We start from the raw sequence: 109,203 nt of genomic DNA on the forward strand, positions 1-109,203 counted from the left end.
CTCCGACGCGATCAGCTCGATGTGATCTTCCTGGCGGCGGTTCTCGTCCTGAATGGCAGTCCAGAGTTCCGGATCGACGTTGGCGACGGTGCTGGTAGTGCGATTGAACATGATGATTGATCAAAAGAGAGTGATGGATTGACCCTGGCAAGCCGGACTGGCCCGGCCCCGCGAAGCCGAGCGCCGGTCCGGCGCTCGATGACGTCGACAACCATGCCGCCCCGCGATGCCGGCTGAACGGTTATTCGGCATCGCCATTCCAGCAGACGCCAATGCGTTCAGATAGAAGGATTACGACAATCCGCTAGGACGCATCGCGCGGCGAGCCGGCAAAAAAAAATCGAAGGTCCGCATCGCTGCGGAACCTTCGACTGAACCTGCCGCTCCTGGAGAGTTCGTGCCTGCCCTTCGGCTTCCTGCAAATATCGGGGCCTAAACCGCGGAGAAACAGTTGTCGACGAACAGATGGGTGCCGTTGACGAAGCTCGATTCGTCAGACGCAAGGAACAGCGCGGCCGCGGCCACTTCCGACGGCTCGCACAGCCGGCCTTGCTGCACCGCGATGGCCGCTTCGGTCGCGTCCACACCCATCGCCTGCAGATCCCTCAGTTCCCGCATTCCGTGCGGCGTGCGGATGAACCCGGGCGCCAGCGCGTTGCAGCGGATGCCGCGGTCGCGGTATTCGACGGCGATCGCCCGCGCGAACATGTGGCATGCGCCCTTGGTCGCGTCGTACAGGACCTCGCCCGGCGTCGCGCAGACGGCCGAGATCGACGATGTGCAGACGATGCTGCCGCGTCCCTTTTCCAGCATCTGCGGGAGCACCGCCTTCGTCATCAGGAACATGCTCTTCACGTTCACGCCCATCAGCCAGTCCCATTCCGACTCCTCGATGTCGAGGAACGGTTTGACGATCAGCGTGCCCGCGTGATTGAACAGGATGTCCGCATTGCCGTATTGCTGGCGGGCCGCATCGACCGCCTTCTGCACGTCAGACTGCTTCGACACGTCGGCGCCGAGGCCGATCGCCTGCAAGCCCGCATCGCGCAGCCGCGACGCGAGCGTGTCGGCCGCATCGCCGTCGCGGTCGATGATCGCCACCTTCGCACCCTGCGCGGCGAACAGTTCCGATGCGGCGCCGCCGCATCCGCCCGCGCCGCCGCTCACGATGGCGACCTTGCCGGCCAGGCGCCCGTCAATCTTGGCATTCATGCGTCGTTCTCCAGTCTGGTTCGTTCGGACCGCTCAGCTGAACAGCGTCCGAAGATGATCGTTGAGGAAATGGCCTTCGGGGTCGACGCTGCGGCGCAGTTCGCGGAACGCCTCGGCCTTCGGGAACCAGCGGTCCACGTCGTCGCGGTTCGTGAAGTGCAGCTTGCCCCAGTGCGGACGCGAGCCGTAGTCGCGCAGGATGTCGTCGACGTCCTTCAGGAACGGCCAGTAGTCGACGCCGTTCGGGCCGCCCGAGCACGAGATGGTCACGCTGTCCTGGTGGTTGAACGGGCTGATCCACGCCGGATCGCCCTTCGTGAAGCGATACTCGACCGGGAAGATGCAGTCGCGATGCTTCGTGAGGATCAGGTCGCGCACGCGGCGCAGCGCTTCCTTGCCGTGTTCGGCGGGCACCGCGTATTCGAGTTCGTGGAAGTTCGCGACGTAGTGGATCGCGTAGACCTCGGAGCTGTACGCAATCTTCTCGTGCTCGCCTTCGAAGAACGTGCGTTCGTCGGTGAAGTCCATCACCTTGATTTCGCACACGTCGTAGTCCTTCTTCGAGTTCGACACCTTCGTGGTGTCGGGCAGGCAGTACAGGTGACGGCTCTCGGACGTCGGGCACCAGAAGAAACCGAAATGCCGGTGCCTCGCCGCGAGGTCGTCGTACTTGTCCATCAGCGCGTCGAAGTCCTCGCGCCACACGCGGTCGTGCAGCCAGAACGCGTCGGTCACCTGCAGCGTCAGCTCCGACACCACGCCGAACATGCCGATGTTCACCTGCGTCGCGTGCAGCAGGTCGAGGTCCTGCTGGTCGCTCACTTCCATGATCGAGCCGTCCGGGCGGACGAACCGCATCCCGACCACCTGCGACGACAGGTTGCCCAGCGTCGTCCCGGTGCCGTGCGTGCCGGTTGCGAGCGCACCGGCAATGGCCTGCGAATCGATGTCGCCCTGATTGACGAGCGAGAAGCCGATGTCCTTCAGATGGCGCGTCACCGCATTGATCCGCGTGCCGGCCTTCACCGTGACGCGCTTCTGCCGCTCGTCGACCGCGACGATGCCCTGGTAGTCCTTCAGCGACAGCAGCAGGCCGCTCGTCGCGACGACCGGTGTGAACGAGTGTCCCGATCCTGCGCATCGGACGTTCTTGCCCTGGCGCGTCGCGGCCTGCACCAGTTCGGCAATCTCCGCCTCGCTGGTCGGCGATGCCATGTGCGCGGTGACGCACGACTGATTGCCTACCCAGTTCCGCCAGAATCCGCCACGTGGGAGTTCCATCAACGTCTCTCCAGAAGTGCGCCGGCCGTACCGCGCCGGCAGCCGTGTTCGGTTCGGCCGGCAACGAAGCGGGAGGGTCCCGGCGCCGGCGCGATGCGTCGTGTACATGCCAAAGGTATTGCGCCGGCCGGCTTTTCACTATCGGATTTCGGCAAGCGAGGGTTTTCTCGGGGAATCGGGCCGCCGGGGTTTTTGACCGGCGCGTGCAGCCGCTACAATGCGTCGATCCGGCCCGCCCCTTCCCGACTCCGATGACGCCGTCCGCCGATCCGAGCGATGTCCCTGGCGCCCCGCCGTTCGCACGAACGGTGGCGTTCTGCGCGTTCACCGACGTGGAGGAACAGGCGCGGATCTTCGACGGCTGGGCTCTCAACTACACGCAGATCTCGGGCGGCCTGTTTCATGGCTCGTCGTCCATCGTGTCGCTCGGCGGCATCCGGCTGCTGGTCGAAGACCTCGACAAGGTGATCCTGCAGCAGGGCGCGGTGCCGCCGGACCGCATCGCGGTGGCCGTGCCGCTGGAGCTCGAAGGCCATGCCCGCATGTGCGGCGAAAAGAGCGGCCGCGACAGCCTGCACGTATTCTCGAGCCAGCCCGCGTTCGAGTTCTATTCGCCCGACCGGCACGTGCTCGTGAACGTCGAGATCGAACCCGGCAAGCTGGCGACGGAAGCGATGCGCACGCTCGCCGCGTCGCTGCGCGCGCGCACCTTCGCCCCGCTGATCCCGATGACGGCCCAGGTCGCGGACCGCCTGCGCGACCTGCTGCGCCACACGATGGCCGCGGCCGTGAAGACCACACCGATCGAGGACGTGACGACGCAGGCGCGGATCGAACTGCTCGAGCGGACCGTGCTGTATGCGATTTCCGAAGCGATGACGGTGCCCGCGCCGGACGCGGACGCCCTCGCGACGCGGCCGACGAAATACTGGTCGCTCGTCAACGCGGTGCAGGAGCGGCTGCAGGATGCGTCGACGTGTCCGCTGTCGATCGCCGAACTGTGCGTGCAGCTCGGCATCAGCCGGCGTACCGCGCAATACGCGTTCAACGACACGCTCAACCTGAATCCGATCGCGTACCTGCGCGCCGTCCGGCTGAATCACGTGCGCCGCGAGTTGCGGCTCGGCGGGTCCGTGACGTCGGCCGCGACGAAGTGGGGCTTCTGGCACCTGAGCAGTTTTGCGCAGGACTACCGTGCAATGTTCGGCGAATTGCCGTCGGCGACGGCGAGGCGCTACGCGCACCGGGACAACTGAACGTCGATCGTGCGCGATGCGTGGCACGGATACGCGTCGGCAGTGTTCGTCCCGGAGAACATCCGTGAAGCACGCCGCGGCCGAACACGCGCCGCGGCAGGTTGAAGGCAGGTCGCAACCGCGAATCGGCGTTCGGCAACGACACGCGTCCGTCGTCGCGGCCGATCGTCGTGCCGGGCAGGCGGCTCGTCCCGAACGGATTCACGTTGAAGTACCCACGCAGCGCCTGCTGCGTGAGGCTCGACGGCAGCGATCGCGAATCGGGCACGTGACGCGAGGGGAACGGGGAAATCGCGTGAGCGAGCGGCAGCGCCACCGCTCACGCGACGGCGTGCGGCAGCGTCGCACGCCGTCCTTCGGATACTCGATTCAGCGATCAGCGCCCGCCGCCCGGCAGCGCGATATCGATCAGCACCGGATCGTGGTCCGACGAACGATACGCATCCGGCGCGTAGTACGTCTTCTGCTGCTCGGCCGACTTGTACGCGAGCGTGTACTGCAGCGCGAGCGGCTCGTCCGCGTTGATGTGCCATTCGTGCACGGCCTTCACGTGCGAGGCGAGCGGCAGCGACGCGAGCGCGTGATCGAGGTAGCCGGCTTCGCCGTTGTACACGTAGCTGTACGCGTTCGCGCCGATCCAGCGCGACACGAGGTTGCGGTAGCCGCGCGCTTCGAGCAGGCGAATCGGGTCTTCATGCGTGTAGCTGTTGAAGTCGCCGATCAGCAGCGTGCCCTGCCCCGCGACGCCCGTCGGCGTGCCGGCCAGCCAGTCGGCCAGCTTCGCGGCCGCGCGCGTGCGCGTCGGGTTCCAGCAGCCCTGGCCGTCACCCTGGTCGAGGTCGTCGTTGGCCGCGTCCGGGCAGTTCTTCGACTTCAGGTGGTTGACCGCGATCGTCAGCGCCTGCTTGCCGCCGATCCGGCGGAACGACTGCGCGAGCGGCTGGCGGTTCTTCTCGTCGATCGCGAGCGTCGACGCGCGGCCGACGGGTTCGACCGCGCGGCTGTCGTAGATCATCGCGACCGCGATCGCGTCGCCGCCGAGGCGCGACGCGCCCGGATCGACGACGCGCCAGTTGCTGCCGAGCTTCGCCGCGAGCTGGCGCACCGCGCTCAGTTCGCCGTAGCCGTTGTTCTGGACTTCCATCAGGCCGATCACGTCGGCGTCGAGCGCCTTCAGCGCGCTGACGATCTTCGCCTCCTGGCGCTGGAATTCCTGGTAGTTCTTCGCGCCGCGGTTGTTCGGATCGTCGAAGCCGCCGCCGAGACCGTTGCCGTTGAAGTAGTTGAGGACATTGAACGACGCGACGCGCAGGTTCGATTTCGGATCGCGTGCCGGTGCGTTGGTGCGCGGGTTCGAACGCGTGTCGAACGTCGGCGCGGCCGCGCCGGGCAGCGGCTGCACGCGCCATGCGCCGTACCGCACTTCGAGCACGCCTTCGACGTTGCGCACGGTGTAGCCCGAGCGCAGCGTGTTCGCGGCCGACAGTTCCGGCGCCGGATACGGCACGGTCGCCGGGTTCTGCTTGTTCGAGCCGTCGTCGAGAACCAGCCGGTTGCGTGCGTTCGCATCGATCTGCGTCTGCGCCTGCGACGGCGGCACCACGCTCGTCGGCGTGCGCAGGCGGCCGTTGCTCAGCATCACGCTGCCGTAGCGGCCGAGCTCGTAGTTTTCGGTGACGGTGAGCGTCTGCGGCAGGCGCACCCGCATCCCTTCATACGCGGCGAACGTGCCCGGGTTGTCGACCGGCAGCGTGAGCGTCGCCGGCGTGACCGTCTGGCTGTTCGCGCACACCGCGATCGCGCCCGACAGCGTGAGCTGCGTCTGCCCGTATTTTTCCTCGACCTTGCCGGTCACGTGCACGAGATCGCCAGCCTTCGCGCGCGCTTTCGGCGCATAGACGAACAGGCCTTCGGACACGCCCGGCTGGTTGCGGCGCTGCGCGTCGGCCTGCTGGACGAAGAAGCCGCCGAAGCCGTCCGTGCCGCCGAAATCGGCGGTGACGACCGCTTCGATCGACACGTTCTGGCCGGCGAGCGGCGACGGCGCGCCCGGCCCCTGGATGTCGGCGATCGGCGTCGTGCTGCCGCCGCAATTCGGGCTGACGGGGGCGGCGGTGGCGGCCAGGGCCGGCGCGGCAAGCGTGGGCAGCAGCAATAGCGGGGCAAACAGGCGGATTGTCGAGCGCATGACGGGAAATCCCGGTTGTGAGGGTGGCGAAAGCTTAGCGGCGCTCGGTGACAGTTTTTAGTAACCAAGTGACAGACGGATGTAATTTTCGGCATCGCCTCGCGCTGGGGATCGACCGCGCGCCCGCGGTCGGAAAGCGGGAAATCGTCTGACCAACAATCGCCCCTGTCGCGACGATTTCCCGTTGCCGGCCTCGCCCGCCGGCCGCGACGCTAAACCGTCCCCGGCAACGCGCTCGACACGAGCAGCGCCGCCACCATCAGCACGCCGGCGAGCACGACCGCCTCGATCCGCAGCACCGCGCCGAACCGGCGCAATGCGACGGCGGGGATCGCAACGGCCGGATCCTTCAGCGCGGCCAGCAGCTTCGGCATCCCGAAGAACCGGTTGTGTCCGCCGAGCGCCGCCGCGATCAGCACGAGCGCGAGCTTGAGCAGCAGGATCTGTCCGTACGTCGACGTGAACAGGTTGTTCGGCGTATCGACACCGCGCCACCCGTTGTACGCACCGGTCGCGAACAGCACGGCCAGTGCGACCGTCGACGCATCGGAAAGCGCCTGCACGAACGACGCGCCGGTCGTGCGCTCGCTCGCGGGCATCCCGGCGAATCGCGACATCACGCCGAACGCCGTCACGAACACGAGACCGACCCACGCGCTGATCGCCAGCAGATGCAGCCAGTCGACCCACACCGGCACGCTGAAGAGCCCCGCATCGACCGGATGCCCGCCGTTGCTGCGCGCCAGCGCGACGCCCGCGAGCGCGGCCCACAGCGCGAACGGAAAGCGCGTATCGGTCGCGCGCCGCAGGAACGACAGCAGCACGATGACGGCCATGAACACGGCGCCGGCCAACCACGCATGACCGAACCCGGTGCCGGCCAGCATCGAGCGAACGGCCGGCCCCGCGTCGAGCAGCGAGGTCTCGCTCATCAACGCGCAGTGCGCCCAGAACGCCGTGATGCTCGCGAACAGCGACACGACCGACGCGGCGCGCAACGTCGCGACGAGCCGCCGCGCGACGTCGCGCCGCCACGCCGACGCGCCGCCTGCGAGCCAGTGACTGCCGAGCAACGCGCCGACGACGACGGCGAACCCGGCGTTCTGGATCGCCACCGCCGCCAGCCGCAGCATGCCGACGAAGCCTTCGTTCACCCTTTCACCTTGAACGTATAGGTGCCCTTGGTGCGATGCGCGTCGGCGGTCATCGCCGTCCACTGCACGGTGTACGCGCCCGGCGCGAGCGTCGGCAGCGCGACGGTCATCACGCGCGGCGCCGCCGGATCGACCTTCGCCTTGTCGTGCGCGACGGGCTTGCCGCTCGCGTCCGACACCTTCACCGAACTGAAGGTCGGCTCGAGGTCTTCGTTGAACGCGAGCCGCAACGTGTCGGGGGCGGTGTCGACCGTGCTGCCGGTCGCGGGCGTCGCGCTTTCCAGCTTGCCGTGCGCCGACGCGGCAACCGGCGCGGCGGCGATCAGCGCGCCGGCCGCGACGCAGCGGACGAAGCGCGTGAGTGTCGTGATCTTCGTATGCATGGTCATGCCCGCCATCAAGGCTTGCGCAGTTCGACGACGGTCAACGCACCGCCCACGTCCTCGGCGACGAAATCGATCTTGTCGCCCGTCTTGACCTGCGACAGCATCGCCGGATCCTTGACCTTGAACACCATCGTCATCGCCTCCATCCCGAGGTTTTCCAGCGGGCCGTGCTTGATCGTCAGCTTGCCCGCGGCCGGGTCGACCTTGCGGATCTCGCCGTGCGACATCGCGCTCGCCGCGGCGACGCCCTGCTTCGTGCCGCCGCCCATGTCCATGCCCGCCATGTCGCCAGCCGCATACGCCGCGGCCGACAACGCCAGCGCGCAACCCGTTGCAATCGAAACCAGTTCCTTCTTCATCGTGCGTGCTCCATCCAGAGTGGGTGAAATGAAACCGGCGGCCGCATCGTCACGGCCGCCGCGTGCTGCCTGTCGCTCAGCCGTCCGGCAATTCGCCGGTGTATTCGTAGGCGACGGTGCCCTTCGGATGCCGGAACCAGCCCGGATCGCGATAGTCGTTGCGGCCGAGCCCCTGCCGGACCTTCAGCACCGTGAACATGCCGCCCATTTCCAGCGGCCCGAACGGGCCGGTGCCCGTCATCATCGGCAGCGTGTTGTCGGGCAGCGGCATCTCCATGCCGCCCATCGCGCCGCCGGTGCTGCCCATCGCCATGTAGTCGGGCACGAGCTTGCCGATGCGCGTCGCGAGATCCTTCTGCGGCACGCCGATCAGGTTCGGCACCTGGTGGCCCATCGCATTCATCGTGTGATGCGACTTGTGGCAATGGAACGCCCAGTCGCCGGGGCGATCGGCGGTGAACTCGATCGCGCGCATCTGGCCGACCGCGACGTCGGCCGTCACCTCCGGCCAGCGCGCCGCCGGCGGAATCCAGCCGCCGTCGGTGCCGGCGACCTCGAAGCTGAAGCCGTGCAGGTGGATCGGATGGTTCGTCATCGTCAGGTTGCCGAAACGAATCCGCACGCGGTCGCCCGCGCGCACCGGCAGCGGGTCGATACCCGGGAACACGCGCGAGTTGAACGTCCACATGTTGAAGTCCGTCATCTCGTTCACGCGCGGCGTGTAGCTGCCCGGATCGATGTCGTATGCGGAGAGCAGGAACACGAAGTCGCGATCGACCGGCATCGTCGCGCGATCCTTCGGGTGCACGATGAACATGCCCATCATCCCCATCGCCATCTGCACCATCTCGTCGGCGTGCGGGTGATACATGAACGTGCCGTGCGACTCCAGCTGGAACTCGTAGACGAAGGTCTTGCCGGGCGGGATATGCGGCTGGGTGAGGCCGCCGACGCCGTCCATCCCGTTGGGCAGCCGCAGTCCGTGCCAGTGGATCGTCGTGTGCTCGGGCAGCCGGTTCGTCACGAAGATCCGGACCTTGTCGCCTTCGACGGCCTCGATCGTCGGGCCCGGCGACTGGCCGTTGTAACCCCACAGGTTCGCGTTCATCCCGGGCGCCATCTCGCGCACGACGGGCTCGGCCGTCAGGTGGAACTCCTTCCAGCCGTTCTTCATCCGCCACGGCAGCGTCCAGCCGTTCAGCGTCGCGACGGGCGTGTACGGGCGGCCGTTGGGCGGCACGAGCGGCGGCTGCGTGCCGGCCTTCGCCATCGTGGGCGCTTCGGGCAACGACGCGGCGCCGGCCTTGCTGACCATCGCCGCACCGAGCAGCGCGGCGCCCGAGCCGCTGAGAAATTGTCGACGGGACACCATGTCAATGACCTTCCGGATGCGTTGCGGGCGCCGGTTGCGCCACGGGTGAGGAAGCCGGCTGCGACGCAGCGTCGGTCGTGGATGCGGCGGGAGCGTCCGCGTGCGGCGTTGGCTGCGTTGGCTGCGTTGGCTGCGTTGGCTGCGTTGGCTGCGTTGCCTGCGCCGACTGCACCGTCGGCAGCCGACCGCCGACCGCCATCTGCAGATCGGTCTCGGCGAGCCAGTAGTCCTTCAGCGCATCGATATAGCCGTTGACCGAACCGACCTGTTCGCGCGCATCGGCCAGCAGCTCGAACACGCTCGCGAGCATCCCGTTGTAGCGCAGCAGCAGCTCGTCCGAGATCGTCTTGCGCAGCGGCACGACTTCGTCGCGATAGTGTTTCGCGACGTCGTAGCTCGACGTGTAGGCCGCATACGATTCGCGCACTTCCGAGCGCGCGTCGATGGCCGTCTGCGCGAGCCGGTTCGCCGACTGCATGTAGACCGCCTCGGCCCGCGCGACCTTCGCGCCGCCCCAGTCGAACAGCGGAATCTCGACGCTGATCTCGTAGCCGTGCTCGTGCCCCTTGTCGGTCTCGTAGTTGTTCACGTAGCCGAGATCGACCGCATTGACGAAGCGTGTGGCCTTGCTGAGCCCGAGCGACGACGCGACGCCCTGCGTCCGCAGCTTCGCGGCCTGGATGTCGAGGCGGTTGCTCATCGCATGGCGTTCGAGGTCGGGCAGGTCGGGACGCGCCTTCGGCAGGTCGGGCAAGCGCTCGGGCAACGAATACTGCATGCGCTCGCCCCACAGCCCCATCGCACGCGTGAGCTTCTCGCGCGCGGCCACCGCCTGTTGCTGCGCCTTCGCCTGCTGCGCGACCGCGTCCGCATGGAACGCCTGCTCGCGTGCGTAGTCGAGCCGGCTGAAGTTGCCGGCCTGGCGCATGCGCTGCGCGAGTTCGGCGGCCGCGCTCGCGGCGTCGCGTACCTGCCGCGCATAGTTCGCGGCCTGTTCGGCGGCGACGGCTTCGACATACGCACGGCGCGCGTCGGCCGCGACCTTCAGCATCGCGTCGGCCGTCTCGAGCTTGGTCTGCTCGAAGCGACGACGTTCGATGTTCGTCGCGAGCGGCAGCGTCAGCAGCGCGAACACGTTGGCCGAGAGCGTGCGGCCGAGGCTCAGTTCGCCGTCGCCGGCCCGCGTGCGGCTGAACGAGAAGCGCGGGTTCGGCAGCCGGCCGGCCTGCACGAGGTCGGCCTCCGACAGCCCGAGTTCCGCGTACGACGCCTGCAGGCCCCGGTTGTTCAGCAGCGCGAGCTGCACCGCGTCGTCCATCGACAGCGGTGTCGCGAGCAATTCCTTGGTCCGCTTGTCCACGGCTTCGCGGTCGGCGTCGGTCCTGACGACGACGGCGTCCTTCCCGATGCGCTCGGAGGCGGCAGACGACACGGCGTCGAAGCCGCCGTCCTTCGAGAACGTCGTGCAGCCGGCGAGGAATGCCAGCACGAGCACGGTCGCGCCGAACCGCGGTGAAATCGCAAGTTTCGTCATTGCGCGGCCCCTCCGTGCATCGAATGGGCAGCGCCGCCCGCCGGGTTTCCGGGCTGCGCGTGTCCGGTCGTGGCTCCCTTCGCGGGTCGCGCCATCACGTCCCGGTTCAGTTGCTTCCAGCCCGGGCCCGCGTCGTCGCGATACGGCACGTAGCCGTCGAACGCGGACGTCACCGTGACGTCCGGCACCGACGCGGCCGCATCGGCCGGATCGGGAAAGGCGGTTTGCGCGGGCGCGAGCGACGGCACGAGGCTCGCCGCGCCAAGCAGCGCCGCAATGATCAATCGCATGAGTGTTTCTCGTCGTGAGTCGTGCGGCGGACGTCGATCGACCGTCGGCACGGTTTGCGGATCGCGGCCGGTGGCCGCGGGCAGGAGCTAGACGGGAAGCCGGCGCGGCGGCCGTTCGATGCCGCCGGTCAGGAACGACACGACGACGGTCGACGGCGCGAACGAGACGATCGCGACGCCGAGGTCCGACGCAGCGGACACCGCGGGCACCTCCGCCATGCCCGTACCGAAACAGCAGGTGCTGCAGGCGGAACAAGACGTGGCGTGCCGTGCGTGGTTGTCACGCTCATGCTGTTCGCCGTGCGCGCGCTGCATCGCATGCGACGCAGCCGGGCCATCGGCGCTCGCCCCAGCCTCCGCATGCGGCATCGCGGCGACCGCGCCCGCGCACGGCATCGACACGGTCGCGAACGACTGGATCGGCAGGCTCAGCGCCAGCAGCACGACGAGGATGAATTTGCGCCAGTACGACATGGATGCGGAATCAGGCAGACAATGACCGGATGAACGGGAGCGGTGCCGCGACGGCGCGCTCCGGACACAAGACGGCCGCAGCTTATCGCCGCCGCCGTGACGACGACATGGCCGAAACATGACCGGATTTTCATGAAGCGCGGGCAACGCATCGCCAGCCCGCTTCATGACAATTCCGTCATCCGCCGGTCATCTTTCGCGCACGCGCGGCGCCGTAAGCTCACGCGTTACACTGACCGGCTGGAATCACCCACAGCCTGCACCACCATGCGGATACTGATAGTCGAAGACGAACCCAAGATGGCGTCGTACCTCCGCAAGGGGCTGACGGAGGCGAGCTACACGGTCGACGTGGCCGGGAACGGCCAGGACGGGCTGTTCCTCGCGCTGCACGAGGATTTCGATCTCGTCGTGCTCGACGTGATGCTGCCGGAGCTGGACGGCTTCGAGGTGCTGCGGCGGCTGCGTGCGCAGAAGCAGACGCCGGTGCTGCTGCTGACGGCCCGGGAAGCGATCGAGGACAAGGTCACGGGGCTCGAACTGGGTGCCGACGACTACCTGCTCAAGCCGTTCGCCTATGCGGAGTTCCTGGCCCGCATCCGTTCGCTGCTGCGACGCGCGCCGCGCAATGCGCGCGAGATCCTGCAGGTCGCCGATCTCGAAGTCGACCTGATCAAGCGCCGCGTGCGGCGCGCCGACACCCGCATCGACCTGACCGCGCAGGAGTTCGCGCTGCTGCAGCTGCTCGCGGAACGCGAGGGCGAGGTGCTGACGCGCACCTTCATCACGTCGCAGATCTGGGACATGAATTTCGACAGCGACACGAACGTCGTCGATGCGGCGATCAAGCGCCTGCGCGCGAAGATCGACAACGCGTACGAGAAGAAGCTGATCCACACGATCCGCGGGATGGGCTACGTGCTCGAGGATCGCGCGTGACCGGCGGCCCCGCACCCTATTCGCTGCTCCGGCGCCTGACGCTCGCGTTCGCGGCCGTGGCCGCGCTCGTGTTCGCGCTGACCGGCGCGTACCTGTATCGTTCGCTGTCCGCCGAATTGACCCGGCGCGACGACATCGAGATCGCCGGCAAGCTCAACCAGTTCCTGCAGCTCGCGCACGCGAGCGGCTCGACCGCCGCCTTGCGCGCCGATCCGGCCGTCTTCCATGAAGTGCTGCTGTCGCATCCGGGTGTCTATCTCGGCATCTACGACGGCGCGAACCGCCCGCTCGTCGAACACACCGACGAAGCCGGCCACACGCTCGCATCGGCGATCGCGCGACCGCAGCCGGCCGGGGCATCGGCCGCGGCCGCCGGCCCGTTCACCTGCGCGCCGCCCGGCATCGGCACGTCGCGCTGCGTCCGTGCGCACGCCACGCTGCCGTCGGGCGAAACCATCCAGGTCGCGCTGGCGCGCACGGCGGCCGATCGCCAGTCGCTGCTGGAAAGCTATCGCGTCGACATCTGGCTCGCGGCCGCCCTCGGCGCGCTGCTGGTCGGCGCGCTCGGCTACGCGGTCGCGTCCCGCGGCCTGCGTCCGGTCGAAAGCCTCGGCCGGCAGACGTCGCGTATCGAGGCGCACAACCTCAATGCGCGTCTCGATGCGCGCGGCGGCCCGGTCGAGCTGCGCGAGCTCGCCACGTCGGTCAACCGGATGCTCGACCGGCTCGAGCGCGCGTTCGTGCGGCTGTCGCAGTTCTCGTCCGATCTCGCGCATGACATGCGCACGCCGCTCGCGAACGTGATCAGCTCGTCGCAGGTCACGCTGTCGCGTGCCCGCACCACCGAGGAATACGAAGCGCTGATCGATTCGAACATCGAGGAATGCGAACGGCTGCAGCGGATGATCGAGAACATGCTGTTTCTCGCACGCACGGACAATGCGCGGCAGCATCTGAAGACCGCCGAGCTCGACGCCGGCAACGAACTGCGCCGGCTCGCGTCGTATTTCCAGGCGCTGGCCGACGAGGCCGGCGTGCGCCTCGACGTGCGCGGCGAAGCCACGGTCGTCGCGGACGCGACGCTGTTCCGCCGCGCCGTCAGCAATCTCGCGTCGAACGCGCTCGAACACGCGGAAGCCGGATCGACGATCGAGCTGGCCGTCTCGACCCGGCCCGGTTACGCGGTCGTCGAAGTCACGAACCGCGGCGTGGCGATTCCGCCCGAACAGATCGAGCGGATCTTCGAGCGCTTCTACCGGATCGATTCGTCGCGGCACGGCGCGGCGCGCAACGCGGGGCTCGGGCTCGCGATCGTCAAGTCGATCGTCGAACTGCACCGCGGCAAGGTCGAGGTCGTGAGCCGCGACGGACGGACGACCTTCGCGCTCCACTTCCCGGCCCGCGGTTCGTGACACGCGGATGACGCCGCCGCGCGTGCATGCCGATTGCTTCCCGGAATTGCGTGCGCATCCCTCATAAGGTGGCTTGGCCTCCTGAATGAACCCATATGATCGCCCGAGCTTGCCGAAAGCAGCCGGCTCGGCTAGACTGCCCTTCGTCTTTGGGGAGTAGCCTGCTTTCCATCCCCGGAAAGCGAACGCGTCAACACACTCGGCCTGCGGCCGTGGCGCGTTCGGCCGAATCGGTCTGGCGAGACCATCGACGCATCGCGTCGTTCCTGGTCGGACGTCGGCAGATGCGTCATGGTTCGTCCACGTCCGACCACGGAGTCCCCATGTTCCTCCCTGCTTCCCGCTCGCGTTTCGCCCCTGTCCGCACACCTGCCTGCGGAGGTGCCGCATGACGTTGATGCTCGTCGAACTGGCGTTCATGCTGATCGTCATCCTGGTCGCCGCCGAACTCTTCACGAATGCGCTCGAACATCTCGGCGAACGGCTGAAGATTTCCGAAGGCGTGACGGGGTCGCTGTTCGCGGCCGTCGGCACCGCGCTGCCCGAAACGATGGTGCCGCTGCTCGCGCTCGCGGGCGGCACGTCGAACGCGGCGGTGAACGAGGAAATCGGCGTCGGCGCGATTCTCGGCGCGCCGCTGATGCTCGCGACGCTGACGACCTTCCTGATGACGCTCGCCGTGATCCGCTCGCGCGGACTGACCGGCACGATCGCGCCCGAGCGAACCGGCTTCGTGCGCGACCTGAACTACTTCATCGCCGCATTCGCGCTCGCCACCGTCGCGATGTTCGTCCCGCATCACGCGTGGGCGGTCCGCGCGGGGCTCGCCGCGATGCTGGTCGGCATCTACGTGATGTACGTCGTGATGACGTTCCGCGCGTCGACGCAGCTCGTCGATGCCGGGCACGGCACCGAAGCGCCGCACGCGATGTTCCTGTCGCGCGTCGGGTTGCCGACCAACCTGGCGACCATCGCGCTGCAGCTCGCGCTCGGCGTCGCGCTGCTCGTCGGCGGGGCGAAGGGCTTCATTCACGGCGTCGAAGGCGTGTCGCAGCTGCTCGGCATCTCCGCGCTGCTGCTGTCGCTGATCATCGTGCCGATCGCGACGGAATTGCCGGAGAAGGTCAACAGCGTGCTGTGGATCCGCCGCAAGAAGGACACGCTCGCGTTCGGCAACATCACCGGCGCGATGGTGTTCCAGGGCACGCTGCTGCCGGCGATCGGCATCATGCTGACGCCGTGGGAGCCGCGCCCCGAAGTGCTGACCGGCGTGGTCATCACGCTCGCGGCGGCGGTCTGGCTGCGCGTCAATGCCCGCGCACGCGGGCTCGCGATCTGGGCGTTGCTGGCGAACGGGGCCGGGTATGTCGGCTATCTGGTCGTGACGCTGACGCGCTGAATGCGCGGATCGGGCGCGTCGTCCGACCGGCGCACGTGCCCGAACGCGGCCGCGGCAACCGCGCGGCGCCTGGCGACGCGCGAGGCGGGCGGCCACGCCGCCCGCCGTCCCGCCCTTACGACGCCTTCACGAGCTTGACGATCGTCAGCGTGCCGTCGACGTTCTCGACGCGGACCTTCACCTTGTCGCCCGCGTGAACCTCGGCGAGCATGGCCGCGTCCTTCGCCTTGAACGCCATCGTCATCGGCGGCATCCCGACGTTCTCGAGCGCGCCGTGCTTGAGCGTGATCTTGCCGCTCGCGGCATCGACCTTCTTCACTTCGGCATCGGTCAGCGCGGCATTTGACTCGGCCGCGCCGCCCGACGACATCTTCATGCCGGACATCTTCATGCCGGACATCTTCATCCCGGACATGTCCATGCCCGACATGTCGCCCGCGGCAAGCGCGGGTACGGCGAACGCGCCGGTCGCGAGCACGGCGGCGGCAGCGGCAATCAATTGATTCATCTTCATCGGGATTCTCCAGTGGGGGTGGACGGCACGTTCATGCCGTGAGGAACTGCATCGGAATGCCGCTGACGGCTCGCGCTGCGCGCGCGACGGCGCTGCAGCAAAAGCCATGCGGCGGGAATGACGAACATCGACAGCAGCGGCGCGGTGACCATGCCGCCGACCATCGGCGCGGCGATCCGCTGCATCACTTCGGAGCCGGCGCCGTGACCGACCATGATCGGCACGAGGCCGGCCAGCACGACGGCGACCGTCATCGCTTTCGGCCGCACGCGCAGCACCGCGCCTTCGCGAATCGCGTCGAGCAGCACGGCGTCGGTCAGCGGCGCGCCGGCGTCGAGGCGGCGCTGCAGCGCGCCTTTCAGGTACAGCAGCATCACGACGCCGAACTCGGCGGCCACGCCCGCCAGCGCGATGAAGCCCACCGACGTCGCGACCGACACCGCGTGACCCAGCGCCCAGACGAGCCAGAAGCCGCCGACCAGCGCGAACGGCACCGTCGACATCAGCAGCAGCGCATCGGCCGCGGAGCCGAACGTGACGAACAGCAGCACGAAGATCACGACGAGCGTCACCGGCACCACGGTGCGCAGCGTCGCCGCCGCGCGTTCGAGATACTCGAACTGCCCGGACCATGCGATCGAATAGCCGGGCGGCAACGCGACCTGCCGCGCGACCGCCTGCTGCATCGCACGGACTGCCGTGCTCAGGTCGGTGCCGCGCATGTCGACGTACACGTAGCCGGACAGCCGCGCGTTCTCGCTGCGGATCATCGGCGGCCCGTCGGCGATCGTGACGCGCGCGACGTCGCCGAGACGGATCTGCGCGCCGCGCGCGGTGACGACCGGCAGTTGCCGCAGGTTCTCGAGCGAATCGCGGATCTCGCGCGGATAGCGGATGTTGATCGGAAACCGCTCGCGCCCCGCGATCACTTCGCCGACATCCTCGCCGCCGACCGCCGACGACACCACCGACTGGATATCGGCCACCGACAGCCCGTAGCGCGCGGCCGCGAGCCGGTCGATGTCGACGTCGATGTAGCGGCCGCCGTTCAGCCGCTCCGCGAACGCGGACGTAACGCCCGGCACGTGTTTCACCGCCGCCGCGACCTGCGTCGCGATCGCGTCGATCCCCGTCAGGTCCGGCCCGGAAATCTTCACGCCGACCGGCGTCTTGATGCCGGTGGACAACATGTCGAGCCGGTTCCGGATCGGCGGCACCCACACGTTCGACAGGCCCGGCACCTTCACCGTGCGATCGAGTTCGTCGACGAGCTTCTCCGGCGTCATCCCCGGCCGCCATGCGCTGCGCGGCTTGAAGCGGATCGTCGTTTCGAACATCTCGAGCGGCGCGGGATCGGTCGCCGTATCCGCGCGCCCCGACTTGCCGAACACCGTGTCGACCTCGGGCACGGTCTTGATCAGCCGGTCGGTCTGCTGCAGCAGCTCGCTCGCCTTGTCGGCCGAGATGCCCGGCAGCGCGGTCGGCATGTACAGCAGGTCGCCTTCGTCGAGCGGCGGCATGAACTCGCCGCCGAGCCGCGACAACGGCACGACGGTCAGCACGAGCGCGACGATTGCAACGCCGATCGCGACCCACGGGCGCCGCAGCGTCGCTTCGAGCAACGGCCGGTAGACCCGGATCAGCACGCGGCTGATCGGGTTCGCGTGCTCGGGCGGAATGCGGCCGCGCACGAGATACCCCATCAGTACCGGCACCAGCGTCACCGACAGCCCGGCCGCGGCGGCGATCGTGTAGGTCTTCGTGAACGCGAGCGGCGCGAACAGCTTGCCCTCCTGCCCCTCCAGCGAAAACACCGGAATGAACGACAGCGTGATGATCAGCAGCGAGAAGAACAGCGCGGGGCCCACTTCCGCGGCGGACGCCGCGACGAGTTCCCAGCGACGCGCGGCCGTGATCGGCTCGCCGGGATGCGCGTGGCCGTATGCCTCCAGATGCTTGTGCGCGTTCTCGATCATCACGATCGCCGCGTCGATCATCGCGCCGATCGCGATCGCGATACCGCCCAGCGACATCAGGTTCGCGTTCACCCCCTGATAGCGCATCACGATGAACGCGGCCAGCACGCCGAGCGGCAGCGACAGGATCGCGACGAACGCGCTGCGCAGGTGGAACAGGAACACCGCACAGACGAGCCCGACGATCACGAACTCCTCGATCAGCTTGTCCCGGAGGTTGTCCACCGCGCGCTCGATCAATTGCGAGCGGTCGTAGGTCGTGACGATCTCGACGCCGGGCGGCAGCGAACGCTTCAGGTCGGCCAGCTTCGCCTTCACCGCGTCGATCGTCGTCAGCGCGTTCTTGCCCGAACGCATCACGACGACACCGCCCGTTACCTCGCCCTGACCGTTCAGCTCCGCGATCCCGCGCCGCATCGCCGGGCCGACCTGGATGCGCGCGACGTCGCCGAGCAGCACCGGCGTGCCCGCGTCGTCGGTGCGCAGCACCACGTGCCGGAAATCGTCGAGCGTGTGCAGGTAGCCGGACGAACGCACCATGTACTCCGACTCGGCCAGCTCGACGACGGAGCCGCCCGATGCCTGGTTCGCCTTGCCGAGCGCGTCCGCGACCGCCGCCTGCGTGATCCCGTACGCACGCAGCTTGTCCGGATCGAGCACGACCTGGTACTGGCGCACCATGCCGCCGATGCTCGCGACTTCCGATACGTCCGGCACGGCCTTCAGCTCGAACTTCAGGAACCAGTCGTTGAGCGCGCGCAGTTGCCCGAGGTCGTGACGGCCGGTGCGGTCGACGAGCGCGTACTCGTACACCCAGCCGACCCCGGTCGCATCCGGCCCGAGCGACACGGTCGCGCCCGCGGGCAGGCGGCTCTGCACCTGGCTCAGGTATTCGAGCACACGCGAACGCGCCCAGTACGGGTCGGTGCGGTCGTCGAACAGCACGTAGACGAACGCGTCGCCAAACGACGAGTACGCGCGGACGGTTTTCGCGCCCGGCACGCCGAGCAGCGTCGTCGTCAGCGGATAGGTGACCTGGTCCTCGACGACCTGCGGCGCCTTGCCCGGATACGACGCCTTGACGATCACCTGGGTGTCCGACAGGTCGGGCAGCGCGTCGAGCGGCGTCTGCCGAAGCGAATGAACGCCCCACGCCGCGATCAGCACGGTGGCGAGCAGCACCAGGAAGCGGTTGCGGACGGACCAGCGAATCACGTGGGCGATCATCGCGCACCTCCCTGCGGCTCGACCTTCGTCAGCCGGTAGCCGTCGTCGCTCTGCACGAACGCGAAACGCACGGTCTGGCCTGGCTTCACGCCGGGGAACGCGTGCGCCGACGGCTTGCCGAACGCCATCGTCATCGCCCCCCAGCCGAGCGCGGGCACCGGCTGATGCGAGAACGTGATGTCGTCGTCGGTCACCTTCTCGACCTTGCCGGTGGTTTCGTACACCGGCGCGGCCGCGGCGGTGGGCGCGTCAGCCGCGCTGGCGCCGGCCGCGCGTTCCAGACGCGGCAGCACGCTTTTCAGGCTCGCTTCCGAATCGATCAGGAACTGCCCCGATGCGACGACCGTATCGCCTTCGCTCAACCCGTCGAGTACTTCCGTGTCGCCGCCGACGTCGTTGCCCACCGTCACCGACACCGGCTGGAGCCGGCCGTCGCCGGTCTTCACGATGACGATCGTGCGCTTGCCGGTCGCGATCACCGCTTCGGATGGCACGAGCAGGCGCGACACCGTCTTCCGCGCGGCGACATGCACGCGCATCAGCATGCCGGGCGTGAGCCTGAGCGCCGCGTTGTCGATCTCCACGCGCGCCTGCAGCGTGCGGCTGCCCGTGCTGATGCCGGGCAGCACTTCGCGGATGCGGCCGGTGAAGTGCCGCGCCGGGTCGCCCGAGAACGTCGCATCGACCGACATCCCCGGCTGCACGTTCAGCGCCAGCGCTTCCGGCACCTCGACGATGAGCCAGAGCGTCGACAGCCCGGCGATCTTCGCGAGCGTCTGCCCCGGCGCGACCATCGCGCCGTCCCGCACGTTCAGCTCGCTGACGACGCCGGTTTCCGGCGCGCTCAGCACGAAGTGCGTCTGCGCGCGGCCGGTGCGATCGAGGGTTGCGATCGTCCCGTCGGGAATCGACAGCGCGCGCATCCGTGCGCGCGACGCCTCGAGCAGGTTGCCGTCCATTCCACCGCGCTTGAGCGCGAGATATTCCTCCTGCGGCGCGAGCCACTCCGGCACGAACAGCGAGGCGATCGGCGCGCCCTTCTCGATGCGCTGCATCGGCGCCCGCGCGTAAAGCCGGTCGATGTAGCCGGTGACGCGCGACTGCACGACGTCCGCACGCGCTTCGTCGAATTGCGTCGTGCCGACCGCATCGAAGCCGTCCGCCGTCTGTTGCCGGCGCACGGTTGCATAGCGGATGCCGAGGTTCTGCTGCAGGCCCGGATCGATCCGGATGCCCGGTGCGCCGCCGCCTTCGTTCGCATAGACGGGCTGCAGCTGCATGTCCATGAACGGCGACTTCCCCGGTTTGTCGAAATGCTGGTTCGGCACCATCGGGTCGTGCCAGTACAGCACCTTGCGTCCTGCCTGCGGATCGGGCGCGCCTGCCGCCGTTCCCGCACCGCCCGATGCGTGGCGCATGCCCGCGACATAGCCCGCGCCGAGCAGCGCCGCGCCGGCGAAGGCCAGCAGCGCCGCGCGCGCCAGTGATTGCTTCGTCATGAGGTTCTCCTTCACTGCGCGGCGGCCATCGTCGACGGCACGACCTGATATTCGAGCTGCGCCCAGGTCCGCGACACGTCGCGCCCGAGATCGAGCACCTGCAACTGCGCGTCCAGTTGCGCGCGCCGGGCGGCAAACGTGTCCGCGAGCGAACCGGTGCCGGCCCGGTAGGCGGCCGCGGCGAGCTGCACGCGTTGCTCGGCGGCCGGCAACAGCGCTGCGCGCAGGTTCGCGATGCGTTCGCGGCCGCTTGCCAGCGTCTCGGATTGCGTGCGGATATCGGCCTGCACCTGGCGCAGCGTGTCCTCGTACATCAGGCGCGCCTTCGTCGCGAGCGCGGCCTTTTCGGCGACGTCGCGGTTCTGCCGGTTCTTGCGGTTCAGCGGCAACGGGATCGTGACGCCGACGGACACCATGTTCGAATACGCGCCGCCGCGCTGCTGGTACGCGATCTCCCACGTCCAGTTCGGGCTGCGCTCGCTGTCGGCCACCGCGGTGTCGGCTTCGGCGACCGCGATGTCGTCCGCGGCCGCGACGAGCGACGGTTGCGACACGCGCAGTTCGTCCGGCGGCAACGACGACACGAAGGATTCGGGTGCGGGCGGCGTACCCGTCACGTCCGTGACGGGCGCGGCCGTCCAGCGGCCGAGCGCGATGAGTGCGGTGCGATACGCCTGCTGCGCGTCGAGCACCTGATCCTGGGTTTGCGCCAGCATCGCGCGCGCCTGGACGACCTCGCCCGCGCTCGCCTTCGCGCCGCGATACGACGCCTGCGTCGCATCGAGTTCATGCTGCATGTGATCGAGCAGCGCCCGGCGAAGCGCGAGCGCCTGCTTCGCATAGGCGGCGTCGAGCCAGGCCGTCGCGGTCCGCTCGCGCACCGTGGCAAGCTGCACGAGATAGTCCGCGCGTTCGCGGCCGACCTGCTCGTCGGCCAACGCCGAACGCAGCCGCCGCTTGTCCGCGGACACCCATTCCTGCGCGATGCCGATGCGGCGCGCCGTCATGAAGTCCTGGCCGATGGTGAAGCGCTGCCCGCCGTTGACCGGCAGGTTGTCGATGCCGGCCTTGAGCATCGGGTCCGGCAGCTGGCCGGCCCTGACGGCCGCTTCGGAGCGGGCGCGCACCGACGCCTGTGCGGCCTGCATCGACGCGGAACGATCGGTGGCGGACTGCAGCGCGGCGTCCAGCGTGACCGGCGACTGCTGCGCATGGACGGCGCCCGCCGCCAGCAGCGCGGCCCACAGGACGGGCGCGCGCCGACACGCACGCCGCGTTCGCGGCGTGCAGAAATCGAATGACATGGTGTAACCCCAAGTCGGAACCCAAATGGATTCCACGTCCTGAGCACAGGACGAACCTCACCGCCGAGGCGGTGAACCGGTCAAATCGGGATCAGCTGATGCGGGGCGGGCGCCACAACCCGTTCGGGTCGCGGATCGGGACGGACTGCACGTAGTGGAAGACGATCGTGCTGGCGAATGCAGCGGGACGGCTGACGTCGGTGCGGGCAGCCGGGTGATAGAGACTGCCGAACTGGCACTGGGCGGTCACCTTGCACGCCACGCCCTTCGCTTTGGCTTTCGCGTGATCGGTGGGCGACGCTTTCATCGAATCGCAGTCGCTCATGTCGGCGGACAGGGTCATGCCCGTGTCCGCTTCCATCGCCATCGTGTACTGCATCGGACATTCACCGGTCAGGCCGCTGGCTGCCAGCCCGCTGATGGGCAGCACCGCGCAAAGCAGCAGCAGGATGAAGGTCCGAAACAGTTTCATGGCGACGATTATAGCGCGGCGGTTTGCGGTGTGGCGCGGCGGCGTGCGCGGCGTCGCCTCCGACGCGTCACAGCTAGTGCGCCAGGCCGTCCGCCGCCAGCACCTGCTGCACGGCCGGCCGTGCCCGCACCCGTTCGTACCACGCGCGCAGGTGCGCGTACCGGCTCAGGTCGATGTCCGCGTGATACACCGAGCGCATCCAGTCGGCCTTGCCCCACCCCGTCAGCGCGAACAGGTACGCGTCGGCGATCGTGAACGTGTCGCCCGTCACGTAACTGCGGCCGTCGAGTTGCCGGTCGATCCACGCGAAGCGGCTGTCGAGCTTCTGCCGCGCCGGGTCGACATATTTCCCCGCCTGCACCGCGTACAGCAGCGGAATGAAGCCCTTGTGGATCTCGGTGCCGAGAAAGTTCAGCCATTCCATCAGGCGATAGCGGGCAAGCGTGCCGTACGCGGGCGCGAGCCCCGCTTCGGGGCGGCGGTCCGCGAGATACTGCGCGATCACCGGCCCTTCGCGCAGCGTCGTGCCGTCGTCGAGTTCGAGCAGCGGCACGTAGCCGAGTTCGTTGACGTCGTAGTAGCCGCGGCCGTCCTCGATCCGATGCTTGCGCGCGTCGACCGTGACGATCCGCGCGTCGAGATCCGCTTCGTGCAGCACGATGCGAATCGCCTGCGAACAGCTGCCGGGAGCGTGGTAGAGCTTCATGTGTTTCCTTGGTGGAAGGTGCGTGTATCGATTCGCCGCGACGCGGGCGCTAATATCTCGCATCGGCACCATGCCGGGAAGACGGCAGTTGTTTGTGCCGTAGTCACAAAAACGTTACCGACCAAGGGCCAGCAGCATGAAAACGAGTGCGACAGGATGTTCCGTGGAAGAAGCGATGCGCCTGCTCGGCGGCCGCTGGCGGCTGCTGCTCGTGTCGTATCTGCTCGACGGCACGAAGCGCTTCAGCGACCTGCGCCGCGACATGCCGGGCATCTCGCAGCGAATGCTGACGCTCGATCTGCGCGCGCTCGAGGACGCCGGCTTCGTGCGGCGCACCGTGTATCCGGAAGTGCCGGTGCGCGTCGAGTACGATCTGACCGCGGACGGCGACCGGCTGCGGCCCGTCGTCGAGGTCATGCGCGAATTCGGGCTGTGGCTGAAGGCGCGCGATGCGCATGGCGAGGTCGAAGCGGAAACCGCGCTGGCCCGATAACCCCACATCGAGAGACACATCATGGAACTACACGCTACCGTCGGCGCGGCCACATCCGATATCGACGACGATGAAAGCTGCGCGAACATCTATTGCCACGACGCGGAGCAGAACTATTGCTTCTCGCTGCTGCGCTTTCCGGAGGAAACGTCGATCGAGGTGATGGTGCTCGACCAGCTCACCGCGCACGTGAAGGACCTGACGGTGCGCCTCACCGGCAACACGCTCGACGTCGAACTCGATGAACGCACCGCCGCGAGGCTCGACGGCAATACGCATTACGTGATCCATCTCGCGCCCGGCGAACACGATCCGGTCGTGCTGCGTGCCGCGCTGAAGGAAATCTTCGACGGCAAGAGCGGGTATCGCGACGACAGCGCGAACGCGTAAACCAGCCCGCTTCGCGCTCATTCACATCAAACGATTTCGCCCTTCGCCCATGACACGCTCGTTGCGACGCCAAACGCTGCTCCGCCGCTGCGCATCGCTGCTCGCCTGCTGCGCGACCGCGACCGCCGCGCACGCCGTCACACCGCTGCTCAGCTTCAAGGTCGACGACAACGTCACCGCCCGCGTCGAGCGCCGCGACGGCACGCGCATCACGATCCGCTTCCTGCCGAGCGGCAAGACGCAGACGCTCGACGTCGGTGTGTCCGACGAGGAAGGCCATTACCGGCTCGCGTCGGACGACTACAACTTCGACGGCCATCGCGATCTCGCCGCCTACGCGATGCTCGGGATGGTCAACGAAAGCTACGGCATCTTTCCGTACGATGCCGCGCGGCAACGATTCGAGCCGCTGAAACTGCCGGCGGCCGACACGCCGCACGGCAACTGCGACGGCCTGATCAACGTCCAGGCGAAGCCGAAGGCGCGCACGCTGTACAGCGCGTGCCGCGGCGGGCCGATCTGGTACACCGACGCGTACCGCTTCGACGGCAACGGCAGGATGTATCTGTATCAATCCAGCGAAGCGATTCCCGACGATCTGCGCGACCTGTTCGACGGCGACGCGGGCCCGTCGTCGATGCTGCTGACCTACGACGAACACGGCAAGCGCGTATCGCGTCGCCCCGACGCGTACGGCGGCGGCAAGGTCACGTTCAAGGTGCGCCCGGCGCGCCTGCCGCTGCACGACGCGATGAACGATGCGCCGACGCGCCGCTATGTGGTCGCGGGCGATACGCTCGAGCTGATCGACACCAGTGCCGACTTCCAGTGGCTGAAGGTGCTGTATCGCAATCCGCGCGGCGGCAGCGCGCAGGGTTGGGTCAGTGCGAAGGACGCGACCGGCGGTTGAATCACGACGCGGCGACCGCGCTCACCCTGCCTTCGCCGCGCCTTCCCACATATTGAGCGCACAACGTCCCATTAATAGGGATATCTGTCCAAATGTTGACGCGCTTTGCGCCACGGCCCTAACGTTCGCCCAATTGCCGTTGGATACGGCCGCCCCGCCATGCGGGCACCGGCCGGCACAGAACACAGGAGACAACCGTGGCCCATTCCGCGTCACGCACGCATGCCGACCCGTCGGAGCACACGCGCGCCGACATCGCACCCGATTCCGCCACCCGCCTGTCCGCGTCCGCGGCCACGACGGCCGCCTTCACCGCGCCACCGAGCCGCAAGCGCCTGATCATCCTTGCGCTGCTGTTCGTCACGGTCGTGATCAACTATCTCGACCGCAGCAACCTGTCGATCGCCGCGCCCGCGCTGTTCAAGGCGCTGAACATCGACCCGGTGCGCGCGGGCCTCGTGTTCTCCGCATTCGGCTGGACCTACGCGCTGATGCAGATCCCCGGCGGCTGGCTCGTCGACAAGGTGTCGCCGCGCGTGCTGTATGCGGGTGCGCTCGCGCTGTGGTCGGCCGCGACGCTGCTGCTCGGCTTTGCCGGCTCGTTCGTCGGGCTGATCGTGCTGCGGCTCGCGGTCGGCGCGCTCGAAGCGCCGGCCTATCCGATCAACAACCGCGTGGTCACGACGTGGTTCCCGACCCGCGAACGCGCCAGCGCGATCGGCGGCTACACGTCGGGACAGTTCGTCGGCCTCGCGTTCCTCACGCCCGTGCTCGCCTGGCTGCAGGTGCATCTCGGCTGGCACATGGTGTTCGTCGCGACCGGGCTCGCCGGCATCGTGTGGGCCGCGATCTGGTACGCGGTGTATCGCGAGCCGCGCGCGTTTCGCGGCGTCAACACGGCCGAGATCGCGTTGATCCGCGACGGCGGCGGCCTCGTCGATCTCGAGGACCGCATCGCCGCGCGCACCGAACGCACGCCGTCGACGTGGCGCGACCTCGGTGTCGTGCTCGGCCGGCGCAAGCTGTGGGGCATCTACCTCGGCCAGTTCGCGCTGAACTCGACGCTGTGGTTCTTCCTCACGTGGTTCCCGACCTACCTCGTCAAGTACCGCGGGATGGACTTCATCAAGTCGGGCTTCCTCGCGTCGCTGCCGTTTCTCGCCGCGTTCGTCGGCGTGCTGTGCTCGGGCGTGCTGTCGGACTGGCTGATGCGGCGCGGCGCGTCGCAGGGCTTCGCGCGCAAGCTGCCGATCATCTCGGGGCTGCTGATCTCGACCTGCATCATCGGCGCGAACTACGTCACGTCGACGGGCTGGGTGATCGCGTTCATGACGATCGCGTTCTTCGGCAACGGCTTCGCGTCGATCACGTGGTCGCTCGTGTCGGGGCTCGCGCCGGCGCGGCTGCTCGGCCTCACGGGCGGCGTGTTCAACCTGATCGGCAACCTGTCCGCGATCGCGACGCCGATCGTGATCGGGCTGCTCGTCGACGGCGCGGACTTCTCGCGCGCGATCACCTACATCGCCGCGATGGCGCTCGCCGGCAGCCTGTCGTACGGGCTGCTGGTCGGCAAGGTCGAGCGCATCGACGCCTGAGCGTCGCACGGGCGGCACCCGCTACGCAGCCAGCGCGACCGCCTTGATGTTGAACGCGCGCAGCAAGTCCTCGCGGAACGCATCGACGACCGGTTTGCCGCTCGCATTGCGCTTCATCGCGAGATGCAGCGGCACATCGAAGCCGAACGTCGCACGACCGACGGCCTTCACGAGCCCGCGCTGCTCGAACGGCTCCGCGTAATGCGCGGGCAGGTAGCCGAGATGGCCGCCCGACAGGATCAGGATCGTCGCGGCCTCGATGCTGTCCGCACTCGCGGTCACGCGCCGCTCCGGCAGCGGACACTGCTCCTCCGGCACCGGGTACGTACGCCACACCCAGTCGTGCGCCTGCAGGTCGTCCATCGACACCGGCTGCGACGCATGGAACAGCGGATGACCGCGACCGCAGTAGATCACCTGCTCCTCGGTAAACAACGGCGTGTAGTCGAGCCCCGGCACGCGATGCCAGAAATACCCGATCGCGAAATCGAGCTGGTTGTTGACGAGGCCTTCCTCGAGTTCCTGCGGCGAAGCGACCTTCATCGAGAACGTGACGGCCTGGTCGCGCTTGCGGAATGTGCCGATCGCGTCGGCGACGCGCGCATTCTCGACGAGCGGCGCCTGCCCGATCAGTCCGATCGACAACGTGCCGACCAGCTTGCGGTCGATGTCGCGCACGCGCGCGACGAACTCGGACGTCGCCGCGACCAGCGTGCGCGCCGTGGCCGCGAAGCGTTCGCCCTTCGATGTCAGTCGAAAGCCGCCGCGACCGCGGTCGCACAGCTTGAAGCCGACCCGCGCTTCCAGCGCGGAAAGCTGCGTGCTGATCGTCGACTGCCGCACGCCGAGCGATGCCTCGGCGGCCGTGATGCCGCGCGCATCGACGACGGCCAGAAAGACCCGGATGAGCCGGAGATCGAGATCGGTGGTATTCGAGAACATGCTTCAAGCCGCTGCGCGTTCGCGCGTGTCGGGCCGGCACGATGCCGGCCAGGTTCGCCGATGGACCTGACCGGACGCGCGCCGTCATCGGCAACGGCACGCGCCATACCCGTCGTTCCTGCACGACCGTCGCCTACATCGGGAAGCCCATCGACTTGAGCCCGTTGATCCACGCGCGCTTCCAGCCGCCTTCGGCATCCGCGCCGTCGAACGCATGGAACGTGATCTTCGCCGCGACCCAGCGCATCGGCTCGGGCGGGATGTAGCTCGGGCTCTGGTTCGCGATGTCGAGCTTGCGCTCCGGGCTGTCGCGATCGAACAGGATGTTCAGACCCATGAACGCGCCGAACCGGCTCGCCGCGACGCCGAAGCCCGTGTAGCCGGCGACGAACACGGCCTTGTCGCCGAGATAGCGCTTCGCGAACACCGAGCCGCGCGAGCAGTAGTCGATCGGGCCGCCCCACGCGTGCGAGAAGCGCACGTCGCTCAGTTGCGGGAACGTGCGGTAGAACGCCTCCGCGAGCCGGTAGTAGGTTTCGCGCTGGCCGTCCTGATGCGGTTCCGGGTCGCCGTCGAAGTGATAGCTGACCAGCCCGCCGAAGATGATGTTGTTGTGCTTCGTCAGCCGGAAATAGTTGAGCTGCGTACGCGTGTCGTACACGCCCTGGCGATTCTTCCAGCCGATCCGCGCGAGCTGTTCGTCCGTGAGCGGCTCGGTCGCGAGCACGTGGTCACGCACCTGCATCACGCGGCGGTTGATGTCGGGAATGCCGACCTTTGCCGTGCCGCTGCCGAACACCACACGCGGCGCGCGCACACTGCCCTTCGGGGTCTTGACGAACACCGTGCCGCCTTCGTCGGTCACGGTCGTGAGCGGCGTGTGCTCGTACAACTTCACGCCGAGCGACAGCGCCGCGCGCTTGAGCCCCCACGCGAGCTTCGCCGGATGCACGATGCCGCTGCGGTTGCGCGACCACAGCGCGCCCGCGAACAGCGGCGAGTTCAGTTGTTCGAGCGTTTCCTCGCGATCGAGCAGCACGACGTCGTGCCCGTATTCGCGATGCAGGTCGTAGTCGCCCTTCAGGTGCGCGATGTGCTCCGGGTCGACCGCCACCGTCATTTCGCCGTTCCACTCGATGTCGGCGTCGATGTCGTAGCGCTTCAGCGTTGCCTCGAAGCCGTCGAGGTTGTGGTGGCCGAATGCCTCGAGCTGCGCGATGTCGTTCGGGAACACGCGCACCGCGTTCGGCAGCCCGTGCATCACCGACGTCGAGATGATCCCGCCCGCGCGGCCCGATGCGCCGTGCGCGACCTTGCCGGCCTCGATCAGCACCACGTTCAGGTGCGGCATCTGTTCCTTCGCCTGCACGGCCGCCCACAGCCCGGTGAAGCCGCCGCCGACGATCAGCAGGTCGGCCGTCACGTCGCCGACGAGTTCCGGCTCGGTGGCCGGTGCGGCCGGGTTGTCGAGCCAGTACGGGAACAGCTTCGTATTCGCGAGCGCCTCGGCGGCGCTCAATGCGACCGGTGCGCGACGCGCGGCGTGCGCGTGTGGCGGTGCGGCTTGTGTTGCGTCGTTGACTTCCATTTCCATGATCCCAACCATCCCACGTGATCGCGGCCCGCGCCTATCGTGCCTATCGTGCCTATCGTGCTGATCGTGCTCGCGCGGCGTGCCGATTTCGCCGATTTCGCCGATTTCGCCGATAGCGACGATCGGCGCCTGCACCGCAAGGAGCGATGCGTCCCGTCGGCGGAAACGCGACGAACGTCGCTTGCGGTCGATCCAGAACGCAGCCGCTGCCGGGCGCGCGTCAACCTGACGACGACGCCACGGCGGCGGCTGCTTACCTCACGACTTCTCGAGCAGCACGTAGAACTTCTTCGCGTCCTCGATCGTCTCCCAGCGGCCCGCGAAACCGGCCGGCAACAGGTAGCCCTGGCCCGGCGTGAATTCCTTGCGGTTGCCTTCCACGTCGGTCAGCGCGATCCGGCCCTCGACGAGCCACACCGCTTCGTCCGCCGCGGTTTCCGGGAACTCCACCGAGCCCGCCTTGCCTTCCCACCAGCCGATGAGGTAGCTGCCGCTCTTGCCTTCGGCCGCGCGCCAGTCGCTTTCGTCCATCCCGAAGTCGAGCTTCGTGAATTCGCCCATGCCTGCGCCCAGCGGCAGGATGTCCTTGATCAGTTTGGTCATCTGAATCTTTCGTCTCTCGATTGAAAAAAGCAGAGACAAAGTTACTCATTTACACTGCCCCGGTATGCCCCCCTTCGGGGGGGACAAGCTGCGTTTTCCGGGGCAAACCGGTCGGCAGGACACCTGCCGGTATTTCCCCCTAATGACGTTTCAGGCCGCAACCGCTAGAATCGCGGCGCTTTTCACCCGGGGGAACCGCATGCTGCTCAACGTGAACCCCTTCCACCGCGACTCCGAGCGCTTCAACGTGTCGTTCAAGGCGCTGGGCGAGCTGATCGAGACGGTCGGCACGCCGCACTTCGTGCCGCGCCTCACGCAACTGCTGAACGACGTGGTGCCGCTCGACGTCGCGCACGTCGAACGCTCGCGCGTCGACGGCACGATGCCCACCGGCTACCGATGCGAATGGATCGGCAGCAGCGGCATCGGCACCGGGACCGCCGAAATCTCCGACGTGATGACGCTCTACTACGAGCGCTTTCTCGACAGCGACCCGCTGTTCGCGGGGCTGCGCGGCAAGACGGGCACGATGCTGGTGGTGCGCGACATCGCGGCGATCCCGCCCGGCGAATTCCGCCAGCGGCTGTTCGACGACGTGCATATCGGCCACGAATGCGTGCTCGCGCGCGGCACCCGCTATGCGCAGCATTCGATCGCGCTGGAGCGCGGCCGCGACCGCCCGCCGTTCACGCTCGCCGAGATGAACCGCTTTCGCAGCATCAGCGACGTGCTGTTCCCGCTGCTCGAGCTGCACGCGTCGACCACCGCCGCGCGACGCGTCGCGCATCCAATGCCCGAAGTGCATCCGCTCGCGCAGTTCGATGCGCGGGTCGCGGCCGACGGCGTGAAGCTGTCGAAGCGCGAGTACGAAACCTGCAAGCACCTGATCTCCGGCAAGACCGTGCCGGAAACCGCCGACATCCTGGGCGTGCGCGTCGCGTCGGCCGAGTCGTACGTGAAGCGCGCATTCGCGAAGCTCGGCGTGCGCACGAAGCGCGAGCTCGCCGCATGGGGCTCGGCCGCGCCGGCGTTTCCTGCCGCCGCGGCGCACGACGACGAAACCGCCACCCCGCCCGCGATCGCGGGCTGATCCGGCCGGTCGCCGACCGCCCGCCGACGGTTGCGCCGCGTCGATGCGGCGGCGCCACTCGCATCGAGACCCGTCGATGTAAACGTTGCGACTTCAAAATCTTCGCGCCCGCGTTCTCCTCTACCATCGGCCGATCGTTTTTCACCAGAAAGAGGAGACGGCCCCATGCACCGCGAACTGAACCAACCAATGGGCGGCAACGAGATGCCGCGCTTTGGCGGCATCGCCACGATGATGCGCCTGCCGCAGGCCGACACGACCGACGGCCTCGACGTGTGCTTCGTCGGCGTGCCGCTCGACCTCGGCACGTCGAACCGCTCGGGTTCGCGCTTCGGCCCGCGCCAGATCCGCACCGAATCCGTGCTGCTGCGCCCGTACAACATGGCCACGCGCGCCGCGCCGTTCGATTCGCTGCAGGTTGCCGACATCGGCGACGTCGCGACCAATCCTTACGACCTGAAGGATTCGGTGCGCCGCATCGAGGACGCGTATGACGAGATCGTCGCGAACGGCTGCCGGCCGATCACGCTCGGCGGCGACCACACGATCGCGTGGCCGATCCTGCGCGCGCTGCACAAGAAGTACGGCAAGGTCGCCGTGGTGCACGTCGACGCGCACGCGGACGTGAACGACACGATGTTCGGCGAGAAGATCGCGCACGGCACGCCGTTCCGCCGCGCGGTGGAAGACGGCCTGCTGCAATGCGACAAGGTCACGCAGATCGGCCTGCGCGGCACCGGCTACCACGCGGACGATTTCGACTGGTGCCGCCAGCAGGGCTTCACGGTCGTGCAGGCGGAAGCATGCTGGAACCAGTCGCTCGCGCCGCTGATGGCGCAGGTGCGCGAACGCATCGGCGACACGCCGGTGTATCTCAGCTTCGACATCGACGGTCTCGATCCGTCGTTCGCGCCCGGCACCGGCACGCCGGAAATCGGCGGCCTGTCGGTGCAGCAGGGTCTCGAGATCATCCGCGGGATGAAGGGGCTGAACATCGTCGGCGCGGATCTCGTCGAAGTGTCGCCGCCGTACGACCCGACCGGCACCACCGCGCTCGTCGGCGCGAACCTCGCGTACGAGATGCTCTGCGTGATGCCGGGCGTCGCCTACCGCTAATCCGATCGACAGGAAAACCGTCATGTCCACCGCTGAGCTTTCCCCTTCCGTCGCGACCATCGTGCTGCCTGCCGCCCGCATCGCCGACCGGTCCGTGCACACGCATTCCGATGAAGCCGGCGCGCCGATCTTCAATGCCTCGACCGGCGAGGCGATCGGCTGGCAGGAATTCGCGACGACCGCGCACGTCGACGCCGCGGTCCGCGCCGCGCACGACGCGTTCGCCGGCTGGCGCGACACGCCGCCCGCCGAGCGCGGCCGCCTGCTCGCGAAGATCGCCGAGCGCGTCGAAGCCGGCCGCGAGCGCCTCGCGGCGCTGCAGATGCAGGTGAGCGGCAAGCCGCCGTTCGAGGCCGACGCCGACGTCGGCGACGTCGCCGCGACGTTCGCGTACTACGCGCAGCTGTGCGAGAACCCGGCGCTGTTCGCGGCCGAGCCGGTCGCGCTGCCGAGCGACGCCGTCGCGGCCGAGCGCTTCCACGACGCGGTCGGCGTCGCCGCGCTGATCATGCCGTGGAACTTCCCGATGGTCACGACCGCGTGGAAGCTCGCACCCGCGCTCGCGGCCGGCTGCACGGTCGTGATGAAGCCGTCCGAACTGACGTCGCCGACCGAACACGCGCTGCTCGACCTGATCGCCGAAGCCGGCGTGCCGGACGGCGTCGTCAACGTCGTGAACGGCGGCGCCGAGGTCGGCGCGGCGCTGACCGCGCATCCGCTGATCGACAAGATCTCGTTTACCGGCAGCACGGCCGCCGGCCGCAAGGTCATGCAGGCCGCGGCCGAGGACATGAAGCGCGTGACGCTCGAACTCGGCGGCAAGTCGTCGCTGATCGTGCGCGACGATGCCGATCTCGACGTCGCGGTGTCGCTCGCCGTCGCCGGCGCGTTCACGAACGCGGGCCAGATGTGCTCGGCCACCGCACGCATCCTCGTGCACGACAGCCTCTATCGCAGCTTCATGGCCGCGTTCGAGACGGCCGTGCGCGCGCTCGTCGTCGCGCCGCCTGGCACCGGAGAGGTCGCGATGGGGCCGATGATCTCGGCCGCGCAGCGCACGCGCGTCGAGGCGATGCTCGAGCAAGGCATCGCGGCGGGCGCACGCGTCGCGTTCAGCGGGCGCGTCGCCGAGGCCGGCGGCAACGGTTTCTTCATGGCGCCGGTCGTGGTCGCGGAACCGGCTGCCGACAACCTGCTGTGGACCGACGAGGTGTTCGGCCCGGTCGCGTGCGTGAAGTCGTTCCGCACCGACGACGAGGCGATCGCGCTCGCGAACGACACGCGCTACGGGCTCGTCGCGACCGTCGTGACACGCGACGCGGAAATCGCGAAGCAGTTCCAGGCACGCGTGCGCGCCGGGCTCGTGTGGATCAACGCACCGCAGCTGATCTACCCGCAGGTGTGCTGGGGCGGCTTCGGGCTCAGCGGGATCGGCCGCGAACTCGGCGTGACGGGCCTGCGCAGCTACCAGGAACTGCGCCACGCAATGCGCGCGATCGATTGACCTGGGCGGCCGTTCAGGCCGTTGGCGGTGCCGTGCCGGGTGGAGCGGTGCGGCACCGCGGCCCGTGCCAACCACGCCGGATGCCGAAACCGTAGGGCACGGCAGCCCGGCACGTCTTCGGCACCGTCACCCTCGATGTGCAGCGGCTTCGGCCTCGGTATCGTGATACTCGACGAACGCCGCGATCTTCCCGTTTTCGATCGTGATCAGGTGCACCCAGTCGTCCTCGTAAGTGCGCCCGGTCGCGTGGACACGCCAGCGCTGCGTGCCGAGCACGACGACCCGGTTGCCGCTGGCGATGAACTCGAGCGGCTCGAACCGTTCCGCGGTCTGCGTCGCCGCAAGCGCCGCGAAGAACGCCGCGACCTCCTGCGGCCCCTGTCGTCTGCCGACGAACGGAACGAGGTCCGCGGGCCCCGGGATGAACCAGTCGACGCTGTCGGACAGCGTCTGCAGAATGCCGTCGATATCGGCCCTGCCGAACGCCGCGTACGCCTGCTGCACCAGTTGCACGTTGCTTTGCTCGCTCATCGCGCCCTCCCGTCATCGCCGGTTCGCCGGGTCGCGGCGCGAAGTTCGGGCCGCAGACAATTCAGCATAGTCGAACGGTGGAGCGGCACACTTAGGGTTCGCGAGCAATCGGGTGGCGAGGATTTGATCTGAGCAATCGGGGCGCCGCTAGCCTGCCGCCACGATGACGTGCGCCTGAATCTTGCCGGCCACCGGCCCGTCGCCATGGCGTCCGGCAATGGCCTCGGTTGCTCGATCCGTGGCGAGCTGAAGCAAGCCGGCATCGCGCGCGACGATTTCGTCGTGCAGCGGCGTTCCCAGGCAATACGCGGTGGCGACATCGCGCGCCGACGCCGCGCGACTCAGCTTCTCGTGCGTCGCGATGTCGACGTCGGCGAAACCCGCGCGGCGCAGCTCCGCCCGGATCAGCGCGACATCGCGGTAGCCGCGTGGTGTGCGAGCGAGTAAATCGAGATCCACGAAGCCTGTTCGCTGCACCATCGATATATCCCATAGAATATATCGCTATCTGGGCCACCGGAGACACGCCATGCCCCGCCCGCCGACGGACCGCGCCCCGCTGCGCACCGCAAGCGCCCACACGTCAGCGCCAACCCTGACGCGCAAGATCAGCGCGCTGCGGCCGCTGCCGAGCGACGATCGCGCGCAGCAGGTCACGGACGTCGTCGATGCGTTCCGGCGCCTGCGCGGCAGCGTCATGCGCTTCATCCGGGTGTTCTCCGCCGCGCCGGACGACACGCTGTCCGCGCTGAGCCTGCGCGACCTGCTGGCGACGCTCGAACGCGACGCGCACGCCGCCCGCTTCACGCGCCGGTCCGACCTCGACCGCGCGATCGGGCTGGCGCGCGGCCTCGAACGCACGCGCGACGACGTGTTCTCCGACGCATTCAGCAACGACCCGGCCGCGATGCGCGACGCGGTGGCCGCGCTGGAGCGCGTCGACGTGCTGCTGGTCGGGCTGTGCGTCGAACACGTGATCGAACGTCACACGCCCGCTTCGAACCCGGAATCCGCCGCCCTCTGCTGAGCCGCGAACCGGGCGTTGCCCCGGCATTCCGACCGTTATATTCCATGGTATATTGCGGTCCATCTTTCGCGCATCCGTCTCCGGCCCGTCGGGCCCGGATCGAGGTCCACATGCACGCTCCGCCCTTTCGCCTGGCCCGCACGGCGGGCCTGCCGTCGTCCGGCGGCCCGTCGCCCGCCGGCGCCGGGCGGACCGACGCCTGCTGCGCGCCATCCCGTGCGCAGCAGGCCGAGCTGAAGCGCCGCGCGCGCCTGTCCGAGCTCGATTCGAACCTGCACTGTTCGATCATCGGCACCTGCCTGACCACGCACGCGTTGCGCAAGCTCGTGCCGAAATTCACCGATCTCGACCGCCAGCGCGCGACCGACCTGGAAATCCACCACGCGGCCGTCGAGCTCGCGATCGAAGGCGCGGCCGGCGGCAAGGCGCTGCACAAGGCGCTCGACGAACGCTATGCGGGTGCGGTACGTGCATTCGACAAGGCGAAGGACGCCGACACGCTCCTCGCGCTGTGGCAGGACGCACTGAAAAGCGGCGACATCCCGCCCGCGTACTGGGCGCTGATGACGCATCCGCGCACGACGATGGCCGTGCGCCAGGCGGCGTTCGGCGACCTGCACATGCTGTCGCACCTGGTCGGCGCGGCCAATCGCGCGGATATCCGCCGGCTGGTCGCGCTCGAGGAAGAGAATGCGGCGCTGCACGCGAAGATCGAGCGACAGCAGGCACGGCTGCACGAGATGAGCGTGGCGCGCGATGCCGCGCTGAAGGAACGGGATGCGCGCGATTCACGCCGGAACGCGCCGCCGATCAGCGCCGAAAGCGCGTTGCGCGACGAAGTGCTTGAACTGCGCGAGGCGCTGGCCGCGCGCGACGAACGCGTTGCGCTGCACACGAGCCGCCGCGAGGCGGCGGAACAGCGGATCGCCGCGGAACAGGCGAGCGCCCGCGCGATGCGCGCGCGGCTCGACGACCTGATGACGATGGTCAAGACGCTGCGCGCCGAGGCTAGCGCGATCGAACAGGCGGTGCAGGCATCGACCGACGATCCGGCCGCGCCCGTGGCGGAGTCGCTGTCGATGCTGCAGCGCAAGCGCGTGGTCTACGTCGGCGGCCGTCCCGGGTCGAACCGCGCGATCCGGCGGATCGTCGAGACGGCAGGGGGTGAACTGACGCTGCACGACGGCGGCATCGAGGATCGCAAGGGCCTGCTGGCCGCCGCGCTGCCGGGCGCGAACCTGGTGGTGTTCCCGGTCGACTGCGTCGACCACGATTCGGTGAACCTGCTCAAGCGCATGTGCGAACGCCACCAGATCGCGTACTACCCGCTGCGAACCGCGAGCGTCGCCAGCTTCGTCGAACTGATCGGGCGGCTCGATGCGCATGCGCGCGAAGTGATGCCGCCGGATGCGCAGGCGGGCGAAGCGTCGCGCTTCTGCCTGCGGCACGGTTAGGCCGCGCCGGCAACGCCCGACAACGCAAACCTCAGCGGCGCACCATCCTGGTCAGCGCGGCGATTTCGCCCGCGCAGGCCGCGTAAGCGCGTGCCTCGATCTCGCGATAGAGCCGGATGATTTCCTCGCCGACCGGCGTGAGCACGCTGCCGCCGCCGCTCTGGCCGCCGTGTTCGGAAATCGTCGCAGGCGACTTCAGCGACCGGTTCAACTCGTCCATCAGCAGCCACGCGCGCCGGTACGACATCTCCAGGCTGCGCGCCGCCGCCGAAATCGACCCGTGCTCGCGCACGGCTTCGAGCAGCGCGACCTTGCCCGGCCCGAGCGCGATCGTGTCGCCCTGCTGGATGCGCATTCTGAACCGCACCTCTGGCTTGGGGTGTGCCGAAGTCTTCATGTTTTCCGCCGGTTGAACGTTGCGGGCAAGCATACACGATGGATGCCGCGGCGCCCGCTCAAACCGCCAGCACGCGCGCGACGATCCCCGCCAGCCGCTTCACGTGACGCGGCGCGGGCAGCACGTCCGCGCCGGAGAACAGCAGCGGCGCGCCATCGTCGATCGACAGCGGCGCGTCGCCGCATGCGTACGCGACGATCACGTGCTCGCCGACGGGCGTGTTGAACAGTTCGTGCCACGAGAACGTGACCGCGTAGCCGTCGTGCGCATACGCGATGAACACCATGCGCTTGAAGTCGCCCGGCATCTCGTTGCGCAGCCCGGCCTCGTTGATGAGGTCGTTCAGCCGTGCGCCGCGATACGGCTGAACCGACCGGATGAAGCGGTTCGTCGTGAAGCAGCGCAGGTCGAACGGCGCGGCGCTCACGCACGCGTGGCGGCGCAAGTCGTCGAGCGTCACCGTCATCGGCCGCTCGAATGCGCCGGCCAGCGCGATCGAACCCGCTGCCGCCTGATGCGCCGAAGGCGCCGCCGTGCCTGCCATCTCCATCGCCCGCCTCCGTGCCGGCCCGCCTGTCGGCGCGCCTTCGTTGTATCGGTCGATATATTACGCCGGGAAATGGCCGCGAGACAGCATGCAGACCGCATGTACCGGATCACGGCGGCGGCTCGGCCCCCGCGCGCCGGCCTGCGTCAGGCCGGCACGATGTTCCGGATGACCTTCCTGATGCGCTTGTCGCTGTCGACCGACTCCGCCTTCTGGTCCGTCACGAGCGTGCCGATCCGCGCGGGTTCGCAAAAGCCGATCCGGCTGTGGGTGCCGAGCTTGCTGAAGTCGGCCAGGATCGCGACATCCGCCGCGTTGGTCACCATCGCGCGCGCGACTTCCGTTTCCATCCGGTCGTAGTGCGTCGCGCCGCGCACGTGATCGACGCCGACCGGCGACAGCAACGCGAGATCGGCGCGATAGCGGAAGATCTCGGCGATCGTGCCGTCGCGGCCGCGCGGCTGCCGCTCGACGGCGATCAGGCCTGGGTCCGCTTCATCACCCGGGTCGGCGCGCTGGAAGACGACGCGCACACCGCGCTGATCGACGAGCACTACGGCCGCTACGCGGCCGGCACGCGCGGATGGCCTGTCATGAAGTTGTTCTGATTCGGGCGATATTCTCCGCTGTTCATTTCATGTCAGGAGGGGCAATGAAATCAGGAACACGCACGACGCATCGCAATCACTCAGGAATCCGACTCGAACCGGGTCGGGACAACCCTGCTCCGCCCGCCCGTCCGGAAAGCCGCTTTCCGCACTGGCGCGGCGCTTTCATGATCGCACTCCTCTGCACGCTGGCCGGTTGCGGCGATGGCGATTCCGGCGCGGCCGGCAACCTCGCCGCGAACCGCGCATCGGCATCGGGCCCGGCTTCCACGCCGGTCCTGCACTGCGCCACGGCTTGCCACTGACGGGCACATGCCCACGTCCGGCGCGACGACCGCTGCAACGCGCGGCGCGTCAAGCGCGGCGGCGTCCGGCCAGTCCGGCCGGCCACTCATGACAGAGAGCGATCATGCAAAACAATTCCACGACACGACGTCGGTTCCTGGCCGATGCGCTGAAGCTCGCGGGCGCCACGGCCGTCACCGGCATGCTGCCCGAAAGCATCCTGCGCGCGCAGTCGATTCCGGCGGCCACCGTCACCGGCACGATTCAGGACGTGAAGCACGTCGTGATCCTGATGCAGGAAAACCGGTCGTTCGACCATTACCTCGGCACGCTGCGCAGCGCGCGCGGCTTCGGCGATCCGCGCCCGGTCGTGATCTCGAGCGGGTATCCGGTCTGGCGCCAGCCGTGGCTGCTGTCCTACGTGTTCCCGTTCAACCCGTCGCCGCCGGCCGGCGTCGCGAACGGCGACACCTATTACGGCGACCTCGACCACAGCTGGAGCGGCACGCACAGCGCCTGGAACAACGGCCGCTACGACAACTGGGCCGGCGCGAAGACCAGCGGCACGATGTACTACTTCACGCAGAACGACATCCCGTTCTATCACGCGCTGGCGAGCGCCTTCACCGTGTGCGACAGCTACCACTGCTCGATGCTCGGGCCGACCGACCCGAACCGCCTGTATCTGTGGACCGGCTGCTGCGGCAACGTGCCCGGCTACGCGCCGTATACGACGAACACGATGACCGGCACCGGCTGGACCACGATGCCGGAACGGCTGAACGCGGCCGGCGTCACGTGGAAGTTCTACCAGGACAAGGGCAACGGGCTCGACGCCGGCCACGGCTACGGCGAATACAACGGCTCCAGCAAGGATCTCTGGTGGAACGGCAACTACGGCGACAACGTCATCCTCAACTTCAAGCAGTATCAGAACCTCGGCGCGAATGATCCGCTCGCGCCGGCGCTCAACGGCACGCAGATCGACCCGACCGGCGGCGGCACCGAATACGACACGCGCCTCTTCAGCCAGTTGCAGGCCGACGTCGCGAACGACACGCTGCCGCAGGTATCGTGGATCGCCGCGCCCTACGCGTATTGCGAGCACCCGTCGTGGGCCGCGAGCGGTGGCGAATGGTACGTGAGCAACGTCCTCAACGTGCTGACGTCGAACCCGAAGGTCTGGGCCAGCACGGTGCTGCTCGTGATGTACGACGAGAACGACGGCCTGTTCGACCACGTGCCGCCGGCCGTGCCGTCCAGCGCATACGCGGGCACCGGCCAGTCGACGGTCTCGACCGCGGCCGAATTCGTCGGCGGCAGCGGCGCGGCGTCCGACGGCTCGGCCAGCGGCGACGTGCCGATCGGCCTCGGCCCGCGCGTGCCGATGTTCGTGATCTCGCCGTGGTCGAAAGGCGGCAAGGTCAATTCGCAGGTGTTCGACCACACGTCGGTGAGCCGCTTCCTGGAAGCGCGCTTCGGGCTGCAGGAAACCAACATCACGCCGTGGCGGCGCACCGTGTGCGGCGATCTCACGTCGGCGTTCGACTTCACGAATCCCGACCAGACGGTCCCGGCGATCCCCAGCCCGGCCAGCAACATGGATCCGAACGGCTGGACGGTCATCATCCCGCCGGCCACCACCACCGCGGTGCCGGCGCAGGCGACCGGCCGCAATGCCGCATGCCGGCTGCCGTACGAGTTCTTCGTGCAAGGCAAGGTCAACCGCGCCGGCAAGACGCTCGCGCTGACGATGACCAACACCGGCACGGCCGGCGTGCATCTGCAGGCGTGGGTCGACGGCACCGGCACGATCCCGCGGCAATACACGATCGGCGCCGGCGCGAACGCATGCACGAACCTGTCCGATTCGCTCGCGCTGAATTCGAACGGCGGCTACGACTATTCGGTCTACGGACCGAACGGATTCCTGCACACGTTCCGCGGCAACATCGGTGCGTCGGGGAATACGGGATCGTCGGCGGAAGTGAGCCTCTGCTACGACGTGCGGAACGGCAACGTGCAGATCACGCTCGACAACACCGCGGGGTCGAGCGCGACGACGTTCCAGCTCGTCGACAACGCGTACGGGATGAATGCGCGTCAGTCGGCGACCGTGCCGGCCGGCGCGACGCAGGCCGTCACGTGGTACGGCGACGCCGGCTGGTATGACGCGAGCATTCGCGTCGCGGACGATCCGGACTTCCTGCGCCGCGTGGCCGGCTGCGTGCAGGCGCAAGCGGGCACGCTGCTGACCGATTCGGCGATCGGCAATACGAACGGGAAGTTCGTGCCCGCGCTGTCGTCGCAGGGATCGTCGTACGGCACGCTGCGGTTCGACTACGTCGTGCCGCCGTGGCGCCACAGCCCGAAGAACTGGGTCGGCATCTACGCACGCGGCGCGCAGCCGACCAGGGGCGGCTACAAGTCGTGGGCGTATCTGCCGAAGAGCACGGGTTCGCTGCTGTTCTCGTCGACGGCGAACAGCGCGCTGGCGTCGGGCCAGTACGATGCGTGGTTCCTGTTCGACGACGGCTATACGCCGTTGGCAGGCCCGGTCGCGATCAGCATCTGACGAGCGGCGGGCGACGCGCGTTGACGGCGCGCGTCGCCCGCCGCCCCGCGCGCGCTCACACGAGCAGGTCTTCGTAGAACGCGCCGAACGGCCGTGTCGGGTGCGCGATCTGGATTTCCAGGATCCACAGCCCGGCGGCCGGTGCGCCGTCGAAATCGCCGAGATTGCCGGCCCTGTAGATCGCGTGCGGGAAGTCGCTGACGCGATGGCCCTTGATGTCGACGTTCAGCCGGAAGCCGTGCGCCTCGGCGCGCGTCGCCGCGAATGCGTACAGCGCGATGCCGGCGCATCCGGTGGTGCGCCAGTGGTGCTCGACTTCGTCGTAAATGACACGCGCGGCCCGCGCGCACGCGAGCCTGTCCGGATCGTCGCCGCGGACGAAGGTCGCGCCCGCGTCGCCTTCGTGCCTGGCCCAGACGGCGCCGAGATCGATGAAGAAGATGTCGTCGTCGGCGAGCACCGGGTCGGCGACCGAGCGCTCCTTGAACGTGCGCAGCGTGTTCTCCCCGAAGCGGACGATGACGGGATGCCAGATGCGGTCCATCCCGAGTTCCTCGAGCACGCGCAACCCCAGCGCGTTGGCTTCCGATTCCCGCATGCCGGGCCGGATGCCGGCGGCGATCGCGTCGACGGCCTGCCACGTCATGGTCCTTGCGTGCTGCATCGCGTCGAGCGAAAACGCTTCGCCGACGGCTTCCCGCTGCGTCGAATTCAAAATGGTGCTCCCGTGCTGGTGAATGTGGGTCGGTGCGGTCGATTATCGTTTCGATATGCACCGTGGAATATATCGCGTTCCGCGGCGAGGCATGGTGGGGTTGCATCCTCCTTCCAGGCGCAACAGCGCGCCGGCGAACGCGCGGCACGGCCGAGACCGGCGATCCCGCGCCGTCGGCCCAAGCGCGGCAACGTCCGCGCCGATATCCCGCATAATCAGGCGTCGAACCGCGCCGCCAGGGGGAAACATTGTGCGAGCGCAGCAATTCAAACCAGGAACGGGCACGATCCGGCTCACCGCAGGGCGGCGCCGCCCGCCACGGGGAAATACCCGGCAATCCCGCTGAAGACAGGACACCGACACATGGACCGAGCCGAGCACATCAGCATCGAACAGGCGGCCGATCTGCCCGCCGACGAACTGAACGGATGCGACTTTTCGTTCGAGATCGCGTGGGAGCTGAATGCGCCGTACCAGGATCTGCTCGATTTGCGCGCGCTCCCCGTGCGGCGCAAGGACTACGGCTTCGACCCGACCGGCTGGGCGCGCGAGGCGTCCGGCGGCACCGCGCTGTTCCGCGCGACCGCGGGCGGACGCCTCGCGGGATTCGTCGCGATCACCGAAAGCTGGAACGGGATGGCCGAAATCGCGGAACTCGCGGTCGACCGCGGCTGCCGGCGGCAAGGGATCGGCCAGTTCCTGCTGGCGGCCGCGGAAGCATGGGCGTGCAGCCGCGGGTTCGGCTTCATGCGGCTGGAAACGCAGGCGAACAACGTCGCGGCCTGCTGCACGTATGCGCGTGCGGGCTTCGTCCTGGGCGGCCACGACCGCTTCCTGTATGCCGACGGCGCGAACGACGGGGAAGTCGCCCTCTTCTGGTACAAGGATCTGCGCGACGGGCAGCGCGCGAAGAGCCGGACGGTCGATCCGGAATCGATGCGGCCGCTGTCCTGACCGACGACGGCCTGCGCCCCGCTCCGGTCTTGCTGTCGCGTGACTTCCACGCCGCGACGACGAACCCGCGCGGGAACGGCGGCGGCAGCGTGCCGTCGTCGCACCGCGGCAGACGTCCGGAGCGGCGAGCGCGTCGCGATGGCGCGCGACGCCGCAGCGGTGACGTCAGGCGAGCGTCTTCAAAGCGTCTTGACCATGAACACGCGCGCCGTCCCTTCCGGCTCGCACGGCACTTCGCCGAATGCCTCGTACCCGTGCTTCCGGTAGAAATCCGGTGCCTGGAACGTAATCGTGTACAGCACCGCGCGGGCACAGCCGCGCCGCTTCGCCTCCGCTTCGGCCTCGCGCAGCAGCCTGCTGCCGAAGCCGCCGCCGCGCAGCGATTCCGGCAGGTAAAAGAGGTCGATGAAGAAGAGACCGAGCGACGTGCGGCCGGTGAGGCCGCCCAGGACCTCGCCGGTCGCGGGATCGGTCACGTAGACGTCGAGCGCCGCCGTGTCGCTGCGGCCCGTCATCGCGTAATTGAATTCGCCGAGCTTGCGGCTGATGAAGTCGCGTGCGGCGGGCTGTTCGGTATCGGTCAGCCGAAGGGAAACGGCGGGATGCGCGGTCATGGCGTGAAGGCGTGCGTGAGCGGGCCGCCGGACACGTGGCGTCCGCGGCGGGTGTCGCACGACTATAGCGCGTCCGCCGGCCGCACGCCGCCGCGTCGGTCATGACAGCAAGACCAACGGCGGGCGCATCGCGCACCCGCCGTTTCATCACGCAATGAACAACCCGCTCAGGCCGCCGCGAACGCCGCCTTCATGTCGGCCACCCGGCGCCGCTCGCGCGCGATCATCATCTGGTTCACGACGATCACGCCGATCACGCCGCTCGTCACCGCCGTGATGAACAGCGTCGCCAGCGCGAATTTCCAAACCCGTCAAAAACTTTATGGATCGCGGATTTCCGTTCCGGACATTGAACGGAATCGATGTTCGGAAGGGCGGGAAAACGGGGAATGCGGGACGCCCCCGCGCTGTCATGCGGAGGCAGGCGCCCGGCCGGCTCGACGGCCGCCGGGCGAAGCGGAGGGGTGGGGAAAACGAGCCGTCGCGACAGTTGCGTCGCGCGGCTCGGATCACTTCGCGTTCAGCTCGCTCCAGCGCTGATAGACGCGAATCGCGTCGCCGTGCTTCTGCTGCACCATCGGCAGGCGGCGCGCGTCGATCGGCTTCGCGAACTCGGCATAGAACGTGTCGAGCTCGAAATACTTGCGGTCGTCGCGATAGAACGGCGCATAGTCCTCGCGCGTCGTGATGTAGATCACGCGCTTCGGGCTGCAGTAGTACAGCGAGCCGAGGCACATCGGGCACGGGCTCGCGAGGATGTAGATCTCGCAGTCGGTCAGGTGCTCGGTGCCGAGCTTGCGGCAGGCGTCGCGCACCGCGAGGATCTCCGCGTGCGCGGTCGGGTCGCGGGTCTGCGCGACGAGGTTCGGGCTTTCGGCAACGATCTCGCCGTTGCGGACGATCACCGTCGCGAACGGGCGGCCGCCCTCTTCCACGTTCTTCATCGCGAGATCGATCGTGCGTTTCACAAAATCCATGGCTGTGTCCTCGTTGAAACGGATGGGCTAAGCCGTGCGCCGCCGGTGGCCGGCGCACGTCGGGCGGAAGCCGCGCCGCGCACCCTGCCGGCAGCGGCGCGGCGTCCGCTTCAGAACGGCTTGGTCGGCAGGTACTTGCCGTCGAGCGTGATCACCGCGCGCGACCCGCCTTCGGGATCGTCGACCTTCTTCACGTCGAGCCGGAAGTTGATCGCGCTGATGATGCCGTCGCCGAACTTCTCGTGAACGAGTGCCTTCAGCGTCGTGCCGTACACCTGCAGCATCTCGTAGAAGCGGTAGATGGTCGGATCGGTCGGCACGCGATCGTCGATGCTGCCGCGCAGCGGAATCGTCTGCAGCAGCAGCACCGCGTCGTCGTCGAGGCCGAGCTTGTCGGCGACGCTGCGCGCCGCAGCGGCCGGCAACGCGTGCTGGCCGAGCAGCGCGGCCGTGACGAACGCCTCGCTCAGGCCGGTGCCTTCGGTGAGCTGCGCGAACGACAGGTTCTTGCGCGCCTTCGCGAGGACGACGGTTTCGGCGAGCGCGTGGCGCGCGGTCTGGCTGTGCTGGGACTGGATCATGGCAATACCTCGTAGGTCGGCAAAAAGGTGTCAGGCCGCGGCGGACAGCGCCGCGGGCGTTGCGCAAACGCCGGGATGCTCGGCGAGGGAAACGAACCGGCCGGTCGCACCGTCGTAGGCGTCGATCGAACCCGACTCGATGTCGTAGACCCAGCCGTGCAGCACGATGCGGCCTTCTTCTCGGGCGAGCCGCACGGCGGGATGCGTCTTCAGGTTGGCGAGCTGCGCGATCACGTTCTCGCGCACCATCGCGTCGATGCGCTCGCGCTCGCTGCGATGCGTGCGCGCCTCGTTCACGACGCGGGCCGAGTCGGCATAGCGCAGCCAGTGGCCGACGGCCGGCATGTGGTCCATGCACTTGCACGTCGCGATCGCGGTCATCGCGCCGCAATCGGAATGGCCGCAGATCACGACATCCGTCACGCGCAGCGCGGTCACCGCGTATTCGACCGACGCCGACACGCCGCCCGGCTCCGGGCCGTACGACGGCACGATGTTGCCGGCGTTGCGGATCACGAACAGGTCGCCCGGTTCGCGTTGCGTGACGAGTTCCGGCACGAGCCGGCTGTCCGAGCAGGAGATGAACAGCGCCCGCGGGTTCTGCCGGCGCGCGAGATCGTGGAACAGCGCGGCGCGCTCGGGATAGGCCTCGCGCTGGAACTTCAGAAATCCGTCGATGATGTCCTTCATTGCGTGGCCTCCGGTGTGTGCGGGATCGATGAAGAGCAGGTTACGCCCGGCTTCCAATAAGGTAAAAGACTGATTTATGATCCACCGGATAAGCACGACTTATAGGAACGGACATGCTGCTGCGCCATATCAACTACTTCCTGGCGGTTGCCGAGCATCGCAGTTTCACGCGCGCGGCCGCCGCGCTGCACGTGTCGCAGCCCGCGTTGTCGCAGCAGATCCGCCAGCTGGAGGACACGCTCGGCGCGCAGTTGTTCGACCGCACCGGCCGCGTCACGCGGCTGACCGACGCGGGCGACGTGTATTTCCGCTATGCGCGGCAGGCGCTGCACGATCTCGCGGAAGGCAGTCGTGCGATTCACGACGTGCAGGACCTGAGCCGCGGTTCGCTGCGGATCGCGGTGACGCCGACCTTCACGACCTATCTCGTCGGGCCGCTCGTCGAAGCGTTCCACGGCCGGTATCCGGAGGTGTCGCTGTCGGTGCACGAGATGTCGCAGGAGCGCATCGAGTCGCAGCTCGTCGACGACGCGCTCGATGTCGGTATCGCGTTCGAGGACGTGCAGACCGCCGATATCGAAGTGCAGACGCTGCTGGTCGAGACGCTCGCGCTCGTCGTGAACCGCCGGCATGCGTTCGCGAAAAAGCGCACGGCCGGCCAGCGCGCGCTGCGCGACGCGACGCTCGTGCTGCTCACGGCCGAATTCGCGACACGCGGGCAGATCGACCGCTATTTCCGCGAGCACGACGTGCGGCCGCGCGTGCTGATGGAGGCCAACTCGATCGGCGCGGTGCTCGAGATCGTGCGCCGCACGAATCTCGCGACGCTGCTGCCCGCGACGATCGCCGCCGAGCATGAGGATCTCGTCGCCGTGGCGCTCGACCCGGCGGTGCTGCGGCGTACGGCGGTGCTGTTGCAGCGCAAGGGGGCGTACCGGAGCGCCGCGGCGCGTGCGTTCGTCGAACTGGCGCTCGTGCAGCACGCCGGGGCGGCCACGCGCACGCGATGACCGCAGCGACGGGCGGTGGGCATATGCGACGCCGTCGACGACCTCCCCGCAGCTCATTCGCACCGGCTCCGGCCCCAGATACAAGCCGACAACCCGATGCCGAAATGGTGTGATTTATCCGGTAAAATCGCCAACCGAGAGCATTCCTGCGATAAATCCGGCGATCGAATCGCCTGCTCATCGTTCTCGATCCAAGAGGGCCACGACGATGAATCCACAAGAACTCGTTCGCGCGATCGGGGGCGGCCTGTTTCAGCAAGGCCGCCTGCTCAAGCTCGATACGCCGCTGGGCCAGAACGTGCTGCTGCCCCAGACTGTTCACGGCACGTCGCGGCTCGGCCGCGAATTCACGTTGACGGTCGACGCCGTCTCGACGCGCGACAACATCGAGCTGAAGAAGCTGATCGCACAGCCCGTCACGCTCTGGATCGAACAACAAGGCGACACCTGCCTGCCATGGCACGGCTACGTGCAGACGGCGCGCCGGCTCGGCTCCGACGGCGGCATCACCGCGTACCAGATCCGTTTCATGTCGTGGCTCGGCTTCCTCCGGTACCGCCGCGACCAGCGCATCTGGCAGGATCGCACTGCCGACGAAATCGTGACGGATGTGTTCAACCAGCATCCGCAAGCCGCCGGCATGTTCCGTTTCGCGCTTTCCGCGCCGCTGCAGAACCGGTCGTTCTGCATGCAGTTCGAGGACGACTGGCATTTCGTCCATCGCCTGCTCGAGAACGAAGGCCTGTTCGGCTATTTCGAGCAGGCCGGCGACGGCTCGCACCACACGCTGGTGATCACCGATTCGCTCCGTTCGCTGCCCGCCGCCGCGCCGGCACGTGTGCCGTTCCAGCGCGCGGCCTCGGGCGACGAGACCCAGGCGCTCGTCCAGTGGTCCGGCTCGCGCACGCTGCAGAGCAGCCACTACACGACGCGCACGTTCGACTACAAGTCACCCGGCACGGCACTCAATCCGAAGGGCACCGACGTACCGACCCGGCCTGACCAGGGTGACCTGCCGAACCAGACCGAGGTCTACACGTATACGGGCGCCTATACGTACGGCGCCCACGGTAACGGCAACCGCCAGTCGACCATCCGGATGGAAGAATGGGAATCGCGCGCAAAGCGCTTCCACGGAATCGGCGGGATGCGCGGCATCGACGCGGGCCGCGTGTTCGAGCTGACCGGCCATGCGGCCCACCCGCCGGCCGAACAGGACGGCAACCGGTTCGCCGTCGTCGAGACGGAGTGGTGGATCAGGAACAACATTCCGGCTACGCCGTCGCATTTCCCGCACGGCCTGGCCGCGCAGTTCGACGCGATGAAGGCGCAGCTCGGCGACGCAGCCGGCGCGATGACCGTGCGCCACGCCGACGGCAGCGAAGGCTTCTATCTCGTCGAAATCGAGGCACAGCGCCAGACGGTACCGTTCCGCAGCCCGTTCGAGCACCCGAAACCCGAGATGCATCTGCAAACCGCGACCGTCGCGGGGCCGAAGGGCGAAGAAGTCCACACCGACGAATTGAACCGGATCAAGGTCCGGTTCCACTGGGATCGCCAGAATGAAGGCGACGAGCGCGCGCCGGGATTGCGCAGGCTCGAATCGGGAGCAACGGTCCCTATCGCGTCGCGGGCTTCAATTACACCGATCGAGGCATCTACAGCTTCGTCGTCGACGGCTTTGGTGCAGGCAGCGTGCGCGCTCGTCAATTCGGTGGCCGCGGTGGCACGGCTTGTTGCATGGCAGTACCGAGCGGCACGAAGACCTGGCACATCAAGATCACGTACGACCTGCCCCCCGAAGAAGACGCCAGGAACCTGTCGCCGCAAGTCTACGAGACGGACATTGCCGTCCCAACTTTGCCGAACAGGCACGACGGCTTCATCGAGTTTCATTTCCTGCCCGACCGCCGGATCGAAGCCGAATGGGGCGAGTACCCGGCCACGCTCCGCAACCCGAATACAACGAGCAATGCGTCGTCCGCGACGAACTGAACGACAGGAACAATCACATGCCGAATTTTCTTCGCCGCCTCATTCGCAACCCGATTGTCATTGCAGTGCTGCTGCTTGGCGGGGCATGGTTGGTACATGCGCAGACCTCGAGCTATGGCCCGTACCGTGTCATTGGCTACAACTTCACCGATCGCAGCATCTACAGCGTCAAGATTGACGAATTTGGCGCAGGCAACGTCCGTGCGAACAAGCCCGGTGGAGGTGGCGGAACCGTATGCTGCATGGACGTGCCTCGGGGCAAGAAGACTTGGCATATCAAACTCAAGTATGAGCTGACGCAAGAGCAATACAAAAACAATCTGCCCGGCGACGTATTCGAGACTGACATCGCTATTCCGCCGCTTCCCAACAAGCACGACGGATATATCGAATTCTTCTTCTTGCCGAAGCAAAAGATTGAAGCGCGATGGGCCGAGCGACCGACTGATCCGCACAATCCGAATCTGCAGTAAGCCGGGAGGAAAGCATGCCTAACGATACGATCCCAGCACAAGGCGCAACGCCAGCGCAATCTAGCGCCAATGCAGGCGCGGCACGCGCCACGCGGGCAGCCAGCGTCAGCACGCAACTTCCAGCTTCCGCTCCCAGCCCATGCTTCCGTTGCCACCAGGAAATCTACCAGTCCTTCTTCTTTGACGGCTTCGGACAAAGCCTCGATGACGAGAATCCTTCGAATATCGCGCGCCTGTATAAGGCCCACATCGAAAGCGATAATTCGACTGGCATCTACCGAACGTACTATGCAGGAATGGGGCGGGAATTGCCCAACCAGACAGTAGGCACGCTCAAGAAGGCGGCAACCGATACGGGCTCCGCGCTGTACAAGGAAGCCAAAGGAAAAGGTATCGATAACCCTGTCAAAAAGGTCAGGGACGATATTGGAAAGCGCCTGATTTCTGATCGCGCGAATCAATCGATATTCTCACACGCTAAATCGTCGATACTCGATGCCATCAGCAACGCCCCAGACACCATAAAAAAATCCCTGAAGGAATCCTTTACAGTCAAAAAGATTGGTGTTGATCTGATTCCTGCCGGGATATCGACCGTGGCCGACGCGGTTCCAGCGGTCCGTGACACTGAATTCTCGGCAGCCTACCTGGGCACCGGCTTCGACGTTCGTGTTAGTCAGGCGATTGCTGACTTTGAAGCCAATGTTGACCGTGCCACCAGCGATCCTCGTGAAATAAAACGCATTCGTGTCGCAGTTTTCGGTTACGACAGAGGCGGCACCATCGCCCGGAAATTCGCAAACGAATTAATCGGCAAGGTATGCAAGACAAAAGACGGGAAGCCGGCATACAAAGGAATACCCGTCGAATTCGACTTCATGGGGCTGTTTGATTGCGTTTCGACATCCTATGCCGACTCGATATTCACAAAGGCAGTCGCCCCCGTGCTTGGCGTGGTGCCGGCCGCAGGGAAAGGCGCCAGCCTCACCATCAAGGGACTGAGCGTATTCCTCAGCCTTTCCAAGCAAACGCTTGGTGAATACGATATCCAAAAGGAGTTCAAGTCGATCGTCCACCACGTCGCGGCGACGGAGTTGCGTTTCTATAAAAATCTGGATTCCCCCAGAAAATCTTCCGATCATGCAAACCTCCTGGAGATCGTCTATCCAGGCAGTCAGGCAGATGTAGGAGGCGGATTTCATGAAGGAGAGGATCGCAAGTCGGCTGAACTGGCGCGTGTATCCGCCCGGAATATGCTCGACCGGGCATGGTCAGCCGGTGTACCGTTGCTGCCACTCGCCAAACTTCGAGAAACCGACCCGATGGTCGCTCGTGAATTTGATTTCCAGAAGACCGTTAACGTCAACGGAAAGAATCTCACGGTTAATGATCTCTTCGCGGCCTACACCGCGATGCTGCCGAAATCGAACGGCCCGCTCGAAACGCATTTCCTCGAGCACCAGAAGCTGTTCGTGTCGTGGGCGCGTTACGTCCATGACCGCACGGCGCATGAAAGCACCGGCAACAACCTGTTCATCAACACCGTCGATGCCGACGTCTACAACGCGGTCTTCCCGCATGGAGGCGGCTTGCCCAACTACGAGGGCCGGGACTGGTACTACAAGAGCCAGGATCCGAACACCAAGGTCCCGCGATACACATTCGGCGAACGCCGAACAGTCGACGACATCTCGGACAAGACCGTGCGTGCCTTGGCCACAGCATGGGTGCACCCGCCAACGCTGACACCGGAAGTGATCGCATTCTTCGACAATTTCGTGCACAACACGATTACGCGACTCAATAACGTGGCGCTCGGCGACGGTGTGTTTATGACATTGCGCGAAATCGAGGAAAAGGGCTGGATGGCACGCCAGACCGACGCTGCCAAGGACTACATGAAAAAAGTCCTTGGCAACATCTCGAAGAACATCCAGGATGCCCAGGACGAATACGTCCGGCAGGTCACGTCCGGCCAGATTCCGCACGGCGCGTCGATCGGTGACCTCTCCGGCGACTGAGTACGACACACCGCGCCAATCAACAAAGCCGCCCGGCCGCCTACGCAGCCGGGCGGCACACACGATCAACCCCGCGTCAGTTGTACCCGAGAATCGCCACCGCCGCGACATCCGGCCGATCGAGCGTATTCCCGACGAGCGACGACATCGGTTCCTGCAGCACGGCCTGATACGACGTCACGCGCGCCGCTTCCGGCACACCGGCATCGTCCGATGCCGGCTCGTCGAACGCGGCATCGAAACCGCTGTAAAAACCCGCTTGATTCTGCGAAAAAGTCATCTCCACTCCTTTCCTTGATTGTGTTTTTAATGGCCTAACCGACCTGCTTCAACGCCGCCACCTGCACGGGCGCACCGTCATGCGCGGCCTCCGACCGCGCGAGCTGCGCGCGCGTGCGTCGCGTGATGTGAATCACCGCGAACACGACCGGCGCGATCAGCAGGCCTTCCGCCAGCTCGGGATCGACCGGCAGGTTCATCACGTGCAGCGCCTTGAACGCCGCGGTCGCGAGCGACAGCACGTAGTACGAAATAGCCGCCACCGACAGCCCTTCGACCGCGTGCTGCAGATGCAGCTGATTGCGCGCGGTGCGCTCCATACCGGCCAGCAAACGCGTGACGTCCTTTTCCTGTGCGAGGTTCACACGCGTGCGCAGCAGGTCGACCGCGCGCGCGATCCGCCCGGCGATCTGCTCGTGACGCGCCCACACGCTGCGACAGGTTTCCATCGCCGGCGCGAAGCGCCGTTCCATGAATTCCGCAATCGTCGGCATCCCTTCGATGCGCTCCTCGCGCAGTTCGTGGATGCGCGCCAGCACGAGCTTTTCGTAGGCACGCGACGCGCTGAAGCGGCCGCCGGACCCCGACAGCGCTTCGACCCGCACCGCGAGATGCGTGAGCTTCACGAGCAGGGCCGCGTCGTCGCCGTCGGCGCCGCTCGCGTCCATCCGCTGCATCAGCGTGTGCAGCGCCGCGTGGATCTCGTCGAGCTCGCGGCTCATCCGCCGCGCGACCGGCAGCGCGAGCAGCGCCATCATCCGGTAGGTCTCGATTTCGTACAGGCGCTGCAGCAGGCGGCCGCCCTGCTCCTCACGGAAATCCTCGTCGACGACGAGAAAGCGCATGAAGCCGTCGTCGCGCACATGCCAGTCGCAGAACACCTTGCCGCCGCCGAGCACGTTGCTGCCGACGAGCGCGGGCCCGTCGATCCAGCGGCGCAGGTCGCCGCACACGAGCCGCGCGGCATCGCCCGACAGCAACTCCATGCGCACCGCGACGAAGCGGATGCCCGCGAGCCGCGCGAACCAGGCGGCCGGGATCCCTTCGATCGCGAGATCGTCGAAATAGCCGGTGTCGCGGCGCGGCGCGACGAACGTGAAGGTCGAGAATTCGGTGTGGCGTTCCCACTTCAGGTGCCAGCCGGACGGCGACTGCACCGCGTAGTGGGTCGCGCCGTCCTGCGGCACGGCAATGCCGGTGTCGCGGCACAGCGCGTGCAGCAGCGTTTCGTGGATGTCGGGCTGGCCGTCCGCGTAGATCGCGTAATGCGTGAGCGACACGGCTTCGGCGAGCCGCAGGAACGGCCGGGCATGCAATTCCGCGGCCAGTGCGGCACGCAACGGATGATCCATCATCGGTACACCACTCTTCCCTGTTCGGCGCTGCGTGCCGGGCACGCCGGCGTGACGGCCGCACCGCATCGAGCGATACGGCCGGCCTGTTTCCACTATGGCAGACACACAGCGACAATAAAAACGCATAATGCTGATCGTTACGTTCAGTTTTCCTGATACCGATGAAGATGCTCGATCACGACGTGCTGGCCACCGTCGTCGCCGTCGCGGAAACCGGCAACATGACCCGCGCCGCCGAAGCGGTGAACCGCTCGCAATCGGCCGTGAGCATGCAGATCAAGAGCCTCGAGGACGCGATCGGGCGGCCGCTGTTCGTGCGCAAGCCGCGCAGCATCGTGCTGACGCGCGAAGGCGAGGTGCTGCTGGGATTCGCCAGACGAATGCTGGCGCTGCGCGACGAGGCGTGGGCGGCCGTGGTGCGGCCGGAAGTGACCGGTAAGGTGGTCATCGGCGTGCCGGACGACTATGCGTCGTCGCTGCTGCCGTCGGTGCTGAAGAAATTTTCGGCGACCTATCCGAAGGTCGAGATCCAGGTGATCGGGCTGCCGAGCAGCGCGCTCGCGCCGCTCTTGAAGGACGGCACCGTCGATCTCGTGTGCGGCACGCGCATCAAGGGGCTGTCCGGCGACTTCATCCGCCACGAGCCGATGGCGTGGGCCGCGATGACGAACGGGCCGCGCGTGTGGGAAGAACGGCCGCTGCCGATCGCGGTGTTCATGCCGGGCAGCGTCGCGCGCGAGAACGCGATTCGCAGCCTCGAACGCGCGAAGCTGCCGTTCCGCACTTCGTATGAAAGCCCGAGCCTGCTCGGGCTGCTCAGCATGGTCGAGGCCGGCCTCGCGGTCGCGCCGCTCGCGCGCTGCGCGATTCCCGCGCAACTGTCGATGCTCGGCCGCTCGCACGGGCTGCCCGATTTGCCGCCGCTCGAACTGATCCTCGCGCGCAGCACGAAATCGAAGCGCCCGCCGTGCGACTTCCTCGCGGAACAGCTGATGGAAGACCTGCAGCGGCAAACCGGCCAGACCGGCGACGCCTGAACCACGGTCAGGCGCGCGCCGCCTGCGTCGTCACGAACCGCCCGGGCGCGGATGGCCGGCCGCGAACAAGGCCGCGTTGATGATGCCCGCCACCATGTCGACGAGCGCCTCCAGCGTGTCGCCGCGCACGTGCCGACCGATCGGCGGAATGCATTCGTTGCACCGGCCGCCCCACTGCGACCCGGCCGTCACCGACAGCGTCGCGCCGAACCGGTTGCCGTGCCGCCGGCCGAAGATGCCGACGCGCTGCTCGCCGAGATAGGCCTGCTCCGGAAGAAACAGCCGGATCTCGACCGCAACCTGGTCGGGATCGCCGGCGCGCGTGTTCGCATCGACCGACGGCGCGAACGCCTTCGCGATGCGCAGCGTCACGTGCGAATCCCAGGCGGCCAACGGACCGCCGGCCGCGTCGACGCGTTCGAAGTCGACCGACCACTGATGGCGATCCGGCAACCGGATCGCCTGGCGCAGCAGCACATCCGCCGCGCGAACCGTCACCCGCAACTGCCGGGCGAGCTGCGTGCCCGACGGCAGCGTCGCCGCGCGCACGCGGCCGCTTGCCGGACGCGCGGCGGGCACTTCTTCCGCGAGGTACATGAATCCTCCCTGTCGAGGGTCGGCGCCGCGTGCGAAGCGGCGCGCGAACGTCCGCCGCGGCCGGCCCGCGAACAGCACGGCGGCCGGCGCAACAGCGGCAAACCGTACAAGCAATCAGCGTTCCCCGGCCGGGCGAACCGGCGCGCCGACCCGCAACCGCCGGGCAACGGGACCGATCACGGCATCGGCCTGCTGCGCGATCAGCATGTGCAGCGTGAAGTCGAGATCCTCCGGCGCGATGTCGAATTGCACGTGGATCACGTCGCGCACGGTGCGCGCGCTGACCACATACACGCCGAGCGGGGAATGCAGCAGCGCCGCGAGCCGGGCGTGCGCGAGCGCGCCGGTGCCGGCCGTCAGCGTGACGGGCAGATGCAGGCGCGGGCGCGGCGGCGGAAAGGGAATGACGGTGCAGCGGGCGCCGGCGCGCAGCCGGCGGCCGGCGACGTCGAAGGCGGGTGCGGGATGGATGGCGGTCATGGCGCGGACGGCGGGCGTCCCGGCTGTTGGACACATCCCGAGCTTAGAAGACACGGCATAAAGACCGTGCAAAAAAACGGGATCGCGGTGCAAAAAACGGCATGCCGGGCAACGCGTCGCAGCGGCCGCGCCGATTGCCCGCGATCCGCCGCGGTTGCTTCCGCCGGTGCCGCGCGGCGCGCTTCCCGTTACGCAAATGCCTCGAGCGACGCCCGCCGCCGCTCGTCGACCAGCGCCTCGATCAGCGACACCAGATCGTCGGTCAGCGGATCGCAGATGCCGGGCGAGCGATGCAGCTCGAGGTCGGCCGGCGGCAACGGCGGCAAGCCTCAGGCATCGGCCGGCCGGAACAATGCCCGCCGGCACACGGGAAAACACGCCCATGAACACGCCGCGCGGCCCGCGCGCACAGGCTCGAAACGTGCATTCGGTATTGACGGAAATCCCCGCGAAACGGGTGTCGCCGTGTCGTCCGTTGTCCACCGTCCGCGAGCAAGGGTTTGTCTGGTTGGTTTTCGATGCCGGCCTGCACTAGCCTCGTGAGAACTGCCGCCGCGTCGTTCGGCCGGCACTACGTGACGTTGTGGTGACGTTGTGCACATTGACGATCGAGTGTCGGCGCGCGGCCTCGCTGCCGAAGTTTCATTGCGTTCGATCACGCACATCGATGCTGCCGCGATGCAGCCGGCGAGCCAGCCTTTGGCTCGCGTGCGATGCAACGCGCGTTCAGCGGACGCGTGACGTGACGCGAAGCGAAACGATCCGGGGCAACGCGCGTGCCGGCCTGCCGTCGGTATGCGCCGGGGAACCGCAGGCCCGATCGTGGAGACGCACCGTGAAACGCATGCCATTTCGCTGCATCCATGCCATCAGCTATGCAAGCGTGCTGCTCTTTCAGGCCCAGGCGCAGGCGCAATCGCTCGACGCCCAGTCGACGCAGGAAAACATTTCCGCACTGCGCCAGGAAGTCGATCACCACCTGCAGGAACTGAACGCGCTCAAGCGCAAACTGGCCGACGAAGAAGCCAATCTGTCGCGCCTGAGCCGGGCGCTGGACAATCGGGAACTCGCGGCGCGGCGCGGGGCAGGCCCCGGTGATGCCGGCAGCCCCGGCGACGCGGCGCCGCAGGCCAATACGGACAACCCGGGCACCCCGGCCGGCACGGCAGGCAATGCTCCCGGCAACGCGCCATCCGCGGCCGGGGCCGCCACGCCGCCGAGCCAGCCGGTCGGCCAGGCGCCGGTGGCGGACACCGCACCGCCGCCCGTCGCGCCGATCTTCGATCAGCCCGGCGTGCTGACGCCGAAGCACAAGTTCGTCGTCGAGCCGTCGTTCCAGTTCAGCTATTCGTCGTCGAACCGCGTCGCACTCGTCGGCTACACGATCATCCCGGCGCTGCTGATCGGCCTGGTCGACGTGCGGGAAGTCAAGACGACCACGCTGACGGGCGCGGTCGCGGTGCGCTACGGGATCAGCAACCGGATGGAAGTCGAGGTCCGCGTTCCCTATGTGTACTCGACGAACGACACGATCAGCCGCGAGATCTTCACCGGCTCCGCCCAGGACAACGCGTTCAACAGCCACGGCAAAGGCCTCGGCGACGTCGAAATGACGCTGCGCTACCAGTTCAATACCGGCGGCCCCGACAAGTTCTATTACATCGGCTGGCTGCGCTTCAAGACCGCCACCGGCAAGAGCCCGTTCGACGTCGTCACCGATTGCGTCACGCGCTGCGTCGGCAATGCCACCGGCACCGGCCTGCCGCTCGAGCAGCCGACGGGCTCCGGCTTCTACGCGGTCCAGCCGGGCCTGACGTGGCTCTTTCCGTCCGATCCGGTGGTGTTCTTCGGCAACTTGAGCTATCTGCACAGCTTCAGCCGCGACAATCTCAGCCTCACGATTCGCGATGGCCAGAAGGACTTCATCGGCAAAGTGCAGCCCGGCGACATCTGGGGTTTCAATATCGGCATGGGCCTCGCGCTGAACGAGAAAGCGGCGGTGAGCCTCGGCTACGACCAGAGCATCGTGCTGCCCACGAAACAGAACGGCCAGACGGTGCCCAGCTCGGTGCGCGTGATCCTCGGCTCGCTGCTCCTCGGTTACTCGTACCGGCTGTCGCCGAAGACCACGCTGAATCTCTCGATCGGCGCCGGCCTCACGCGCGACACGCCGGACGTGGTCATGACGCTGCGCGTGCCGATTGCCTTCTGATCGCCGGACGGCGCCGACGGCGGGCCGCGCGACGCACGCCCGCCCCGGCGTGCCGCTGCCCGCTCATCGGCCGTTCCCCTGCGATGCATCGGTTGCTCGCCGATCCTTCATCGCCCCTTCATCGTCCCGGCAACGCGCCGATCAGCGCATTGTTCAGCGTCGACATCACGTTCAGGTTCTTGAACATCGACAGTGTGTTGACGGTCGTGTTGATCGTCGTCACCGCCTGGATGTGCTGGTTGTTCAACGTGTTCTGGATCACCGCGCCGGTCAGCGCCGGCAGCGCGGCGGGCTGCGCGGCGTTGCCGGCGCCAACCTGGATCAGCGCGCCCGCATTCGCGGCCGCCAGCGCCTGCGCCTGTTGCGCGGTGATATGACTGATGTCCGGGATGTTGAAGTTGGTCGTCGCGACCAGATTGCCGTTGACGAACGCGACACGCGACACGCCGAACGAAACCTTCAGGCCGCTCGGCAGATCGAAGCCGCCGCGCATCGCATCGAGGCGCGCGTCGCTGAGCGCGATCGCGCCGGTTGCCGGCCAGTGCCGTTCTTGCGCGTCGCCCGGTTCCGAGGCCGGCGGCCCGGCCGCGCACTCCGCCGTCGCGAGCGGCGCGGCACGCTGGAGCGGCGCCACGCCGGCCCGCGACTCCGCAGGCGCCGGATCGGCGCCCGCGTTCGTGCCGGATGCCGGCACGACGCCGCCCGTCTGCGCGACCGCCTCGACGGTCGCGGCCGGCGCGCCGTCCTGCAGCGCCGCCGCACTCACGGACGTCACCCCGCCGCACACCATCGCGGCGATGCCGGCGATCTTCCTGGTCCCGGATCTCATGACGGTCCTCAAAAGTCGCTCGGCCCGTGCTTCGGCATCACGACGTTGTACAGGCCGTCGCGGGCGATGCCGGTGTAGAGCGGCGCGCTGGGCGCGACGCGCCAGTCACGCGGATCGTTGAACACCGCCCGCTCGGGCCGGTTGTGGATCACGAAAATCACATGGTCTTCCCACTTCCCCTCGAAACTCGCCAGCGACATCGGCCGCGTGCCGGTGGCCGGATCGCCGACGAGCACACGCCCGTCCCGCAGCCCCTTCACGACCACGAAATGGTGATAGCCGTGCTCGGTGATCAACACGATCGCCGGCGTGTGCGTCTTCGCGAGCGTCTGCAACGGCAGCTCGAAGCCGTCCGCGACGAAGCCGTGCGCGTCGAGAAATCGCCGGATGTCGAGCAGCGAGAAGCCCTGCCGGCGGATCTTCTCCTGATTGCCGTTCTCCCACATCTGGGCGAAGGCGGTCTGCTCGGTCATCGGATAGTCGTACTGATAAGTCAAGAGCGTCGCGACGGCAGCCGACCCGCAGCTGAAATCGAACTGCTGCTTGACGGTGCGCTTGAAGCGCGCTTCCTTGAGACTCGTGACGTGCATCGCATAGCCGGCGCCCGCCGGATCGACGACCGTCATCTCGTCCGCCTGTGCAGCCGCGCCGGATAGCGCGCACGCGAGTGCCGCGATGCACGCTGCGGCAACCTGTCTCATCGCTCAGTTCCCGAAGTGCACGTTGAGCACCGTCGCGTTCTGAATCAGCACGTTGGCGCCGGTATTCTGGATGACCGTCGGCAGGCCGCTCGCATTGGCGAACGAGCCGTCGGTGATCGCATTCGAGCCGGTCGACACCCGGTTCGCCACGTTGTCGGTCACCGCGCCGGTCAGATAGTTCTGGCCGATCAGTGCATCGCCGCCCCGATGCTCGTCGAGCTGGTCGGGCGTCATCGCGACGCCGAAGCTGCCCGCCTGCGCAGTCGCGGCGCCGGTCGCTGGGGGAGATTCTGTCGTCGCCGGGGGGGCGACGGCCGCAGCCGGATCGGCCTGATCCGTGCGTGCCGCGAGTGGGGCAGGTGCGGCTGCCGGCGCGACGCCGACGGCTGCCTGCGCCACAACGGTTCGCGCCTCGTCGGCCGCGGCAAGGGCCGTCAGGCCCGGCAGCAGCACCGCAGGCAATATCACCAGCGAAAGTGCCGTTCGGATTCGCATGGCTGTCTCCTTGGTCCCTGCGCGCGTCGGCTCGAACCCGGCGCACAGGGAGCGGAATCCGCGTGACCGTCGATCGACGGCAATCAGCGCGGCCTGCGCCAACGAGAGCGAGACGGCCGTTCGGCCATCCCGCCCTCGCCGGCAGCCCTGTCCTTCGGCGATGGAACGCACGCCGCGGGAGCGCCTGCGCCCGCGTCGATGCATCCGGCTCGCCAGGACCAACCGGCCGTTCTAACGTCCTACGGTCAGATTCGCCTGCACGGTCACGGCCTGCTGAATGAGCGACGCCATGCCGCTGTTCTGGTTGGCGACCATGATGCCCGCCGCGGTCTGGCCGACGCTCGCCATCGCGTTGGACATGTTGAACGTCCCCGCGTCGACCGTATTGACGCCGCCTGCGCCGCCCGTGCCGCCGACCGCGCCGTTACCGACGCCGCCGTTGCCGGTGCCGCCTGCGCCGCCCGCGCCGCCCATCGCGCCCACCGCGCCGCTACCCGCGGTTGCGCTGCCGTTGCTGGCCGCCGTCGTCGCGCCGCCGTTCGCCGCGCCGCCGCCCGTGCCGGCACCGCCGACACCGCCGTTGCCCGCCGTTGCCGCCGCCGCACCGCCGTTGCCGCCCGACGAAGCACCCGCGCCGCCGATGCCCGAGCCCGATCCGCCCGAAGCCGTCGACGCACCCGCCGACCCTGAGCCGCCCGTACCGCTACCCGAGCCGCCGCCGGTACCCGTCCCGGTGCCGGTGCCGCTGCCGGCCGATGCCGACGCGCTTCCGCTGCCATGATTCCTGGCCCACGCGGAACCGGGATCGGCTGTGCCGGTGCCGCCGCCCCAGCCGGTGCCGCTTCCGGTGCCGGCGCCGCCGACCCCGACCGAGGCCGCGATCGCGCCGCCGCCCGTACCGGAGCCATGGCCGCCGCTCGCAGTGGCACTGCCGCCACTCCCGCCGCTGGCGCCAGGTGAACCGCCGGCACCGCCGCCGCCGCCGGTGCCGTTGCCGGCCGTCGCGCTGCCATTGCTGGCGTTGCCTGCCGTGGCGCTGCCGTTATGCGCGCTGCCGCCGCTCCCGCCGGCGCCGCCCGCGCCGCCCGCGCCGCCGTTACCGCCCGTGCCGCCGCGGCCATATCCATTGCCGCCCCGGCCGCCGCTTCCGCCGGCCGCGCTGCCCGAGTTGGTCGCGTTGTTGCCGATGCCCCAGACCTGGACATTGCTCACGTACCCGTCGAGTTTGCTGATCGCGACGATCTTGGTGCTGTTGTACGAATCCTGATAGACGCTCGCGCCAGGCGAAACTTCATTCGCGTTGGACCCGGTGGTGCTGGTCTGGCTCGAGCCGACTGTGTTGGTGAGGGTGTTCGATCCGTCATCGGCCTTCTGGCTGCATGTCGAACTGGTATCGCTGCTGCATGGATTCGCCATCGCGTAGCCACTGCATCCCAACGCGAGGAGTGCAGCGGACGCCACTAAGGTTTTGCGCATGAAATCCTCCTGAAGTAACGAGGAACGGCTTGGCCGACTGCACCAATCCGGACAACATCACGCATCGGCGATGCCAATCCGCCAAGCGGCCCGGATACCAAGAGACCGTTGGATTCATCACGCGACAGGTCCCGCTCCGCCCGATTCCGGCACGCGATTTATGTTTCAATTCTGAAACGTGCCGATCGGCACAGTGCCCGGGCATCCGCGCTGCGCGGATGGATTTCCCGTGTGTATTCAAACCCTTGCCCGACCTTTCCGAGACAGGCCCTGAAAGCGGGGAATGTTTCACTTTTGAAGCGGCCCCGTTTGGCACATCCGGGTATGCCCGTAACGCCGGATATTCGATCTCGATCGCAAATGCACGCCCGGCGAGGGCGCCCGCCGAATTCATTCCGCCAAGGCGTCAAAATCCCGCATGAAGCGCCATTCAGAAATGTTTCGACTGTGATTGATCGCCTTTTCTTCGGATCCTGTCCACGGCGAGCGTTGGCGCGCGCGGGTCGGTTCATCGGCCGGAACGAGCATTCCGGCCGACCTGCACGAGCGTGCCGTCGCGCAGGATCGCGATCCGGTCGCCGATGCGCAGCGCCTCGTCGAGATCGTGCGTGATCGATTCGCACAACGATTCGCACGATAAGCCGGCCTGACCGCAAACCCCGCTGACGACGCGTCGATCAGTCGAGATAGTCCGCGTATTCCTTGCGCGAATAGCCGGCGAGCGTCTGCCACGGCAACGTCTCCCGCCGCGCGGCCGGTGCCGGCGTCAGCGTCAGCTTGCGCACGACGCGGCCGTCCGCGCTCCGGTATTCGACCGACAGCGGCGCCTGCAGCCGCTCGCTCCACAGGATCCGGTTCACGCCCCGCGCACCGGGCGTATCCACGGCCTGCTCGTACCAGACGGTAGCGGGCGCGTCGCCGCGCTTCGCGATCGCGAGCCGCTTCAACTGCGACGGCGGCGTCACGTAGTACGCGTTGTCCCACGACCCGTCGAAGCCCGTGGTTTCGTACTCGGCCGGCGGCACGCTGACGACCGTGCGGTTCGCCGCGTCCACGTACTCGATGCGCGCCGTCTTGCCGTCCCAGGTGACGTGCCGCGCGGCCGCCTGGAAGTTGAAGTGCTTGTGGCCCGCGTGCGCGGCGGCCGGCTGCACGCCGGCGCGCCGGCCCGCGTCGTGCTCGTGGTCATGATCGTGATCGTCGTCGTGCGCGCCGCCTGCCGCCGCGACGGGCAGCACACGTTCGACCCACACATGCCCGTCACGCCGCACCATCCGTTCGCGATACAGCGTGGTGCGCGTCACGCCGTCGGCCGTCACTGTGCGGCTCTCGTGCTGCAATACGGCGTCGAGGTCCGCCGCTGCAAAGGCGGACGGCGTCGCCAACCCGCAGGCGAGCGCACAGAGAAGCTGGCGTTTCATCGAAGGTTCCCGTTCATCGTCAAGTCGCCGCACTCAGAAACCGAACGCCGAGCGCACGAGCCCGAACACCTTCGTGTTGTCGATCGTGCCTTTGAACGCCTTCGCGTCCGCGCCGTCGGCAAACAGCATCACGTCGCCGCCGCCGTGCGTCTCCGAGCCCGCGCTGCCCATCCGCACGCCGACTTCCTGCAGATACGCTTCGTTCATCGCGGTGGCCGAGTCGACCGGCGCGCGCACGTTCGGCCGGTTCGCGCCGTTGCCGAACACCAGCGTCGTATAGGTATTGCCGTCGGCGTCCTTGCTCGGCTGGCCGTCGCGATAGTTGCGGCCGATGTCGAGAATCGGATTGCCGCGCTTCGAATAGCCGTTGATCGTCATCGTGTGGTCGTGGTCGGCCGTCACGACGATCAGCGTATTCGACAGGTCGACCTTCGACAGCGCGACGCGGATCGCCTCGTCGAACGCCGCCGTGTCCTCGAGCGCGCGCTTCGCGTTGGTGCCGTGCAGCGCGTGATCGATGCGGCCGCCTTCGACCATCAGGAAATAGCCGTTCCCGTTCTTCGACAGCACGTCGATCGCCTTCGACGTCATGTCGGCGAGGCTCGGCTGCGTCGGCCCTTCGCCCTTGCCCGCCACGCGGTCGAGTTCGTACTCGAGATGGCTCGTCGAACTGAACAGGCCGACCAGCTTGCCGTTGCCGGCCTGCGCGAGCTGGTCCCGGGTGGCCACCACCGTGTAGCCCTTCGCCTTCATCTCGTCGAGCAGGTTGCGCCCGTCCGCGCGGCCGCGCTTGTTGGCCACCGGATCGAACGGCGTCCAGTGGTTGCGGCCGCCGCCCAGCAGCACGTCGACGCCGTCGCCGAGCGCCGCGTTGTAGCCGGCGCCGCCCGGTGCGGCCTGCGCGGCGATGTCGTACTGCGCATCGCGATGGCAGATGTGCGAATAGGTCGCGGCCGGCGTCGCATGCGTGAGCTCGGTCGTCGTGATCGCGCCGACCGCCTTGCCGCGCGCCTTCGCCAGCTCCAGCAGTGTCGCGACCGGCTGGCCGTTGCCCGACGCGCAGTTGTTGACGGTCTTGTTGCCGTTGACGTCGGTGCCCGGCGCAACCGCGCGCGTGTCGGACGACATCGACAGCACTTCGTTGTTCATCTTCACGCCGGTCATGTACGCGGCCATCGACGGTGCACTGTCGGTCGTCTGCGCGTCGTTCGAGAACGTCTTGACGCGCGCGGTGCGAGCCAGCTTCTCCATCGTCAGTTGTCCCGACTCACCGACCTTGTAGATCCGGCTCGCCGTGACGGTCGTCGGCCCCATGCCGTCGCCGAGAAAGAAAATCACGTTCTTCGCCTGGCCCGCGGCCTGCGCCGGGCTGCATGCGAAACCCACGGCGGCCAGCGCCGCCGCGATGCATTTGATGGTCGACATCCTGTATTCCCCTGTACCCGTGTGGTCGGCGCTCAAAGCTGCACCGCGTTGCGCACCAGCTCGAAGACCTTGTTGTTCTCGATCACGCCATGGAACGCATCCGCGCCGCGACCGATCGCCCCGAGGAACACATCGGTGCCGCCGTGCGTCTCGCTGCCCTTGTCCATGCGCACGACCGCCTCCTGGCGATAATCGTCGGCGCCCGTCACCGCGTCGGTGAGCGCGGTGCCGGCGCGGCTGCCCTGCACGCGGTTCTCGCCGTTGCCGAAGCCGATGATCGTGTACGGCGCGCCGTCCGCATCCTTCGCGATCGCGCCCGTCTGGTAGCTGCGCAGCACGCCCAGCACGCCGGGCTTGCCCGCTTCGGTCTTGCCGGTGCGCGCCGCATAGCCGTTCAGCACCAGCGTGTGATCGTGATCGGCCGTGACGACGATCAGCGTGTTCTTCAGGTCGGGATCGGTCTGGCGCACCTTGTCGAGCGTCGCCTTGATCGCGTTGTCGAACGCGACCGTGTCCTGCAGCGCGCGCTTCGCATTGGTGTCGTGCAGCGCGTGATCGATCCGGCCGCCCTCGACCATCAGGAAATAGCCTGTCGGATTGTTCTGCAGCACGTCGAGCGCGCGCGTCGCCATGTCGGTGAGGCTCGGTTCCTTGGTTGCGCCGCGATCGAGGTCGTAGCTCATGTGGCTCGACGAGAACAGGCCGACCAGCTTGCCGCGCTTCGTCGCATCCGCGGCCAGCAGGTCGTCGCGGTTCTGCGCGAACGCATAGCCCTTCGCCTTCAGTTCGTCGACGAGGTTGCGCCCGTCGGTGCGCTTGCCGCCACCGTCCTTCGGCACGAAGAATTGCGTGCCGCCGCCGAGCACGACGTCGACGCCGTCGCCCAGCGCGCCGTTGTAGCCCGCGCCGCCCGGCACGAGCTGGGCCGCGATGTCGTTCTCGGCATCGCGATGGCACACGTGCGCGTACGTCGCGGCAGGCGTCGCGTGCGTGACGCGCGTGGTCGTCACGACACCGGTGGCCATCCCCTTCGCCTTCGCGATCTCGAGCAGCGTCGACACCGACTTGCCGTTGTTCGCGCCGCAGTTGCCGGTGAGACCGGCGCCCGGTTCGATCGCCTTCGTGTCGGGCGACATCGAAATCACTTCGTTGTTGGTCTTGACGCCGGTCATGTACGCCGACATCGACGGCGCGCTGTCGGTCACCTGCGCATCGTTCGAATAGGTCTTCACGAAGGCGGATTCGGGCAGCGTGTCGATCGTGAGCGCGCCGTCTTCACCGACCGCATAGATGCGCGCGGCGGTCAGCGTCGTCATCCCCATGCCGTCGCCGAGGAAAAAGATCACGTTGCGCGCCGCCGCCTGCACGGGCGCGGGCGTCGCGGCGGTCGGGCCGTCGTCGCTGTTGCAGCCGGCCAGTACGAAGGCGCCGCTGCACAGCAGCGCCGCCATTTTGATTCGATTCATGTTGCCGATCCCCCCGCCGTTGATGCTTTCGAAATGAAAGGCGATGGTAGGAACCCGATGTGACGGCAATGTGAATGGAAACTGGAAGGATCGGTATGGCTTATGAAAGGATGCGGCGCGGCACCGTGCCCGGGTGCCCTGCGCGCGCGTGCGTCAACCCGCGTGTTCGGCGGTGGCGCTGCGCACGGTCACGATGCGCGCGGGCGGAATATTTGCCCAGACGATCCGGCTGCCGCAGGCAACAAATGCCGAATCGCCCAACGGATGACGGCCGGGCGGGCGCAAGTCGTACGTGAACTGAATCATCACGCCGTCGGCCGACAGCACGCGACGACATTGATCGACGATCGCCGCCACGTCCTGGCGCGGCAGCGTGCGCAGCGGCAGGCAGGACACGATCGCATCGACCGGCGCGTCGGGCGGCAGCAGCCGCTCGAGCTGCCGCGCGTCGCCCGCCACGATCGAGATGCCGGGAAAGCGGCGTCGCAGGTGCTGCACGAACGCTGGCGACCGCTCGACCACGACGAGGCGCGCCGGCGCGACGCCGCGTTCGAGCAACGCGGCGGTGATCGCGCCGGTGCCGCCGCCGAGTTCGACGACGAGCCCGCCGCCGTCCGGCACCGCATCGGCCATCTCGCGCGCCAGATGCCGCGAACTCGGGCACAACGCACCCACCGCGGCCGGGCGGCCGACCCACTCGCGCACGAACAGTGCCGAGACACGCAACGCGTTCGGCCAGATCATCGGCCGGCCTTGCGCGGTTGCGCGTTCAACTTCGATGTGCCAATGACTGCCCGGAACCGGGCTACGACGACACGGGGCTCTTTCACGTGCATCCTCCTGGACAAAGCGGACCGCCGCGCTCGCGCGACGATCAATCGATTCTAGGAAATGCAAACTTAAGGCGACGTGAAGATTGTCCCTGATTGCGTCGGCCGCCGCCGGATGCCTGTTCAGCGGTCGACGCGCTGCTGAAGCTGAGCGGGATACCGCTCGCCGACGATCGTGATCTGCCGCAGCGCCGTCTCGATCGCCGCCAGTTCGTCGGCCGTCAGCGCCACCGCGGCCGCGCCCACGTTTTCGTCGAGCCGATGCAGCTTCGTCGTGCCCGGAATCGGCACGATCCACGGCTTGCGGGCCAGCAGCCACGCGAGCGCGATCTGCGCGCGCGTCACGCCCCTGTCGGCCGCGATCCGGCCGAGCAGGTCGACGAGGCCTGCGTTGGCCTTGCGGTTTTCTTCCGAGAAGCGCGGCACGATATTGCGGAAGTCGGTCGCATCGAACGTCGTGTTCGCATCGATCGCCCCCGTCAGGAAACCCTTGCCGAGCGGGCTGAACGGCACGAAGCCGATGCCGAGCTCCTCGAGCGTCGGCAGGATCCGCGCCTCCGGCTCGCGCCACCACAGCGAGTACTCACTTTGCAGCGCCGCGACCGGCTGCACCGCGTGCGCGCGGCGAATCGTCTGCTCACCGGCTTCCGACAGCCCGAAGTGCGCGACCTTGCCTTCGGCGATCAGGTCCTTGACGGTGCCCGCGACGTCCTCGATCGGCACGTTCGGATCGACGCGATGCTGATAGAACAGATCGATGCGATCGACCTTCAGGCGCTTGAGCGCTGCGTCGGCCACTTCGCGAATATGCGACGGCCGGCTGTCGACGCCCTTCATCGGCTCGGCGTTTTCGAAACCGAACTTGGTGGCGATCACGACCTGGTCGCGAAACGGCGCAACCGCCTCGCCGACCAGTTCCTCGTTGACGAACGGGCCGTACGCTTCGGCCGTATCGAAGAAGGTCACGCCGCGTTCGAACGCGGTGCGAATCAGCGCGATGCCGCTCGCCTTGTCGGTGGCCGGGCCGTAGCCGTAGCTCAATCCCATGCAGCCGAGCCCGATTGCCGAGACTTCGAGGCCGCTGTTTCCGAGCTTGCGTGTTTGCATGAATCTCTCCTGCTGAAAGTGGATGACGATCGACGGATGCCGTGGAAGCCAGTGTAGGTTGATGGATTCTCCTCAACAATCCGCGTACCATTTCATGCGTTATTGAGGGAATTTCATCAATGCTGCGCACCGGCCTCGGCGAACTCACGACCTTCATCACGATCGCGGAACAGCGCAGCTTCAGCGGCGCGGCCCGCATCCTCGGCGTGTCGCCGTCGGCGCTGAGCCATGCGATCCGCCATCTCGAAGCACGGCTCGGCGTGCGCCTGTTCAACCGCACGACCCGCTCGGTCGCGCTGACCGAAGCCGGCGAGCAATTGCTGCTGCGCGTGCGGCCCGCCGTCGCCGATCTCGAGGACGCGATGAACGACGCCGCGACCGCCCGCAACCGGCCGTCCGGCCAGATCCGGATCAGCGCGTCGGAAGCGGCCTCGCGCCCGCTGATCCGGCATGTGCTGCCCGGCTTCGTCGCGCGCTATCCGGACATTCATGTGGAGTTCGTCGTCGATTCGCGGCTGATCGACATCGTCGAGCACGGCTTCGATGCGGGCATCCGCGTACGCGAGGACGTGCCGCGCGACATGATCGCCGTGCGGTTCGGCGACGCGGTCCGCTTCGTCGCGGTGGCGTCGCCCGACTATCTCGCGCGGCATCCGGCACCGGACACGCCGCAGGACCTCACGCGCCACCGGTGCATCCGCTACCGCTTCGAAAGCGGCGCGCTCTATCGCTGGGACCTGATGCGCGACGGCAAGCGCGTGACCGTCGACGTCGACGGGCCGATGACGCTCGGCAACCTGAACCTGATGGTCGACGCGGCGCTCGCCGGCATCGGCATCGCGTGGGTCACGCAAGCGCGCGTCGCCGAGCACCTGGCCGACGGCCGGCTCGTGCGCGTGCTGCCCGAGTGGGATCAGACGTTCGACAGCCTGTGCCTCTACTACCCGGCGAACCGGCATCCTCCGGCCGCGTTGCGGCTGTTCGTGGAAGCGGTGCGCGAATGGACGGCCGCCGGCAGCGAAGCGTTGCCCGACTGACGATTCGCGAACGGAGCCCGGAACGGCGACAGACGGCCGGGCCCTGCGCAAGCGCCGTCGGTTGCCTGTCCCGCCCTTCAAATCCGGTTGGCGGTATCGGCGCGCCCGGGCAGGTTCGACTCCTGCCGCCTTCCGCCAAAAGGCTTAAAGCGAGCCCGACCTGCGAAACCGGCCGGGCCGCATCACGTGCGTACCGGCCGAGGCGGGCGCGGGCGCCGGCGCTGGCGCGACACCCGCGCCGCGCCGCGCCGCCACATCACCGCAGGTTGGTCCGCGCCAGCTCGACGATCTCGTCGCCGCGCCCGCTCAGGATCGCGCGCAGCATGAACAGGCTGAAGCCCTTCGCATGCGCGAGCTCGATCTTCGGCGGCATCGCCAGTTCGTACTTCGACGTGACGACGTCGACGACCGCCGGCCCGTCGTGCGCGAACGCGGTGCGCAGCGCGTGCTCGACGTTCTCCGAATGCTCGACGCGTAGGCTGAAAATGCCCGCGCCCTTCGCGATCGCCGCGAAGTCGGTCGGGCTCAGGTCGACGTTCGTGTCGAGATAGCCCGCGGCCTTCAGCTCCATCGACACGAAACCGAGCAGGCTGTTGTTGTAGACGACGATCTTGATCGGCAGCTTGAGCTGGCGCGCGGTCAGCAGATCGCCGAGCAGCATCGACAGCCCGCCGTCGCCCGACAGCGACACGACCTGCCGCCCCGGATGCGCGCCCTGCGCGCCGAGCGCCTGCGGCATCGCGTTCGCCATCGACCCGTGATTGAACGAGCCGTGCAGCTGGCGCTTGCCGTTCATCGTCAGGTAGCGCGCCGCCCACAGCGTCGGCGTGCCGACGTCGGCCGTGAAGATCGCGTCGTCGGCCGCGACTTCGTCGACGATCTTCGTCAGGTATTGCGGATGGATCGCACGGCCCGGCGGCTCGGCCACCGCGAGATCGTCGAGCCCCTTGCGCGCCGCCGCGTAGTGTTTCAGCGCGTTCTCGAGGAAGCGCCGCTGCGTCTTGCGCGTGAGGCGCGGCAGCAGCGCCGCGACCGTTTCCTTCACGGTGCCGACGAGCCCGAGCGCGAGCGGCGCGCGATGGCCGAGCTGCGCGCCCTTCCAGTCGATCTGCGCGACCTTCGCATTGGTCGGATAGAACGGCCGGTACGGGAAGTCCGTGCCGAGCATCAGCAGCGTGTCGCACGACTCCATCGCGTGATAGCCGGAGCTGAAGCCGATCAGCCCGGTCATCCCGACGTCGAACGGGTTGTCCCATTCGACGAACTGCTTGCCGCGCAGCGCATGCACGACCGGCGCGCCGAGCGTGTCGGCCAGCGCGACCACTTCGTCGTGCGCGCCCTGCGTGCCGCTGCCGCACAGCAGCGTGACCGCGTCCGACCCATTGAGCAGCGCCGCGAGCCGGTCGAGATCGGCGTCGGCCGGCAGGATCGACGGCGGCGCCGATGCACTCCACGCAGGCAGCTCGTCCGGGCCGTCGCCGAGCGCGATGTCGCCCGGCAGCACGATCACCGCGACGCCGCGTTCCTCGATCGCGGTGCGCATCGCGCGCGCGAGCACGCGCGGGAACTGCGACGCGTTGGTCACGAGTTCCGCGAAATGGCTGCATTCGCGGAACAGTTCCTGCGGATGGGTTTCCTGGAAGTAGCCGAGGCCGATCTCGGTCGACGGAATGTGCGCGGCGATCGCGAGCACCGGCTGGTGATTGCGGTGGCAGTCGTACAGCCCGTTGATCAGGTGCAGGTTGCCGGGGCCGCAGCTGCCCGCGCAGACCGCGAGCCGCCCGGTCGACGCGGCATCCGCGCCGGCCGCGAACGCCGCGCTCTCCTCGTGCCGCGTATGCATCCAGCGGATCGAGCCGATCTGGCTCAGGCTGAACGACAGCCCGTTCAGGCTGTCGCCCGTCACGCCCCAGATGCGCTCGATGCCCGCCGCCGCCAGCGTCTTCGCCAGGTATTCCGCCATCGTCTGTCTAGCCATCATGCCCTCGCTCGTTGATCGGTCGTCACACGATTGATCCGGCAACGGCGGCCGCCGTCGCCGCTGACCGGACGAGCATACGCGATCGTGCCGCGCGGCGTCGTGACGACGCGGGCGCCTTGCACGGCCACGCGGCAGCGATCGGACGGGCCGCAGTCCGTCCCTTTCGACGGTGTCGGGCAATCGTCGGCGCTTTGTCGGCGCTTTGTCGTCGTTTCGTCCGAAGCCTGGAACCGGACGCGTGCGCCGGTGCCCCCGGGGCGCTCAGCTCCAGTCGGACGCCGATTCGTCCGGATCGACGAGCGTGAGCCCGGCCGCCGGCAGCGGCAGCGCGGTCTTGTAGCGCACCTGCTTCAGCGCGAAGCTCGACCGGATGTTCGACACGCCGGGAATCGTCGTCAGCCGCTCGATGATGAAGCGCTCGAGCGTGCGCATGTCGGGCATCACGACGCGCAGCAGATAGTCGGCGTCGCCCGACATCAGGTAGCACTCCATCACCTCGGGTCGCTGCGAGATCGCTTCCTCGAAACGCTGCAGCGCGTCCTCGACCTGCTTCTCGAGGCTGACCTGGATGAACACGTTGATCCGCAGCCCGAGCGGCTCGGGATCGAGCAGCGTGACCTGCTGGCGGAACAGCCCGAGTTTTTCCAGCGCGCGCACGCGGTTGAAGCAGGGCGTGGCCGACAGGTTCACGGCGCGCGCGAGCTCCGCGTTCGTGATGCGCGCGTTCTGCTGCAGCTGGTTCAGGATGCCGATGTCGATGCGGTCGAGCCGACGCGAGTTTGCGCTCATGGTCGAAATATTCCGGAAGAGTGGCTACAACCGGAATATTTACACTATTGGCACACCAAATTCCACTGAAATCAGACGCATATTTTGCGGATCGGCGGGTAGCATGATCCGACCGATTGCCACTGATTGCGCGCCGCTCCGAACCGGTGCGCGGGAGACCTGCGATGACGGACCTGTCGAACGGTATCGATGCCACGCGGCGCGCGGGCGCAGCTCACGCCGACGCCGACCCGGAAGAAACCGCCGAATGGCTGGAGGCGCTCGACGCCGTCGTCGCGCACGTCGGCAAGGCGCGCGCGCAGTACCTGCTCGGCCGGCTCGCCGCGCATGCGCACACCCACGGGCTTGCGGCGCCCCGCGGCCCCGTCACGCCGTACCTGAACACGATCACCGCGCACGAGCAGCCGCCCTACCCGGGCGACGCCGAGCTCGAGGAACGGCTGTCCGCCGCGCTGCGCTGGAACGCGCTCGCGATGGTCGTGCGCGCGAACCGCGCGTACGGCGAACTCGGCGGCCACATCGCGAGCTACGCGTCCGCGTCCGACCTGTTCGAGGTCGGCTTCAACCACTTCTTCCGCGCGGCGCCCGCCGACGCAGGCGATGAAAGCGGCCTCGGCGGCGATCTCGTGTACTTCCAGCCGCATTCGTCGCCGGGCGTCTATGCCCGCGCCTATCTCGAAGGCTTTCTCGGCGAAGACCATCTCACGCACTATCGCCGTGAAATCGCCGGGCCCGGGCTGTGTTCGTATCCGCATCCGTGGCTGATGCCGGACTTCTGGCAGTTCCCGACCGGCTCGATGGGCATCGGCCCGATCAACGCGATCTACCAGGCGCGCTTCATGCGCTACCTGCAGCATCGCGGGCTTGCGAACACCGCCGGCCGCACCGTGTGGGGCTTCTTCGGCGACGGCGAGATGGACGAACCCGAATCGCTCGGCGCGCTGTCGCTCGCCGCGCGCGAAGGGCTCGACAACCTCGTGTTCGTGATCAACTGCAACCTGCAGCGGCTCGACGGCCCGGTACGCGGCAACGGCCGCGTGATCGACGAACTCGAAGCGCTGTTCGCCGGCGCCGGCTGGAACACGATCAAGGTGCTGTGGGGCTCCGACTGGGATCCGCTGTTCGCGCGCGATCACGCCGGCACACTCGCGCGCGCGTTCGCCGACACCGTCGACGGCCAGTTCCAGACCTTCTCCGCGAACGACGGCGCCTACAACCGCGCGCGCTTCTTCAGTCGCGACCCGGCGCTCGAGGCGCTCGCCGCGCAGCTCACCGACGCCGAGATCGACCGCCTGCGCCGCGGCGGCCACGATGCGCGCAAGCTGCACGCCGCGTATGCGCGCGCGCTCGCCCATCGCGGCCAGCCGACCGTGATCCTCGCGAAGACGATGAAGGGTTACGGCATGGGCACGGCCGGCCAGGGGCGGATGACGACCCACCAGCAGAAGAAGCTCGACGTCGACGACCTGAAGGCATTCCGCGACCGCTTCCGGCTGCCGCTGTCGGATCACGACGTCGAGCAGCTCACGTTCTACAAACCAGCCGAAGACAGCCCCGAGATGCGCTACCTGCATGCTCGCCGGGCTGCCCTGGGCGGCTATCTGCCCAGAAGGCGGATGGCGGCGTCGCGGGGATTGACCGTCCCGCCGACGCCGGCCTGGGGTGCGTTCGCGCTGGATGCGGCGGGCCGCGAGATGTCGACGACGATGGCGCTCGTGCGGATGCTCGCCGCGCTGCTGAAGGATCCCGAACTCGGCCCGCGCGTCGTGCCGATCGTCGCCGACGAGGCGCGCACGTTCGGGATGGCGAGCCTGTTCCGGCAGGTCGGCATCTACTCGCCGCTCGGACAGCGCTACGAACCCGAGGATCTCGGCTCGATGCTCTACTACCGCGAGGACACGCGCGGCCAGATTCTCGAGGAAGGGATTTCGGAGGCCGGCGCGGTGTCGTCGTGGATTGCCGCGGCAACCGCGTACAGCGTGCACGACCTGCCGATGCTGCCGTTCTACATCTACTACTCGATGTTCGGCTTCCAGCGGATCGGCGACCTGATCTGGGCCGCCGCCGACCAGCGCTCGCGCGGCTTCCTCGTCGGCGCGACGTCGGGCCGCACGACACTCGGCGGCGAGGGCCTGCAGCACCAGGACGGCAGCAGCCATCTCGCCGCGTCCGCGATTCCGAACTGCCGCGCGTACGATCCGGCGTTCGCGTACGAAGTCGCGACGATCGTCGATGCCGGCATGCGCGAGATGGTCGAACAGCAGCGCGACGTGTTCTATTACGTGACCGTCATGAACGAGAACTACGCGCAGCCGTCGATGCCCGACGACGATCCGGCCGCACGTCGCGAAGGCATCCTGAAGGGCATGCACCGATTGCCGTCCGCGTCGAACGCGACCGCGCGCGTGCAGTTGCTCGGCGCGGGCGCAATTCTCGGCGAAGTGCTGGCCGCGCAGCGGATGCTGAAGGACGACTGGGGCATCGATGCGGCCGTCTGGAGCGTCACGAGCTTCAGCGAACTGCAGCGCGACGGGATGGAAGCCGAACGGCTGTCGCGGCTCGGCGACGGATCGACCTCGCCGTACGTCACGCGGATGCTCGAAGGCACGCGGGGCCCGGTGGTCGCCGCGACCGACTATGTGCGCGCGGTGCCCGAACTGATCCGTGCCTGCGTGCCGCGCCGCTACGTGACGCTCGGCACCGACGGGTTCGGGCGCAGCGACACGCGCGACGCACTGCGCGCGTTCTTCGAAGTCGATCGCGCGAGCATCGTGCTCGCCGCGCTGAAGGCGCTGGCCGATGACGGGGAACTCGATGAGGCGGTGCTGCACACTGCACGCGAACGGCTCGGCAAGACGGTGCGGCAGCCGGGCGCGGCGCCGTGGCAACGCTGAGCGCGGGCTAGTCGTTTGCGCCACGGAGCGCTGCCCTTCGCGGCGCCGCGCTCCCTTTTCCGTTTGCCGCGCATGCCGTCCACGCGACATGCGCGGCCATCCGCATCGCGATGCGCTACACCGGCAGCGCATGCGTCGACAGAATCTCCTTGAGCACCATGAACGAGCGCACCTGCCGCACGCCCGGCAGGTACAGCAGCTGTTCCGCGTGCAGGCGGTTGAAGCTCTCGTTGTCGCGCGTGCGGACCAGCATGAAGTAGTCGAATTCGCCGGTCACCACGTGGCACTCGACGCACCCCGACACTTTCTGCGCGGCCTTCTCGAATTCGGCGAACGCCTCCGGCGTCGAACGATCGAGCACGAAGCCGATCACGACCAGCATCCCGGCACCCAGCGGCTTCGGGTCGAGCAACGCGACGATGCCGCGAATCAACCCCATCTCTTTCAACCGCTCGACGCGCCGCAGACACGCCGGCGCGCTCAGCTTCACCTTCGCGGCGAGGCTCACGTTCGAGATCGACGCGTCCTGCTGCAACTGCCGCAGGATCGCGCGGTCGATGCGATCGAGCGCCGGCGCGGCGTCGGCCGGCGGCGCGCCGGTGCGATCTAATTTCATTGCGTCTCCTGTCGATTTTACGAAGCAAAATTACCCGCATCTGCTTTGCGTTATCGATAACGTAGGTCTTCACTATTTATTTCGCAAGCTCATTTCGCGTGGTCCTGCCTATCATTTTTCCATCGGGACACGGCGTGTCTGGCCGCACCCGAGCGATTCGAATTCCCGCCCACCGCCTCTCGGAGCTTGTCGATGAACCTGCAACGTTTCCCCCGTTATCCGCTCACGTTCGGCCCGACGCCGATCCAGCCGCTCAAGCGCCTGAGCGAGCACCTCGGCGGCAAGGTCGAGCTGTATGCGAAACGCGAGGACTGCAACAGCGGCCTCGCGTTCGGCGGCAACAAGACGCGCAAGCTCGAATACCTCGTCCCCGACGCGCTTGCGCAGGGGGCCGACACGCTCGTGTCGATCGGCGGCGTGCAGTCGAACCAGACCCGCCAGGTCGCGGCCGTCGCCGCGCATCTCGGGATGAAGTGCGTGCTCGTGCAGGAGCACTGGGTCAACTATGAAGACCCCGTGTACGACCGCGTCGGCAACATCCAGCTGTCGCGGATGATGGGCGCCGACGTGCGGCTCGTGTCCGACGGCTTCGACATCGGCATCCGCCGCAGCTGGGAAGAGGCAATGGAAAGCGTGCGGCAGGCGGGCGGCAAGCCGTATCCGATTCCGGCCGGGTGTTCCGAGCATCCGCTCGGCGGGCTCGGGTTCGTCGGCTTCGCGGAAGAAGTGCGCGAGCAGGAAGCGCAGCTCGGTTTCAAGTTCGATTACGTCGTGGTCTGCTCGGTCACGGGCAGCACGCAGGCGGGGATGGTCGTCGGCTTCGCGGCCGACGGACGCGCGGATCGCGTGATCGGCATCGACGCGTCGGCGACCCCCGAGCGCACGCATGAACAGATCACGCGCATCGCACGGCATACGGCCGAGCTGGTCGGGCTGGGGCGCGCTATCGAAGAAAAGGACGTGGTGCTCGACACGCGCTACGCCGGGCCGGAATACGGACTGCCGAACGACGGCACGCTCGAGGCGATTCGTCTGTGTGCGCGGCTGGAAGGGATGCTGACCGATCCCGTCTATGAAGGGAAATCGATGCACGGGATGATCGACAAGGTGCGGCGCGGGGAATTCGAGCCGGGGTCGAAGGTGCTGTATGCGCACCTTGGCGGGGTGCCGGCGTTGAGTGCTTACTCGGAGATCTTCCGCAACGGGTGAGGTGCGCCGAAGGCGGACGACATGCAGCGGTGCCGTCCGCTTCCGGTTACCGTCGGCCGCGGCCCTGGCGTACCCGCTTCGATTCGGCTCACCAGGCCGCGTCGTGCAATACCTTCATCTCGATATCGCCGTAGTACATCGTCCGCTCGGTCACATCGGACGGGCGCGTCTTCCACCACCATTTGTAGACGCCGAGCTTGAAGTAGGCCTGACGGTCGTTCGGAAACGCGTTCGGGACGCCGGCGACGTGCACGACGTGTACGCCGTTCCGAAAGACGTCGGTCAGCGCACCGCCCCCGCGATCGTCCGGCCGATATCGCAGCACCCACCGGACCGGTTGGCCCCGGTCCGCCGACGGGTCGCCGAACGCGATCGACTGGCTCGGCGTGCCCGGCGCACCGCGCACGTCGACTTCGTATTTCCCGTTGTTCAGCAGCAGTGCAAAAGGCGGCGATCCGTCACTGCCGCCCTGATGCAGCTGCGCGATGAGTTCCGGCTGTCTCGAATCGAACCTGTAGTCCGCAGGAATCACCGTCGACCAGCGCACCTCGTAATCGTGGCCGTTGACGAAGCGAAATACCGGGAAGAAGCTGACCTCGGAGCGCGGCGTCCCGCTCGCCACATCGCCGAAATCCTGCGAGCGGCTCAACGTCACCTTCAACAACGTGCCGGGAATGCCCGAAATTGCCGCCGTCGTGATGTTCCGCGACGCCGGCGCCTGCAAACCCAGCCGCGGATCGATGCCGCTCCGCCAGTCCGATCGATAGACGCGCCATTCCCCGGGCTGACTGCGTGGCGGGCCCGCGTGGCAAGCCGCTGCAGCGAGCACGCAGGCGACGACCGCGAATCTACCGCGCATCGGCCGTGCCCTTCCGTCGACACAAGCGGGATACATACGCGCTCGCGAGCATTGCCAGGAAGCGGCTGTTGGTCGTCAGATAGCGTTTCCACATCCGCCCCGGTTCCTGGATCACGCGAAACGCCCACTCCAGACCGCTGCACTGCATCCACAGCGGTGCCCGTTTCACCTTTCCGGCCACCACGTCGAACGTCCCGCCCACACCCATCACGAAATCGACGCCCAGTTCGGCTTTCCAGCGATTGATGAAGTTTTCCTTGCGCGGCGACGTGATCGCGACGAACAACAGCCGCGCGCCCGACTGCCGGATGTCATCCACGACCGCCTGTTCGTCGTTCCAGAAATAGCCGTGGTGATATCCCGCGATCGGCAATCGCGGGTAGCGCGCCGCCGACACCGCCGCGACCCGCTCGACGACTTCCGCCGTCGCGCCGAGCAGATAGACCGGCAGCCCTTTCGCCTCGGCCAGCGCCAGCAGGCGATGGAAGAGGTCCACGCCCGCGACGCGCTCGGGCACCGGGATGCCGAGCAGACGTGCGCCCCAGACGACGCCCATGCCGTCGACGTTGACGATATCGCATTCACGAACCGACGCGCCGAGTTCCGCATCGCGCTGCAGGTTGACGATCTTCGCGACGTTGACGACCACATGCTGCGTGAATTGACGTTTCTCGACTCTCGCGTCGATCCAGTCGACCGTATCGTTCATCGACATCAGGTGAATCGGGCATGAAAACAATTCGGCGCGTTTCATCGCGTCTTCTCCCGATCCTGTATTTCGTTATCCCAAATATATGGGTCAAATCTTGATGGCCTTCGAATCGACGCATACAACGCCTTCAGCTTCACCGACACGTCGTCGGAGAAGTAACCGAGCTTCGCGAGCTTCTCGCGGCCGTTGGATCGCACGCCGGCGCTCAATACATCGGCCAGCTCGTTCGTCAGGCGCCCGGCGTCGTGATCGAACACGACCATCCCCGGCGACACACCGTCGAGCAGTTGCCGCACGTTGCCGACATCGACCGACACGACCGGCAGGTTGAGCGCCATCGCCTCCTTGACCGATTGCGGCGACCCTTCGCGGGTCGACGTCATCAGCAGGCACGCCGCACGGGCGAGCAGGTCGCGCACCTCGCCGCGCTCGAGACCGTCGATATGCCGCTCCTGCACCTGAATTCCGTGCCATTCCGAGAGCTGGCGAAGCACCTGTGAAAACAGCGGATAGTTCTTCTCCGGGCGCTTCGGCGACGACGGGAAGACGACGATCGGCAACCCGGAATCCGGGCGCGGGTCGTCACGATGCTCGACGAAGACCGTATCGTTGACGGCACACGGAATCGTCGCGCAGCGGCGGCGCAGCCGGATCAGGCGAGCCGAGATCTCGGCACTCACGCCGATGCAGGCGTGCGCGAAGCAGGCCATCGACTTCGATACCGCGCGCATCCAGAACGGACCGAGGATGTCCGTGCCGTGGAACGTGATGACGACCCGCGACTTCGTGAACAGCCGGACCAGCGGCGCGGAGCACGCGCTCAGGCCGAAGTGGTAATGCACGATGTCGTACCGGCCCGTTCGGGCTGCCTTCCAGATGCGCCCGATCGATCGCAGGTACTCGCCCTTGTCGCGATACCCCTCGATGACGAGCACATCGACCGTGCAGCCGCCGGAACGCCTCAGCGCGTCGACCTGCTCGGTCACGAACACACCTTGCCAGGGGCTTGCACGGTTGCTGCCGAGATACATGTTGGTGACGACGAGAATTTTCATGAGCGAACCTCCACCGCACCGCCGCGATCTGCGGGGCTGGCGCCCGGCCGTCCGCGGGAGAACGCGTACATGGCCAGCAGTGCGGAAAATACGTAAGACGGCGACACGAACGCCATCGAGAAGATGTTGTCGAAGCAGAAGGCCGCGACGAGGTAGAACCAGACGGTCGGCTTGCACCGTCCTTGCCCGTAGCCGAGCACGAACACCAGCCACGCGATCGCGCCGAACACGCCCAACTCGACGAACAGATGCGGGTAGAACGTATCGGTGGTCTTCAGCAGACCGCCGAGCCCGTACCAGTCGAAGTGATAGAGCTGATAAAGCGGCGACGAGAACTTCACCGATGCGGGGCCGCCAAAGCTGCCGAGCCCTTCGCCAAGCAGGTTGCCGTTGCGGAGCGACTCGAACATCACGCGATAGGATTCGGCGCGCGCCGAATTGCCCGCGACGACGTAGAACAGGATCTTCGCCGTCGCGACCTTCAACAGCGAATCCAGCACGCCCAGCACCGTCAAGGCGAGCATCAGTCCCGTCATGCCGGCGGCGGCCAGCCACGCGCGCCCGCCCCTGACGTTCCGCACGAACGGATAGCACGCAAGCACCGCGAACAGCTTGAACGAGACGCCGAGCAACCCGAAGAGCAGGAAGCCCCACGATGCGATCGCCGCACGCCGGCTCGACCAGTACCAGCGGCACAGCAGGAACGCGCAGAAATTGATGAAGCTGAATTCCGAAAAGAACCCCATCCATCCCTGTGCGCGCAGGAACAATCCCGAGTCGATCCGGACCGGCATGAACAGCGGCAACCCGGTTGCATACGAGAAGTAGAAATACAACTGGAACAGATCGTTGCTCGCAACGACGGCGACGAACGTCTTGAGCAGCACGTCGAGCCGGTCGCGATAAGGGAAGATCGCCACCGTGATCGCGACGGGAAAGAGGAAGCGGATCAATTCCTCGGTTCCCGCGGCGGTGTTGAACGACAGCAGCATCCCGATGCAGAGCGACACGGCGATGGGAAGCGCGACGACGGCCAGCCGGTGAAAGCGCGGACGCAACAGGATCGCGGCAAACACCAGGCTGAAAGCCCCCGTCTTCACGATCTGCGATCGATCATCCTCGAGCGTGAGCAGCGTATCGCTGACACAGAAGACGACATACGCCAGTGCCAGCAGGGCGGCGCCAAGGTCGGCTACGCGGGATCGACGCTGCGGCACGATCGCGGGCATGCGAATCGCGACGCTCACGGCCTGACTCCCGCTGGCGGGTGCACCGCCTTCGGCTCGGCAACGCTCGCCGATTCGATCGATGCCGCATACCCCGCACACACCATTCGTGCGTGCATCACGACGATCCCGTTCCGGACCAGCGTCACGATCACCGCGGCCACCAGCATGCAGAAGAACCCGACCGTGCCGCCGATCGCGACGCTGCCGCCGAACAGCGCGACGAACAGGGCCGACGTGCCGATGTTGATCCGCGCGGTGACGGCACTCTGCTCAAACGCCATCATCACGTTGCTGCCGACCACGCCAAGCACGCCGGCGGCGCACTGAATCGCCAGCAGCACGCCGCCCGCGAGCACCATGTACATGCCGCTTCCGTCCAGCCCGTGGAGATACGTCAGCCCCGCCACCATCGCCAGGTTCGCGACCAGCACGACCAGATTCGACAGGTCGATGTGGCGCCGCATCGCGCGCAATGTCGCGTCGAGCGGCACCTTGTCCTTCTTGCGCTTCACGAGATCGGGCAACTGCGCGATCGAGATGGCGCGCGGCAGCAGGTTGCCGACCGCGGTCACCGACGAGAACAGCGACAGCATCCCCGCGAACGACGCACCGCACATCGCCTTCGCCGCCGGCACGATCGCCAGTGCGATGCCGCCGGACAGGAAGTTGGTCAACCCGAACTGCAGCCCCTTCACGTCGATGCGCATCGACAACGCGCCGCGTGCCGGCGCGCCGATCGCGACGAACATCGCGACCGCCACGACGATCAGCGCGACGGCCAGGCACAGCGACGCGGAATAGCCGTGCTGCATGCCGACCCACAGCAGTGCGCACGAACCCGCGATCAGCAGGCCGTCGAACGCGATCGCGATTCGATAGCGGCGGTACGACATGAAGAAGTGCCGCGCGAGCTGATAGACGGTCCAGCCCCACATCAGCGCGACGACGCCGCCGAGATCGAACGCGACGAACCCGGTCGCGGACACCAGCACACACGCGAGCGTGGCGACGGTCGCGGTCCATCCCGCCATCGCCGCCAGCGAATAGAACGCGCCGCGCGCCTCCTGCTTCCCATCGCATGCCGGTATGCGCACCAAAATCAGCGTAGACCAGCCGATCGCCGTGAAGAACCCGATCATCTGCGCAATCGACAAATTGGACGCCGCATGCCCGAGTTCGTCCAGCGAATAAATCCGCTGGATGAGCCAGAACGTCAGCACCCGATAAAGGCCGGGCGCCCCCGTGCAAACGAGCGCCTCGAGACGGCCCAGCAGCCGTTTGGCATCGACGTTCCGCAACATGACTCGCGCCCGCCCGTTACCCGCGCGCCAGCATGCCGCGCGTGTCGATCACGACCTTGGTCTGCAGCCGCACCGGGTCCACGCTCCGGAACTGCGTGTGATCGACCAGGATGACAATCACGTCGGCCTCGGCCAGCGCGGTATTCAGCTCGCACAGCAGGACCCGGCCGTCGAGCGATTGCGGCAACACATCGATATTGGGCTCGACGACCAGCAGCGTCGTACCGGCGTCCTCCGCCAGCGCTTCGACGATCTCCATCGCTGGGCTCTCGCGCAGGTCGTCGATATCCGCCTTGAATGCGAGGCCGAGACATGCGATCACCGGCTCGCGAAACCGGCTGGCCGCCTGCCGCACGCGCTCGTACACGAAATGCGGCTTGTCGTCGTTCACGTTGCGCGCGGTGCGGATCAGCCGCGCATGCGCCGGCGCCGAATCGACGATGAACCACGGATCGACCGCGATGCAGTGCCCGCCGACGCCCGGCCCCGGCTGGAGCACGCTGACGCGCGGATGGCGGTTCGCCAGCCGGATCAGCTCCCACACGTTGATGTCGAGCTGGTCGCAGATCACCGACAACTCGTTCGCGAACGCGATATTCACGTCGCGGTACGCGTTCTCGGTCAGCTTGCACATTTCGGCCGTACGCGCATCGGTCAGGATGCACTCGCCGCGCACGAACACGGCGTACAGCTCCTGCGCGCGCGTGCCGCATTTGCGCGTCAATCCGCCGATCACGCGATCGTTCTCCACGAGTTCTCGTACGACATGGCCCGGCAACACGCGCTCCGGACAATGCGCGATCCGGATGTCCGAGCGCTCGCCCGCCTGTTGCGGGAACGAAAGATCCGGACGCTGCGCCGCGAGCCATGCAGCCATCTTTTCGGTCGCGCCGACCGGCGAAGTCGATTCCAGCACGACCAGGTCGCCTTTCTTCAACACCGGTGCGATCGATCGGCATGCCGCCTCGATATAGCCCAGGTCCGGCTTGTTGCCGTCGGTAAACGGCGTCGGCACCGCGATCAGGAATGCATCAGCCGGCTCGGGCGTCGTCGTCGCGCGCAGGTAGCCTTGCGTCACGGCCGCGTGCACGAGCATGTCCAGTTCGGGCTCGACGATGTGGATCTCGCCGCGATTGATCGTGTCGACGGCGTGCTGCGACACGTCGACGCCGATCACGCTTTTGCGACGTGCGGCAAAGGCCGCCGCGGTGGGCAAGCCGATATAGCCCAGCCCGATGACGGAAACGGTTTCGAATGACATGAATGAGGCTCTCCAGACGTCGGGGGATTCAGCAGAGCGATCCGGCCGTATGGGCCGGTGCCTGCCTGCGGGCCGGCGGTGAAACGAGCAGATCCGCGATCCGCTCGCTCGCACGACCGTCGCCATACGGGTTGTGTGCGCGGCTCATCGCGCGGTAGGCACTGCCGTCTTCCCACAGCTCGACCACCGCGCCGACCAGGCGCTCGACCTCGGTACCGACCAGCCGGACCGTGCCGGCCGCGACCGCCTCCGGCCGCTCGGTGGTGTCGCGCATCACGAGCACCGGCTTGCCGAGCGACGGCGCCTCTTCCTGGATCCCGCCCGAGTCGGTCAGGATCAGCCACGCGCGGCTCATCAGATAGACGAACGGCAAATACTCCTGCGGCTCGATCAGCACGACGTTGCCGATGTCGCCCAGCAGCCGCGTGACGGGTTCGCGCACGTTCGGGTTCAGGTGCATCGGATAGACGATCCGGCATTCCGGATAGCGCGTTGCGACGGTCGCGATCGCCTCGCAGATCTGCTCGAAGCCGCGTCCGAAGTTCTCGCGCCGGTGCCCGGTCACGAGGATCATGCGCCGCTCGTCGTCGACGAACGGGAACCGCTCGCGCATCTGGCGGACCAGCGCCCGGTCGTGCTTCAGGCGCTCGGTGATCGTCAGCAGCGCATCGATCACCGTGTTGCCTGTGACATGGACGCGACCGGCGTCGACGCCCTCGGCGAGCAGGTTCGAGCGCGACGTTTCGGTCGGCGCGAAATGATGCAGCGCGAGCGCGCCCGTCACCTTCCGGTTCGCCTCCTCCGGCCACGGCGAATACAGGTTGCCGGTACGCAGGCCCGCTTCCACATGACCGACCGGGATGCGCCGGTAGTAAGCCGCGAGCGTCGCGCCGAGCGTCGTGGTCGTATCGCCGTGCACGAGCACGAGATCGGGCCGGAACGATTCGAGCACCGGGTCGAGCGCATTGAGGATGTGCGCGGTCAGGCTGCCGAGCGACTGCCGGGCGCGCATCAGGTCCAGATCGAAATCCGGCACGATGCCGAACAGATCGAGCACCTGGTCGAGCATCTGGCGATGCTGGGCCGTCACGCAGACGCCGCAGCGCACGCCTTCACGGGCCCGCAGCGCGTGGACGAGCGGCGCCATCTTGATGGCTTCGGGGCGGGTGCCGAAGGTGACGAGGATGTTTTCGTGGAAAGGGGTCATCGAATGCTCCGTCGGCGGATCACGCACGATCCGCGGCAGTTGGCGAATCGGTGCGGTCGTACGCGTAGGCGCCGTAGTTGCCGTACTGGACCGAACGCAGCCCTGGCTGGAATCCGTTGAATACGGCAGCGATCGAGCGCGCGCCGGCACGTTCGATCCGCTTCGCCGACTCGAGCAGCTCGCCCGTGCTCGTCATACCGGCGCGCGCGACGAGCAGGATCGCGTCCGCATGCGCGGCCAGCACGACGGCGTCCGTCACGGGCAGCAGCGGCGGCGCATCGACCAGCACGACGTCGTAATCGCGCGCAACCTGTGCCAGCACCGTCGCAAGACGCTCCGACGACAGCAGTTCGACCGGCCGGTCGGCGCGCGGGCCGGCCGTCAGCAGATCGACGTTCGGCGCGACGTCGCGCGCGATTGCGTCGACGGCGGTCACACCGCCGTGAAGGACGGTCGACAGGCCGATATCCGCTCGCATGCCGAAGCGCTTTGCGAGCTCGCCGCGACGCATGTCGCCATCGATCAGCAGGACACGCTTGCCCGCCTGCCCGAGCAGGGCGGCGACGTTGGCCGACACGAACGATTTCCCGACGCCCGCGGACGGGCCGGTGATCAACACGCGGTTGCCTTCGGGCCAGTCCATCATCTGGAACCGCAGCGCCGTGCACAGGCTGTGCAGCGCCTCGACAGCAGGTTCGTTCGGCCGCGCCAGTGACAGGAGCGGTACACCGCCATCGGCCACCGCGTAGCGTCGCGACAGCCGGCGTTGGGCGATGCTCTGCGGAATCGTTGCCATCACGTTCAGGTGCGTGTCGCGCTCGATCTCGGCCGGATCGATCACGCCGCCGAACAGCATGGCGCGGCCCATGACGGCGCCGGTGCCGAGCACGAGCCCCACCAGCGCGGCGATCGCCGTGACGAGCGCGGGCTTCGGTCGCACCGGCTCGTCCGGCACGATCGCGCGATCGATCACGCGCACGTTGCCGAGCTTGCTCGCGGTCGCCAGGCGAAGCTGCTGGACGCTGTTCAGCAGGCCGACATAAATCTCGGTCAGCACGGTCACGTCGCGGCGCAGGCGCACGACGTTGCGTTGCGCGTCGGGCAGACGCCGGATCGCTTCGTCGACGGCGCCGATCCGCGCCTTGGCGGCGGCGATCTGACGGTCGAGCGCCGCGCGTTCCGGGTGAGCCTGCGTGAGCGTCGACGCCAGCGCCAGTCGCTTCTGTTCGAGTTCGAACAGCGACGTTTGCACCGCGGTCGACTGCGTCAGCATCGCCTTCGCCTGCTCGGTCAGATCCACGATTTCATGGCGGGACTGGTATGCATTGAGGCGATCCTCCGCCGCACGCAACCGACGCTCCACCGTCGGCACCTGATCGCTCAGGAACGCCAGCGACTTCTCGGCGGTGGCCGCCTTGCGATTCGCGTTCTGCCGCACGTAGTTGTCCGCGATCGCGTTCAGGACGGCGGCCGCCCGCGCCGGATCGCGGCTTTCGTATGACACGCCGATCACGCCGGATTGATCCTTGCCGCGATTGGCGATCGTCAGCTGCTTCTGCAATTCGGCGAGCACGGCCTGCTTCGAGTCCGCCTGCAGGACGAACTGCGCGCCCGCCTTGGCCTCGATGTCCGCCACCAGCAGCGTCAGGCTGCCGGCGGCCGTATGCACGCGCAGCGGTTCACCGACCCGGCCCGCCGCATCGCGCGCGAGATCCGCGCCGGACAAGCGATAGCGCCCGTCGCCCAGCGACGTGACGACGAACGCGTGTTCCTGGAAGTCGCGCGGCACGTCGAACGCCGACACATCGATGCGCTCCTTGCCCCAGACGAATCCGCCGATCCCGAACAGACCAGGCGCCGAAAGCCCGCGATTGAAGCGCGCGACGAGCGCCCCGATCAGCGGCACGCGACGCGGCCGAGCGTCGATGTGCAGGCGCAGCGCGTCGACCACCGGTTCGGTCACGAGCCGCGAGCGCAGGATTTCCATCTCACCGCCGTCGGTCGACTTCACGTCGAAAAGCCCGCCGAGACCGCCCACGAGCCCGCCTTCGGCCATGCTGCGCAGGTCGGACCCGCCGCTTTCGACCTGCACGGCGATATCCGCCTTGTAGACCGGTTTCGCCACGAGCGCATACGCGCCGCCGAGCGCGGCGCAGGCAATCGTGACCGCGGCGATGCGGCCTGCATGCCGGATCAGCACGTCGAGCATGCCGCGCACGTCGAGCTCGTCGGCGTCTCGTGAAAAGGGTTGACTTCCGTTCGATGCATTCATGTGAGGCTCACTGCAAGTGTTCCGGCGCACTCGCGCCGGTATCCGGATGCCGCGGTCGATTCGGTTCCAGGCGACTGATCCGCGCGGCCCAGTCGACGACGCCGCGCTCGATCAACCTCATCGCGTGGCCGTACACGTGGCGGCTTCGGCGGTAGGGATCCGGCACGTCGATCAGGTAACGCTCGGCGAGGCGATACACACGGCCGCGCGTCATCGGGAAAGTCCGCTCGATCAGATTGCGATGCGCGATCTCCATGACGAGGATCAGATCGGCCCACCGGCAGATCCGGTCGTCGACGCGCCGGGCCCGATGCGCGGACATATCGAAGCCGCGCCCGCTCAGCAACTCGTGCATCACCGGGTCGATCGCCGTGCCGCCGATCGCCGCGATGCCCGCCGACTCGATCGTGCGGCCGGGCAGTTCGCGCGACAGCAACACTTGCGCGGCCGGGCTGCGGCAGACGTTGCCGGTACACACCACCAGGATTCGTTTCATCATTTCGTGACGATCGCGGCAGTCAGGCCCGCATTGATGGCCGGCAGCAGTTGCGCCAGCACGCGGCCGAAGCGCGCGAGCTTCGTGCTGTCGACGTACACGACGTCGCGCGGCTGCAGCTCGAATTCGTTGGCGAGCACCATCGACACCGGCGAACGGCCATCCAGATGAAATACCTGTGCCTGCCGATCGACACCGCCGCGAATCACGTAGGTTTGCCTGGGATCGGACGTGCCCGGGTTGATGCTGCCGGCCTGCGACAACGCGTCGGCGAGCGACAGCCGGCCGTCGCGCAGCGGCAGTGCCGTGGTCGGCTTGTTGACTTCGCCCATCACGTACACGCCGAACTGATCTCGCGCGCCGACCTGCAGCAAGTCGCCTTTGCGCAGGACGATGCGCGACGGATCGAGCCGCTCGCGAATCAGCCCCGGCAGATCCACCGGATAGGCGTCGCCGCCGCGCACGAGCGTCAGGCGGCTCTGATCGGCATCTTCCGTAAAGCCGCCCGCGCGCGTGACTGCCTCGAGTAGCGTCATCGGCACGTCGTTGAGCGGTTGGGCGCCCGGCGCACGGACCTCGCCGTCGATGTAGACGCGATTCGCGCGATACGACGCGACGCGCACCGTCAACTGCGGCGCGACGAACCACTGCTTGAGTCGCGCGCGCAGCGTGGCCTGGATCTCGCTCGTGCTCATGCCCGCGACGTGCAGTTCGCCCACGTACGGAAACGCGAGGTTGCCGGCCTGATCGACGACGAAGCCCACCGGCGGATCGGCGGGACGCACCGTCTGATTGCCCGCATTGCCCTGGGCCGCGGCCAGTTCCGGGTGATCCCACACGGTGATCTGCAACACATCGCCCGCGTCGATCGTGTAAGGCGTCGGCCGAGCAAAGAGCGCCGCGCGCGTGCGCTCGCCCTGCGCGCGGGCCTCGCGCCGCTGGCCGGCGATCAGCGCGCCGTCGATGGCCCCGATCGGCACCGACGCCGCTTCACGCGATGCGGACTCGCGCGATACCGGAGCGAGCGATGCCGTATCGATGCGATGCATCGACACGGTCATGCCGCCTTCGCGCGTCTGCACGGCAACGCCGCCTTCCTGCTGCGCCTCGTGCGAGAGGTTCATGTGCATGCCCGGCTCGACCGCGCAAGCGGACAGCAGCACGACGGACGAGACCGTCATCGCCGATCGCGACCCTCGCGCCCATGAGCGGGACCGTTTTCCAGTTTTCATTCCTGTCATCCAAACCGCGTGCGTCGACGCGTCATTCAGTAAGCATTGCGATGCGTGAAGCCGCACAGAACGGTCGCCGCCACGATCCGCATGTCCAGCGAGAACGACCAGTTGTTCAGGTAGTAGAGGTCGTGTTCGACCCGCTTCTGCATCTTCTCGACACGATCCGTCTCGCCTCGATGCCCGTTGACCTGTGCCCAGCCCGTGATGCCCGGCTTGATCCTGTATCGCTGGATGTAGCCGTCGACGAGATGCTGGTAGAAGCGGTCATGCTCCACCGCATGCGGGCGCGGCCCGACCACGGACATGTCGCCTTTCAGCACGTTGAAGAACTGCGGCAACTCGTCGAGGCTCGTGCGCCGCAGCAGCGCGCCGATGCGCGTGATGCGCGGATCGCTCCGCGTTGCCTGGCGTACTTCACCCGAAGCGCTCGTGTCATGCGCGTGCATCGTTCTGAACTTGTAGATCGTGAAGATGCGTCCATACGCGCCCCGTCGTTGCTGACGGAACAGCACCGGCCCCGGAGACGAGCACTTCACCGCGATCGCGATGGCCGCCATCAGCGGTGCGATACCGATCAGCGCCAGCGCAGCGAATGCACGGTCGAACACGGCCTTTGCTGCCAGCGCGCGTGGCGACAACGGTGACGCGACGAGATCGAGCGCGCGACCGGGCGCCGCACGGCGAGGCTGCAGCGGCGTCATGCCGGTCAGATCCGGCATGAACCGAATGTCGACGAGATCCTTGTCGAATGCGCAAACGATTTCGCCGATGCGATCGGCATCCGCCAGCGGCAGCACAATCCAGATTTCGCCGACACGCGCACGCCGCACGCTGTCGACGAAGCCGGCGAGGTCGCGATGCACCTCCGGCGTAGCCGTATCGATAGCCCGTGCTCCGGACATGTCGAATATCGCGGCGACCTGAAACGGCAACACGGCCTCGCGCGCATCGCGGCGCGCCAGCGCCAGACAGCGCTCGCGGTACCCGACGATCGCGACAGGCTTGCGCCGCGCGGCCCGCGCCGCACGACGCCTGCCGAACCAGCACCGCAATGCCTGCGATGCGGCGAGCGCGACGGCCGACAAGGCAAACCACGCGACGACCCAGTCCAGGGCGGTGGCGGATTGCCAGTCAAACGCCGTGACTGCCGTTGCACCGACGCACAGCGCGACGGCAAAGCCGGCCGGCGCGAGCCATACGCAGCGCCAGGACGCCCGGCGTTCCGTATTGCCGAACAGATCGATCAGCGAAAAGAGCGCCAGCGCACACGCGATCGAAATGACGATCAGGACGGCATCGGAAATCGCGTACGGCGAGCCGCCGAGCCAGCTTCTGGCCATCCACGCGGTGGTGGCCAGCAGGCCGGCATCCGCCAGCCTGAACCAGGAAATCTTCCCGTGAACGACGGGTGAGCGACTAGCATGGTCGAACGAATGCATAACTCCTGATCGACCGCCCGCCACAATCGAGTGACGACAGAACGACGACGCGCATTCACGCCGCCCGGTCGTGCTGGCACCAATCGATTCACGAATCGACGGACAATCCCTTTCCCTTATTCAATAATCCACAATACATCTTGCAACGGTTAGTCAAACTAAATGTCACAAGACCATGAATCCGCTTCCCGTAACGACGAGATTCGGCGCGTTGCGAAAAACGAACTCGCGTCACTCGTCGTGAATCAATCCTGAATCAATGCAATGCAGGATTGAATACTGCCATCGAGGCTCGGGGTTTTGAATCGGACGTGTTCGAAACGAATTGATAAAGGGGGGTGTCTCGTTCTATTTGTTATTCGGCCGTTCCTGCATGTCCCGGGCAGTCATGGCGATCAGGTCATCGCACTGCGCTCCTGTCCGCCGCGAACCGGAAGAAGGGCACGGCAGCGAGCGCTGCTCCGGTGCTGGTGTGTCGTGACGTCCCGTCGGACGACGGAACGAAAAATCATGCGGGGATGGATCGGCCGAACGCCGGTGGCGGCGCCGGGAGGCCGAGCGGCGGGCCGCACCGGCGAACGCGGCCATGACGAAACGGGTTCAATGCGGGGGATCCGCTTCGTCCGCTCACGCGCCGTGCCGATCGAATGCGGCGTTGGCCGTTTCAGCTGGCACGCACGCGGCGGCTCACCCGGCGACGAGACTCGACAGTGCCGTCTCGATCGTCACCCGTATCGATGGCCATTCGGCTTTCAGCGCGGCGACTCCGCCTTCGGCGATGCACCGTTCACCACGGGCACAGGCATCGCGCGCAGTCACGTCGCCGGCCAGCGCGAAACCGCCTCGCATCGAATGCAACTCGACCCGGACCGGCTCGACCTCCCCGCTCGCCAACGCGGCGTCGATCCGTGCCAGCGAGCGCAGCGTCGCCGCCCGCAATTTCTCGCGTATTTCCCCGGTCATCTCAGGCGATCGAGCGTCCGGTGAAACGTCATCACGCGATCGAAGCGCCGACTCGGGCACGCTCTGCGCTTGCCGCCGCAACGCCGCATCGAGCGCATCGATCGACAGCGGCTTGAGCACGACCTCCGCGACCCCCACCTGCGCACATCGCCGCCGGTCCTCTTCGGTCGCATGCGCGGTCATCGCGATTACAGGCACCTTCGCGCCCTGCTCGCGCAGGAAATTCGCGAGCGCGAAACCGTCGAGTTCCGGCATGCCCAGGTCGGTCAGCACGACGTCGAAGGGGTGCGTGAAAAACGCGCGCATCGCTTCAATACCGTTCGCGACGAGCGTGGCGTCGCAATGCAGCGCCTCCAGCTGATCGCGCAGCAACGCGCGGCTCGCCGGATGATCCTCGGCGACGAGTACGCGCAGCGGCTTGCCGCCGGCTTCGCACGCGGGGTGCGCCGGAATCCCGGGTTCCGGCGCGTCGGACGCGTCGAGCGCGGCCCGCCACGCGGGCGGCGCGTCGGGCATCGGCAGCGATGCCACAAATGTCGTGCCCGCGCCCGGTTGGCTCTCCACCGTCAGGTCGCCGTGCATCAATCGCGCGAGACGCCGGCACAGCGGCAGCCCCAGCCCCGTGCCGCCGAAGCGCCGGTAGATCGACGCATCGGTCTGGACGTACACGTCGAACAGCATCGGCAGGCTCTCCGGCGCAATCCCGATACCGGTATCGCGCACCGCGATTTCGACGCCTCGCGCGTGGTCTCCGGCACCTGCCTGCCGCGCTTCGATCGTCACACTGCCGCGCTCGGTAAACTTGATCGCGTTGCTGACGAGATTCGACACGATCTGGCGCAGGCGGGTCGGGTCGCCGATGTAACCGTCGGCCAGTTCCGGTGCGATCCGGCATTCAAGCGAGAGTTGCCTTGCGTCCGCGAGCGGACGGAAGATCGCCGCGACATCGCGCAGCACCGCACGCAGGTCGAACGGCACGGCTTCCAGCACCATCTGGTTGGATTCCGCCTTCGACAGGTCGAGCACGTCGTTGATCACGCGCAGCAGTGCGTCCGACGACGACATGACCGTCTGCAGCCGGCGCTGTTCGGCAGACGGCAGCGCCGCGCGCGCCATCAATTCGAGATTGCCGAAGATCGCGTTCAGCGGCGTGCGGATCTCGTGACTCATCGTCGCCAGGAAGGTCGATTTCGCCTTGTTCGCATCGTCCGCGGCTTCGCGCGCCTCGCGCAGCTTGTCCTCGGCCTGCTTGCGCGCGGTGATGTCGGTGAGCGTACAGAGCAACACATCGACACCGCGGTAGCGGGTACGGACGATATGCGCCGCGAGCCAGGTCGTGCCGCCGGCGGCGAGGTCGACCGGCAACTCGTGCGTGACGACGCGCGGCGCCCGCCCGCCCGCGATACTGCCGTGGTAAGCCTGCCAGATACGCTTGCCGAGCGACGGCCCCGCTCCGGTGTCGCCATAGGCCTGGGCGGCGTCGTTGCGCACCATCGTGTCGCCGTTGGCCAGCGACAGCAGCATGAGCCCGGCCGGCGCGGTGCGAATCAGCGCGCGGTTCAGCGCCTCGCTTTCGATCAGCCGGAGCGCGCGGCGGTTGGCGGGGCGCAACGCGCGCCGGTCGAACGTGACGATCGCGAACCACACCGTTCCGATCGCGAGCAACGCGAGCGCGGCCGCCACACCCACGCGGACAGCCACGTCTTCAAACAGGCCGCGCCACGAGAACGTCGCGGTCAGCACCTCGCGGAACCCCGGCATCCGGTCGCCGATGACGATATTCGTGCCGACGCGATGGGCCGCCGCGCGTTCGCCACGGGCCGCGTGCGCATAATCGAGCGCACGGGCAGTCAGCGCGGGATCGGCCTCATGGCCGGTCAGGACCCGCCCGTCCGACGCGACCAGTGCGTACGCCTTGTCGGCAGACGACGAACGCAGGAAATCGTCGATCTCCGGCCGACTGACGATGACGTACCACGCGATCGGCTTGCCCTGCGCATCCCGCACTGCCTGCGCGAAACGCAGCACGGGTCGCCCGAGCAGCGGATCCTGCCGCCTGTCCAGATAGATCTGCCGATTGTCCGGTGCGGCTGCTGCCGACACGAAATCGGCCGGTGGCAGCAGTTGCCGGATCAGCGCCTTCACATCGAAATCGGCCGATAGCGCGCGCGCAGGTTTCACCAGCGGATACCCGGCCACGATGACGAAGTTGCCGTCCGGATCGATCAGGTATCCGCCCATTCCCGGATCGCCAGGCTGTCGCGGCGGCATGACGCCCGTGATCTCGACCTGCTCGAGAAATGCGGTGAGAAAGGGCGCGTAGGCCCCCGTTGACCGGGACGACGGGGTGGCCGCGAACGCCGCCACCGCGATGCGCCCCTTGTGCCCAAGGACGGCCAGCCTGCCGCGACGGTCAGCGAACCGCCCGAGGGCGTCGGGAGGCGCGACCGGCCCGCGCCGGGCCGTCAGCTCGAAGTCTTCGACATAGCGGTTCTGGAGCGCCCTGATCACCTCCAATTCGGCCAGCAGGTCCGCCTTGCGCACCAGGAACGCCGAACGATCATGCGCGATCGATTCCTGCAGGTCGAGTCGCGCGACCAGTGCCGCGCAGACCAGCACGAACGCCGTGATCGCCAGGCCGCTGCCGTACAGCAGCCATTGCTGCTGGCGCCGCACGCGCCCCGGCTCGAACGGTTTGCGGCCCGTGGCGGTGGTGGCCTGCGCGATCAGCGCTTTCAGTTTGGTGGGCATACGTGTCGTCGAAGTCGCCTTGGCGCCGGAACGGCATCATGCGCTGTCCGGGTGACTCGGTACCGCCCGCCGGTTGCCGGTCTACGCATCGGTCTCGGGCACTTCGGGCAGTTGGCCCTCGCTCGCATACCGGATCAGGTCCGCGTCGCGGACAATGCCGAGCTTCTTCATCGCGCTCGATTTTTGCGAGCTGATCGTCTGCTTGCTCCGGTGCAGCTGGACGGCGATCTCGCCGACCGTCAGGCCGGCCCCGTAAAGCCGCACGACTTCGATCTCGCGGGCGGTCAGCGTGCGGGTCCCTGCCGACGGCTGGCATTCCTCCAGCAGCTTCTTGACGAACGGAGACAGATAATTCGCACCGACGAAGGCCGCATGCACCGCGCCGACCAGGTGCGAAATCGCATCGGACTTGCTCAGGATGCACCCGACACCCTGCTTCTGAATCGCCAACAGCACGCTCGGGTTGTCGATCATCGTGATCGTCACGAGGCGCAGCGCCGGGTAGCGACGCTGGAGAAACGACAGCAGTGAAAGGCCGTCGCCGTACTTGCCGCCGGGCATCACATAGTCGACGACGAGCACGTCGCTTTGCTGCTCGTCGAGCATCGCCACGAGGTCGGTCGAGTTCGAGACAGTACCGAGCAGCTTGATCGTGCTGCTACCCGCGAGCGCCTGCGACATCCCGAGTGCGGACGAAGGATGATCGTCCGCCACCATCACCCGCACAAAAAATTCATCCATCTCTATTCTTCTCCCGAAACACGCGGCCTGACGTGCCATGTTGTGCGACGCGCCGTGATTCGAATCGATCCCGCGACACGGTCGCGTTGCGACATTCGGCGAACCGGGCGGTGCGCAGCGTAATTTTAAGATAATAGACGGGTTGTGCGTCGCGCCGGTGGTGCGATCAGGCGTCGCTGCCTGCGCCCACACCGATCCGATGCAACCGCGGCCGGGCCAGGCGACTCTCCCGGCACGGCGTTGCCGCATGAACCTGCATCGATCCGACGCCCACGCGCGACCGATCGGCAGCGCCCCCACGCTGTCGATCCATTGCGTCCGGCTGGGCGGCCGAAGCCGCTGCTAACGCTTGACCACCGACTTGTCCGGCTCGCCCGACCCGTCATCCGCGGCGTGCTGCCACTCGGCGATGGCTCGCCGCCTCTGCGACGGCGACATCATCATGAATTCGTTCAGTTTCGTCAGGAAATCCCGTCTGGATTTCTCCGGCAACGTCGCGAATCCAAGTAGCAGCCCGAACACCTTTCCCATATAGCGCACGGCCTTACCCTTCCTTCTTCAGTCGAAATCACGCGACACCGGAGCGATGCGGCGTGTCTGCCTTCCTCGTTCCGACGCAGGCGATCTCCGTCGCACTTGCGTCGCCTTTTTTTATCGTCCCGGCCAGTGTGCCGCTGCAGCGGCCATTGCTCCCGATGCCGGCCGCTCGTCCGCCGCTCCCGCGGGAAACACGATTCCGCGCCGGCGCGCAACGCGTGCGAGACCACGGCGCAAGTCGGCCAGCGTCACCGGCTTGGTCAACACGCATTCGACATGCGATGTCGCGTAACGCCGGGCATCGTCGGGCGCCAGATGCGATGCCACGACGATCATGTCGCACGGCAATCCGCGCGCATGAACGGCCTCCGCCAGCTCACGGGCCGACATGTCGGGCAGGTCGGCGCCGAGCAGCAGCACGTCCCACGCGCCGGTCGCGAGCGTGTCGAGCGCCGCGCCGCCGGACGACACGCACCGGACCGTGCAGCCGAGCACATCCAGTTGCTCGCGGAAAATCGAGCCGTTGACGGATGCATCGTCGGCGACCAGCACGCGCGGCACACGCGTACCGGCAGCCGCGGCAGGGCGACCGTCATCGGCTTCAGCGGCCGGTTGGCGCCGCTGTTCGGCGGTCGCGACGCGCGCCTGCTCGATCGCCGTGCGCAGCCCGTTCAGCGAATAGCTCGACACGCGGATCGTGCGACCCGCGACGTCCGGCTGCAGCGGGCCGTCCGGCGTGGCCAGCACGACCGGCGCGCCGCCGCCGAGGCTGTCGAGCTCCTCGCGCCGCCATCGATCGGAATCGCCGAAGAGCACGATCGCGTGCGCACGCGCAAGGCACCCGGCGGCAATCCCGATCGGACTCGGATGCATCGCGACGTCGAAACCCCACGCACGCAAATGCGGGAATGCGAACGCACGCCACGCGTCCTCGGGCGACACGACGATCAGCGTGCGGCCGGCGCCCGCACCGACCGGAGATTTCGGCGCAATCCCCATGCGCAGCGGCAAGCGCACGGTGAACAGGCTGCCGATGCGCGGCGCGCTGTCGACCGAAATCGTCCCGCCCATCGCCGCAACCAGCCGATCGCACAGCGCGAGCCCGAGCCCCGTGCCGCCGTAGCGCCGCGTGATCGATGCGTCGACCTGCGAGAACGGCTTGAACAGCCTGCCCTGCTGCGCGAGGTCGATCCCGATGCCGCTATCCTCGATGCCGATCGAAAGCTCGGGTGCACCGCGCGCATTGCGCCCGACCGCCACGCGCGCGACGATGCGCCCGTCGCTCGTGAACTTGATCGCGTTGCTCAACAGGTTGCCGACCACCTGCGCGAGTCGCGTCGGATCGCCGCGCATCCGCTGTCCGCCGCTCGCGTCGATATCGGCGAACAGCGGCAGCCCTTTCGCCTTGGCGACCGGCGCGAATGCCGCGAGCTCGCGCTCGATCACCGCGATCACGTCGAACTCGATCGACTCGACCGACATCGCGCCGGCTTCGATCTTCGAGAAATCGAGAATGTCGCTGACGATCGCAAGCAGCCCTTCGGCCGATGCGCGCAGCGTGCGCACGCGGCTCTGCTGCGATGCATCGAGCGCCGTGCGTTCGAGCAGCTCGAGATTGCCGAGGATCACGTTGAGCGGCGTGCGGATCTCGTGGCTCGTCGCGGCAAGAAACGACGACTTGGCCGCGTTCGCCGAATCGGCCGCGCGCACCGCCTCCTCGAGCTGATGAACGAGGCGGCGCTGCGCGCTCTTGTCGGCGAACGCCGCGATCAGCACGTCCTCACCCTGGTAACGCGCGCTGTGCGCGATGATCTCCAGATGCAGCGGTGCATTGCCGTGTGCGTCGAGCACGAGCTCGGTCATCATCGTCCGGCCGGCGCCGCCGTTCGCGACGAATGCGTCGTACTTCTCGAGCACTTGCACGGACAACGCATGGTGGTCGCCGCCGTGCGGCAGCAGCATGTGCGTCAGCGCGTCGCTCGCGAGCATCACGCGGCGGTCGGACAGCGACACGAGCCCGATGCCGACCGGCGCCATCGCGATCACGCTGCGGCACAGCGCCTCGCTGTCGAACACGCGGGCCGAGCGCGCGTAGACCGGCACGAGCACACGCCGGTGGAAACGCACGAGCAGCAGCCACATCACGACGATCGCCACGAGCGTCGACCCCGCGAGCGCGCCGGCCTGCACGCCGATGCCGGCCGCCACGTCGGCCCACGACAGCACATAGGCGATCGTCCAGCCGGTTGCCGCGAGCTTGCTGGTGAACACGATCGCGCCGTCGCGAAAGCGCGGCTCGCCTGACGCCGCCTCGCCATGCGCGACGCCGAGGTTCAACAAGCGCTCGGTCAATGCGTTCGTGCGCTCGATGCCGGGATCGAGCGCGATCAGCCGGTTGTCCGCCGACGTGATGAAGAACGTGCCGGCCGGGGCACTTCCGGGCAGCCATGACAGCAGGTATTCCGGTGCGTACTCGGTGACCAGCACCGCAAACGGCTGGCCGCCGGCACACGCTTCGGCGGCAATCCGGATGCGCGCCTGCCCGGTCACGGGGTTGATGTAGGGCGGCAGCCAGCGGACGTGCGGCCGACCGTCGTTCCGGGCCGGCGCCGGGCCGTCGAAGTCGACGTGCAGCGCCGCGAGCACGTTCGCGCGCGCATCGGCCGACGCCAGCGCGGGATTGTCGCGCGCCAGATGCGGCACGAAACCGAACACCCCCGTGCGCGTGCTGTAGTGATAGCCCTCGAGCGTGCGCCCGCGATTGATCGAGCTCGCCGCGCCGATGCGCGACAGCAGGAACGACAGCGCGAGATAGCGCGCGACCTCGTCGCGCTGCGCGGTTTGCCCCGGCACGCCGACCACGAGCGACGGATACGGCTTGATCGCGAGCTGCTGGCCGTTGGCGAAGAATGTGTTCACGACGTCGGCCGGCGCCGCGCCGATCTCGCGCCAGACGAGTTGTGTATTCGTGACGCCATTGCGAAACGAGGTCTCGGCCACCTGCACCTCGTCGGCGGCTTCCTCGACACCGTTCAGGAAATTGCGCCGCTCGCCGTCCAGATAGCCGTAGACGATCGACGTGATCCCGAGCCCGCAGGCGATCAGGATCAGGATCGTGACGACGATGCCGCCCCCGAACATCGAGATGCTCTGGTAGCGGCGAATGGACTGAAGCGTGCTGTATGGCATGGCTCGGCGTGACGGCGCCCCGGGTACGAACATGCGGCAGATTCCCTGCCGGACCGGGCGTCACGATGGATACATTCGGGATAGCGATATCCCGATCATGCCAAACGACACTGCGAAAATCAGGCGCGTATTATCCTTTTAGTACACGTCCGATTTGTTTGATTGATTGTTTTGAACTTGAACTAACCTTCGTCGTGTAAATCTCGCCCGGGGATCTATCCGATCGGGCAAGTCGCGTCGTCGATTCGGTGCGGGCACGCGTGCAAGCGAAAAGCCGCCGGCAAGCCGGCGGCGAAAGGTGCGTCCTCGAACGGACGTGACGCACCGGAGGCACCCGGTTCGGCACGCGCGCTGCCGTCGCGCCAGCGGCGCCCGCTCGGTTCTGCGTAAGCGGATTCAGCGTCGTGCACAGGAAACCCGTGCAGCTTCCGGCGCTGAAATAGAATGGCGCCTGCTGCATCGCGGCAGTCGGCGGTGCGCTGAACGCCAGTTCGCCCAGATACGCGTTGCCCTGCGCGCCGAAATCGTTCGCCTGTTGCACGTAGTTCGCGCCGGCCGACTGAAATGCAGCCGCCTGGTAGGTGAAGGTCGGCGACTGCGTCTGGTCCTTCACGTAGAGCCACGACATCGAGCTGTCTTCCGACGCCGCGATCCGCACGGCATTGCCGGTGACTTACGGATCCTGCGCACACGCGGCCAGGAGCAACAGCAGCCCCGGTGCGAGTAAACGGCGAACCATTTGCGCTTTCCCCACGTTTTATTTGCGCCGCACGGCTTCGCGCTATCCCACCCCCGCAAGGGCGTACCCGGTTTGCGCGCGGCGAGGCGAATACAATTCACCCACGCCGACACGCAGTCCAAGGCTCTCTCAGGCTCTCTCTTCGAATCGTTCAGTCACGCGCTGGCTGCCGCTTTTCGCTGGGCCGACAGCTGTCGACACCGGCCTCCAAACCTGACGCAGCAAACAATAGTGACGTGGTGAGCAATAATAATGGAGAAATGTGGCATGTCAAGGTGATTCGCGATTTCAAAGTTTGCGTATCGCGTCACTTTTGCATATGCTCTTCGTCGCTCAAACCCAGGAGACCCCGTCGAGATGTCCAATAGCGAGCAGGCCAACGTCGATCTCATCACCGCCACCAAGGTGCGCGATCTGCTGACGCGCAACGGCATTCCGCCGCGCAGTCACAACACGACGATCGCGAACGTGCTGGGCCTCAGTTTCTCGGTGGTCACGCGCAAGATGAAAGGCCTGATCCCGTGGAACCTGTCGCAGTTGCAGGACATCGCGACGCACTTCGGCGTGCCGCCCGCGATCCTGCTCGACGACAAGGGCACGCAGCCGGCTGCCGCCGAGATGATCGACGCGACCCTCGTGATCGAGTCACGCCGCTTTCGCTGCCGCGCGGCGATCTCGGCGAAGGCCAGCAGCCAGATCGAAACGGATTTCGTCGCGCTGCAGTGGCAGGGCGAATGGATCGTCACCGAACGCCAGCACGCGCGCGAAGGCCGCCTCCATCCGGTCGACGTGATCGAACTACGCTCGAGCCAGCCGACCGTGTACGCGGCGCGGATCGCGGTGGTCGACGATTCGCAGGACGTCGCCGAAACCGTGTGCGAATACTTCATCGAAAAAGGCGTGAACGCGATCCCTTACTATGACGGCGCGTCGTTCCGCAAGGCGCTGGAAGTCGAGGATTTCGACGGCTACATCCTCGACTGGATGCTGGGCGACCAGACGGCCGCCGAGCTCGTGCGCGGCATCCGGTCGAGCGAGAACGGCGGCGCGCCGATCTTCCTGCTGACCGGCAAGATCTCCACCGGCGAGGCGAGCGAGGACGAGATCGCGCACATTGTGTCGCACTACAACGCGCGCTGCGAGGAAAAGCCGGTGCGCCTGCCGATCCTGTTCGCCGAAGTCGCGCGCGAACTGAAGATCACGCTGCCGGCCGCCGCTGCCGCCGCCGCGAGCTGAGGCTCCGACGAAAGCCCACCATCACACGAACACGACCGAAGGAAAGACATGCGCGTTTCGACCATCTGGATCAAGAGCCTGGTCACGGCCGGCCTGCTCGGCATGGCTGCCGCGAGCTGGGCCGCGTCGTTTACGTTCACCGTCGACGGCAAGATCGGCCGCAGCAACCAGCCCGGCAAGACGACGTTCGTCTTTACCGAGCAGGCGCTGATGGCGCTGCCGCAGCACACGATCGTCACGTCGACGAGCTGGACGCCGAAGGCGACCTTCACCGGCCCGCGCCTGTCCGACGTGCTGAAGGCCGTCGACGCGCACGGCACGCAGATCGAGTTCCGCTGCATCGACGAATACACGTTCACGATCCCCGTGTCGGATGCCGACAAGTACGGCGTGATCCTCGCGCGCACGATGAACGGCAAGGTGCTCGGCAACGACAACTACGGCCCGCTGTGGATCATGTATCCGCGCGACCAGTATCCCGACGAGCTGAAGACGCCGCTCGGCGAAGCCAAGTTCGCGTGGCAGATCATCGGCCTGACCGTGAAGTAAGCGCGAGACATGAAGCGCGGGCGGTGGAAGAACAGAAAAATCATCCTGGTCCTGGGATCGCTGTGGATCCTGGGATTCGCCGCGTGGGCATTCCTGCTGTGGGACCTGCTCGCGACGTCGGTCAACGAAGGCGTGCTCGAAGGACCGCGTGAAGGCGTGTTCTGGACCGCCGCGCAATACCGCAACGCCTACACGCGCTTCGACCGCCAGCTGATCCTCTACACGACGCACGTGGACGACGACTTCGACCACGTGCAGATGCAGCTCGACAGCCTGTCGGTATCGTTCGGGTTCCTGCAGCGACCGTCCGAAGTGTCCGAATACTGGCTGCGCATCCCGCGCGCACGCGCCGAGATCGCGGCACTCGGCGAATTCATGGCACGCCTGAAGCAGGAGGCGCCGCTGCTGCGCACCGCACCGGGCGGCGCGCAGCGCGTGATCGACGAGGTCAGTATGTACTGGCCGAAGGTCAACGGCCTCGCGAACTACTTCCGCGCGATCGAGATGGCGCAACGCGACTTCACGTTCCATCAACTGAAGGAAAAGCAGCGGGCGATCCTGTCGCTCGGCATCATCCTCGGCGTGATCCTGTGTGCGCTGTTCCTGCTGCTGTTCTATACGATGCGCACGCGCGACGACCTGCTTGAACGACAGGACGCGGCGCTCGACGCGGAGCGCAAGGCGTCCGATCGCGCGTTCGAGATGATCGAGGCGAAGAACGCGTTCCTCGGGATGGTCAGTCATGAACTGCGCACGCCGCTGCAGGCGATCTGCGGATCGATCGAGATCCTGCTCGCGCGGCCGCAATCCGACGCGAACCTGAAGACGATCCGGCGATTGCAGAATTCCGCGTTGTCGCTCGAAGCGCTGGTCAAGGACCTGACCGACTACATCAAGCTGCGCTCGACCAAGCGACTCGCCGAAACCGAAACGGTCGGCATGGCCTCGCTGCTCGCCGAAGTACTCGATCCGCTGCGCGAGAAGATCGCGGCCAAACGGATCGCGGTCGCGCAGCGGGTCGAGCCCCGCGACCTCGCGATCCGCTCCGATCGCAAGCTGTTGCGTCAGGTGCTGTCGAACCTGATCGAGAATTCGGTGAAGTACACCGCCGACGGATCGATCGACGTATCGATCACGCTCGTCGACGCGCCGGCCGGCCGGCAGCTGAAGCTCGCCGTGCGGGACACGGGCGCCGGTATCGCGAAGCAGCATCTGCCGAAGATCTTCGAGCCGTTCTACCGCGCGAACGACGCGGTCGGCCTGCATGTGGACGGAATCGGGATGGGGCTCGCCGTCGTGCGCGAAATCGTGACGACGCTGCGCGGCCACGTGGACGTGCGCAGCACGGTCGGCGAAGGCAGCGAGTTCGTCGTGACGCTGCCGGCCCAGGTGCCGGATGCCAGCGAAACGGCCGGCGACGCGCCCGCGTGGCCGGCCGCCGCCGCGCATCGCAACCGCCGCGCGCTCGTGGTCGACGACAACGACAACGCGCGCGAAACGCTCGGCGCGATGCTGTCGGCGCTTGGCCTCGACGCCGATCTGTGCGGCACCGGGCAAGAAGGCGTCGCGCGTTTCGGCGACGCGCGTTACGACCTCGTCGTGCTCGATCTCGAATTGCCGGACCTGAGCGGCTTCGAAGTCGCGCACCGCATCCGGATGATCGCGCAGCCCGACGACGACGGAAAGTTTCCGTCGATTCTCGGCGTCAGCGCGTATGAATCGGCCGCGCTGCGCGAGAACCAGCGGGTGTTCGACGAATTCCTGCCGAAACCCGTTCACCTGCGCGAACTCGGCGCGCTCGTCGAGAAGCTGCTCGGCTGAACGCGGCGGCGCTGCGTGACACGCTCGCCCGCCTGGTTTCCCCCGCTTACTCGCCGATCAGGTGCAGCACGATGTCGCGCCGATGCGCCGCGCGACGATGCTCGAACAGGTAGATGCCCTGCCAGGTGCCGAGCACCATGCGTCCATGCTCGATCGGGATCGACAGCTGCACCTGCGTCAACGCCGTGCGCAGATGCGCGGGCATGTCGTCGGGCCCTTCGGTATCGTGCTCGTAGCGTGTGTCGTCCTCGGGCGCGAGCGTCGCGAAGAAGTGTTCGAGATCGCGCTGCACCGACGGATCCGCGTTCTCCTGGATCAGCAGCGACGCGGACGTATGGCGGCAGAACACGGTCAGCAGCCCGGTGCGGATCGCCTGCTGGTCGACGAATGCGCGCACCTGCGGCGTGAACTCGACGAGGCCGCTCCCGCGCGTGTCGACGCCGATGTGCGTGATGGCCTGTTGCATGACGGCGACCTCAGGCGAATGCGGCGAAGCCGTCGGCTTCGATCTGCTTCGCATCGGCGGGACGCACGACGCGTGCGACTTCGACCCCGTCGCGCAGGAATACCAGCGTCGGCCACAGCTTCACGCGGAACGAACGGCCGAGCGGCCGGCCCGGGCCGTCCTCGATCTTCAGGTGCCGCACGGCCGGGTGCGCGGAGAACGACGCGACGATCGCAGGCTGCGCGCCCGCGCAGATCCCGCACCAGTTCGCGCCGAATTCGATGACGGTGGCACCGGCCAGTGCGTCGACTTCCGCGCGCGTCGGCGCGTTGGCGGTGTAGCGTTGCTCAGTGTCCATCGGGCCCTCGTGTGCAATGGCGGAACGTGGCCGCCGCGTGCCGGCGTGGGCGGCAGATGCGGCCGGTGATCTCCTACTGTAGCGGAAAAGCACGTGCGATGCCGGCGGCCCTGGGTGCGCCGCGCCGCTCGAACGACATGGCAGGAATCGGAGCGCCGCGCGGCCGCATCCGCGTGTTCGAAGTGTGCATCCAGCGGGTGCACGTGCATCCGGATATGCTGGTGGACGGTCATCCGGACCGCATCGATCCGGACAAAGGGTCGCCGCTGATCATGTCTTTCCAGACGTTCCACGGCCTCGCGCCGCACCCGGTGCATGCGTCGCGGCTCGCCGAGATTCCGGCGCACGCATATCGCAGCCCCGACATCGACCGCTCGCGCGAAGCGGGCATGTCGGTGGACGCTGCCCGGCGATAGCGCACGGCCGGCCCGGTGACGATCGGATAAGATACGGCCCGATTGGCCCATGACCGAACCGACGGAGTGATTCAGTGATTCAACCGACCCAAGTATTCAAGGACAACCTCGCGCAACTGCCGGCCATCGACGGCGTCGCGCGCATCGATCTCGTCGGCGCGAACGGCGACGTGGTCGCCAGCATCGAGAACCAGCCGGGCAAGCAGGGCTCGCTCGCGGTGTACAACTACCTGAAGCAGGCCTTCGGCGCACTCGATGTGAAGGCCGCCGAACACGGCCTCGCCGTGTTCGCGGAGCACACCGCCGATGCACGCAACCGCCCGGGCGCACACCCGAACGTCGATCGTCTGGTGGCGATCGTCGACGGCGGCGAAGCACTGCGGATCGACGTGGTCGCGAAGGGCTGAGTTCCGGCGACGGGCGGGTACGCTGCCGGCGGATGCGCCGCGGCGGCTCGCGCCCTTCGCGCACGCCGCGCGCTTCACCGCGCGCCCCTCCCCGTCATCCCGCACCGTTCCGACGAGGTCACGCATGGCCACATTCCGGTTTCAATGCGCGCAATGCGACGAATGGCACGAAGGCGAGCCGAGCGTCGCGTTCAAGCTCCCCGATTTCCTGCTGGGCATTCCCGAACCGGAACGCGCGACGCGCGCAATCCGGGACGAGGATATGTGCGTCGTCGATCGCCAGTACTTCTTCGTGCGGGCGTGTCTCGAAGTGCCGATCATCGGTGCCGATGAGCCGTTTCTGTGGGGACTCTGGGTCTCGCTCAGCGAACGCAGTTTCGACGACTACCTGGAGAACCAGGAAGCCGGCAACGCAAGCGGCCCGTATTTCAGCTGGCTCGCGAATCGCCTGCCCGGCTATCCGGTGCCCAAAGGACTGAAATCGCACACGCACCCGCGCCTCGACGGCCAGCGTCCGCTCGTCGAACTCGACACGACCGATCATCCGCTGTCGCTCGACTTCCACAACGGGATGTCCGCCGAACGCGCGCAGACGCTGTTCGAGAAGGTGCTGCATCAGGACGGATCGGCGCACTGACGTTGCCGTCCCGCGCACCGCGTGCCGCCGGACCGGACGCACCCGTGCCATCGTGACACCTGCGCGGAAACCCGCGATCATCGCCGCTGCCTGTTCTTTCCCGGAGACCATCCACGTGCGTCGCATGACTGTCCAGCCGTTTGCCCGCCGCATCGCATCGATCGCGGCACTCGCGTGCGTCGCGCTCGGCGGCACGGCGTCCGCCGAGACGCTGCGTACGGCTTCCGAGATCGCCGGCGCGTCCCTCGTTCCGCTCGGCGCGCTGCCGCACTCGCCGGAGAGCGGCACGCTCGACGCGTTCTGTGCGCAATATCGCGCGAAGACCGCAACCGCGGCCGGCCGCGACGTCGCGAAGCTCGGCTGGATCGTGACCTCGGAAGCGCCGCTCGGCCGCTACACGGTCGTCACGTTCGCGAGCGGGTTCAAGCCGGGGACGAGCGCGATCTGTTTTGCGCGCAACGCAAACATCGGCGTCTTCGACGGCACGACGCTCGTCGCGCTCGGCTATACGGCACGCTCGGCCGGCTGGCAGCTCGGCTCGGTCGAGCCGCTGGAAAGTGGCGCGCTGCTGCTCTGGGGCGGCGATGGTCCGTCGGCGCCCGTCGGCGAACTGCGCGAAGAGCATGGCGGTTTGCGGCTGACCGCGGTCGCCGCCGAACGCACGTACTGTCACGGCCGTGCGGTCGTGCCCAACGTGTACGGCAAACCGCTCGACAAGGCGCGCAAGATCCTGATCTCGCGCGGCTGGCAGCCGCTGCGTCCGCACGAGAAGCCGGACCCGGCGGACGGCGCGGCGACGCTCGCGAAGCACGGAATCATCGAAGCCGAAGCGTGCTCCGGCACCGGCATGGGGTATTGCGCGCTGCGCTATCGGAGCGCGGCCGGCGTACTCGGCGTGACGACGGCCGGCGGCGAGCCGGACACGCCGTCGGCGAATACCGTGATCGACTATCAGGTGGCTTGCCGAAAGCCGTGACCGGCGCGGGGCGTCGCGTCGGCGCATGCGCTCGATGCGCGCGTGATCGCACGGCATGCGTGCGTCGTCGCGCCGGAAACGGAGCGAACCCGCTGGCGCATCGAATCATCGGCCGTTCGGTCGATTGACCCGCCCCGCACGCGCTCCTAAACTGACCTCCCTTTCACGCCACCGCGGCAAAGGGGACTCTCATGATCGACCTCTCCACGCTCGCGCTGTTCTCCGGCGCGTGTCTCGCGCTGACCGCCACACCCGGCCCCGACATGCTGCTGATCGCGTCGCGCAGCGTGAGCCAGGGCAGCCGCGCGGGGTTCGCCACGCTCGCGGGCATTCAGGCCGGCACCTACTGTCATGCGCTCGCGGCCGCGCTCGGGCTGTCGCAGCTCTTTGTCGCGGTGCCGCTCGCTTACGACGCCGTGCGATTCGCCGGCGCTGCGTATCTGCTCTATCTCGCCTGGAAGACATTCCGTTCAGATGCGACCGCGCTGTCGCCGGTCGCGTCGCCGCGCCGCCATTCGACCGCCGCGATCTTCCGCCAAGGGCTGACGACGAACCTGCTGAATCCGAAGATGGCGCTGTTCGTACTCGCGCTGTTCCCGCAATTCCTGCACCCCGAGCATGGCTCGATCGCCGTGCAGATCCTCGTGCTCGCGACGGTGCTCAATTTGATCGGGCTCGTCGTCAACGGTGCGGTGATTCTGTCCGCGAGCCGGCTCAGCCAGCGGATCGGTGCGCGCCGCCGGCCGTCGAAGCTGCCGCAGTACCTGCTCGGCACCGTGTTCGTGGGGTTGGCCGCGCGGCTGGCGGTGGCGGGGAGAGATTGATCGTAAACTGGACGCCACGACGGCGGCTCAAGGAACTTGGAGATGACGACCTATAAGGAATTGCGCGAGCGCGCATTGACCGACCCCGACGTGCGGGCCGAATACGATCGACTGAGCCGTGAGGCATTCGCGTCACTCGATGCAATGCTGGGTGAGCGGCAAACGACCACCCACGTACTGGCCGTCGTCGCCGAACGCACGGGAACAAAGGCGACCTCCGCAAAATAACGCTGCACTGAGGTCGCGGCAGGTCGCTCGGCATATGCTACTGCGCGATACATACCTGGAGCGTACGGGGCCAGCGACACAAGGTTCGGGATCGCGTTCGCCCAGCCGGGTCAGGCTCCCGCCCGATCGTCACGTTCGGACACGTTTTCAATGTGCCCACGCGTATCCACCACCACACGCAACTCACCGCTGTCGAACACACTCGCCGGCGTCACCGTGCGGCGCTGCCACGGAATCCGGCCGAAATACCAGATCTTCCAGAACCCCAGCGGATGATCGGGATTGCGGCGCAGCAGCGTATCGAACGTCTCGACGTCGCCGAGCACGATCCGCGTCGCATCGCGCACCACTTCGCGCACGAAACGCGAGCAGAACTGCCGACGCGACGCGAGATTGAAACCGGTGTCGTAGACCACGCCGATCCGCCGCATGGCCGCGTCGACGAGCCGGCGCCGCTGCGCGGCGTCGAGCGGCTGCTTCAATCGCGCGATCACGCACGCGCCGCGATCCGAGCGCGCGAGAAACCGCGACATCGTCGTCACGCGCGACAGCGGAAACGTGCTTTCCGCGACGAGCGGCTCGCCGCCGCGCTCGCCGACGACGATCCCCACGTGATTCGTCCACGAACGCGTCGCACGTGCGACCTCGAGAAACGGCCGCACCGTCACGCGGATGAATACGATGTCGCCGATCTCGGGTTCGGCCGGCAACGGCATCGTGCCCGGATCGGCCGTACCGACAGCAAACAGACGCCGCCGGCGCATACCCGGCCGGCACATCGTGAGCGGCGGAGAACCCCGGTCGATCAACATGCAAACCTCACGCGAGTGGACATGGTCGCGAGCATGTCAGCCGCGGCCGCATCGCGCATCCGCTGCGTGCGCGAGGGGATCAATCCGCGCCGTCAGGTAACGAATTCCGGTACCGGCGCGCAGCACGCGTGCGCCATCGTCAGCGATTCGCGCCCAGCGCCACGCGCAACCGCTCCATCAGCCGCGTGTAGTGCTGCACCACGTCGGCCTTGTCCGTCACGTTCGCGGTCGAGAAACGCTCGGACCACGCCGCCTTCCATTCATACGTGCCGTGCACGCTGCGGTCGCCGTCCGGCGCCTGGATCAGCGAACGGATTCGCGCGTCGCGCCCCGGCCCCGTATGCATCTCGAACAACGCATGGATGAACGTGTGATACGCGTCGTACACGTCGTCGTCGAACAGGTAGCGGTAGATGTGAAACGTGCGGTCGAGTTCGCGCTTCGCGCGGATCACGTCGTCCGGCGAGATGTCCTTCCAGTAGCCGATCCACGTGTAGAAGCACAGCAGCGCATTGAGCTGCGGCGCGACCGTGTCGTACAGCGTGAGCCGCTTCTCGATCAGCCGCTGGTTGGTCCACTGCACGAGCTCGAGCCGCTTCAGCCGGCGCGCGACGAGCCAGCCGAGGCACGCGACCGACAACGGCGTCAGCACGCCGAGCACGAGCTTGACGATTTCCAGCGAATTCCACGGATAGTTGAATGGCTGCATGAATGGCTCGACAAGAAAGACGCACCGGCCGGCGGGTCACGTCGCGCGCAGCGCGCGCATTCGTCGATCGCTTCGCGGTCGACCGTTAGTTGCTTGCACATCGAAATCGCACCGTGCCGCGGCCGGTGCGCGGTAAAGCGGCTGGTCCCGCCAGTGTATCGGCCGATTGTCACCGGCCGGTGACGATTCGCGGCATCGTCGTCGCGCGCCCGCGCCGCGTCAGGTCGGCAGCGCCGACGTGAGCTTGACCTTCTGCATCGGAATGTCGGTCTTCACGCTCAGCACGCCCGGAATGCGCGTCAGGTATTCCATCTGGAAGCGCCGGTAGTCGTCGATGTCGGCGGCCACCACACGCAGCAGGAAATCGCAGTCGCCGGCCATCAGGTGGCACTCGACGACTTCCGGCATCTGCTGGACGGCCTCGGCGAAGCGGTTCACGGATTCCGCGTCCTGCCCCTTCAGCCACACGCGCGTGAAGATCGTCAGCCCCTTGCCGACCTTTGCCGGGTTCAGCACCGCCACGTATTTCTCGATCACGCCCGCTTCCTCGAGCAACCGCACGCGCCGCAGGCACGGCGACGGCGACAGCCCGACTTCCTGCGCGAGCTCCACATTCTGCATGCGGCCGTCGCGCTGCAGCGCGCTCAGGATCCGGCGGTCGATAGCGTCAAGCTTCATTGGCATCGAATTCCAAAAAAATCGCAAATTACTCGTTCAATGCCAAATTCTCCGGAATATCGGGCCGCAACGCAACCCGATTCGAGTCAAAAAAGCAGACAATCCTGCTCCCGAAGGAGGAGTAATGAGCAGTAGCGTTTCAACGTCGTCCGGGCTTCGCGACAAGCCCGCCTATATCGCCGAGATGGGTCGCGGATTGCGCGCGGCGCTGCCCGTCATGCTGGGTTTCGTGCCGTTCGCGCTGGTGCTCGGCGCGCAGGCCGCGCAAAAGGGGCTGAGCCTGTTCGAGGTCCCGATGATGACGGGCCTGAACTTCGGCGGCGGCTCCGAATTCGCGGCGATCCATCTGTGGACGTCGCCGCCGCACATCGCGCTGATCGTCGCGATGTCGTTCCTCGTGAATTCGCGCCACATCCTGATGGGTGCGGCGTTCGAGCCGTACATCCGGCGCCTGCCGCGCCGCCGCGCGTTCGCCGCGCTGTTCTTCATGTGCGACGAAAGCTGGGCGATGTCGCTCGCCGACGCGCGCTCGCGCTCGGCCACGCACATCAGCGTCCCCTATTACGCGGGCGTGTGTTCCGGGCTGTACCTGACCTGGATCTCGATGACGACGCTCGGTGCGGCGGTCGGCCCGACGATCGGCAACGTCGAGCAGTACGGCTTCGACATGGCGTTCACGGCCGTGTTTCTGGTGCTGCTGCGCGGCATGTGGAAGGGCATGCGCGCGAGCCGCCCGTGGTTCGTGAGCCTCGTCGTCGCGGCCGGCACGCACCTGGCGGTGCCCGGCGCGTGGTACGTCGCGGCCGGCGCGTGCGCCGGGCTGATCGCCGCGCTGCTGTGGGAGCCGCGCGATGCTGCCTGATTTCGCGACGGTCGCGACCATCGTGCTGATGGCATCGACGACCTACCTGTCGCGCGTGCTCGGCTACGTGCTGCTGCGCAACCGCACACTGAGCCCGCGGATGGCATCGGTGATGGAGAACGTGCCCGGTTGCGTGCTGATCTCGGTGATCGCGCCGGCCTTCGTCTCGATGCGCCCGGCCGACCTGCTCGCGCTCGCCGTCACGCTGATCGCGGCGACGCGCCTGTCGATCCTGCCGACCGTCATCGTCGGCGTCGTGTCGGCCGGCCTGCTGCGGCATCTGCTCGGGTAATGCGGTTCCGGCCCGCCGCGCGGGCCGCTCATCGATCCGGCAAACGGGCGCGCGATGCGCCCGTTTTCGCATCCGCGCGCAGGGCGCGGGCCGCATGTCACGACATGCGTCGCGACGGGATGCTAGCCTTGCGGGTGTACCCGCGACGCCTTTCCCCTCTCATTGCCTACCTGCGAGGAACATCCCGATGCAAGAAACCCGCCCGCTGTTCGACCGCGTCCTGCTCGCCAACGATGACGGATTCGACGCCCCCGGCCTTGAAGTGCTCGAGCAGGTCGCCACGCAACTGGCGCGCGAAGTCTGGATCGTCGCGCCGGCGGAAGACCAGAGCGGCACGTCGCATTCGCTGAGCCTGCACGAACCGCTACGCGTGCATCGCAAGGGCGAGCGCCGCTTCGCCGTGCGCGGCACGCCGGGCGATTGCGTCGCGCTCGCGGTCAGCCACCTGATGAAGGACGCCCGGCCCGACTTCGTGCTGTCCGGCGTGAATCGCGGCGCGAACCTCGGCACCGAAACGGTGTTCTCCGGCACCGTCGGCGCCGCGATGACGAGCATGCTGGTCGGCGTGCCGGCGATCGCGCTGAGCCAGGCGTTCAGCGACCGCAACGCGGTGCCGTGGCATACGGCGCTCACGCATGCGCCGGACGTGATTCGCCGGCTCGTCGCGGCCGGCTGGGACAGCGACGCGTGCCTCAACGTGAATTTCCCGCCGCGGCCGGCCGACGACGTGCGCGGCCTGAAGGTGACGAACCAGGGCGCCGGCACGCTGCAGGGCGTCGACATCGTGTCGGGGCGCGATCCGCGCGACATCGAATACCACTGGCTGAAACTGGCGCGCGCCCCGCGCGACGACGATGCGGATTCGGAAACGGTCGCGCTCGGCGAAGGCTACATCGCGGTCACGCCGCTGAAGTTCGAACGCACGCACGACCAGGCGCTCGCGCGGCTGCGGTCGACTCTCGGCTGACCTCATGACCGGCGATCGGTGATCGGTGATCGGCGAGACCGGCCGGCGGCTTCGCCGCCGGACCTATCCGTCATTTCGTGGGCGAGGCATATCATGAGGTGTAAAAGTCATGGATATGT

At 67.3% G+C, this 109,203-nt stretch carries 103 protein-coding genes, 1 tRNA gene, 4 pseudogenes and 1 riboswitch; of the genes and pseudogenes, 40 read left to right on the plus strand and 68 right to left on the minus strand.

All coding sequences use genetic code 11. The features are described 5' to 3' along the window. Positions 1-432: 432 nt before the first annotated feature. Positions 433-1,212: an SDR family NAD(P)-dependent oxidoreductase gene (locus U5771_RS20715; protein WP_322025699.1), complete on the minus strand. Its 780-nt coding sequence runs from the start codon at positions 1,210-1,212 to the stop codon at positions 433-435. A gap of 33 nt (positions 1,213-1,245) precedes the next feature. Further along, positions 1,246-2,493 carry a D-arabinono-1,4-lactone oxidase gene (locus U5771_RS20720; RefSeq protein WP_322025700.1) on the minus strand — a complete coding sequence of 416 codons (1,248 nt, stop codon included), beginning with the start codon at positions 2,491-2,493 and terminating at the stop codon, positions 1,246-1,248. A gap of 251 nt (positions 2,494-2,744) precedes the next feature. Here U5771_RS20720 and U5771_RS20725 point away from each other — a divergent pair, with 251 nt between their 5' ends. Next, positions 2,745-3,749: a helix-turn-helix domain-containing protein gene (locus U5771_RS20725; protein WP_322025701.1), complete on the plus strand. Its 1,005-nt coding sequence runs from the start codon at positions 2,745-2,747 to the stop codon at positions 3,747-3,749. Between the two features lie 376 nt (positions 3,750-4,125). On the opposite strand, the gene U5771_RS20730 is transcribed toward U5771_RS20725, so the two are convergent. From U5771_RS20730 to U5771_RS20765, 8 genes are all read right to left on the minus strand, one after another. Then, the gene (locus U5771_RS20730) at positions 4,126-5,937 is read right to left on the minus strand and encodes an ExeM/NucH family extracellular endonuclease (protein WP_322025702.1); all 1,812 of its coding nucleotides are present in this window, start codon (positions 5,935-5,937) and stop codon (positions 4,126-4,128) included. A gap of 212 nt (positions 5,938-6,149) precedes the next feature. After that, entirely contained in the window at positions 6,150-7,091 is a 942-nt protein-coding gene (locus U5771_RS20735; RefSeq protein ID WP_322025703.1) for a CopD family protein, read from the minus strand. After that, the gene (gene copC, locus U5771_RS20740; protein ID WP_322025704.1) at positions 7,088-7,474 is read right to left on the minus strand and encodes a copper homeostasis periplasmic binding protein CopC; all 387 of its coding nucleotides are present in this window, start codon (positions 7,472-7,474) and stop codon (positions 7,088-7,090) included. Before copC ends, U5771_RS20735 begins: the two co-directional genes overlap by 4 nt. A gap of 14 nt (positions 7,475-7,488) precedes the next feature. Then, positions 7,489-7,836: a copper-binding protein gene (locus U5771_RS20745; protein ID WP_322025705.1), complete on the minus strand. Its 348-nt coding sequence runs from the start codon at positions 7,834-7,836 to the stop codon at positions 7,489-7,491. 76 nt (positions 7,837-7,912) lie between these two features. Further along, positions 7,913-9,208: a copper oxidase gene (locus U5771_RS20750; RefSeq protein WP_322025706.1), complete on the minus strand. Its 1,296-nt coding sequence runs from the start codon at positions 9,206-9,208 to the stop codon at positions 7,913-7,915. Position 9,209: 1 nt separating this feature from the next. After that, a complete protein-coding gene (locus U5771_RS20755) occupies positions 9,210-10,742 on the minus strand; it encodes a TolC family protein (RefSeq protein ID WP_322025707.1) in 1,533 nt (510 codons plus the stop codon). Then, positions 10,739-11,032, minus strand: a complete 294-nt coding sequence (locus U5771_RS20760) for a hypothetical protein (RefSeq protein WP_322025708.1) — start codon at positions 11,030-11,032, stop codon at positions 10,739-10,741. Before U5771_RS20760 ends, U5771_RS20755 begins: the two co-directional genes overlap by 4 nt. 87 nt (positions 11,033-11,119) lie before the next feature. Further along, positions 11,120-11,506 carry a hypothetical protein gene (locus U5771_RS20765; RefSeq protein WP_322025709.1) on the minus strand — a complete coding sequence of 129 codons (387 nt, stop codon included), beginning with the start codon at positions 11,504-11,506 and terminating at the stop codon, positions 11,120-11,122. 267 nt (positions 11,507-11,773) lie between these two features. On the opposite strand from U5771_RS20765, the gene U5771_RS20770 reads away from it, so the two are divergent. From U5771_RS20770 to U5771_RS20780, 3 genes are all read left to right on the plus strand, one after another. After that, on the plus strand, positions 11,774-12,445 hold the full coding sequence (locus tag U5771_RS20770) for a heavy metal response regulator transcription factor (protein ID WP_322025710.1): 672 nt from the start codon (positions 11,774-11,776) through the stop codon (positions 12,443-12,445). Beyond that, positions 12,442-13,857, plus strand: a complete 1,416-nt coding sequence (locus U5771_RS20775) for a heavy metal sensor histidine kinase (RefSeq protein WP_322025711.1) — start codon at positions 12,442-12,444, stop codon at positions 13,855-13,857. The genes U5771_RS20770 and U5771_RS20775 overlap by 4 nt, the downstream gene beginning before the upstream one ends. Positions 13,858-13,996: 139 nt before the next feature. After that, positions 13,997-14,172, plus strand: a riboswitch (yybP-ykoY riboswitch). 73 nt (positions 14,173-14,245) lie between these two features. Then, entirely contained in the window at positions 14,246-15,256 is a 1,011-nt protein-coding gene (locus U5771_RS20780) for a sodium:calcium antiporter (RefSeq protein ID WP_322025712.1), read from the plus strand. Positions 15,257-15,371: 115 nt separating this feature from the next. Here U5771_RS20780 and U5771_RS20785 read toward each other — a convergent pair whose 3' ends face one another. From U5771_RS20785 to gstA, 6 genes are all read right to left on the minus strand, one after another. Then, positions 15,372-15,770 (minus strand): copper-binding protein, encoded by a 399-nt coding sequence (locus tag U5771_RS20785; RefSeq protein WP_322025713.1) that lies wholly within the window; start codon positions 15,768-15,770, stop codon positions 15,372-15,374. After that, complete coding sequence (locus U5771_RS20790) at positions 15,767-18,973, minus strand: efflux RND transporter permease subunit (RefSeq protein WP_322025714.1); 3,207 nt, start codon at positions 18,971-18,973, stop codon at positions 15,767-15,769. The genes U5771_RS20785 and U5771_RS20790 overlap by 4 nt, the downstream gene beginning before the upstream one ends. Further along, the gene (locus tag U5771_RS20795) at positions 18,970-20,472 is read right to left on the minus strand and encodes an efflux RND transporter periplasmic adaptor subunit (protein WP_322025715.1); all 1,503 of its coding nucleotides are present in this window, start codon (positions 20,470-20,472) and stop codon (positions 18,970-18,972) included. Before U5771_RS20795 ends, U5771_RS20790 begins: the two co-directional genes overlap by 4 nt. 11 nt (positions 20,473-20,483) lie before the next feature. Continuing rightward, positions 20,484-21,776: a TolC family protein gene (locus U5771_RS20800; protein ID WP_322025716.1), complete on the minus strand. Its 1,293-nt coding sequence runs from the start codon at positions 21,774-21,776 to the stop codon at positions 20,484-20,486. 91 nt (positions 21,777-21,867) lie between these two features. Beyond that, positions 21,868-22,248 (minus strand): hypothetical protein, encoded by a 381-nt coding sequence (locus tag U5771_RS20805; RefSeq protein WP_322025717.1) that lies wholly within the window; start codon positions 22,246-22,248, stop codon positions 21,868-21,870. Between the two features lie 73 nt (positions 22,249-22,321). Then, entirely contained in the window at positions 22,322-22,954 is a 633-nt protein-coding gene (gstA, locus tag U5771_RS20810) for a glutathione transferase GstA (protein WP_322025718.1), read from the minus strand. A 136-nt stretch (positions 22,955-23,090) separates the two neighbouring features. Here gstA and U5771_RS20815 point away from each other — a divergent pair, with 136 nt between their 5' ends. From U5771_RS20815 to U5771_RS20830, 4 genes are all read left to right on the plus strand, one after another. Continuing rightward, positions 23,091-23,447 (plus strand): helix-turn-helix domain-containing protein, encoded by a 357-nt coding sequence (locus tag U5771_RS20815; RefSeq protein ID WP_322025719.1) that lies wholly within the window; start codon positions 23,091-23,093, stop codon positions 23,445-23,447. Positions 23,448-23,468: 21 nt separating this feature from the next. Beyond that, positions 23,469-23,837: a hypothetical protein gene (locus U5771_RS20820; RefSeq protein ID WP_322025720.1), complete on the plus strand. Its 369-nt coding sequence runs from the start codon at positions 23,469-23,471 to the stop codon at positions 23,835-23,837. 49 nt (positions 23,838-23,886) lie between these two features. Next, positions 23,887-24,747 (plus strand): XAC2610-related protein, encoded by an 861-nt coding sequence (locus U5771_RS20825; RefSeq protein ID WP_322025721.1) that lies wholly within the window; start codon positions 23,887-23,889, stop codon positions 24,745-24,747. Between the two features lie 197 nt (positions 24,748-24,944). Then, positions 24,945-26,342, plus strand: a complete 1,398-nt coding sequence (locus U5771_RS20830; protein ID WP_322025722.1) for an MFS transporter — start codon at positions 24,945-24,947, stop codon at positions 26,340-26,342. Positions 26,343-26,363: 21 nt separating this feature from the next. On the opposite strand, the gene U5771_RS20835 is transcribed toward U5771_RS20830, so the two are convergent. From U5771_RS20835 to U5771_RS20845, 3 genes are all read right to left on the minus strand, one after another. Further along, the gene (locus U5771_RS20835; RefSeq protein WP_322025723.1) at positions 26,364-27,284 is read right to left on the minus strand and encodes a LysR family transcriptional regulator; all 921 of its coding nucleotides are present in this window, start codon (positions 27,282-27,284) and stop codon (positions 26,364-26,366) included. Positions 27,285-27,417: 133 nt separating this feature from the next. Next, positions 27,418-28,878, minus strand: coding sequence for an FAD-dependent oxidoreductase (locus U5771_RS20840; protein ID WP_322025724.1), 1,461 nt, complete (start codon positions 28,876-28,878; stop codon positions 27,418-27,420). A gap of 258 nt (positions 28,879-29,136) precedes the next feature. Beyond that, complete coding sequence (locus tag U5771_RS20845) at positions 29,137-29,481, minus strand: cupin domain-containing protein (protein ID WP_322025725.1); 345 nt, start codon at positions 29,479-29,481, stop codon at positions 29,137-29,139. A gap of 199 nt (positions 29,482-29,680) precedes the next feature. Between U5771_RS20845 and U5771_RS20850 the strand changes: the two genes are divergently transcribed. The 3 genes from U5771_RS20850 (at position 29,681) to U5771_RS20860 (ending at position 33,191) form a co-directional block, all read left to right on the plus strand. Further along, positions 29,681-30,571 (plus strand): helix-turn-helix transcriptional regulator, encoded by an 891-nt coding sequence (locus tag U5771_RS20850; protein ID WP_322025726.1) that lies wholly within the window; start codon positions 29,681-29,683, stop codon positions 30,569-30,571. Positions 30,572-30,736: 165 nt separating this feature from the next. Continuing rightward, complete coding sequence (speB, locus tag U5771_RS20855) at positions 30,737-31,687, plus strand: agmatinase (RefSeq protein ID WP_322025727.1); 951 nt, start codon at positions 30,737-30,739, stop codon at positions 31,685-31,687. A 22-nt stretch (positions 31,688-31,709) separates the two neighbouring features. After that, positions 31,710-33,191, plus strand: a complete 1,482-nt coding sequence (locus U5771_RS20860) for an aldehyde dehydrogenase family protein (protein WP_322025728.1) — start codon at positions 31,710-31,712, stop codon at positions 33,189-33,191. 126 nt (positions 33,192-33,317) lie between these two features. Here the strand turns inward: U5771_RS20860 and U5771_RS20865 are convergent, their stop codons facing one another. Together U5771_RS20865 and U5771_RS20870 are read right to left on the minus strand one after the other, a co-directional pair. Beyond that, a complete protein-coding gene (locus U5771_RS20865) occupies positions 33,318-33,722 on the minus strand; it encodes a nuclear transport factor 2 family protein (protein WP_322025729.1) in 405 nt (134 codons plus the stop codon). A 147-nt stretch (positions 33,723-33,869) separates the two neighbouring features. Continuing rightward, a complete protein-coding gene (locus U5771_RS20870; RefSeq protein WP_322025730.1) occupies positions 33,870-34,202 on the minus strand; it encodes a hypothetical protein in 333 nt (110 codons plus the stop codon). Positions 34,203-34,251: 49 nt separating this feature from the next. Between U5771_RS20870 and U5771_RS20875 the strand changes: the two genes are divergently transcribed. Next, entirely contained in the window at positions 34,252-34,749 is a 498-nt protein-coding gene (locus U5771_RS20875) for a hypothetical protein (protein WP_322025731.1), read from the plus strand. Between the two features lie 110 nt (positions 34,750-34,859). Then, positions 34,860-36,203 (plus strand): DUF2325 domain-containing protein, encoded by a 1,344-nt coding sequence (locus tag U5771_RS20880; RefSeq protein WP_322025732.1) that lies wholly within the window; start codon positions 34,860-34,862, stop codon positions 36,201-36,203. A 31-nt stretch (positions 36,204-36,234) separates the two neighbouring features. On the opposite strand, the gene U5771_RS20885 is transcribed toward U5771_RS20880, so the two are convergent. The 3 genes from U5771_RS20885 to U5771_RS20895 form a co-directional block, all read right to left on the minus strand. Beyond that, positions 36,235-36,558, minus strand: coding sequence for a winged helix-turn-helix domain-containing protein (locus tag U5771_RS20885; protein WP_415859421.1), 324 nt, complete (start codon positions 36,556-36,558; stop codon positions 36,235-36,237). Positions 36,559-36,658: 100 nt separating this feature from the next. Then, positions 36,659-37,150, minus strand: coding sequence for a molybdopterin-dependent oxidoreductase (locus U5771_RS20890; RefSeq protein ID WP_322025734.1), 492 nt, complete (start codon positions 37,148-37,150; stop codon positions 36,659-36,661). Positions 37,151-37,293: 143 nt separating this feature from the next. After that, positions 37,294-37,551 (minus strand): hypothetical protein, encoded by a 258-nt coding sequence (locus U5771_RS20895; RefSeq protein WP_415859422.1) that lies wholly within the window; start codon positions 37,549-37,551, stop codon positions 37,294-37,296. Here U5771_RS20895 and U5771_RS20900 point away from each other — a divergent pair. The 3 genes from U5771_RS20900 (at position 37,525) to U5771_RS20910 (ending at position 40,615) form a co-directional block, all read left to right on the plus strand. Beyond that, positions 37,525-37,755 carry a hypothetical protein gene (locus tag U5771_RS20900; protein ID WP_322025798.1) on the plus strand — a complete coding sequence of 77 codons (231 nt, stop codon included), beginning with the start codon at positions 37,525-37,527 and terminating at the stop codon, positions 37,753-37,755. The two genes, U5771_RS20895 and U5771_RS20900, sit on opposite strands and share 27 nt — an antisense overlap. Before the next feature lie 167 nt (positions 37,756-37,922). Then, the gene (locus U5771_RS20905) at positions 37,923-38,060 is read left to right on the plus strand and encodes a hypothetical protein (RefSeq protein ID WP_322025735.1); all 138 of its coding nucleotides are present in this window, start codon (positions 37,923-37,925) and stop codon (positions 38,058-38,060) included. Positions 38,061-38,164: 104 nt separating this feature from the next. Next, positions 38,165-40,615, plus strand: a complete 2,451-nt coding sequence (locus U5771_RS20910) for a phosphocholine-specific phospholipase C (RefSeq protein WP_322025736.1) — start codon at positions 38,165-38,167, stop codon at positions 40,613-40,615. 55 nt (positions 40,616-40,670) lie between these two features. On the opposite strand, the gene U5771_RS20915 is transcribed toward U5771_RS20910, so the two are convergent. Beyond that, positions 40,671-41,330: a M24 family metallopeptidase gene (locus tag U5771_RS20915; RefSeq protein ID WP_322025737.1), complete on the minus strand. Its 660-nt coding sequence runs from the start codon at positions 41,328-41,330 to the stop codon at positions 40,671-40,673. 363 nt (positions 41,331-41,693) lie between these two features. Here U5771_RS20915 and U5771_RS20920 point away from each other — a divergent pair, with 363 nt between their 5' ends. Continuing rightward, positions 41,694-42,284, plus strand: a complete 591-nt coding sequence (locus U5771_RS20920; RefSeq protein ID WP_322025738.1) for a GNAT family N-acetyltransferase — start codon at positions 41,694-41,696, stop codon at positions 42,282-42,284. Positions 42,285-42,463: 179 nt separating this feature from the next. Here U5771_RS20920 and U5771_RS20925 read toward each other — a convergent pair whose 3' ends face one another. The 5 genes and pseudogenes from U5771_RS20925 to U5771_RS20945 all read right to left on the minus strand — a co-directional run bounded on the left by U5771_RS20925 (position 42,464) and on the right by U5771_RS20945 (position 45,146). Beyond that, a complete protein-coding gene (locus tag U5771_RS20925; protein WP_322025739.1) occupies positions 42,464-42,898 on the minus strand; it encodes a GNAT family N-acetyltransferase in 435 nt (144 codons plus the stop codon). Positions 42,899-43,065: 167 nt separating this feature from the next. Continuing rightward, positions 43,066-43,194: pseudogene (locus tag U5771_RS20930) on the minus strand (putrescine ABC transporter permease PotI); the annotation flags it as partial. Between the two features lie 213 nt (positions 43,195-43,407). Further along, positions 43,408-43,875, minus strand: coding sequence for a nucleoside deaminase (locus tag U5771_RS20935; RefSeq protein WP_322025740.1), 468 nt, complete (start codon positions 43,873-43,875; stop codon positions 43,408-43,410). A 110-nt stretch (positions 43,876-43,985) separates the two neighbouring features. Beyond that, on the minus strand, positions 43,986-44,456 hold the full coding sequence (cynS, locus tag U5771_RS20940; protein ID WP_322025741.1) for a cyanase: 471 nt from the start codon (positions 44,454-44,456) through the stop codon (positions 43,986-43,988). Between the two features lie 30 nt (positions 44,457-44,486). After that, positions 44,487-45,146 carry a carbonic anhydrase gene (locus tag U5771_RS20945; protein ID WP_322025742.1) on the minus strand — a complete coding sequence of 220 codons (660 nt, stop codon included), beginning with the start codon at positions 45,144-45,146 and terminating at the stop codon, positions 44,487-44,489. Positions 45,147-45,259: 113 nt separating this feature from the next. Between U5771_RS20945 and cynR the strand changes: the two genes are divergently transcribed. From cynR to U5771_RS20970, 5 genes and pseudogenes are all read left to right on the plus strand, one after another. After that, the gene (gene cynR / locus U5771_RS20950) at positions 45,260-46,156 is read left to right on the plus strand and encodes a transcriptional regulator CynR (protein WP_322025743.1); all 897 of its coding nucleotides are present in this window, start codon (positions 45,260-45,262) and stop codon (positions 46,154-46,156) included. A 208-nt stretch (positions 46,157-46,364) separates the two neighbouring features. Beyond that, positions 46,365-47,738: pseudogene (locus U5771_RS20955) on the plus strand (type VI secretion system Vgr family protein); the annotation flags it as partial. Between the two features lie 113 nt (positions 47,739-47,851). Then, positions 47,852-48,151: a hypothetical protein gene (locus U5771_RS20960; RefSeq protein ID WP_322025794.1), complete on the plus strand. Its 300-nt coding sequence runs from the start codon at positions 47,852-47,854 to the stop codon at positions 48,149-48,151. Positions 48,152-48,168: 17 nt separating this feature from the next. Then, positions 48,169-48,624 (plus strand): DUF3304 domain-containing protein, encoded by a 456-nt coding sequence (locus U5771_RS20965; RefSeq protein ID WP_322025744.1) that lies wholly within the window; start codon positions 48,169-48,171, stop codon positions 48,622-48,624. A 14-nt stretch (positions 48,625-48,638) separates the two neighbouring features. Further along, complete coding sequence (locus tag U5771_RS20970; protein WP_322025745.1) at positions 48,639-50,645, plus strand: phospholipase effector Tle1 domain-containing protein; 2,007 nt, start codon at positions 48,639-48,641, stop codon at positions 50,643-50,645. Positions 50,646-50,721: 76 nt separating this feature from the next. Here the strand turns inward: U5771_RS20970 and U5771_RS20975 are convergent, their stop codons facing one another. Together U5771_RS20975 and U5771_RS20980 are read right to left on the minus strand one after the other, a co-directional pair. Continuing rightward, positions 50,722-50,925: a hypothetical protein gene (locus tag U5771_RS20975; RefSeq protein ID WP_322025746.1), complete on the minus strand. Its 204-nt coding sequence runs from the start codon at positions 50,923-50,925 to the stop codon at positions 50,722-50,724. Between the two features lie 34 nt (positions 50,926-50,959). After that, entirely contained in the window at positions 50,960-52,279 is a 1,320-nt protein-coding gene (locus U5771_RS20980; protein WP_322025747.1) for a DUF3422 domain-containing protein, read from the minus strand. A gap of 161 nt (positions 52,280-52,440) precedes the next feature. Between U5771_RS20980 and U5771_RS20985 the strand changes: the two genes are divergently transcribed. Continuing rightward, a complete protein-coding gene (locus U5771_RS20985) occupies positions 52,441-53,316 on the plus strand; it encodes a LysR family transcriptional regulator (RefSeq protein WP_044848057.1) in 876 nt (291 codons plus the stop codon). A 30-nt stretch (positions 53,317-53,346) separates the two neighbouring features. Here U5771_RS20985 and U5771_RS20990 read toward each other — a convergent pair whose 3' ends face one another. The 3 genes from U5771_RS20990 to U5771_RS21000 all read right to left on the minus strand — a co-directional run bounded on the left by U5771_RS20990 (position 53,347) and on the right by U5771_RS21000 (position 54,719). Continuing rightward, positions 53,347-53,913 carry a hypothetical protein gene (locus U5771_RS20990; RefSeq protein ID WP_322025748.1) on the minus strand — a complete coding sequence of 189 codons (567 nt, stop codon included), beginning with the start codon at positions 53,911-53,913 and terminating at the stop codon, positions 53,347-53,349. A 114-nt stretch (positions 53,914-54,027) separates the two neighbouring features. Continuing rightward, complete coding sequence (locus U5771_RS20995) at positions 54,028-54,393, minus strand: hypothetical protein (RefSeq protein WP_322025795.1); 366 nt, start codon at positions 54,391-54,393, stop codon at positions 54,028-54,030. A gap of 188 nt (positions 54,394-54,581) precedes the next feature. Beyond that, the gene (locus U5771_RS21000) at positions 54,582-54,719 is read right to left on the minus strand and encodes a hypothetical protein (RefSeq protein WP_322025749.1); all 138 of its coding nucleotides are present in this window, start codon (positions 54,717-54,719) and stop codon (positions 54,582-54,584) included. 509 nt (positions 54,720-55,228) lie between these two features. Between U5771_RS21000 and U5771_RS21005 the strand changes: the two genes are divergently transcribed. After that, positions 55,229-56,605 (plus strand): acetate kinase, encoded by a 1,377-nt coding sequence (locus U5771_RS21005; RefSeq protein ID WP_322025750.1) that lies wholly within the window; start codon positions 55,229-55,231, stop codon positions 56,603-56,605. A 118-nt stretch (positions 56,606-56,723) separates the two neighbouring features. Here the strand turns inward: U5771_RS21005 and U5771_RS21010 are convergent, their stop codons facing one another. The 9 genes from U5771_RS21010 to U5771_RS21050 form a co-directional block, all read right to left on the minus strand. Further along, on the minus strand, positions 56,724-57,434 hold the full coding sequence (locus tag U5771_RS21010; protein ID WP_322025751.1) for a hypothetical protein: 711 nt from the start codon (positions 57,432-57,434) through the stop codon (positions 56,724-56,726). Positions 57,435-57,442: 8 nt separating this feature from the next. Next, positions 57,443-58,135 (minus strand): C39 family peptidase, encoded by a 693-nt coding sequence (locus U5771_RS21015; RefSeq protein ID WP_322025752.1) that lies wholly within the window; start codon positions 58,133-58,135, stop codon positions 57,443-57,445. 3 nt (positions 58,136-58,138) lie between these two features. Further along, positions 58,139-58,801 (minus strand): hypothetical protein, encoded by a 663-nt coding sequence (locus tag U5771_RS21020; protein ID WP_322025753.1) that lies wholly within the window; start codon positions 58,799-58,801, stop codon positions 58,139-58,141. A gap of 60 nt (positions 58,802-58,861) precedes the next feature. Next, on the minus strand, positions 58,862-60,106 hold the full coding sequence (locus U5771_RS21025; protein WP_322025754.1) for a hypothetical protein: 1,245 nt from the start codon (positions 60,104-60,106) through the stop codon (positions 58,862-58,864). Between the two features lie 677 nt (positions 60,107-60,783). Further along, the gene (locus U5771_RS21030) at positions 60,784-61,527 is read right to left on the minus strand and encodes a hypothetical protein (RefSeq protein WP_322025755.1); all 744 of its coding nucleotides are present in this window, start codon (positions 61,525-61,527) and stop codon (positions 60,784-60,786) included. 33 nt (positions 61,528-61,560) lie between these two features. Continuing rightward, the gene (locus U5771_RS21035) at positions 61,561-62,952 is read right to left on the minus strand and encodes an alkaline phosphatase (RefSeq protein ID WP_322025756.1); all 1,392 of its coding nucleotides are present in this window, start codon (positions 62,950-62,952) and stop codon (positions 61,561-61,563) included. Positions 62,953-62,984: 32 nt separating this feature from the next. Further along, positions 62,985-64,418, minus strand: a complete 1,434-nt coding sequence (locus U5771_RS21040; protein WP_322025757.1) for an alkaline phosphatase — start codon at positions 64,416-64,418, stop codon at positions 62,985-62,987. A gap of 153 nt (positions 64,419-64,571) precedes the next feature. Continuing rightward, positions 64,572-65,162, minus strand: a complete 591-nt coding sequence (locus U5771_RS21045) for a class I SAM-dependent methyltransferase (RefSeq protein WP_322025758.1) — start codon at positions 65,160-65,162, stop codon at positions 64,572-64,574. Between the two features lie 209 nt (positions 65,163-65,371). Beyond that, positions 65,372-66,355, minus strand: coding sequence for an aldo/keto reductase (locus tag U5771_RS21050; RefSeq protein WP_322025759.1), 984 nt, complete (start codon positions 66,353-66,355; stop codon positions 65,372-65,374). Between the two features lie 119 nt (positions 66,356-66,474). Here U5771_RS21050 and U5771_RS21055 point away from each other — a divergent pair, with 119 nt between their 5' ends. Continuing rightward, positions 66,475-67,392, plus strand: a complete 918-nt coding sequence (locus U5771_RS21055) for a LysR family transcriptional regulator (protein WP_322025760.1) — start codon at positions 66,475-66,477, stop codon at positions 67,390-67,392. 47 nt (positions 67,393-67,439) lie between these two features. Next, positions 67,440-67,530 (plus strand) — tRNA-OTHER (locus U5771_RS21060). Between the two features lie 118 nt (positions 67,531-67,648). On the opposite strand, the gene poxB is transcribed toward U5771_RS21060, so the two are convergent. Beyond that, positions 67,649-69,370 carry a ubiquinone-dependent pyruvate dehydrogenase gene (gene poxB, locus U5771_RS21065; RefSeq protein ID WP_322025796.1) on the minus strand — a complete coding sequence of 574 codons (1,722 nt, stop codon included), beginning with the start codon at positions 69,368-69,370 and terminating at the stop codon, positions 67,649-67,651. Between the two features lie 264 nt (positions 69,371-69,634). After that, a complete protein-coding gene (locus tag U5771_RS21070; protein WP_322025761.1) occupies positions 69,635-70,162 on the minus strand; it encodes an Lrp/AsnC family transcriptional regulator in 528 nt (175 codons plus the stop codon). A 164-nt stretch (positions 70,163-70,326) separates the two neighbouring features. Between U5771_RS21070 and mdeB the strand changes: the two genes are divergently transcribed. Further along, a complete protein-coding gene (gene mdeB, locus U5771_RS21075) occupies positions 70,327-73,056 on the plus strand; it encodes an alpha-ketoglutarate dehydrogenase (protein WP_322025762.1) in 2,730 nt (909 codons plus the stop codon). Between the two features lie 115 nt (positions 73,057-73,171). On the opposite strand, the gene U5771_RS21080 is transcribed toward mdeB, so the two are convergent. Continuing rightward, complete coding sequence (locus U5771_RS21080) at positions 73,172-73,672, minus strand: Lrp/AsnC family transcriptional regulator (protein WP_322025763.1); 501 nt, start codon at positions 73,670-73,672, stop codon at positions 73,172-73,174. A 192-nt stretch (positions 73,673-73,864) separates the two neighbouring features. Here U5771_RS21080 and U5771_RS21085 point away from each other — a divergent pair, with 192 nt between their 5' ends. Further along, positions 73,865-74,881, plus strand: a complete 1,017-nt coding sequence (locus U5771_RS21085) for a 1-aminocyclopropane-1-carboxylate deaminase (RefSeq protein WP_322025764.1) — start codon at positions 73,865-73,867, stop codon at positions 74,879-74,881. An 88-nt stretch (positions 74,882-74,969) separates the two neighbouring features. On the opposite strand, the gene U5771_RS21090 is transcribed toward U5771_RS21085, so the two are convergent. The 16 genes and pseudogenes from U5771_RS21090 to U5771_RS21165 form a co-directional block, all read right to left on the minus strand. Next, entirely contained in the window at positions 74,970-75,740 is a 771-nt protein-coding gene (locus tag U5771_RS21090) for a heparin lyase I family protein (RefSeq protein WP_322025765.1), read from the minus strand. Continuing rightward, positions 75,730-76,494 carry a WecB/TagA/CpsF family glycosyltransferase gene (locus U5771_RS21095; protein WP_322025766.1) on the minus strand — a complete coding sequence of 255 codons (765 nt, stop codon included), beginning with the start codon at positions 76,492-76,494 and terminating at the stop codon, positions 75,730-75,732. The genes U5771_RS21090 and U5771_RS21095 overlap by 11 nt, the downstream gene beginning before the upstream one ends. Next, positions 76,491-77,507, minus strand: a complete 1,017-nt coding sequence (locus U5771_RS21100; RefSeq protein WP_322025767.1) for a glycosyltransferase family 4 protein — start codon at positions 77,505-77,507, stop codon at positions 76,491-76,493. The genes U5771_RS21095 and U5771_RS21100 overlap by 4 nt, the downstream gene beginning before the upstream one ends. Then, complete coding sequence (locus U5771_RS21105) at positions 77,504-78,754, minus strand: hypothetical protein (protein ID WP_322025768.1); 1,251 nt, start codon at positions 78,752-78,754, stop codon at positions 77,504-77,506. Before U5771_RS21105 ends, U5771_RS21100 begins: the two co-directional genes overlap by 4 nt. Beyond that, the gene (locus tag U5771_RS21110; protein WP_322025769.1) at positions 78,751-80,037 is read right to left on the minus strand and encodes a hypothetical protein; all 1,287 of its coding nucleotides are present in this window, start codon (positions 80,035-80,037) and stop codon (positions 78,751-78,753) included. Before U5771_RS21110 ends, U5771_RS21105 begins: the two co-directional genes overlap by 4 nt. 16 nt (positions 80,038-80,053) lie before the next feature. Continuing rightward, positions 80,054-81,298, minus strand: a complete 1,245-nt coding sequence (gene wecC, locus U5771_RS21115) for a UDP-N-acetyl-D-mannosamine dehydrogenase (protein WP_322025770.1) — start codon at positions 81,296-81,298, stop codon at positions 80,054-80,056. 28 nt (positions 81,299-81,326) lie between these two features. Next, positions 81,327-82,505 (minus strand): non-hydrolyzing UDP-N-acetylglucosamine 2-epimerase, encoded by a 1,179-nt coding sequence (gene wecB / locus U5771_RS21120; RefSeq protein ID WP_322025771.1) that lies wholly within the window; start codon positions 82,503-82,505, stop codon positions 81,327-81,329. A 19-nt stretch (positions 82,506-82,524) separates the two neighbouring features. Further along, positions 82,525-84,777 carry a polysaccharide biosynthesis tyrosine autokinase gene (locus U5771_RS21125; RefSeq protein WP_322025772.1) on the minus strand — a complete coding sequence of 751 codons (2,253 nt, stop codon included), beginning with the start codon at positions 84,775-84,777 and terminating at the stop codon, positions 82,525-82,527. Positions 84,778-84,784: 7 nt separating this feature from the next. Continuing rightward, positions 84,785-85,276, minus strand: a complete 492-nt coding sequence (locus tag U5771_RS21130) for a low molecular weight protein-tyrosine-phosphatase (protein ID WP_322025773.1) — start codon at positions 85,274-85,276, stop codon at positions 84,785-84,787. Next, on the minus strand, positions 85,273-86,454 hold the full coding sequence (locus tag U5771_RS21135) for a polysaccharide biosynthesis/export family protein (RefSeq protein ID WP_322025774.1): 1,182 nt from the start codon (positions 86,452-86,454) through the stop codon (positions 85,273-85,275). The genes U5771_RS21130 and U5771_RS21135 overlap by 4 nt, the downstream gene beginning before the upstream one ends. Before the next feature lie 86 nt (positions 86,455-86,540). Next, positions 86,541-87,971 carry an undecaprenyl-phosphate glucose phosphotransferase gene (locus tag U5771_RS21140; protein ID WP_322025775.1) on the minus strand — a complete coding sequence of 477 codons (1,431 nt, stop codon included), beginning with the start codon at positions 87,969-87,971 and terminating at the stop codon, positions 86,541-86,543. A gap of 663 nt (positions 87,972-88,634) precedes the next feature. Beyond that, positions 88,635-91,661: an ATP-binding protein gene (locus tag U5771_RS21145; RefSeq protein WP_322025776.1), complete on the minus strand. Its 3,027-nt coding sequence runs from the start codon at positions 91,659-91,661 to the stop codon at positions 88,635-88,637. Between the two features lie 81 nt (positions 91,662-91,742). Next, on the minus strand, positions 91,743-92,402 hold the full coding sequence (locus U5771_RS21150) for a response regulator (protein WP_322025777.1): 660 nt from the start codon (positions 92,400-92,402) through the stop codon (positions 91,743-91,745). Between the two features lie 342 nt (positions 92,403-92,744). Beyond that, positions 92,745-92,933: a hypothetical protein gene (locus tag U5771_RS21155; protein ID WP_322025778.1), complete on the minus strand. Its 189-nt coding sequence runs from the start codon at positions 92,931-92,933 to the stop codon at positions 92,745-92,747. Positions 92,934-93,053: 120 nt separating this feature from the next. Then, a complete protein-coding gene (locus U5771_RS21160) occupies positions 93,054-96,128 on the minus strand; it encodes an ATP-binding protein (RefSeq protein ID WP_322025779.1) in 3,075 nt (1,024 codons plus the stop codon). 379 nt (positions 96,129-96,507) lie between these two features. Continuing rightward, a pseudogene (locus U5771_RS21165) lies at positions 96,508-96,762 on the minus strand (hypothetical protein); the annotation flags it as partial. 462 nt (positions 96,763-97,224) lie between these two features. On the opposite strand from U5771_RS21165, the gene U5771_RS21175 reads away from it, so the two are divergent. Genes U5771_RS21175 through atsR form a run of 3 tightly spaced genes read left to right on the plus strand, consistent with a single transcriptional unit; the run spans position 97,225 to position 100,473 of the window. Further along, on the plus strand, positions 97,225-98,103 hold the full coding sequence (locus U5771_RS21175) for a response regulator (RefSeq protein WP_322025780.1): 879 nt from the start codon (positions 97,225-97,227) through the stop codon (positions 98,101-98,103). Positions 98,104-98,151: 48 nt separating this feature from the next. Then, the gene (locus U5771_RS21180) at positions 98,152-98,652 is read left to right on the plus strand and encodes a molybdopterin-dependent oxidoreductase (RefSeq protein WP_322025781.1); all 501 of its coding nucleotides are present in this window, start codon (positions 98,152-98,154) and stop codon (positions 98,650-98,652) included. A 9-nt stretch (positions 98,653-98,661) separates the two neighbouring features. Further along, the gene (gene atsR / locus U5771_RS21185) at positions 98,662-100,473 is read left to right on the plus strand and encodes a hybrid sensor histidine kinase/response regulator AtsR (protein ID WP_322025782.1); all 1,812 of its coding nucleotides are present in this window, start codon (positions 98,662-98,664) and stop codon (positions 100,471-100,473) included. A 46-nt stretch (positions 100,474-100,519) separates the two neighbouring features. Here atsR and U5771_RS21190 read toward each other — a convergent pair whose 3' ends face one another. Further along, a complete protein-coding gene (locus U5771_RS21190) occupies positions 100,520-100,939 on the minus strand; it encodes a secondary thiamine-phosphate synthase enzyme YjbQ (RefSeq protein ID WP_322025783.1) in 420 nt (139 codons plus the stop codon). A gap of 10 nt (positions 100,940-100,949) precedes the next feature. Further along, entirely contained in the window at positions 100,950-101,276 is a 327-nt protein-coding gene (locus U5771_RS21195; RefSeq protein ID WP_322025784.1) for a thioredoxin family protein, read from the minus strand. 158 nt (positions 101,277-101,434) lie between these two features. On the opposite strand from U5771_RS21195, the pseudogene U5771_RS21200 reads away from it, so the two are divergent. The 6 genes and pseudogenes from U5771_RS21200 to U5771_RS21225 form a co-directional block, all read left to right on the plus strand. Further along, positions 101,435-101,692 (plus strand): annotated as a pseudogene (locus U5771_RS21200) (flavin reductase family protein); the annotation flags it as partial. 74 nt (positions 101,693-101,766) lie between these two features. Next, a complete protein-coding gene (locus tag U5771_RS21205; protein WP_322025785.1) occupies positions 101,767-102,099 on the plus strand; it encodes a DUF2322 family protein in 333 nt (110 codons plus the stop codon). A gap of 124 nt (positions 102,100-102,223) precedes the next feature. Beyond that, on the plus strand, positions 102,224-102,736 hold the full coding sequence (locus U5771_RS21210; protein WP_322025786.1) for a DUF2199 domain-containing protein: 513 nt from the start codon (positions 102,224-102,226) through the stop codon (positions 102,734-102,736). A gap of 124 nt (positions 102,737-102,860) precedes the next feature. Next, complete coding sequence (locus U5771_RS21215) at positions 102,861-103,712, plus strand: hypothetical protein (RefSeq protein ID WP_322025787.1); 852 nt, start codon at positions 102,861-102,863, stop codon at positions 103,710-103,712. Between the two features lie 191 nt (positions 103,713-103,903). Continuing rightward, positions 103,904-104,536 (plus strand): LysE family translocator, encoded by a 633-nt coding sequence (locus U5771_RS21220; RefSeq protein ID WP_322025788.1) that lies wholly within the window; start codon positions 103,904-103,906, stop codon positions 104,534-104,536. A 42-nt stretch (positions 104,537-104,578) separates the two neighbouring features. Further along, positions 104,579-104,764 (plus strand): hypothetical protein, encoded by a 186-nt coding sequence (locus U5771_RS21225; RefSeq protein WP_322025789.1) that lies wholly within the window; start codon positions 104,579-104,581, stop codon positions 104,762-104,764. Between the two features lie 110 nt (positions 104,765-104,874). Here U5771_RS21225 and U5771_RS21230 read toward each other — a convergent pair whose 3' ends face one another. From U5771_RS21230 to U5771_RS21240, 3 genes are all read right to left on the minus strand, one after another. Further along, positions 104,875-105,576: a YebB family permuted papain-like enzyme gene (locus tag U5771_RS21230; RefSeq protein ID WP_322025790.1), complete on the minus strand. Its 702-nt coding sequence runs from the start codon at positions 105,574-105,576 to the stop codon at positions 104,875-104,877. 139 nt (positions 105,577-105,715) lie between these two features. After that, entirely contained in the window at positions 105,716-106,285 is a 570-nt protein-coding gene (locus tag U5771_RS21235) for a hypothetical protein (protein WP_322025791.1), read from the minus strand. Positions 106,286-106,504: 219 nt separating this feature from the next. Next, positions 106,505-106,963 carry an Lrp/AsnC family transcriptional regulator gene (locus U5771_RS21240; RefSeq protein WP_039322714.1) on the minus strand — a complete coding sequence of 153 codons (459 nt, stop codon included), beginning with the start codon at positions 106,961-106,963 and terminating at the stop codon, positions 106,505-106,507. Between the two features lie 124 nt (positions 106,964-107,087). Between U5771_RS21240 and U5771_RS21245 the strand changes: the two genes are divergently transcribed. The 3 genes from U5771_RS21245 (at position 107,088) to surE (ending at position 109,084) form a co-directional block, all read left to right on the plus strand. Further along, on the plus strand, positions 107,088-107,825 hold the full coding sequence (locus U5771_RS21245) for an AzlC family ABC transporter permease (RefSeq protein ID WP_322025792.1): 738 nt from the start codon (positions 107,088-107,090) through the stop codon (positions 107,823-107,825). Then, positions 107,815-108,117, plus strand: a complete 303-nt coding sequence (locus tag U5771_RS21250; protein ID WP_415859423.1) for an AzlD family protein — start codon at positions 107,815-107,817, stop codon at positions 108,115-108,117. Before U5771_RS21245 ends, U5771_RS21250 begins: the two co-directional genes overlap by 11 nt. 187 nt (positions 108,118-108,304) lie before the next feature. After that, positions 108,305-109,084 carry a 5'/3'-nucleotidase SurE gene (surE, locus tag U5771_RS21255; protein WP_322025793.1) on the plus strand — a complete coding sequence of 260 codons (780 nt, stop codon included), beginning with the start codon at positions 108,305-108,307 and terminating at the stop codon, positions 109,082-109,084. Positions 109,085-109,203: the final 119 nt, after the last annotated feature.

The organism is Burkholderia sp. BCC1977 (genome assembly GCF_905339595.1).
Taxonomy (GTDB): Bacteria; Pseudomonadota; Gammaproteobacteria; order Burkholderiales; family Burkholderiaceae; genus Burkholderia.

Excerpts from the sequence above, each read along its gene's own strand:
- U5771_RS20860 (WP_322025728.1), top strand. The coding sequence starts at position 31,710 with ATGTCCACCGCTGAGCTTTCCCCTTCCGTCGCGACCATCGTGCTGCCT.
- U5771_RS21190 (WP_322025783.1), bottom strand. The coding sequence starts at position 100,939 with ATGCAACAGGCCATCACGCACATCGGCGTCGACACGCGCGGGAGCGGC.
- surE (WP_322025793.1), top strand. The coding sequence starts at position 108,305 with ATGCAAGAAACCCGCCCGCTGTTCGACCGCGTCCTGCTCGCCAACGAT.
- U5771_RS20780 (WP_322025712.1), top strand. The coding sequence starts at position 14,246 with ATGACGTTGATGCTCGTCGAACTGGCGTTCATGCTGATCGTCATCCTG.
- U5771_RS20935 (WP_322025740.1), bottom strand. The coding sequence starts at position 43,875 with ATGGATTTTGTGAAACGCACGATCGATCTCGCGATGAAGAACGTGGAA.
- cynS (WP_322025741.1), bottom strand. The coding sequence starts at position 44,456 with ATGATCCAGTCCCAGCACAGCCAGACCGCGCGCCACGCGCTCGCCGAA.
- U5771_RS21085 (WP_322025764.1), top strand. The coding sequence starts at position 73,865 with ATGAACCTGCAACGTTTCCCCCGTTATCCGCTCACGTTCGGCCCGACG.
- U5771_RS21040 (WP_322025757.1), bottom strand. The coding sequence starts at position 64,418 with ATGAATCGAATCAAAATGGCGGCGCTGCTGTGCAGCGGCGCCTTCGTA.
- U5771_RS21175 (WP_322025780.1), top strand. The coding sequence starts at position 97,225 with ATGTCCAATAGCGAGCAGGCCAACGTCGATCTCATCACCGCCACCAAG.
- U5771_RS21110 (WP_322025769.1), bottom strand. The coding sequence starts at position 80,037 with ATGTTGCGGAACGTCGATGCCAAACGGCTGCTGGGCCGTCTCGAGGCG.
- U5771_RS20765 (WP_322025709.1), bottom strand. The coding sequence starts at position 11,506 with ATGTCGTACTGGCGCAAATTCATCCTCGTCGTGCTGCTGGCGCTGAGC.
- U5771_RS20770 (WP_322025710.1), top strand. The coding sequence starts at position 11,774 with ATGCGGATACTGATAGTCGAAGACGAACCCAAGATGGCGTCGTACCTC.
- U5771_RS20885 (WP_415859421.1), bottom strand. The coding sequence starts at position 36,558 with ATGCGCATCCAGCAGGGCGACACGATCGCGCTCGGGCCGGGCAAGGTC.
- U5771_RS20925 (WP_322025739.1), bottom strand. The coding sequence starts at position 42,898 with ATGACCGCGCATCCCGCCGTTTCCCTTCGGCTGACCGATACCGAACAG.
- U5771_RS20980 (WP_322025747.1), bottom strand. The coding sequence starts at position 52,279 with ATGATGGATCATCCGTTGCGTGCCGCACTGGCCGCGGAATTGCATGCC.
- U5771_RS21135 (WP_322025774.1), bottom strand. The coding sequence starts at position 86,454 with ATGACGGTCTCGTCCGTCGTGCTGCTGTCCGCTTGCGCGGTCGAGCCG.
- U5771_RS20945 (WP_322025742.1), bottom strand. The coding sequence starts at position 45,146 with ATGAAGGACATCATCGACGGATTTCTGAAGTTCCAGCGCGAGGCCTAT.
- U5771_RS21035 (WP_322025756.1), bottom strand. The coding sequence starts at position 62,952 with ATGTCGACCATCAAATGCATCGCGGCGGCGCTGGCCGCCGTGGGTTTC.
- U5771_RS21220 (WP_322025788.1), top strand. The coding sequence starts at position 103,904 with ATGATCGACCTCTCCACGCTCGCGCTGTTCTCCGGCGCGTGTCTCGCG.
- U5771_RS20850 (WP_322025726.1), top strand. The coding sequence starts at position 29,681 with ATGCTGCTCAACGTGAACCCCTTCCACCGCGACTCCGAGCGCTTCAAC.
- U5771_RS21100 (WP_322025767.1), bottom strand. The coding sequence starts at position 77,507 with ATGAAAATTCTCGTCGTCACCAACATGTATCTCGGCAGCAACCGTGCA.
- U5771_RS21050 (WP_322025759.1), bottom strand. The coding sequence starts at position 66,355 with ATGCAAACACGCAAGCTCGGAAACAGCGGCCTCGAAGTCTCGGCAATC.
- gstA (WP_322025718.1), bottom strand. The coding sequence starts at position 22,954 with ATGAAGCTCTACCACGCTCCCGGCAGCTGTTCGCAGGCGATTCGCATC.
- U5771_RS20995 (WP_322025795.1), bottom strand. The coding sequence starts at position 54,393 with ATGACCGCCATCCATCCCGCACCCGCCTTCGACGTCGCCGGCCGCCGG.
- U5771_RS20890 (WP_322025734.1), bottom strand. The coding sequence starts at position 37,150 with ATGGAGATGGCAGGCACGGCGGCGCCTTCGGCGCATCAGGCGGCAGCG.
- U5771_RS20785 (WP_322025713.1), bottom strand. The coding sequence starts at position 15,770 with ATGAAGATGAATCAATTGATTGCCGCTGCCGCCGCCGTGCTCGCGACC.
- cynR (WP_322025743.1), top strand. The coding sequence starts at position 45,260 with ATGCTGCTGCGCCATATCAACTACTTCCTGGCGGTTGCCGAGCATCGC.
- U5771_RS20875 (WP_322025731.1), top strand. The coding sequence starts at position 34,252 with ATGCCCCGCCCGCCGACGGACCGCGCCCCGCTGCGCACCGCAAGCGCC.
- U5771_RS21045 (WP_322025758.1), bottom strand. The coding sequence starts at position 65,162 with ATGATCTGGCCGAACGCGTTGCGTGTCTCGGCACTGTTCGTGCGCGAG.
- U5771_RS21095 (WP_322025766.1), bottom strand. The coding sequence starts at position 76,494 with ATGAAACGCGCCGAATTGTTTTCATGCCCGATTCACCTGATGTCGATG.
- wecB (WP_322025771.1), bottom strand. The coding sequence starts at position 82,505 with ATGACCCCTTTCCACGAAAACATCCTCGTCACCTTCGGCACCCGCCCC.
- U5771_RS20755 (WP_322025707.1), bottom strand. The coding sequence starts at position 10,742 with ATGACGAAACTTGCGATTTCACCGCGGTTCGGCGCGACCGTGCTCGTG.
- U5771_RS20865 (WP_322025729.1), bottom strand. The coding sequence starts at position 33,722 with ATGAGCGAGCAAAGCAACGTGCAACTGGTGCAGCAGGCGTACGCGGCG.
- U5771_RS20870 (WP_322025730.1), bottom strand. The coding sequence starts at position 34,202 with ATGGTGCAGCGAACAGGCTTCGTGGATCTCGATTTACTCGCTCGCACA.
- U5771_RS20905 (WP_322025735.1), top strand. The coding sequence starts at position 37,923 with ATGATCGCACTCCTCTGCACGCTGGCCGGTTGCGGCGATGGCGATTCC.
- U5771_RS21145 (WP_322025776.1), bottom strand. The coding sequence starts at position 91,661 with ATGCCCACCAAACTGAAAGCGCTGATCGCGCAGGCCACCACCGCCACG.
- U5771_RS20975 (WP_322025746.1), bottom strand. The coding sequence starts at position 50,925 with ATGACTTTTTCGCAGAATCAAGCGGGTTTTTACAGCGGTTTCGATGCC.
- U5771_RS21125 (WP_322025772.1), bottom strand. The coding sequence starts at position 84,777 with ATGAATGCATCGAACGGAAGTCAACCCTTTTCACGAGACGCCGACGAG.
- speB (WP_322025727.1), top strand. The coding sequence starts at position 30,737 with ATGCACCGCGAACTGAACCAACCAATGGGCGGCAACGAGATGCCGCGC.
- U5771_RS21160 (WP_322025779.1), bottom strand. The coding sequence starts at position 96,128 with ATGCCATACAGCACGCTTCAGTCCATTCGCCGCTACCAGAGCATCTCG.
- U5771_RS20985 (WP_044848057.1), top strand. The coding sequence starts at position 52,441 with ATGAAGATGCTCGATCACGACGTGCTGGCCACCGTCGTCGCCGTCGCG.
- U5771_RS20880 (WP_322025732.1), top strand. The coding sequence starts at position 34,860 with ATGCACGCTCCGCCCTTTCGCCTGGCCCGCACGGCGGGCCTGCCGTCG.
- mdeB (WP_322025762.1), top strand. The coding sequence starts at position 70,327 with ATGACGGACCTGTCGAACGGTATCGATGCCACGCGGCGCGCGGGCGCA.
- U5771_RS20750 (WP_322025706.1), bottom strand. The coding sequence starts at position 9,208 with ATGGTGTCCCGTCGACAATTTCTCAGCGGCTCGGGCGCCGCGCTGCTC.
- U5771_RS20840 (WP_322025724.1), bottom strand. The coding sequence starts at position 28,878 with ATGGAAATGGAAGTCAACGACGCAACACAAGCCGCACCGCCACACGCG.
- U5771_RS21015 (WP_322025752.1), bottom strand. The coding sequence starts at position 58,135 with ATGAGACAGGTTGCCGCAGCGTGCATCGCGGCACTCGCGTGCGCGCTA.
- U5771_RS21230 (WP_322025790.1), bottom strand. The coding sequence starts at position 105,576 with ATGTTGATCGACCGGGGTTCTCCGCCGCTCACGATGTGCCGGCCGGGT.
- U5771_RS20970 (WP_322025745.1), top strand. The coding sequence starts at position 48,639 with ATGCCTAACGATACGATCCCAGCACAAGGCGCAACGCCAGCGCAATCT.
- U5771_RS21195 (WP_322025784.1), bottom strand. The coding sequence starts at position 101,276 with ATGGACACTGAGCAACGCTACACCGCCAACGCGCCGACGCGCGCGGAA.
- U5771_RS20910 (WP_322025736.1), top strand. The coding sequence starts at position 38,165 with ATGCAAAACAATTCCACGACACGACGTCGGTTCCTGGCCGATGCGCTG.
- U5771_RS21090 (WP_322025765.1), bottom strand. The coding sequence starts at position 75,740 with ATGCGCGGTAGATTCGCGGTCGTCGCCTGCGTGCTCGCTGCAGCGGCT.
- U5771_RS20800 (WP_322025716.1), bottom strand. The coding sequence starts at position 21,776 with ATGTCATTCGATTTCTGCACGCCGCGAACGCGGCGTGCGTGTCGGCGC.
- U5771_RS21210 (WP_322025786.1), top strand. The coding sequence starts at position 102,224 with ATGGCCACATTCCGGTTTCAATGCGCGCAATGCGACGAATGGCACGAA.
- U5771_RS20965 (WP_322025744.1), top strand. The coding sequence starts at position 48,169 with ATGCCGAATTTTCTTCGCCGCCTCATTCGCAACCCGATTGTCATTGCA.
- U5771_RS21180 (WP_322025781.1), top strand. The coding sequence starts at position 98,152 with ATGCGCGTTTCGACCATCTGGATCAAGAGCCTGGTCACGGCCGGCCTG.
- U5771_RS21030 (WP_322025755.1), bottom strand. The coding sequence starts at position 61,527 with ATGAAACGCCAGCTTCTCTGTGCGCTCGCCTGCGGGTTGGCGACGCCG.
- U5771_RS20805 (WP_322025717.1), bottom strand. The coding sequence starts at position 22,248 with ATGAAACTGTTTCGGACCTTCATCCTGCTGCTGCTTTGCGCGGTGCTG.
- atsR (WP_322025782.1), top strand. The coding sequence starts at position 98,662 with ATGAAGCGCGGGCGGTGGAAGAACAGAAAAATCATCCTGGTCCTGGGA.
- U5771_RS20845 (WP_322025725.1), bottom strand. The coding sequence starts at position 29,481 with ATGACCAAACTGATCAAGGACATCCTGCCGCTGGGCGCAGGCATGGGC.
- U5771_RS20760 (WP_322025708.1), bottom strand. The coding sequence starts at position 11,032 with ATGCGATTGATCATTGCGGCGCTGCTTGGCGCGGCGAGCCTCGTGCCG.
- U5771_RS20820 (WP_322025720.1), top strand. The coding sequence starts at position 23,469 with ATGGAACTACACGCTACCGTCGGCGCGGCCACATCCGATATCGACGAC.
- U5771_RS20920 (WP_322025738.1), top strand. The coding sequence starts at position 41,694 with ATGGACCGAGCCGAGCACATCAGCATCGAACAGGCGGCCGATCTGCCC.
- U5771_RS20730 (WP_322025702.1), bottom strand. The coding sequence starts at position 5,937 with ATGCGCTCGACAATCCGCCTGTTTGCCCCGCTATTGCTGCTGCCCACG.
- U5771_RS20745 (WP_322025705.1), bottom strand. The coding sequence starts at position 7,836 with ATGAAGAAGGAACTGGTTTCGATTGCAACGGGTTGCGCGCTGGCGTTG.
- U5771_RS20725 (WP_322025701.1), top strand. The coding sequence starts at position 2,745 with ATGACGCCGTCCGCCGATCCGAGCGATGTCCCTGGCGCCCCGCCGTTC.
- U5771_RS21025 (WP_322025754.1), bottom strand. The coding sequence starts at position 60,106 with ATGCGCAAAACCTTAGTGGCGTCCGCTGCACTCCTCGCGTTGGGATGC.
- U5771_RS20720 (WP_322025700.1), bottom strand. The coding sequence starts at position 2,493 with ATGGAACTCCCACGTGGCGGATTCTGGCGGAACTGGGTAGGCAATCAG.
- U5771_RS21055 (WP_322025760.1), top strand. The coding sequence starts at position 66,475 with ATGCTGCGCACCGGCCTCGGCGAACTCACGACCTTCATCACGATCGCG.
- U5771_RS21130 (WP_322025773.1), bottom strand. The coding sequence starts at position 85,276 with ATGATGAAACGAATCCTGGTGGTGTGTACCGGCAACGTCTGCCGCAGC.
- poxB (WP_322025796.1), bottom strand. The coding sequence starts at position 69,370 with ATGGCTAGACAGACGATGGCGGAATACCTGGCGAAGACGCTGGCGGCG.
- U5771_RS21150 (WP_322025777.1), bottom strand. The coding sequence starts at position 92,402 with ATGGATGAATTTTTTGTGCGGGTGATGGTGGCGGACGATCATCCTTCG.
- U5771_RS21070 (WP_322025761.1), bottom strand. The coding sequence starts at position 70,162 with ATGAGCGCAAACTCGCGTCGGCTCGACCGCATCGACATCGGCATCCTG.
- U5771_RS21215 (WP_322025787.1), top strand. The coding sequence starts at position 102,861 with ATGACTGTCCAGCCGTTTGCCCGCCGCATCGCATCGATCGCGGCACTC.
- wecC (WP_322025770.1), bottom strand. The coding sequence starts at position 81,298 with ATGTCATTCGAAACCGTTTCCGTCATCGGGCTGGGCTATATCGGCTTG.
- U5771_RS20715 (WP_322025699.1), bottom strand. The coding sequence starts at position 1,212 with ATGAATGCCAAGATTGACGGGCGCCTGGCCGGCAAGGTCGCCATCGTG.
- U5771_RS20790 (WP_322025714.1), bottom strand. The coding sequence starts at position 18,973 with ATGATCGCCCACGTGATTCGCTGGTCCGTCCGCAACCGCTTCCTGGTG.
- U5771_RS21155 (WP_322025778.1), bottom strand. The coding sequence starts at position 92,933 with ATGGGAAAGGTGTTCGGGCTGCTACTTGGATTCGCGACGTTGCCGGAG.
- U5771_RS21225 (WP_322025789.1), top strand. The coding sequence starts at position 104,579 with ATGACGACCTATAAGGAATTGCGCGAGCGCGCATTGACCGACCCCGAC.
- U5771_RS20825 (WP_322025721.1), top strand. The coding sequence starts at position 23,887 with ATGACACGCTCGTTGCGACGCCAAACGCTGCTCCGCCGCTGCGCATCG.
- U5771_RS21080 (WP_322025763.1), bottom strand. The coding sequence starts at position 73,672 with ATGAAATTAGATCGCACCGGCGCGCCGCCGGCCGACGCCGCGCCGGCG.
- U5771_RS21010 (WP_322025751.1), bottom strand. The coding sequence starts at position 57,434 with ATGAGATCCGGGACCAGGAAGATCGCCGGCATCGCCGCGATGGTGTGC.
- U5771_RS21250 (WP_415859423.1), top strand. The coding sequence starts at position 107,815 with ATGCTGCCTGATTTCGCGACGGTCGCGACCATCGTGCTGATGGCATCG.
- U5771_RS21235 (WP_322025791.1), bottom strand. The coding sequence starts at position 106,285 with ATGCAGCCATTCAACTATCCGTGGAATTCGCTGGAAATCGTCAAGCTC.
- U5771_RS20795 (WP_322025715.1), bottom strand. The coding sequence starts at position 20,472 with ATGACGAAGCAATCACTGGCGCGCGCGGCGCTGCTGGCCTTCGCCGGC.
- U5771_RS20815 (WP_322025719.1), top strand. The coding sequence starts at position 23,091 with ATGAAAACGAGTGCGACAGGATGTTCCGTGGAAGAAGCGATGCGCCTG.
- U5771_RS21240 (WP_039322714.1), bottom strand. The coding sequence starts at position 106,963 with ATGAAGCTTGACGCTATCGACCGCCGGATCCTGAGCGCGCTGCAGCGC.
- U5771_RS20835 (WP_322025723.1), bottom strand. The coding sequence starts at position 27,284 with ATGTTCTCGAATACCACCGATCTCGATCTCCGGCTCATCCGGGTCTTT.
- U5771_RS20990 (WP_322025748.1), bottom strand. The coding sequence starts at position 53,913 with ATGTACCTCGCGGAAGAAGTGCCCGCCGCGCGTCCGGCAAGCGGCCGC.
- copC (WP_322025704.1), bottom strand. The coding sequence starts at position 7,474 with ATGCATACGAAGATCACGACACTCACGCGCTTCGTCCGCTGCGTCGCG.
- U5771_RS21245 (WP_322025792.1), top strand. The coding sequence starts at position 107,088 with ATGAGCAGTAGCGTTTCAACGTCGTCCGGGCTTCGCGACAAGCCCGCC.